This window comes from Neglectibacter timonensis, from assembly GCF_900048895.1.
GTDB classification, from domain to species: domain Bacteria; phylum Bacillota; class Clostridia; order Oscillospirales; family Acutalibacteraceae; genus Acutalibacter; species Acutalibacter timonensis.
The window spans coordinates 518,352-633,694 of record NZ_LT160640.1; the positions used below are offsets into that span (position 1 = coordinate 518,352).

Annotated in this window: 116 protein-coding genes, 5 tRNA genes and 1 pseudogene (1 of these 122 only partly in view); 104 read left to right on the forward strand and 18 right to left on the reverse strand. The window is 47.2% G+C overall.

The features are described from left to right. A protein-coding gene (gene murC / locus BN3911_RS11280; protein WP_066865599.1) for a UDP-N-acetylmuramate--L-alanine ligase crosses the window boundary here: on the reverse strand, positions 1-763 show its 5' portion. 620 nt of this gene lie to the left of the window's left edge; only the first 763 of its 1,383 coding nucleotides appear in the window; its start codon is at positions 761-763; its stop codon lies beyond the left edge, outside the window. A gap of 233 nt (positions 764-996) precedes the next feature. Here murC and BN3911_RS11285 point away from each other — a divergent pair, with 233 nt between their 5' ends. The 5 genes from BN3911_RS11285 to BN3911_RS11305 all read left to right on the forward strand — a co-directional run bounded on the left by BN3911_RS11285 (position 997) and on the right by BN3911_RS11305 (position 5,221). Continuing rightward, positions 997-1,854, forward strand: coding sequence for a dipicolinate synthase subunit DpsA (locus BN3911_RS11285; protein WP_066865602.1), 858 nt, complete (start codon positions 997-999; stop codon positions 1,852-1,854). 35 nt (positions 1,855-1,889) lie between these two features. Next, positions 1,890-2,456, forward strand: coding sequence for a dipicolinate synthase subunit B (locus BN3911_RS11290; protein ID WP_066865604.1), 567 nt, complete (start codon positions 1,890-1,892; stop codon positions 2,454-2,456). A 371-nt stretch (positions 2,457-2,827) separates the two neighbouring features. Further along, the gene (locus tag BN3911_RS11295) at positions 2,828-3,229 is read left to right on the forward strand and encodes a hypothetical protein (protein ID WP_147578585.1); all 402 of its coding nucleotides are present in this window, start codon (positions 2,828-2,830) and stop codon (positions 3,227-3,229) included. Positions 3,230-3,318: 89 nt separating this feature from the next. Then, positions 3,319-4,599 carry an O-acetylhomoserine aminocarboxypropyltransferase/cysteine synthase family protein gene (locus BN3911_RS11300; protein WP_066865610.1) on the forward strand — a complete coding sequence of 427 codons (1,281 nt, stop codon included), beginning with the start codon at positions 3,319-3,321 and terminating at the stop codon, positions 4,597-4,599. Between the two features lies 1 nt (position 4,600). Continuing rightward, entirely contained in the window at positions 4,601-5,221 is a 621-nt protein-coding gene (locus BN3911_RS11305) for a uracil-DNA glycosylase family protein (protein ID WP_147578586.1), read from the forward strand. A 63-nt stretch (positions 5,222-5,284) separates the two neighbouring features. On the opposite strand, the gene BN3911_RS11310 is transcribed toward BN3911_RS11305, so the two are convergent. The 4 genes from BN3911_RS11310 to BN3911_RS11325 form a co-directional block, all read right to left on the reverse strand. Beyond that, complete coding sequence (locus tag BN3911_RS11310) at positions 5,285-6,091, reverse strand: GNAT family N-acetyltransferase (protein WP_066865613.1); 807 nt, start codon at positions 6,089-6,091, stop codon at positions 5,285-5,287. Then, entirely contained in the window at positions 6,088-6,687 is a 600-nt protein-coding gene (locus BN3911_RS11315) for a uridine kinase family protein (RefSeq protein ID WP_066865616.1), read from the reverse strand. The genes BN3911_RS11310 and BN3911_RS11315 overlap by 4 nt, the downstream gene beginning before the upstream one ends. Positions 6,688-6,864: 177 nt before the next feature. Then, complete coding sequence (locus tag BN3911_RS11320) at positions 6,865-8,601, reverse strand: sensor histidine kinase (protein WP_147578587.1); 1,737 nt, start codon at positions 8,599-8,601, stop codon at positions 6,865-6,867. Beyond that, a complete protein-coding gene (locus tag BN3911_RS11325) occupies positions 8,576-9,283 on the reverse strand; it encodes a response regulator transcription factor (protein WP_066865622.1) in 708 nt (235 codons plus the stop codon). Before BN3911_RS11325 ends, BN3911_RS11320 begins: the two co-directional genes overlap by 26 nt. A 170-nt stretch (positions 9,284-9,453) precedes the next feature. Here BN3911_RS11325 and BN3911_RS11330 point away from each other — a divergent pair, with 170 nt between their 5' ends. From BN3911_RS11330 to BN3911_RS11350, 6 genes and pseudogenes are all read left to right on the forward strand, one after another. Continuing rightward, a complete protein-coding gene (locus BN3911_RS11330) occupies positions 9,454-10,278 on the forward strand; it encodes a polysaccharide deacetylase family protein (protein WP_066865625.1) in 825 nt (274 codons plus the stop codon). A 112-nt stretch (positions 10,279-10,390) separates the two neighbouring features. Continuing rightward, on the forward strand, positions 10,391-10,885 hold the full coding sequence (locus tag BN3911_RS11335) for a COG2426 family protein (RefSeq protein ID WP_066865627.1): 495 nt from the start codon (positions 10,391-10,393) through the stop codon (positions 10,883-10,885). After that, positions 10,882-12,186: an aminoacetone oxidase family FAD-binding enzyme gene (locus tag BN3911_RS11340; RefSeq protein ID WP_066865630.1), complete on the forward strand. Its 1,305-nt coding sequence runs from the start codon at positions 10,882-10,884 to the stop codon at positions 12,184-12,186. Before BN3911_RS11335 ends, BN3911_RS11340 begins: the two co-directional genes overlap by 4 nt. Next, the gene (locus BN3911_RS11345; RefSeq protein ID WP_066865633.1) at positions 12,180-13,778 is read left to right on the forward strand and encodes an NAD(P)/FAD-dependent oxidoreductase; all 1,599 of its coding nucleotides are present in this window, start codon (positions 12,180-12,182) and stop codon (positions 13,776-13,778) included. Before BN3911_RS11340 ends, BN3911_RS11345 begins: the two co-directional genes overlap by 7 nt. 144 nt (positions 13,779-13,922) lie before the next feature. Next, positions 13,923-14,126: pseudogene (locus tag BN3911_RS17700) on the forward strand (MerR family transcriptional regulator); the annotation flags it as partial. 105 nt (positions 14,127-14,231) lie between these two features. Continuing rightward, complete coding sequence (locus BN3911_RS11350; protein WP_306286880.1) at positions 14,232-14,924, forward strand: GyrI-like domain-containing protein; 693 nt, start codon at positions 14,232-14,234, stop codon at positions 14,922-14,924. A 103-nt stretch (positions 14,925-15,027) separates the two neighbouring features. Here the strand turns inward: BN3911_RS11350 and BN3911_RS11355 are convergent, their stop codons facing one another. After that, complete coding sequence (locus tag BN3911_RS11355) at positions 15,028-15,342, reverse strand: MGMT family protein (RefSeq protein ID WP_066865639.1); 315 nt, start codon at positions 15,340-15,342, stop codon at positions 15,028-15,030. 123 nt (positions 15,343-15,465) lie between these two features. Here BN3911_RS11355 and BN3911_RS11360 point away from each other — a divergent pair, with 123 nt between their 5' ends. Then, the gene (locus BN3911_RS11360; RefSeq protein ID WP_066865643.1) at positions 15,466-15,936 is read left to right on the forward strand and encodes a pyridoxamine 5'-phosphate oxidase family protein; all 471 of its coding nucleotides are present in this window, start codon (positions 15,466-15,468) and stop codon (positions 15,934-15,936) included. A 188-nt stretch (positions 15,937-16,124) separates the two neighbouring features. On the opposite strand, the gene BN3911_RS11365 is transcribed toward BN3911_RS11360, so the two are convergent. The 5 genes from BN3911_RS11365 to BN3911_RS11385 form a co-directional block, all read right to left on the reverse strand. After that, positions 16,125-16,979: an SDR family oxidoreductase gene (locus tag BN3911_RS11365; protein WP_066865646.1), complete on the reverse strand. Its 855-nt coding sequence runs from the start codon at positions 16,977-16,979 to the stop codon at positions 16,125-16,127. A 26-nt stretch (positions 16,980-17,005) separates the two neighbouring features. Continuing rightward, positions 17,006-17,362 (reverse strand): hypothetical protein, encoded by a 357-nt coding sequence (locus BN3911_RS11370; RefSeq protein WP_066865649.1) that lies wholly within the window; start codon positions 17,360-17,362, stop codon positions 17,006-17,008. Continuing rightward, complete coding sequence (locus BN3911_RS11375; protein WP_066865652.1) at positions 17,359-17,880, reverse strand: GNAT family N-acetyltransferase; 522 nt, start codon at positions 17,878-17,880, stop codon at positions 17,359-17,361. The genes BN3911_RS11370 and BN3911_RS11375 overlap by 4 nt, the downstream gene beginning before the upstream one ends. A gap of 8 nt (positions 17,881-17,888) precedes the next feature. After that, a complete protein-coding gene (gene uxaC / locus BN3911_RS11380) occupies positions 17,889-19,292 on the reverse strand; it encodes a glucuronate isomerase (RefSeq protein WP_066865655.1) in 1,404 nt (467 codons plus the stop codon). Between the two features lie 166 nt (positions 19,293-19,458). Continuing rightward, positions 19,459-21,741 (reverse strand): heavy metal translocating P-type ATPase, encoded by a 2,283-nt coding sequence (locus BN3911_RS11385; RefSeq protein ID WP_066865658.1) that lies wholly within the window; start codon positions 21,739-21,741, stop codon positions 19,459-19,461. Positions 21,742-22,134: 393 nt separating this feature from the next. Between BN3911_RS11385 and fba the strand changes: the two genes are divergently transcribed. From fba to BN3911_RS11465, 16 genes are all read left to right on the forward strand, one after another. Then, on the forward strand, positions 22,135-22,998 hold the full coding sequence (fba, locus tag BN3911_RS11390) for a class II fructose-1,6-bisphosphate aldolase (protein WP_066865661.1): 864 nt from the start codon (positions 22,135-22,137) through the stop codon (positions 22,996-22,998). Between the two features lie 151 nt (positions 22,999-23,149). Beyond that, positions 23,150-24,172, forward strand: a complete 1,023-nt coding sequence (locus tag BN3911_RS11395; protein ID WP_066867829.1) for a biotin--[acetyl-CoA-carboxylase] ligase — start codon at positions 23,150-23,152, stop codon at positions 24,170-24,172. 1 nt (position 24,173) lies between these two features. Beyond that, the gene (locus BN3911_RS11400) at positions 24,174-24,728 is read left to right on the forward strand and encodes a biotin transporter BioY (RefSeq protein ID WP_066865664.1); all 555 of its coding nucleotides are present in this window, start codon (positions 24,174-24,176) and stop codon (positions 24,726-24,728) included. Next, positions 24,725-25,141, forward strand: a complete 417-nt coding sequence (locus BN3911_RS11405) for a DUF1284 domain-containing protein (protein ID WP_066865667.1) — start codon at positions 24,725-24,727, stop codon at positions 25,139-25,141. Before BN3911_RS11400 ends, BN3911_RS11405 begins: the two co-directional genes overlap by 4 nt. Before the next feature lie 307 nt (positions 25,142-25,448). After that, positions 25,449-26,087: a redox-sensing transcriptional repressor Rex gene (locus BN3911_RS11410; protein WP_082942255.1), complete on the forward strand. Its 639-nt coding sequence runs from the start codon at positions 25,449-25,451 to the stop codon at positions 26,085-26,087. Positions 26,088-26,121: 34 nt separating this feature from the next. Then, positions 26,122-28,716, forward strand: coding sequence for a bifunctional acetaldehyde-CoA/alcohol dehydrogenase (gene adhE, locus BN3911_RS11415; protein WP_242871162.1), 2,595 nt, complete (start codon positions 26,122-26,124; stop codon positions 28,714-28,716). Between the two features lie 14 nt (positions 28,717-28,730). Beyond that, positions 28,731-29,483: a phosphotransferase family protein gene (locus tag BN3911_RS11420; RefSeq protein ID WP_066867832.1), complete on the forward strand. Its 753-nt coding sequence runs from the start codon at positions 28,731-28,733 to the stop codon at positions 29,481-29,483. Between the two features lie 254 nt (positions 29,484-29,737). Next, on the forward strand, positions 29,738-29,980 hold the full coding sequence (locus BN3911_RS11425; protein WP_066867835.1) for a (2Fe-2S) ferredoxin domain-containing protein: 243 nt from the start codon (positions 29,738-29,740) through the stop codon (positions 29,978-29,980). Between the two features lie 19 nt (positions 29,981-29,999). Then, positions 30,000-30,398: a thioesterase family protein gene (locus BN3911_RS11430; protein WP_066865676.1), complete on the forward strand. Its 399-nt coding sequence runs from the start codon at positions 30,000-30,002 to the stop codon at positions 30,396-30,398. Continuing rightward, on the forward strand, positions 30,391-32,064 hold the full coding sequence (locus BN3911_RS11435) for a [Fe-Fe] hydrogenase large subunit C-terminal domain-containing protein (protein ID WP_066865679.1): 1,674 nt from the start codon (positions 30,391-30,393) through the stop codon (positions 32,062-32,064). The genes BN3911_RS11430 and BN3911_RS11435 overlap by 8 nt, the downstream gene beginning before the upstream one ends. After that, positions 32,057-33,229 (forward strand): SpoIIE family protein phosphatase, encoded by a 1,173-nt coding sequence (locus BN3911_RS11440; RefSeq protein ID WP_066865682.1) that lies wholly within the window; start codon positions 32,057-32,059, stop codon positions 33,227-33,229. The genes BN3911_RS11435 and BN3911_RS11440 overlap by 8 nt, the downstream gene beginning before the upstream one ends. Positions 33,230-33,253: 24 nt before the next feature. Continuing rightward, positions 33,254-34,696, forward strand: a complete 1,443-nt coding sequence (locus BN3911_RS11445) for a 4Fe-4S dicluster domain-containing protein (RefSeq protein WP_066865684.1) — start codon at positions 33,254-33,256, stop codon at positions 34,694-34,696. Between the two features lie 283 nt (positions 34,697-34,979). After that, positions 34,980-36,020 (forward strand): zinc-dependent alcohol dehydrogenase family protein, encoded by a 1,041-nt coding sequence (locus BN3911_RS11450; protein ID WP_066865686.1) that lies wholly within the window; start codon positions 34,980-34,982, stop codon positions 36,018-36,020. Positions 36,021-36,192: 172 nt separating this feature from the next. After that, complete coding sequence (locus tag BN3911_RS11455) at positions 36,193-37,698, forward strand: extracellular solute-binding protein (RefSeq protein ID WP_066865688.1); 1,506 nt, start codon at positions 36,193-36,195, stop codon at positions 37,696-37,698. Positions 37,699-37,705: 7 nt separating this feature from the next. Then, the gene (locus tag BN3911_RS11460) at positions 37,706-39,916 is read left to right on the forward strand and encodes a GGDEF domain-containing protein (RefSeq protein WP_066865691.1); all 2,211 of its coding nucleotides are present in this window, start codon (positions 37,706-37,708) and stop codon (positions 39,914-39,916) included. An 18-nt stretch (positions 39,917-39,934) separates the two neighbouring features. Further along, on the forward strand, positions 39,935-40,726 hold the full coding sequence (locus BN3911_RS11465; protein WP_187127734.1) for an EAL domain-containing protein: 792 nt from the start codon (positions 39,935-39,937) through the stop codon (positions 40,724-40,726). Positions 40,727-40,787: 61 nt separating this feature from the next. On the opposite strand, the gene BN3911_RS11470 is transcribed toward BN3911_RS11465, so the two are convergent. Both BN3911_RS11470 and BN3911_RS11475 read right to left on the reverse strand, forming a co-directional pair. Then, positions 40,788-41,462: an HD domain-containing protein gene (locus BN3911_RS11470; RefSeq protein WP_066865696.1), complete on the reverse strand. Its 675-nt coding sequence runs from the start codon at positions 41,460-41,462 to the stop codon at positions 40,788-40,790. A 5-nt stretch (positions 41,463-41,467) separates the two neighbouring features. Beyond that, positions 41,468-42,847 (reverse strand): Sapep family Mn(2+)-dependent dipeptidase, encoded by a 1,380-nt coding sequence (locus tag BN3911_RS11475; protein WP_066865699.1) that lies wholly within the window; start codon positions 42,845-42,847, stop codon positions 41,468-41,470. A 97-nt stretch (positions 42,848-42,944) separates the two neighbouring features. Between BN3911_RS11475 and BN3911_RS11480 the strand changes: the two genes are divergently transcribed. From BN3911_RS11480 to BN3911_RS11490, 3 genes are all read left to right on the forward strand, one after another. Next, positions 42,945-43,529, forward strand: coding sequence for a nucleoside recognition domain-containing protein (locus BN3911_RS11480; RefSeq protein ID WP_066865702.1), 585 nt, complete (start codon positions 42,945-42,947; stop codon positions 43,527-43,529). Next, the gene (locus BN3911_RS11485; protein ID WP_066865705.1) at positions 43,517-44,035 is read left to right on the forward strand and encodes a spore maturation protein; all 519 of its coding nucleotides are present in this window, start codon (positions 43,517-43,519) and stop codon (positions 44,033-44,035) included. Before BN3911_RS11480 ends, BN3911_RS11485 begins: the two co-directional genes overlap by 13 nt. 195 nt (positions 44,036-44,230) lie before the next feature. Then, the gene (locus BN3911_RS11490) at positions 44,231-45,307 is read left to right on the forward strand and encodes a lysylphosphatidylglycerol synthase transmembrane domain-containing protein (protein ID WP_187127735.1); all 1,077 of its coding nucleotides are present in this window, start codon (positions 44,231-44,233) and stop codon (positions 45,305-45,307) included. A gap of 175 nt (positions 45,308-45,482) precedes the next feature. Here the strand turns inward: BN3911_RS11490 and BN3911_RS11495 are convergent, their stop codons facing one another. Beyond that, complete coding sequence (locus tag BN3911_RS11495; protein ID WP_066865711.1) at positions 45,483-46,061, reverse strand: uracil-DNA glycosylase; 579 nt, start codon at positions 46,059-46,061, stop codon at positions 45,483-45,485. A 131-nt stretch (positions 46,062-46,192) separates the two neighbouring features. Here BN3911_RS11495 and pduL point away from each other — a divergent pair, with 131 nt between their 5' ends. From pduL to BN3911_RS11590, 19 genes are all read left to right on the forward strand, one after another. After that, positions 46,193-46,759, forward strand: coding sequence for a phosphate propanoyltransferase (pduL, locus tag BN3911_RS11500; RefSeq protein ID WP_066865714.1), 567 nt, complete (start codon positions 46,193-46,195; stop codon positions 46,757-46,759). A gap of 198 nt (positions 46,760-46,957) precedes the next feature. Further along, positions 46,958-48,040: a hypothetical protein gene (locus BN3911_RS17395; RefSeq protein ID WP_066865717.1), complete on the forward strand. Its 1,083-nt coding sequence runs from the start codon at positions 46,958-46,960 to the stop codon at positions 48,038-48,040. Then, a complete protein-coding gene (locus BN3911_RS11510; RefSeq protein ID WP_242871163.1) occupies positions 47,964-48,422 on the forward strand; it encodes a stage III sporulation protein AB in 459 nt (152 codons plus the stop codon). Before BN3911_RS17395 ends, BN3911_RS11510 begins: the two co-directional genes overlap by 77 nt. Positions 48,423-48,466: 44 nt before the next feature. Next, positions 48,467-48,661 (forward strand): stage III sporulation protein AC, encoded by a 195-nt coding sequence (gene spoIIIAC / locus BN3911_RS11515; RefSeq protein WP_066865723.1) that lies wholly within the window; start codon positions 48,467-48,469, stop codon positions 48,659-48,661. A 5-nt stretch (positions 48,662-48,666) separates the two neighbouring features. Continuing rightward, on the forward strand, positions 48,667-49,056 hold the full coding sequence (locus BN3911_RS11520; RefSeq protein WP_066865726.1) for a SpoIIIAC/SpoIIIAD family protein: 390 nt from the start codon (positions 48,667-48,669) through the stop codon (positions 49,054-49,056). Positions 49,057-49,093: 37 nt separating this feature from the next. Then, complete coding sequence (locus tag BN3911_RS11525; RefSeq protein ID WP_187127736.1) at positions 49,094-50,176, forward strand: stage III sporulation protein AE; 1,083 nt, start codon at positions 49,094-49,096, stop codon at positions 50,174-50,176. Then, positions 50,173-50,643 (forward strand): hypothetical protein, encoded by a 471-nt coding sequence (locus tag BN3911_RS11530; protein ID WP_066865732.1) that lies wholly within the window; start codon positions 50,173-50,175, stop codon positions 50,641-50,643. The genes BN3911_RS11525 and BN3911_RS11530 overlap by 4 nt, the downstream gene beginning before the upstream one ends. After that, complete coding sequence (locus tag BN3911_RS11535) at positions 50,633-51,169, forward strand: hypothetical protein (protein ID WP_066865735.1); 537 nt, start codon at positions 50,633-50,635, stop codon at positions 51,167-51,169. Before BN3911_RS11530 ends, BN3911_RS11535 begins: the two co-directional genes overlap by 11 nt. Positions 51,170-51,324: 155 nt before the next feature. After that, positions 51,325-51,882 (forward strand): SpoIIIAH-like family protein, encoded by a 558-nt coding sequence (locus BN3911_RS11540; RefSeq protein WP_066865738.1) that lies wholly within the window; start codon positions 51,325-51,327, stop codon positions 51,880-51,882. Between the two features lie 168 nt (positions 51,883-52,050). Next, positions 52,051-52,464: a transcription antitermination factor NusB gene (gene nusB / locus BN3911_RS11545; protein WP_066865741.1), complete on the forward strand. Its 414-nt coding sequence runs from the start codon at positions 52,051-52,053 to the stop codon at positions 52,462-52,464. After that, positions 52,457-53,389 (forward strand): Kae1-like domain-containing protein, encoded by a 933-nt coding sequence (locus tag BN3911_RS11550; protein WP_066865744.1) that lies wholly within the window; start codon positions 52,457-52,459, stop codon positions 53,387-53,389. Before nusB ends, BN3911_RS11550 begins: the two co-directional genes overlap by 8 nt. Further along, positions 53,389-54,615 carry an exodeoxyribonuclease VII large subunit gene (gene xseA / locus BN3911_RS11555; protein WP_066865746.1) on the forward strand — a complete coding sequence of 409 codons (1,227 nt, stop codon included), beginning with the start codon at positions 53,389-53,391 and terminating at the stop codon, positions 54,613-54,615. Before BN3911_RS11550 ends, xseA begins: the two co-directional genes overlap by 1 nt. Before the next feature lie 80 nt (positions 54,616-54,695). Next, positions 54,696-54,914, forward strand: coding sequence for an exodeoxyribonuclease VII small subunit (locus BN3911_RS11560; protein ID WP_066865749.1), 219 nt, complete (start codon positions 54,696-54,698; stop codon positions 54,912-54,914). Continuing rightward, entirely contained in the window at positions 54,904-55,782 is an 879-nt protein-coding gene (locus tag BN3911_RS11565; RefSeq protein ID WP_066865752.1) for a polyprenyl synthetase family protein, read from the forward strand. The genes BN3911_RS11560 and BN3911_RS11565 overlap by 11 nt, the downstream gene beginning before the upstream one ends. Beyond that, positions 55,782-56,660, forward strand: coding sequence for an RluA family pseudouridine synthase (locus BN3911_RS11570; RefSeq protein ID WP_066865755.1), 879 nt, complete (start codon positions 55,782-55,784; stop codon positions 56,658-56,660). Before BN3911_RS11565 ends, BN3911_RS11570 begins: the two co-directional genes overlap by 1 nt. Positions 56,661-56,675: 15 nt before the next feature. Further along, positions 56,676-57,548 carry a zinc dependent phospholipase C family protein gene (locus tag BN3911_RS11575; RefSeq protein WP_082942259.1) on the forward strand — a complete coding sequence of 291 codons (873 nt, stop codon included), beginning with the start codon at positions 56,676-56,678 and terminating at the stop codon, positions 57,546-57,548. Between the two features lie 164 nt (positions 57,549-57,712). Beyond that, positions 57,713-59,278 carry a TerB N-terminal domain-containing protein gene (locus BN3911_RS11580; protein ID WP_066865761.1) on the forward strand — a complete coding sequence of 522 codons (1,566 nt, stop codon included), beginning with the start codon at positions 57,713-57,715 and terminating at the stop codon, positions 59,276-59,278. Continuing rightward, a complete protein-coding gene (locus BN3911_RS11585; protein ID WP_066865764.1) occupies positions 59,278-60,585 on the forward strand; it encodes an ATP-binding protein in 1,308 nt (435 codons plus the stop codon). Before BN3911_RS11580 ends, BN3911_RS11585 begins: the two co-directional genes overlap by 1 nt. A gap of 97 nt (positions 60,586-60,682) precedes the next feature. Next, a complete protein-coding gene (locus BN3911_RS11590) occupies positions 60,683-62,866 on the forward strand; it encodes a DEAD/DEAH box helicase (RefSeq protein ID WP_066865766.1) in 2,184 nt (727 codons plus the stop codon). 88 nt (positions 62,867-62,954) lie between these two features. Here the strand turns inward: BN3911_RS11590 and rpmB are convergent, their stop codons facing one another. Next, the gene (gene rpmB / locus BN3911_RS16845; RefSeq protein WP_074039137.1) at positions 62,955-63,143 is read right to left on the reverse strand and encodes a 50S ribosomal protein L28; all 189 of its coding nucleotides are present in this window, start codon (positions 63,141-63,143) and stop codon (positions 62,955-62,957) included. Between the two features lie 148 nt (positions 63,144-63,291). On the opposite strand from rpmB, the gene BN3911_RS11600 reads away from it, so the two are divergent. The 50 genes from BN3911_RS11600 (at position 63,292) to BN3911_RS11855 (ending at position 107,372) form a co-directional block, all read left to right on the forward strand. Continuing rightward, on the forward strand, positions 63,292-63,987 hold the full coding sequence (locus tag BN3911_RS11600; RefSeq protein ID WP_066865769.1) for a site-2 protease family protein: 696 nt from the start codon (positions 63,292-63,294) through the stop codon (positions 63,985-63,987). 3 nt (positions 63,988-63,990) lie between these two features. Beyond that, positions 63,991-64,704 (forward strand): segregation and condensation protein A, encoded by a 714-nt coding sequence (locus BN3911_RS11605; RefSeq protein WP_066865771.1) that lies wholly within the window; start codon positions 63,991-63,993, stop codon positions 64,702-64,704. 11 nt (positions 64,705-64,715) lie between these two features. After that, a complete protein-coding gene (gene scpB, locus BN3911_RS11610; protein ID WP_256191588.1) occupies positions 64,716-65,261 on the forward strand; it encodes an SMC-Scp complex subunit ScpB in 546 nt (181 codons plus the stop codon). 14 nt (positions 65,262-65,275) lie between these two features. Continuing rightward, a complete protein-coding gene (locus BN3911_RS11615; protein WP_066865777.1) occupies positions 65,276-65,878 on the forward strand; it encodes a DUF2953 domain-containing protein in 603 nt (200 codons plus the stop codon). A 69-nt stretch (positions 65,879-65,947) separates the two neighbouring features. Beyond that, a complete protein-coding gene (gene ytfJ / locus BN3911_RS11620; RefSeq protein WP_066865780.1) occupies positions 65,948-66,367 on the forward strand; it encodes a GerW family sporulation protein in 420 nt (139 codons plus the stop codon). 126 nt (positions 66,368-66,493) lie between these two features. After that, positions 66,494-67,573 carry a D-alanyl-D-alanine carboxypeptidase family protein gene (locus BN3911_RS11625; protein ID WP_207644521.1) on the forward strand — a complete coding sequence of 360 codons (1,080 nt, stop codon included), beginning with the start codon at positions 66,494-66,496 and terminating at the stop codon, positions 67,571-67,573. A 3-nt stretch (positions 67,574-67,576) separates the two neighbouring features. After that, entirely contained in the window at positions 67,577-68,395 is an 819-nt protein-coding gene (locus BN3911_RS11630) for a pseudouridine synthase (RefSeq protein ID WP_066865786.1), read from the forward strand. After that, positions 68,376-68,705, forward strand: coding sequence for a hypothetical protein (locus BN3911_RS11635; protein ID WP_147578588.1), 330 nt, complete (start codon positions 68,376-68,378; stop codon positions 68,703-68,705). Before BN3911_RS11630 ends, BN3911_RS11635 begins: the two co-directional genes overlap by 20 nt. Before the next feature lie 149 nt (positions 68,706-68,854). Continuing rightward, positions 68,855-69,742: a YicC/YloC family endoribonuclease gene (locus BN3911_RS11640; RefSeq protein WP_341441051.1), complete on the forward strand. Its 888-nt coding sequence runs from the start codon at positions 68,855-68,857 to the stop codon at positions 69,740-69,742. Between the two features lie 15 nt (positions 69,743-69,757). Next, positions 69,758-70,030 (forward strand): DUF370 domain-containing protein, encoded by a 273-nt coding sequence (locus BN3911_RS11645; RefSeq protein ID WP_066865797.1) that lies wholly within the window; start codon positions 69,758-69,760, stop codon positions 70,028-70,030. Continuing rightward, entirely contained in the window at positions 70,017-70,631 is a 615-nt protein-coding gene (gmk, locus tag BN3911_RS11650) for a guanylate kinase (RefSeq protein ID WP_462392231.1), read from the forward strand. The genes BN3911_RS11645 and gmk overlap by 14 nt, the downstream gene beginning before the upstream one ends. After that, entirely contained in the window at positions 70,624-70,830 is a 207-nt protein-coding gene (locus BN3911_RS11655; protein WP_066865803.1) for a DNA-directed RNA polymerase subunit omega, read from the forward strand. Before gmk ends, BN3911_RS11655 begins: the two co-directional genes overlap by 8 nt. Further along, complete coding sequence (gene priA, locus BN3911_RS11660) at positions 70,830-73,265, forward strand: replication restart helicase PriA (protein ID WP_066865806.1); 2,436 nt, start codon at positions 70,830-70,832, stop codon at positions 73,263-73,265. The genes BN3911_RS11655 and priA overlap by 1 nt, the downstream gene beginning before the upstream one ends. A 51-nt stretch (positions 73,266-73,316) precedes the next feature. Continuing rightward, positions 73,317-73,802 (forward strand): peptide deformylase, encoded by a 486-nt coding sequence (def, locus tag BN3911_RS11665; RefSeq protein WP_066865810.1) that lies wholly within the window; start codon positions 73,317-73,319, stop codon positions 73,800-73,802. 5 nt (positions 73,803-73,807) lie between these two features. After that, complete coding sequence (gene fmt / locus BN3911_RS11670) at positions 73,808-74,749, forward strand: methionyl-tRNA formyltransferase (RefSeq protein ID WP_066865813.1); 942 nt, start codon at positions 73,808-73,810, stop codon at positions 74,747-74,749. Next, a complete protein-coding gene (gene rsmB / locus BN3911_RS11675; protein WP_066865817.1) occupies positions 74,746-76,077 on the forward strand; it encodes a 16S rRNA (cytosine(967)-C(5))-methyltransferase RsmB in 1,332 nt (443 codons plus the stop codon). Before fmt ends, rsmB begins: the two co-directional genes overlap by 4 nt. Positions 76,078-76,103: 26 nt before the next feature. Continuing rightward, positions 76,104-77,147 (forward strand): dual-specificity RNA methyltransferase RlmN, encoded by a 1,044-nt coding sequence (gene rlmN, locus BN3911_RS11680; protein WP_066865819.1) that lies wholly within the window; start codon positions 76,104-76,106, stop codon positions 77,145-77,147. 113 nt (positions 77,148-77,260) lie between these two features. Continuing rightward, on the forward strand, positions 77,261-78,013 hold the full coding sequence (locus BN3911_RS11685; RefSeq protein ID WP_147578590.1) for a Stp1/IreP family PP2C-type Ser/Thr phosphatase: 753 nt from the start codon (positions 77,261-77,263) through the stop codon (positions 78,011-78,013). A 37-nt stretch (positions 78,014-78,050) separates the two neighbouring features. Then, the gene (pknB, locus tag BN3911_RS11690; protein WP_066865827.1) at positions 78,051-80,096 is read left to right on the forward strand and encodes a Stk1 family PASTA domain-containing Ser/Thr kinase; all 2,046 of its coding nucleotides are present in this window, start codon (positions 78,051-78,053) and stop codon (positions 80,094-80,096) included. Positions 80,097-80,110: 14 nt separating this feature from the next. Next, complete coding sequence (gene rsgA, locus BN3911_RS11695) at positions 80,111-81,004, forward strand: ribosome small subunit-dependent GTPase A (protein ID WP_187127738.1); 894 nt, start codon at positions 80,111-80,113, stop codon at positions 81,002-81,004. Continuing rightward, a complete protein-coding gene (locus BN3911_RS11700; RefSeq protein ID WP_066865830.1) occupies positions 80,980-81,621 on the forward strand; it encodes a thiamine diphosphokinase in 642 nt (213 codons plus the stop codon). Before rsgA ends, BN3911_RS11700 begins: the two co-directional genes overlap by 25 nt. 468 nt (positions 81,622-82,089) lie before the next feature. After that, entirely contained in the window at positions 82,090-83,625 is a 1,536-nt protein-coding gene (locus BN3911_RS11705) for a DUF3794 domain-containing protein (protein WP_066865833.1), read from the forward strand. 31 nt (positions 83,626-83,656) lie between these two features. Beyond that, complete coding sequence (spoIVA, locus tag BN3911_RS11710; protein WP_066865836.1) at positions 83,657-85,132, forward strand: stage IV sporulation protein A; 1,476 nt, start codon at positions 83,657-83,659, stop codon at positions 85,130-85,132. Between the two features lie 334 nt (positions 85,133-85,466). Then, the gene (locus BN3911_RS11720; RefSeq protein WP_147578591.1) at positions 85,467-86,063 is read left to right on the forward strand and encodes a zinc metalloprotease; all 597 of its coding nucleotides are present in this window, start codon (positions 85,467-85,469) and stop codon (positions 86,061-86,063) included. Between the two features lie 112 nt (positions 86,064-86,175). Continuing rightward, positions 86,176-88,020 (forward strand): TIGR03960 family B12-binding radical SAM protein, encoded by a 1,845-nt coding sequence (locus BN3911_RS11725; RefSeq protein WP_066865844.1) that lies wholly within the window; start codon positions 86,176-86,178, stop codon positions 88,018-88,020. Beyond that, positions 88,007-88,660: a TIGR03936 family radical SAM-associated protein gene (locus BN3911_RS11730; RefSeq protein WP_066865848.1), complete on the forward strand. Its 654-nt coding sequence runs from the start codon at positions 88,007-88,009 to the stop codon at positions 88,658-88,660. The genes BN3911_RS11725 and BN3911_RS11730 overlap by 14 nt, the downstream gene beginning before the upstream one ends. A 173-nt stretch (positions 88,661-88,833) precedes the next feature. Further along, complete coding sequence (gene rplS / locus BN3911_RS11735) at positions 88,834-89,178, forward strand: 50S ribosomal protein L19 (RefSeq protein WP_066865851.1); 345 nt, start codon at positions 88,834-88,836, stop codon at positions 89,176-89,178. A 143-nt stretch (positions 89,179-89,321) separates the two neighbouring features. Further along, positions 89,322-89,840: a signal peptidase I gene (gene lepB / locus BN3911_RS11740; protein WP_187127739.1), complete on the forward strand. Its 519-nt coding sequence runs from the start codon at positions 89,322-89,324 to the stop codon at positions 89,838-89,840. Between the two features lie 32 nt (positions 89,841-89,872). Beyond that, positions 89,873-90,457 (forward strand): signal peptidase I, encoded by a 585-nt coding sequence (lepB, locus tag BN3911_RS11745; RefSeq protein ID WP_066865857.1) that lies wholly within the window; start codon positions 89,873-89,875, stop codon positions 90,455-90,457. Positions 90,458-90,475: 18 nt separating this feature from the next. After that, positions 90,476-91,366, forward strand: coding sequence for a ribosome biogenesis GTPase YlqF (gene ylqF / locus BN3911_RS11750; RefSeq protein WP_066865860.1), 891 nt, complete (start codon positions 90,476-90,478; stop codon positions 91,364-91,366). 103 nt (positions 91,367-91,469) lie between these two features. Next, the gene (locus BN3911_RS11755; RefSeq protein WP_066865863.1) at positions 91,470-92,096 is read left to right on the forward strand and encodes a ribonuclease HII; all 627 of its coding nucleotides are present in this window, start codon (positions 91,470-91,472) and stop codon (positions 92,094-92,096) included. 41 nt (positions 92,097-92,137) lie between these two features. Continuing rightward, a complete protein-coding gene (locus BN3911_RS11760; protein ID WP_242871120.1) occupies positions 92,138-92,455 on the forward strand; it encodes a YraN family protein in 318 nt (105 codons plus the stop codon). Positions 92,456-92,480: 25 nt separating this feature from the next. Next, positions 92,481-93,419, forward strand: a complete 939-nt coding sequence (locus BN3911_RS11765; protein ID WP_066865868.1) for a dipeptidase — start codon at positions 92,481-92,483, stop codon at positions 93,417-93,419. 47 nt (positions 93,420-93,466) lie between these two features. Beyond that, positions 93,467-94,975 (forward strand): threonine synthase, encoded by a 1,509-nt coding sequence (thrC, locus tag BN3911_RS11770; protein WP_066865871.1) that lies wholly within the window; start codon positions 93,467-93,469, stop codon positions 94,973-94,975. 3 nt (positions 94,976-94,978) lie between these two features. Next, positions 94,979-95,668, forward strand: a complete 690-nt coding sequence (locus BN3911_RS11775) for a metallophosphoesterase (protein ID WP_066865874.1) — start codon at positions 94,979-94,981, stop codon at positions 95,666-95,668. Between the two features lie 135 nt (positions 95,669-95,803). Then, positions 95,804-97,186 carry a trigger factor gene (gene tig / locus BN3911_RS11780; protein ID WP_066865876.1) on the forward strand — a complete coding sequence of 461 codons (1,383 nt, stop codon included), beginning with the start codon at positions 95,804-95,806 and terminating at the stop codon, positions 97,184-97,186. A 72-nt stretch (positions 97,187-97,258) separates the two neighbouring features. Then, positions 97,259-97,840, forward strand: coding sequence for an ATP-dependent Clp endopeptidase proteolytic subunit ClpP (gene clpP / locus BN3911_RS11785; RefSeq protein WP_066865878.1), 582 nt, complete (start codon positions 97,259-97,261; stop codon positions 97,838-97,840). Between the two features lie 17 nt (positions 97,841-97,857). Then, positions 97,858-99,159, forward strand: a complete 1,302-nt coding sequence (gene clpX, locus BN3911_RS11790; protein WP_066865881.1) for an ATP-dependent Clp protease ATP-binding subunit ClpX — start codon at positions 97,858-97,860, stop codon at positions 99,157-99,159. A 97-nt stretch (positions 99,160-99,256) separates the two neighbouring features. After that, complete coding sequence (lon, locus tag BN3911_RS11795) at positions 99,257-101,659, forward strand: endopeptidase La (RefSeq protein ID WP_066865884.1); 2,403 nt, start codon at positions 99,257-99,259, stop codon at positions 101,657-101,659. 10 nt (positions 101,660-101,669) lie between these two features. Next, positions 101,670-102,257, forward strand: a complete 588-nt coding sequence (yihA, locus tag BN3911_RS11800) for a ribosome biogenesis GTP-binding protein YihA/YsxC (protein ID WP_066865887.1) — start codon at positions 101,670-101,672, stop codon at positions 102,255-102,257. A gap of 15 nt (positions 102,258-102,272) precedes the next feature. After that, positions 102,273-103,571: a diaminopimelate decarboxylase gene (gene lysA, locus BN3911_RS11805; protein ID WP_066865890.1), complete on the forward strand. Its 1,299-nt coding sequence runs from the start codon at positions 102,273-102,275 to the stop codon at positions 103,569-103,571. A 91-nt stretch (positions 103,572-103,662) separates the two neighbouring features. After that, positions 103,663-103,968, forward strand: coding sequence for a YerC/YecD family TrpR-related protein (locus BN3911_RS11810; protein WP_066865894.1), 306 nt, complete (start codon positions 103,663-103,665; stop codon positions 103,966-103,968). After that, a complete protein-coding gene (locus BN3911_RS11815) occupies positions 103,965-104,711 on the forward strand; it encodes a class I SAM-dependent DNA methyltransferase (protein WP_066865897.1) in 747 nt (248 codons plus the stop codon). The genes BN3911_RS11810 and BN3911_RS11815 overlap by 4 nt, the downstream gene beginning before the upstream one ends. 18 nt (positions 104,712-104,729) lie before the next feature. Continuing rightward, complete coding sequence (gene hslO / locus BN3911_RS11820; RefSeq protein ID WP_066865900.1) at positions 104,730-105,629, forward strand: Hsp33 family molecular chaperone HslO; 900 nt, start codon at positions 104,730-104,732, stop codon at positions 105,627-105,629. Between the two features lie 85 nt (positions 105,630-105,714). Beyond that, a tRNA-Val gene (locus BN3911_RS11825) sits at positions 105,715-105,791 on the forward strand. Positions 105,792-105,821: 30 nt separating this feature from the next. After that, positions 105,822-105,898 (forward strand) — tRNA-Asp (locus BN3911_RS11830). Positions 105,899-105,903: 5 nt separating this feature from the next. Next, positions 105,904-105,979 (forward strand) — tRNA-Phe (locus BN3911_RS11835). A 285-nt stretch (positions 105,980-106,264) separates the two neighbouring features. Continuing rightward, positions 106,265-106,340, forward strand: a tRNA-Gly gene (locus tag BN3911_RS11845). Positions 106,341-106,385: 45 nt separating this feature from the next. Further along, positions 106,386-106,460: transfer RNA gene (locus BN3911_RS11850), tRNA-Cys, on the forward strand. A gap of 60 nt (positions 106,461-106,520) precedes the next feature. Beyond that, the gene (locus BN3911_RS11855; RefSeq protein ID WP_147578592.1) at positions 106,521-107,372 is read left to right on the forward strand and encodes a GNAT family N-acetyltransferase; all 852 of its coding nucleotides are present in this window, start codon (positions 106,521-106,523) and stop codon (positions 107,370-107,372) included. A 137-nt stretch (positions 107,373-107,509) separates the two neighbouring features. Here BN3911_RS11855 and BN3911_RS11860 read toward each other — a convergent pair whose 3' ends face one another. From BN3911_RS11860 to metF, 3 genes are read right to left on the reverse strand one after another with little or no spacing between them, the layout of a single operon-like run. After that, positions 107,510-109,906: a homocysteine S-methyltransferase family protein gene (locus BN3911_RS11860; RefSeq protein WP_066865909.1), complete on the reverse strand. Its 2,397-nt coding sequence runs from the start codon at positions 109,904-109,906 to the stop codon at positions 107,510-107,512. A 41-nt stretch (positions 109,907-109,947) separates the two neighbouring features. Continuing rightward, complete coding sequence (locus BN3911_RS11865; protein ID WP_066865912.1) at positions 109,948-110,577, reverse strand: vitamin B12 dependent-methionine synthase activation domain-containing protein; 630 nt, start codon at positions 110,575-110,577, stop codon at positions 109,948-109,950. Between the two features lie 10 nt (positions 110,578-110,587). Beyond that, positions 110,588-111,448: a methylenetetrahydrofolate reductase [NAD(P)H] gene (gene metF, locus BN3911_RS11870; RefSeq protein ID WP_066865916.1), complete on the reverse strand. Its 861-nt coding sequence runs from the start codon at positions 111,446-111,448 to the stop codon at positions 110,588-110,590. A 134-nt stretch (positions 111,449-111,582) separates the two neighbouring features. Between metF and BN3911_RS11875 the strand changes: the two genes are divergently transcribed. From BN3911_RS11875 to BN3911_RS11890, 4 genes are all read left to right on the forward strand, one after another. Continuing rightward, positions 111,583-112,332: an N-acetylmuramoyl-L-alanine amidase gene (locus BN3911_RS11875; protein ID WP_066865919.1), complete on the forward strand. Its 750-nt coding sequence runs from the start codon at positions 111,583-111,585 to the stop codon at positions 112,330-112,332. Positions 112,333-112,434: 102 nt separating this feature from the next. Then, the gene (locus BN3911_RS11880; RefSeq protein ID WP_066865922.1) at positions 112,435-113,115 is read left to right on the forward strand and encodes an HAD family hydrolase; all 681 of its coding nucleotides are present in this window, start codon (positions 112,435-112,437) and stop codon (positions 113,113-113,115) included. 22 nt (positions 113,116-113,137) lie between these two features. After that, a complete protein-coding gene (radA, locus tag BN3911_RS11885) occupies positions 113,138-114,502 on the forward strand; it encodes a DNA repair protein RadA (protein ID WP_066865925.1) in 1,365 nt (454 codons plus the stop codon). After that, positions 114,502-115,254, forward strand: coding sequence for a DUF6873 family GME fold protein (locus tag BN3911_RS11890; protein WP_066865928.1), 753 nt, complete (start codon positions 114,502-114,504; stop codon positions 115,252-115,254). Before radA ends, BN3911_RS11890 begins: the two co-directional genes overlap by 1 nt. The last annotated feature ends 89 nt before the right edge of the window (positions 115,255-115,343 follow it).

Genomic DNA, 115,343 nt, shown 5'->3' on the forward strand with positions numbered 1-115,343 from the left:
TCATCTCCGCTGGATAATAGTCATTTTTGTCACTGAAGCCGAAAGTGACGATTTTAGCGTTTGTAATACCTTCCACACTTTTCATCGCCCTCTCATCATCCCCATTGACAATGATAAGAGCGGAGGTCTGTGTTGCAAATTGATGGAAGGAGTGTATGATATTATCCACTGTTTTAAAATAATCGAGATGATCCGCATCAATATTCAGAATCACAGAGACCGCGGGATGAAGCTGCAGAAAGGTATCCACATATTCACAGGCCTCGCAAACAATGGTATCACTTTTCCCGACCCGGCCGTTACCGCCAATGAGAGGAAGCTTTCCGCCAATAATCGCACTGGGGTCCATTCCTGCGTCAATCAAAATCTGCGTGATCATACCGGTCGTCGTCGTCTTGCCGTGAGTCCCTGAGACCGCGACAGGGCAGCGGAATTTTTTCGTCAGCAGGCCAAGCATAACAGAGCGCTCTAGTGTGGGGATTCCCTTTTCCCGGGCAGCAACCAGTTCGGGGTTATCCTGTTTGCAGGCTGCAGTATAGACCACAGCTTCCGCATTGCCAATATTTTCAGCCCTGTGCCCCATAAAGACGGGGATTCCATAATTGCGGATACGGTCAAGCGTATCGGATTCATTCACATCGGAGCCTGTAAGCAGATATCCGTTATGATACAGGATTTCTGCCATAGGGCACATGCCGGATCCCCCAATTCCTACAAAGTGTAATTTTTTGACATGATCCAATATATTATCAATTTCATTCATATCGAAAAAGCGCTCCTCAACTTTATTCTACAATTCATCAATCCATAGCTGTTATCTATTATATTGCGAAATGGAGATAAAATAAATAGGAAATTTGAAAATATTCTGAAATTGTCTATTTTCGCACAAAGGAGACTGCGCACCAAACCCAGACTGTTGCCATAATATGAAATATCCCTGCGTCCATGGGAAACAGGCTCCCACGAAACAACGCCCGAAAGGTTTGAGGATACATGTCGCGCAATAGCACGTTTGGCATTATTGGTGGGGACGCAAGACAGGTCTATCTGGCAAAATCAATCTCGCAGGATGGATATCCAGTATTTGTCAGTTGTCTTGAAAAAGCAGAGGGAATTGAGGAACTGCCTTCGCTTTCTCTGAAAGAAATTTCGGAGAAATGCGGCATAGTCATTTTGCCGCTGCCGGCAACAAAAGAGGGAAAATATTTGAATACGCCTTTTACCGATGAGAAAATCGAACTGGACGACAGCTTTGCCCAGCTCTTTGAGAACCAGTCGGTCTATGGAGGGATGATGGAAAAGCTTTATGCCGCCTCTGAACTTTGGGAAAGCATACGCACGTATGATTATTATACGCGGGAAGAGTTGATGGTGGGGAATGCTTTTCTCACCGCAGAAGCCGCGGTAGGGCTTGCCATTGAAGAAATGGAAGGCGCGTTAAATGGCGCGTCCTGTCTTGTGGCTGGTTTTGGAAGGATAGGGAAGGCGTTATGTCTTGATTTACGCGGTTTAGGGGCAAAGGTGGATTGTTGTGCCAGAAAGACGGAAGACCTCGCTGCAATCCGGGCGCTCGGCTGTGAGCCGCTGCAGTACCGGCAAATTTCAAAATGCTATGACGTCATATTCAACACGGTGCCGGCTAAGGTACTGACAGCCCTTCCTCTTTCCAGACAGAGTCGTGAGACTTTGGTGATCGAACTTGCTTCTTTTCCAGGCGGAGTGGATATTGAAGCTGCAAAGCGCCTCGGTATCCGCGTGGTCAACGGCCAATCCCTGCCAGGCAGAATTTCGCCAAAAACATCTGGCGAGTTTATCAAAGAAGCGATTTACAATATGATGGAGGAAGTTTGATTTGGATTGATTTCCCAGGAGAAAGGTTGGTTGACATGATAAAAACGGTTGGTTTTGCCATGTGCGGCTCCTTCTGTACGATGCAGAAGGCCGTGGATGAAATGCGTACTCTAAGTGAACAATATGCTATTTTGCCGGTAATGTCTCAGAATGTCTATGAAACGGACACGCGTTTCGGCAAGGCGAAGGACTTTATAGATGAGGTGGAAAAAATCAGCGGGCGGCAGGTGCTCCATTCTATTGTGAGTACGGAGCCTATTGGGCCCAAAGGGCTGGTAGATGTGATGGTAGTTATGCCATGTACCGGAAACACACTTTCTAAAATTGCAAACGGCATTACAGATACATCTGTTACCATGGCGGTGAAATCCTCCCTGCGTATCGGTATCCCGGTGGTGCTTGGTCTTGCTACAAACGATGCCATGGGCGCTTCCGGAACCAATATCGCGAAGCTGTTCAATACAAAAAATGTGTATCTGGTGCCCTTGCATCAGGATGATCCCATAAAAAAACCGTTTTCTCTGGTTTCGGATTTCAGCCTGCTGCCTCAGACGATCGAAGCAGCTTTAAAAGGCAGGCAGCTTCAACCTTTTTACCGCTGAAACAAAACAGACCGGCCGAGCAGATGAGCTCGGATTTGTTCGAAAAAGAGGCATGCTGATTTTGCATGCCTCTTTTTCGGGCTTATAGAAAACTTCAGTTTACAAAACAGTGATTTTGCTGTATGATAATCAGGAAAAACAGAAAACTGTGCATACGGAAATACTGGCCTAGAAAGTCCTCGGAAATTGCTACCGCATTGTCAAAAGCAGAAAATGCAGCAGATACATGATACTGAATTTGGCCCGGTAGAGCTTTCTCAGCTATGTCGATCCGTAGAAAGATGGTCGTATTCATGCTTTATTGTACCAAATGCAGAGCAGTCTGCGAAGACAGTACTCAGAAATGCCCTAATTGTAAAAATGTCAGGTCGTTGAGAATTGTAAATAACGATGATTTTGTTCTGGTGCACCGTGTGGACGAATACACAGCACAAAGACTGACGTCGGCGTTTGATGATTTTTCTATTGGCTATCAGTTTGAAAATTTTGGCGAGGGTAGGGTATCCTATCTCTATGACAGTGAAATCATGCCGACGGATAAAACGCTCTATGTGAGATATGGGGATTTTTCTACCGCTATGGGAATCGCCTCGCAAATAGAGCAGGAGATAGAACGGGAGAGGCAGGGCGAACCGGAAGAATTTGAGGAAATGCCCAGGAGGAAGCGCATCCTTGTGCAGAGCCTTTCCGTGGTTGCCTTCCTGCTTTTGGTGATGCTGGCGGTTTTCGGCGCAGATGCCATAGCGAACTGGATACGCGGATTGATGCAGTGACAGGACAGGCTTTTTTTAGCGGCAGCGGCGTCTACAAAACGTATATACGTTGCATGTTTTTGACGGCAGAATAAGAAAGGAAGAGAAAAATGCAGAATTACAAACCGGATACCTTGTGTATTCATGCCGGCTATAAGCCGGGAAACGGCGAGCCTCGTGTAGTGCCTATTGTTCAGAGCACCACTTATACGTATGACAGCTCCAAGGAGATGGGTGATCTGTTTGATCTGCAGGCAGATGGATTCTTCTACACCCGTATCGGAAATCCCACCAATGATGTGGTGGAGAAAAAGATAGCCGCGCTGGAATGCGGGGTAGGGGCACTTTTGACCTCCTCAGGGCAGGCCGCTTCGCTGATGGCGGTACTCAACATCTGCACTGCCGGCGACCATGTAGTGAGCTCCAGTGCGATTTATGGAGGAACATTCAATCTTTTTTACAAAACGATCAAGGAAATGGGAATTGAAACCACCTTTGTTTCTCCAACCAGTACCAGAGAAGAATTAAAAGCGGCAATGAGGGAGAATACGAAATGTGTATTTGCCGAAACCTTGGCAAATCCTTCGCTCATAGTGGCAGATTTGGAAACCTTTGCGGAGGCGGCCCACGAACATGGTGTGCCCCTGATTGTGGATAATACTTTTCCAACGCCCATCAATTGCCAGCCCTTTGCGTTTGGCGCGGATATCGTCGTGCACTCAACGACCAAATATATGGATGGTCATGCCGTCCAGGTTGGCGGCGTGATTGTGGATTCTGGCAAATTTGATTGGCAGAACGGAAAATTCCCGGCGTTGACTGAACCAGATGAGTCCTATCATGGCGTGATCTATACAAAGCAGTTTGGCCCTGCTGCGTACATTGCTAAAGTTCGCTGCCATCTGATGAGAGATTTAGGCGCCCAGGCAGCCCCGATGAATGCATTCCTGCTGAACCTTGGCCTTGAGACGCTGGCCTTGCGTATGGAACGTCACTGTTCCAACGCGCTGGCTGTAGCAAAGTATCTGGAAGCCGACCCCAATATTGCCTGGGTCAATTATCCCGGCCTGGAAAGCAGTCCGTACTATGAGCTTGCGAAGAAATATATGCCTCATGGTTCCTGCGGTGTGGTGTCTTTTGGTATTAAGGGCGGCAGAGAAGCTGCTACCAGATTTATGGATAGTCTGGAGATGGCATCTGTAGTCACCCATGTGGCAGACTTGCGTACCTGTGTACTGCATCCTGCCAGCACTACCCATCGCCAGCTGACTGACGAACAGCTGAAGGAAGCAGGGGTGCCTGCCGATTTGATTCGGTTGTCCGTAGGTATTGAAAATTTGGAAGATATTCTGAGCGACCTGAAACAGGCCCTTGCAAAATCGGTGCAGTAATATGGCGATTTCTGTACGGGAAAGCCTGATGGACACTGTGGGGAGTCCTAGATTTCTAGCTTATCTTTCAGATGTGTCTCTGGAACCGGAACAGATAAAAACTGTCATGATCAACGAGGCTGTTCCCCTGGATCCGGTAGAGGATTTTTACGGGAGCGCACTAGCGCCCGCTTATTTGGAAACTGTATTTCCGCTGTTTCGGGAGGCTGGGTGCGAGATTTCCAGGATAGAGGAACTGCTTCACATGGGCATTTACCTGACGAATGCGGTAAAATTTCCGAAACGGGATACCACTGTGCCGAAGGAGCTTTTGGAAGAAAGTCTTCCTGTGTTGGAAATGGAGCTTGGCTTATTTCCAAACCTGCGGACTGTAATGCTGATGGGTGATGTGGCAAAAAAAGCATTCAACGCTATCGCCAAACGGAAGACCGGAAAGGCAGCAGTGCCCTCTGGTCCCACCTATAAGCTGCGCAGCCAGGAGTTTTGGTGTTGCGGTATGCGGGTATTCCCTTCCTATATCATGACTGGAAAAAATATCCTCATTGAAAAATCAAAATTCCAGATGGCGGCGGATGATATACGCCGAATGCTGCAAATGAACGAAGGAAAGGGTATTGCATAAATTTGCAATACCCTTTCCTTTTCAGTCAGACTATTTTGCGGATCATTACAAGATGAACTCTGCTTAAATATCACTGACGGTTTCTTCCCGTTCTATCGCAAAATAGGGATATTCATGGCTGAAATGATAGCCAAGCTTTTCTGCAAGAGAAACAGAAGCTAAATTCGCTGCGTCCCAACTGGGGTAAAGCCCATGGTCAAGACAGTGCAGAATCAAGGCGGAGGCACAGGCCAGGGCAAGTCCTTTCCTGCGATGGGACAGTTTGGTATCGATTTCTATTTCTATTCCGCCGTGATATACAGTATAGGAAGAAGCACCGGCGGCCAGTTCATCGCCACACATTACGGCAAAGCCGGCTCCACGATTCTGATAATCTTCGAAAGATTCAAATTGAGAGCAAAAATCAAAGGCCCAGTCTTCCTGTTTTGTAATATCGTAGATTTCTCTGTCGATGTGAGTCAAGCGATAATGTTCCGGCAGGGTGTATCGGAAGGATTCCAGCATTTCTCGGTCAAAAACATCCGGTTCCTTTTTTGTTGCATAGCGGACACCGCGCTGTGCTCTTTTACCATATACTGAGACAATCAATTCTGCCCAAGCCTCATCCTGAGGAAGGAATAAGACAGTAGAGGTACGAGTTTCATGTTGTACAGGCAGGTTCTGGACAAGCGCCTCTGCTTCAACGGATGCGGCATCTCCTGCAAAAAAACAAAAATCGCCAATTATAATCTGCGCCGCCCGGGGCGGATTTTTCCCATCGGACCAGGCAGTTCCCATTTCTCCCTGCAGGCAGGACCAAATCAAGGTTTCCTCCCATCCTTCAAATAGGGGAGCGAGAAGATTCCTGTATTCCTTTGCTACTTTTATCACCTGTTGATTCCCTCACTTCCGTATCCCGTGGGAGCTATTGCCTGATGGTTGAGAAAGTCCACCAGAATGTTATTGGCCAGGAAAGAAGGGGAAGAGCCGTTGAGAATGAAATCAGCTCGCCACTTGGTGGGCTCAATAAACTGCTCGTGGCGGTAACGAACCATATCGAGGTAGACCTCGGAGATTTCATCGAAGGAAAGTCCCCGTTCTGCCATATTCCTGCGTAGGCGCCGCACAATGCGTTCGTCAGCCTGGCAGTCGATAAAAAGCTTGAGGTCAAGCATTTCATAGAGCCAATCATACCAAAGAGCAAAGAGCCCTTCCACCAAGATAAAATCATATTGTCCGTCGCGAGCGGCTTCCAAATCCCGGCGGAGTTGTTCATGATGAATGGTTTCGGGGCAGTTGTCATCCAAGTAGATTTTCCCCGAAACAGGTGCTTTGGCTTTCGGGCGGATTTCCTTTGATTTAAAATAACTGTCCATGTGGAATACCATGATGCGGTATGTCTGCAGCTGTTTTTCAAGGTAGGCAGAGAAGGTGGATTTCCCGCTGGCGGTTCCGCCGCCGATTCCTATGAGATAAGGCCTTTTCATAAACGTTTTCTTCCTCCTGGCAGGTGAAAATCTGCTTCTGCTTTGGATTTGTTCTTCCGGATATCACTGCGAAATCAATTTTATCCAACGCTCGCAATTCGCATGTCAGCGCTTTATGCTGGTAATCATCTCTCTTAGACTGGCTTTCTATGACAGATGAGAGCAGCGCTCATGAGATCAAAGAAAGGGATCCCGAACCGCAGGCAAAGCATTCTCCTTTGTGGAGGCGGTTTGTTCTTCGGTACTCTGTGGTGCGGCGGGAACATTCTCTTTTTCCGGATTCGAAACGCTTGGAGAGCCGGAAATACCACCGTTGTACAGCGGATCGGCAGTGGGGATAGGCGCAGCTTTTTTTACCACCTGGGGGAACTGGACGGTGACGATAAACAGATCGCCGTCCGTGCGGACAAAGAACTTGCCGCCGCAGGCTTCGGTAAAGCTCTTGGCAATGGATAGACCAAGACCGCTGCCTTCCGTGGTTCGATTCTGATCTCCGCGGACAAACCTGGCGGTGAGGTCATCACTGTTCATGGTGATTTCGTTGCGGGAGATATTCCGGATACTCACCTGCGCCATGCCGTTCTGCGCCGTGAGAGAAACATAGGCGCGGGATCCCTCCAGCGAATACTGCGCGCAGTTGCGAATCAAATTTTGAAAAACCCGGTAGAGGCGCTGTCCATCAGCATGCACCAGAATTGGAGCTTCCGGAATTTCTACCCGCCATGTCAGCTGAGAGGCGCGCAGCGTTTCGTCCATTTCTCCAAAGGTCTGCTGAAGCAGTTTTCCAATATCCAAGTCCTCCAGATTCAGGGTGATATTACCCGTAGCTGCTTTGGAAACCTCGAAGACGTCTTGTACAATGTGGCTAAGCCGGTCAGCCTTGTGTGAGATGGTGCTGATATAATCCATCACATGGGGCGGCAGGTCCGGTTCCTTTTTTAACAGGTCGATATAGCTGATGATGGAGGTCAACGGGGTTTTGATGTCATGTGATACGTTGGTGATCAGCTCGACTTTGGTCCGGTCGGCTTTAGTCCCTTCTTCTACCGCCTTTTGAATCCCAGTACGGATCATGTTCAGCTGCATCGCGCAATCATAGAGGTTGGAGGTGGGGGGAACATGGTTTACTGCATTCAGATTGCCCCCGTACATTTCTGCGATTTGAGCCATTAAGACATTCCAATCTTTCAGATCGCGTTTAAGCGCCAGCGTATACCATAAAATGGTGCCAACGATCCCTACGACGGCAAATAGAACCACTGCGGAGGCCAGAAAACCCTTTATCGGCCCCCAATAAGCCCGGGAAAGGGTAAATAACGCGATTGCCGACACTCCACCGACCCCAAGAATTACGGCCAGGGAAGAAAGCAGCCGTCTCATACTGCGCTGTTCAAAGCTTGTCATTTCCCTATAGCTGTTCAATGCGACCAGCAGAGAGTGAATGATGTTATGACGAAAAAAACGCTTGTTGTGCCCGATATCCAGGCAAAGGAAATAAAGCAGCAGCACTATGGCTACGACAAAGGCGGGACCGGATAATCCCCCGCCCAACATCAGGCAGAACATCAAAGTCAAACAGATGAACAGGAATTTCAGTTCAACCCATACTCTGGATAGTCCCTGGGCAATAAACGCTTCAAACTGCCGTCTGTCCTTCCGGAATACAAAGACAAACACCACCGCTGCTGCGAACAGTGAACAGGCGCATACAATGGGAACCAGAAGCGGATAGGGCAGTTCCTTGTAACGTTCTAAATAGACCAAGATGTCGCTGATATTTTCCGCCATACCAGGATCCAGGATGACAAACAAAAGATAGACAATTCCCAGGGTGACGCTGCAGAGCACCAAAATCATGCAGAACCAGGAAACCAACCCTTTGAACATATCAGTGTTTTTCGATTTTGTAGCCAATGCCCCACACCACCTTCAGATATTCCGGTTCTCCTGGGTTGATTTCGATTTTTTCCCGGATACGCCGGATGTGCACCATTACGGTATTTTCGGTAGAATACGCAGACTCGTTCCAAATTTTACTGTAGATTTCTTCCGCCGGGAAAATTCTGCCGGGGTTCCGCATTAAAAGCTCCACAATCTTAGTCTCTGTAGCAGTCAGCTTCACGGGTTCGCCATCTGCATAAAGGACATGTTCATCCAGATTGAAGCACAGCCGTCCGTTGACAATGGTGTTTTCACCGTTTGAGTTGATGTCGCCGAGGCTGGTGTAGCGCCGCAGTTGAGATTTTACCCGGGCCGTAAGCTCCATCGGATTGAAGGGCTTTGTGACGTAGTCGTCCGCTCCCATGGAAAGGCCGATGACTTTATCACTGTTTTCGCTTTTAGCTGAGAGCACGATGATGGGAAGATTTTTTTTCTCCCTGATTTTCATAATGGCGGAAAGCCCATCCAGCTTCGGCATCATGACGTCGATGATGATCAGATGAATCTCTTTTGTCATTGCGATATCGAGAGCTTCCATGCCATCGTACGCCTTAAAGACGTTATATCCTTCACTCTCTAAATTTAAGGCGATTGCCCGGACAATTTCCCTGTCATCGTCCACTACCAGAATAGTCTTTTTGTCTGTCGTATCCATAAAATTCCCTCCTATACAGCAAAAGGATACGCCTGTATCCTTAAAAACTGTGAAATGAATTCTTAAGAAAATCATACATTATTTTATAGGCTAAAGCAATCGATATTTTGTGCTAACCATGGGAAAGAAATCATATCAGTGAATGAATCCATGGAAAGGACAGGTGCGGTATGATGGAACGTTGGAGAAGCCTTTTGAAAAGGCATCGGGCGGTTTTATTCTCTTTAGCTGTAGTATTGGCGGTTGCAGGCCTGCTGACACTGTCTACGGTTAAAAATGGAGGGGCAGTGTTGACTGCAGCAGAAGTCACAAACTGGGGACTGAGCTTTCAAGAAGAAGGAAAACCTCCAGTGGGGAATGCTACTGCTGAGTATCTTCAACAGTATGATTCCCTGTATTGCGTACCCACGGAAGAAAAGGTGCTGTATCTGACCTTTGATGCGGGTTTTGAAAATGGCAATACAGGGAAAATTCTAGATGCACTAAAAAAGCATCAGGTGAAAGCCACGTTTTTTCTGGTTGGCAATTATTTTGAAACACAACCCGATCTGGTGAAAAGAATGGTAGAGGAAGGGCATACGGTAGGAAATCATACCTACAGCCATCCTGATATGTCGAAAATTGCAGATAAAGCCAGCTTTCAGGCAGAACTGCAGAAAAATGAAGAGTTGTACCAAAATATCACAGGGCAGGAAATGAAAAAAATTTACCGGCCCCCACAGGGAAAATTTTGTCAAAGTAATTTGGAAATGGCAAAATCATTGGGATACGAAACGGTTTTTTGGAGCCTCGCTTATGTTGACTGGTATGAAAACCAACAGCCCACCAAAGAAGAGGCGTTTGGAAAGCTTCTGCCCAGAGTGCATCCCGGCGCAGTAGTGCTGCTTCATAGCACCTCTCAGACCAACGGAGAAATTCTTGACGAACTGTTGACGAAATGGGAAGAAATGGGTTATACCTTCGGTGATTTGGAAGCCTGCCTTGGGATAGAATAGTAAGGAATATTTCAAATAATAATTCTTTTGAGGAAATAACATAGGCTTAATTCCCTGTAAAATGAGTAAAAATGAAAATGTTGGAATAAATTAAAAAAAGGAATTAAAAAGTATGGAAGGTATCGTTCAATCTCTCGTTGACTTTTTCAGTAATACGATCCCGGCAGAGCTTACGGTGTTCACGCTTTCCCTGATGCCGATCATTGAACTCCGGGGCGGTATACTGGCGGCAAAGCTGCTGGATTTAAACATGTGGAGGGCATTTTTCATCTGTCTTGTGGGAACAATTTTGCCTACGCCGTTTATTCTTCTGTTTATCAATAAGATCTTCGATTGGATGCGCAATACCCGCTTTGTCAAACTGGTTAACCGTTTGGAAGCTAAGGGAAGAAGCAAATTTGATAAAATTAATCGATACAAAACTTTGGGCCTGCTAATTTTTGTCGCAATTCCGCTGCCGGGGACCGGCGCCTGGACCGGTTCCCTTGCGGCGGCTTTGATGAAGATGGATTTCAAATCCGCCATGATTTCAGTGGCAGGAGGAACCTTGGTAGCAGATATTATCATGTGTTTGCTTTCTTACGGTGTGTTGGGGATGGTGCTGTGAAAGCGGATTATGATATTGCGGTGGTGGGAGGCGGAGCTGCCGGACTGATGGCTGCGCGGAGCGCTGCGATCACTCAGCAGAGGGGAGGACGGCGGACCTCTGTTGTTCTGTTGGAAGGCAATCCAAAGTTTGGGAAGAAACTGCTGGCCACCGGAAACGGACGTTGCAATCTCTCGAACTTGGAGCTTTCGATTGGGCATTATCATGGCGACAGGGAATTGGCTGCGGCGGTCATCGAAAAATTCCCTACGCAACGGATTATAGATGAATTTGAGAAAATGGGGCTTCTTTGCCGGGCCGATCAGGAAGGGCGGTTGTACCCAAATAATTTGCAGGCCGCTGCCGTGCTGCAGGCCCTGCGCTTCTCCTGTGAAGAGGCTCAGGTGCAGTGTGTCTGCGGCTTTTTGGTGTCTTCCATCACCAAAGAGGAAAAAGAATTTGTTCTGGTCTCTGATAGCGGAGAGAGAGTAAGGGCAGGAAGGTGTATTCTGGCCAGCGGAGGGATGGCGTCCCCACGGCATTCCTGCAGTCAAAACGGATATACGCTAGCTCGAGAGTTGGGGCACAGTATTGTGAAATGCCTGCCGGTTTTGGTTCCTGTGAAAAGCAGCAGCAAGCTTTTAAAGCCGTTGAAGGGAATGCGGAGCAAAGTATATGCGGCTTTGCTGGCTGATGGGAAAAAAGTAGCAGGAGAAAGCGGCGAAGTGATCTTCAATGAAGGCGCGCTTTCTGGCATCTGCATTTTTAACCTGTCTTCTCTGGTTGGAGAATGGCAGCGCACCGGCAAATTACAGGATAAGGCCGTAAAAAAGCTGGAAATTTCTTTGGATTTTGCAGAAAATTATTCCTGGGAAGAATTGCTGCATTATCTCCGGCAGATAAAGACCAGGCATTCTAGCCTGCCTGGGGGAGAACTCTTTTCTGGCCTTCTGAATTTAAAAGTCGGACAGGAGTTGGCGAAGAGCTTTGGCATAGACAGACAGCGTCCTGTTGCTGGGATAACAGACGCGGAGTTGAAAAAAATGACAGCCGGTATTAAATCTCAAAAATTTGAAGTCTCAGGCCTCTCGTCTTTTGAAAATGCTCAGGTCACTTCCGGGGGGATCCCATTGTCAGAAGTGACCGTACAGACCATGGAATCTAAAATCTGTTCCGGGCTGTACATGGCAGGAGAACTGCTGCACGTCAATGGAGATTGCGGCGGATATAATCTTCACTGGGCGTGGGCTACGGGCCTTTGCGCAGGGAGCAGCGCCGCTAAGTCTGGTTGTGAAGGATTGGGGGAGAGAAAACAATGCTGAGAATTTCTGGCCTGCACCTTCCTCTGGATTTCAAAGAGATAGAGTTGAGGCGAGCGGCGGCGAAACGGCTTCGTCTTTCAGAGACAGAAGTGAGGGAAGTCGGGCTTTTCAAAAAATCAGTGGATGCCCGGAAAAAGGACAATATTGTATTTGTCTGTACGGCAGATATCACCTTGGACGGGAATGAGGAAAAATTGCTGCGCCGTATCAATGACAACGGGATCCAAAAGGTGCAGCAATATCGTTATGAACTGCCGAAGCCTGTATCTCTTTCCCAAAGACCGGTGGTGATCGGCTTTGGACCTGCCGGAATGTTTGCCGCGCTGATTCTGGCTCAATGCGGTGCGCGGCCCATCGTTCTGGAGCGCGGCGAATCTGTAGAAATGCGAAAGAAAACGGTAGAAGATTTTTGGACTTCGCGCAGGTTGAATCCCAAATCCAATGTGCAGTTTGGAGAGGGCGGCGCTGGAACTTTTTCAGACGGCAAACTGACCACTGGCACTGGAGACGTGCGCATTCGGAAAGTGTTGGAAGAGCTGGTCAAAGCGGGGGCGCCGGAAGAAATCCTTTATGAGGCAAAACCGCATGTGGGAACAGACAAGCTGCCTGGCACTGTGAAGAACATCAGAGAGCAGATCCGCTCCTTGGGCGGAGAGGTATACTTTGAAACCCTTGTCAGCAATTTCTTTTTTCGTGATGGAAAATTGGAAGCTCTGGAAGTTGTAGGAAAGGATGGAAAAAGAAAGCGTCTGGAGTGCAGCCAGGCCATCCTGGCGATCGGACACAGCTCTCGAGATACCTTTGAAAGGTTATCCTCTTTAGCAGTGCCGATGCAGCCGAAAGCATTTTCAGTCGGAGCGCGTATTGAACACCCTGCGGAGCTGATAAACCGGTCTCAATACGGCAGATTTGCAGGGCATCCTGCTCTTGGAGCTGCTGATTATAAGTTAAACAGGCATTTGGAAAACGGCCGAGGTGTCTACACCTTCTGTATGTGTCCGGGCGGAACTGTGACCGGGGCAGCCTCCGAACCGGGAGGCGTGGTAACCAATGGCATGAGCTCCTGGGCCAGAGATGGAAGGAACAGCAACGCCGCGGTGCTTGTGGGAGTGACTCCAGACGACTTTCAGGAAGAAGGACCTTTGGCAGGGGTGGCGTTTCAGCGAAAACTGGAACAAGCTGCTTTCCGCCTGGCAGGGGGGAATTACAACGCTCCGGCACAGCGTGTTGCCGACTTTTTGGAGCGAAGGCCGTCAAAGGCTTTCGGCGGTGTGCTTCCCAGTTATTGTCCAGGGGTCGTTCCGGCCTCTCTGGATGGCTGTCTGCCGGAGTTTGTGACGGATTCTTTGAGACTGGCTATACCCCAGATGGGAAAATCGCTGCGGGGATTTGACGAAGGGGACGCGGTTCTTACGGCCCCTGAGACGCGCAGTTCTTCTCCTGTGCGGATTTTAAGGGGTGAAGATATGCAATCACTTTCTTTGAAGGGGCTGTATCCCTGCGGGGAAGGCGCCGGGTATGCAGGGGGAATTGTCTCCGCAGCGGTGGACGGCATCAGATGTGCTGAGCAGTTGCTTGCGAAAAATCGGTAAGCCTTGTGGTTTCAACATTCCTGAATAATGGCAAATGAGAGTGAGCCGTGAGAGAATTTTTGTACAGTCCTCCTGTTTTTTCTGTTTTCAGTTGACTGCGACACGATGTCGTCCTTTATACTACTGTCAGAAAGGAGACAGCGTATGGAACAGTTTTTAACTGTGAGCCAGATCTCAAGGGAGCTGGGCCTCTCGACCAGAATGCTTCGCTATTATGAAAAAATCGGATTGGTCCAGAGTCAAAGAAAAGAGGGATATGCTTACCGTATCTATGACGAGGAAGCAGTTGCGCGTCTCAGGCAGATTGTGGTCTTGAGAAAGCTGAGGATTCCTCTAAAGCAGATCGATAGAATTTTTCAGGATCCGCAGGCCTCCACGGCTCTTGAGATTCTGCAGGAAAATCTTCGAAACCTGGAAGAGGAGACCGCTTCGCTTTCAGCGGTCCGGGAGGTGTTGCAGAAATTTGTAGAAGCTTTGAAAGAAAGAGCATATCTGCCGGCGCCAACAGTGCTTCTAAAAGACGACAATTTGCAAAAACTGATTCATTCGCTGTCTCCTGTTAAAAATCAATTTCAAGAGGAGCGTGTCAGCGACATGGAAAAATTAAATCAGGCAGAAGAAAACTTATCGAAACTGAAAGACGTGCGCATCATTCACATCCCGCCTGCGACGGTGGCAGCGGCCCATTTTATCGGAGAAGAGCCGGAGAATCAGGTGGGAAAATGGATTTCGGATTTTGCACGGCAAAGCCGGATTTGGGAGATTTATCCGCAAGTGAGGTTATTTGGCTTCAACGCACCAAACCCGGTGGATGAAACCGGGTGTCACGGCTATGAGATGTGGCTGACGATTCCGGAAGATATGGAAGTGCCGGAACCACTGGAAAAGAAAAGATTTGAAGGTGGAGTTTATGCAGCGCATATGATTCGAATGGGCAACTTCTACGAGTGGGCCTGGCTGGACAGATGGGTTCAGGAAAATGGGGAATACGTCTATCGCGGTTCCGGAAATCCGGAAAATATGTTCGGGTCTTTGGAAGAGCATTTGAATTATTTCACGCTTGTTCAGGAAATGCAGGAAGGAGAACCAGAAGTTTTACAGCTGGATCTGCTGATACCTGTAATAAAAAGGAAAACTGAAAAATGATAGAAGGATGCTGCAAAAATTGTCTTTTTGCAGCATCCTTCTATCCAATTGAAACCGTATTTTGGACAGGCCTAGGTTGTTAAATTCATTCTGGTAAGAGCCCTTATTCCTCGTTTCCTCCGTGCCAGAGATGTTCTTTTAAATCAACCCGTCCATCCGGCAGAAAAGTTATTCCTTCCGCTTCCAGCATCTGGCGCTGTATTTCTTTTCCACCGAAGGCCTGATCACAACACAGAGTGCCGTCCCGATAGAGCACCCGATGGCAAGGCAGCCCGGCCGGAGCTCTGAACATGGCGGCTCCCACAATGCGGGAAGCTCTGGGACTTCCTGCCAACATGGCGATTTGCCCATAGGTAGCTACTTTTCCTTTTGGAATTTGACGGACAATTTGATAGACTGCTTCCGGAAAGGTAGACATACTGGCCCTCTTTTCCTGTTTGTTTTAGTAGATAAAAATAGCTGCTTTCATCTTATCGTTCTCCCGCTGTTTCGTCAAGTAAGAACATAGCAAATAAGTAAACTAAAAGAAAGGTGATTTTTGATGAGGAGAGTTGACCGGGAGGTTACAGAACGATCCGAATTGCTTGGAATTTTGAAAGGCTGCAGAGTCTGCCATATCGGAATGACAGAGGGAAACCGTCCCTATGTCATTCCGATGAATTTTGGAGCAGAATGGGAAGAAAACGGTGTGGTTATTTATCTCCATTGTGCAAGAGAGGGGAAAAAGCTGGAAATTCTAAGGGGGAATCCCAATGTCTGCTTCGAGGCGGACTGCAGCCATAACCTAATAGAAGCGAATAAAGCTTGTGGCTATGGTTACGAGTTTTCCAGTGTAATCGGAAGCGGACGTGTGGAAATTTTGGAAGACCCAACTGAAAAAGCTCATGGCCTTTCCTGTTTGATGTTTCACCAAACAGGAAAGCATTTTTCCTTTACAGACACAGAGACAGATTCCGTCTCTGTGTTAAAAATTAAATTGGAGGATATTTCCGGAAAGAGACATACCGGCTGAATCCACAGCGCTTAAGGCAGGCTTCAGGTTGGTAAGTATCATAATTCCAGAAAAAACGGACTATTTCATGAAATAGTCCGTTTTTTATTTGATAGGAGATAGGCATTGTTTTTCATTTCGCGGTCTCAGAGTAAAGAAGTGGGCGACTCGCCGTTCCTATCGAGAAGTGAGAACGAAAATTCCTGTTATTATACGCCGGAGTAAGCAGAAAAACCGCCGTCGATGGGGAGCACTACACCGGTCACGAAGCTTGCAGCTGGCTTACTCAACAGGAAGAGAACCCCGCCAATCAACTCTTCCGCATCCCCAAATCGTTTCATAGGGGTGCCTGCCAAGATTTTATCCGTACGGGGAGTCGGACTGCCGTCCTCATGGAAGAGAAGCGCACGGTTTTGGTTGGAAACCAGGAAGCCGGGAGCTATTGCGTTGACCCGGATGCCTGAGTCGGCGAAATGTACGGCAAGCCACTGTGTGAAATTGCTGATTGCAGCCTTGGCGCCTGAATAGGCGGGAATTTTGGTCAGCGGCGTATAGGCGTTCATTGATGAAATATTCAGGATGGACACGTCCTCTTTTCCGAGCATATCAGGTGCAAATACCTGCGTGGGAATCAGGGTGCCCAGAAAGTTCAGATTGAAGACGAACTCCACGCCTGCCGGATCTAGATTGAAGAAAGTTTTAATGTCCTCCCGGGAAATATCGCCCGGCTCGTAATATTCCTTGTCAGTGGTTGCCCTGGGATTATTGCCCCCCGCGCCATTGAGGAGGATATCACAGGTACCGAAATCCAGACGAATATGTTCTCTGGCAGCCTCACAGCTGGCCTTTTCCAAAACGTTGCATGCATAGCCTTTGGCTGTAAAGCCCTCGCTGTTGATTTCCTCGGCATTCTTTTTTGCCGCCTCTTCGTTGATATCCAGCAGTGCCACCTGAGCGCCGCACTGGGCGAGGGCACGTGCAAACATGCTGCACAGTACGCCGCCCGCTCCTGTGACAACTGCCACCTTTCCATGGAGATCTACTGTAAAGGGTAACTGTAGCATAAATAATCAAGACCTTTCCTTTAAGGTTACGACGCTTTTTCCTGCGTCATTTTATCAAGAAGTTTTCCGGTTACCTCCGGCCCTTTCTGAAGAAGGCGGTAGCCTTCCTGTGCATTTCCGGCATACTCCAGCCCATATTCTCCGTCCCCCTCCTCTGAGCGATAGGTAAATACAACAATAATATGGGAGGGATCGGCGTTTTTGATATAGATCGATTTTTGTTCCCATTGAAAGCCTGCAATATCTGCAAATTCCTCATCTAGCTGCTGTTGTGCCAGTACAGATACTTGAGTGGTATCCAAAACTGAGGACTCCGGCTCCACGGCAGAACAGCCAGAAAACAACAATAAAACAGAAAGAATGAAAGGCAGTAAACACTTCATAGACATTTTCCTCCCTTTCCAATATCAGGTTCCCGGCGGTCCTCGATCAGCAGAGGAAGTTTCATCTCTGTATAATGTGACGACTTTTTGAGAAAGCCCAGCTTTTCATAGAGAGAAAGACCGGCAGGAGTAGCTGAGAGTTCAAGAAAGGACAGAAAATATGTAGGGGCATCTGCTATTACCTGTCTGATCAAGGCACTAGCGAAACCTTTCCGGCGGAATTCCGGCCGTGTGTAAACGTTGAGAAGAGTTCCCGTTCTGCCGGTGGGAAAACTGAAATTTGGCGGCCGCTCTACCACCTGCAGCAGCACGATAGAGACAATCTGTCCAAGAGTGGGTTCCTTTATCGAATAGGCAAACAGGCCTTTATTTAAGTGCTCTTGAAAATAGGTGAAAAGCCGCTCAGAAAAAACGCTGCGCTGTGACAGATCCAAAGGACCGCGATCTTCTTCCAGATACACCAGGCGAAGTTCAACAAGCTGTGGAATGTCAGCGAAACCTGCCAATAGAAATTCCATGGCCTCCCTCATTTTAACCCGAAATACGCAGCGGAATTTCCGAAACAAATATTCGCAATCATTTCCCCGATAAGAGACTCATCACTGGGAATATCTCCCTGTTCCATCCAGCTTCCCAACAGGTCGCAAAGAACCCGGCGGAAATATTCATGTCTAGCATAAGACAGGAAACTGCGGGAGTCAGTGAGCATGCCAATAAAACCGGAAAGCAGGCCGGTATTTGCCAGGGCCTTCATCTGTTTGCGCATACCGTCACGATGATCTGAGAACCACCACGGCGCACCCAACTGCATTTTCTGTGGGAAGCTACCCTCCTGGAAACAACCTAGGACGCTGGCCAGCTTGTCATCATCGCCTGCGTTCAGAGAATAGACCACAGTAGGGGGGAGCTCGTCCGTACGGTTCAGTTTATCAAAAAATGCTGCAACCGAAGCAGCGCTGATACCATCCCCGGTGCTGTCAAATCCGGCGTCGGGTCCGGTACGGTAGAAAAGACGGGAGTTGCAGTTTCTCAACACTCCAAAATGCAGCTGCATCACAAATCCCATCCTATGATAGAGTCTGCCCAGGAAGAGCATCAGTTGGGTCTGATATGCATTCAATTCAGCAGCGGTCAGCTGGGAACCGGATAGGGCTTTGCAGTAGGCGGATTCGGCCTCTTCTCTGGTTCCGCATGTAAAATTAGGGGAGAGCAGGCTTTGATCGGCGATCAGGCAGCCATTTTCCCGAAAGTAAAGCGCACGCTTTTCCAATGCGTTTTCCAATTCAGAAAGAGTGGCCGCCTTTTGACCGCACACCTCTTCAAGCTTGGCAATCCAAGCCTGGAAATTGGGCTGTTCAGGATGAAGGGCCGTCTCGGGACGGTAGGCGGGGAGAACTTTTACAGGAAAGCTTTCGTCTGCGGCCAAAGCACGGTGGCAGGCCAGGTCGTCAGCCGGGTCGTCAGTGGTGCAAAGCGCTTTGACACCACTTTTTACGATTAAGTTTCTAGCGGAAAATTCCGGCTTCTGCAGTTTTTCATTGCAGCTATTCCAGATAGCAGGGGCAGATTCAGAATTCAGAAGCTCCGTCACTCCAAAGTAATTTTTCAATTCCAGGTGGGTCCAGATATAGAGAGGATTCCCTATGGATTTTTCTACGGTCTGCGCCCATCGTAAGAATTTTTCATAAGGATCAGCGTTTCCTGTGATGTATTCCTCAGGGATACCGCAGGCTCTCATAAGACGCCATTTGTAATGATCCCCCGAAAGCCATACGTCGGAAATATTGGAAAATTTGACGTCCTCTAATATTTCTTTGGGACTTAGATGGCAATGAAAGTCAAAGATAGGTTCTTTTTCGGCATACCGGTGATAAAGCCTGGCAGCAGTCCTGGTGTGGAGCATAAAGTCTTCATCAATGTAGCTTTTCAATACAGTGCCTCCTTTTTGAACAAAGAACTTGGGATTCAGGCTAATTTTGTGTTCATCCCTATTATAATCTCTTCTTTGGGGAGACTGCAAGAAAATCCTCAACATTCTAAATAAAAATAGAGGAGCGGTCCGAACTTCCCAGTTCAGACCGCTCCTGCGAAGATTATCATCTTCGAAAAAATTTCAGTCGAAGGGCGTTGATCACAACACAGACACTGGATAGACTCATTGCAGCTGCGGCGAACATGGGGTTCAGTTTCAGACCGAGCCATACGAAAAAAACGCCCGCAGCCAAAGGAATACCAATAGAATTGTAGAAAAAAGCCCAGAACAAATTCTGACGGATATTTCGCATGACAGCTCTGCTCAGCTTGATAGCGGTCACCGCGTCCAGAAGATCGCTTCTGACGAGAACGATGTCCGCGCTTTCAATGGCCACATCAGAACCGGCGCCTATGGCGATTCCCACATCGGCCCGTGTCAGGGCAGGAGCGTCATTGACACCGTCACCGATCATGGCAACCCGGTGCCCCTGCGCCTGGAATTCGGCAATTTTCCGTTCCTTGTCCTGAGGTAGGACTTCGGCAATTACTTGGGGGATTTTGAGCTTTCGGCGAATTGCCTCAGCTGTGCGTGCGTTGTCTCCGGTAAGCATTACCGTTTCCACACCCAGATTTCGAAACTGATTGATGGCTTCCTGGCTGGTCGGCTTGAGGGTGTCGGCGACGGCGATGATACCCAGCAGGCGCCCTCCGCCGGCAAACAACAGCGGCGTTTTCCCTTCATCAGAAATCTGTTCCATGACTTGGAATGCAGACTCCTCCCAAAGCCCCAGTTCCCTCATATATGCCTCGTTGCCTGCATGACAGAGAACATCGTCCAGCTTGCCCGATACACCTCGGCCGAATTTTGCTTGAAATGCTTCCACTTCCCGGAAAGGAACCCCGTTTTCCTCTGCATAGACAACCACTGCTTCAGCCAGAGGATGCTCACTTTGGCGTTCCAAACTGTAAGCGACGGTGAGCAGCTGCTCCTTATTTGCGCTCAGTGGCAGGATATCTGTGACTTTGGGACACCCTTGGGTGATGGTTCCTGTTTTATCCAGTACCACAGTATCTACACTGTGAGCGGTTTCCAAGGCTTCGCCTGATTTGATGAGGATCCCGTTTTCCGCGCCCTTTCCGGTTCCAACCATAATAGCGACTGGGGTTGCCAAACCCAGAGCACAGGGACAGGAGATGACGAGAACAGAAATGCCAATGGAGAGAGCAAATTCTACAGTGGCGCCCATGAACAGCCAGACGCCCGCTGCTAACACAGCAATCAAAATGACTGCTGGAACAAAGATACCAGAAATTTTGTCAGCCAATTTGGCGATAGGCGCTTTGCTGGCGCTGGCCTCCTCCACCAATCTGACTATTTGGGAAAACGTGGTATCTTCTCCCACCTTGGTGGCCCGAAAACGAATATAGCCTGTTCTGTTTATCGTGGCAGAGAGGACGGAATCCCCAACTTTCTTCTCTACAGGAATGCTCTCTCCAGTAAGGGCGGATTCATCGACATTGGTGGATCCAGATTCGATTACGCCGTCAACAGGAATGGACGTGCCAGGCTTAACGGCGATCAGATCTCCCAAAGAGATCGTTTCAACGGGAACTTCCTGCTCTTCGCCGTCCCGGACCACCAGTGCGGTTTTTGGAGCCAGACCGATCAGTCTTGTAATAGCTTCGCTGGTACGGCCCTTGGACTTTGTTTCCAAATATTTTCCAAGGGTGATCAGCGTCAGGATGGTACCCGCGGATTCAAAATAGAGTTCCATACTGTAATGCTCTGCAACAGCAAATTCCCCATGTCCTAATCCATATCCGATCCGGAAGAGGGCAAAGATCCCATAAACAATAGCCGCAGCGGAACCGATGGCAATCAAGCTGTCCATATTCGGAACACCCCGGAACAAAGAGCGGAAGCCCCTGGTAAAGTAGCCGAAATTGATAAAAACTATGGGCAGCAGCAACAGAAGCTGTGTAAGCGCAAAAACAGCGGCATTTTCTGTTCCGTGAAAATACTGAAGAATAGCCGAGGGTACCGGCAGGCGAAACCATTCCCAGAACATATGGTACATAGAGAGATACATCAAAGGAATCAGAAAGCAGAGGGAGACAATGAACCTGATCTTCATTTCTTGCCCTTCATCTGCCCGCGCCGAAGAGTGATGACTAGGCTTTGTTTTGCCCGCGTTCTCCACTGAAGCACCATAGCCAGATTTTTTTACGGCCGCAATAATTTCTTCAGCCGAAACAACAGCCTCGTCGTACTGCACTGTCATGCTGTTGGTAAGCAAGCTGACCGCGGCGGCTTTCACCCCTTTTAGAGAAGCTACCGCCTTCTCCACATGTGCCGAACAAGCAGAACAGCTCATGCCTGTGACAACAAATTTTTCTTTGACCATAGAACAGACCGTGTGTACCGCTCCTGTATCTCCCGCGAAAAGTCGTTAGAAAAGTTGCGGTTCCCTTTCTTTTGATACTTATGAGCCGCCGTCCATATCGCCGGATAGTGCGTACAAGGGTTTCCTGAGTCATGCGTATCTGGAAGTTCAGATTATTCCGGGAAGAGCGTGATTTGGCGGCAGCGTCTTTCTCTATTGTGTCCGCATTTCTATTGATTTTCAGGGGTTATTCAGAAAATGAAGCTTTGGCGTGCCATTAGGAGGAGAATCCGATCCTAAATCAGCCCTGTGTGCTGAAAGTAAGGCTTTCCCACGATTTTCGGCGTTGATTTTTTCCATTGCATAGACTATAATAAAACCAGTTGGTAAAAATTTATCATTGGAGGCAATGCTATGTTGGTTTCTGCTCAGGAAATGCTCACAAAGGCCAAAGCAGGCAAATATGCAGTCGGTCAGTTCAACATCAACAACATGGAATGGACTAAGGCCATTCTTCTTACCGCTCAGGAAAATAACTCTCCCGTTATCCTGGGTGTATCAGAAGGTGCGGGCAAATACATGTGCGGATATAATACCGTTACCGCTATGGTAAAAGGCATGATCGATACTCTGGGAATCACGGTCCCCGTTGCCCTGCATTTGGACCACGGCTCCTATGAGGGCGCTCTGAAGGCCATGGACGACGGTTTCTCCTCCGTTATGTTTGATGGATCTCACTACGGCATCGAAGAGAATATTGAGAAGACGAAGGAAATTATCCGCCTTGCTGCAGAAAAGGGGATTTCTGTGGAAGCGGAGGTCGGTGCTATCGGCGGTGAAGAAGACGGCGTAGTCGGCGGCGGCGAAGTGGCTGATCCCGATGAATGCAAAATGATCGCCGATTTGGGTGTGACCATGCTGGCGGCCGGTATCGGCAACATCCATGGCGTGTATCCTGAAAATTGGCAGGGTTTGAACTTTGACGTCCTTGCCCAAATCCAGGAAAAGACAGGCACAATGCCTCTGGTGCTTCACGGCGGCACCGGCATTCCCGATGAAATGGTTAAGAAGGCCATTACATTGGGTGTTTCCAAAGTCAATGTTAACACGGAGTGCCAGCTCGCTTTTGCTGCGGCTACCCGTAAGTATATTGAAGATGGGAAGGACAAGCAGGGTAAGGGCTTTGATCCCCGTAAGCTGCTGGCACCTGGTTTTGAGGCGATTAAGGCTACCGTCAAAGAAAAAATGGAGCTTTTTGGTTCTATCAATCAGGCGTAAAAAAAGGGAAGTCCAAGAACGGCGCAAAACGCGCCGTTCTTTTTATTTTGGATTGTCACCTCCGCTCTGAAGTTTTCGTTGACAATATCTTGGGGCTATGTTATTTTTTATTGGAACTGAATTTGGAAATATTTCAGGGGGCGTTTTGTTTATGAATGTGACAGAACAGGTGTTGGAATTGCTGCAGCAGGGTTCAGGGCCTATCTCTGGAGAGGAGATGGCAGAACGCCTGAAGGTGAGCCGCAACGCTGTTTGGAAAGCGGTAAAGAAGCTGAAGGAAGATGGTTATAAAATCGGGGCGCGTACCAATTGCGGATATGAACTGCTTTCGGAAAGCAATGTGCTCAATCCTGCCAATATCCGCCGCATGCTTACCAAAGCGGCCTCCTGTGTGGCGATCGACGTAAGAAGCAGCGTCAGCTCTACCAATACGGTGCTCAAGGAAATAGCCGAGCAAGGCGGGGCGGAAGGCATGGTGCTTATCGCAGAACAGCAAACCATGGGAAAAGGGCGTTTGGGCCGTTCTTTTTACTCTCCCAAAGGAGATGGTCTTTATCTGAGTATTCTGCTGCGCCCCCAATTTTCAGCAGAGGAATCTCTTTCCATCACTACCGCCGCCGCAGTTTCTGTTGCGGGTGCAGTGGAAGCTGTAACTGGAGAACGGGCTTTGATCAAATGGGTGAATGACGTGTATCTTCGGGGAAGGAAAATATGTGGCATTTTAACCGAAGCTTCGGTCGATTTTGAAACCAAGGGACTCCACTATGCTGTTTTGGGAATCGGTGTCAATATCCTGGAGCCTGAAGGGGGATATTCAGAACAATTGAGGGACGTCGCGGGGGCGCTTTATCATCGTGATGATGCGCCGGCTGGCGTGCGAATCAGGCTGGCGGCTGAAATCCTGAATCGATTTTTCTCCTTTTATAACGCTCTGCCTGAACGCTCATTTATGGAGGAATATAAACAGCGTTCGCTGCTGACAGGAATGGAGATTACATATTTGCGGGGCGAGTCTGTACAGGAAGGCCGAGTGTTGGGCGTGGATGACGAGGCACGGCTGATTGTGCAGCGTGGGGACGGAGAGACGCAATTATTTTCTGCAGGGGAGGTCAATATCAAAAAGGATTTTCTCGATCGACTTCGCAGCCAGCCTAAGGAAAGGGGAGCAAAGTAAGATGAAACTGACATTTCAAAATAAAATTCAAAAGCTCGTGGTAACAGGGGTGTTTACGGCGGTGCTTGCCGTGCTCTCTCAGTTGTCTATTCCGATGCCCACTGGAGTTCCGGTCACCTTGCAGACTTTTGGGGTAGCGCTGTGCGCGTTTGCCCTAGGACCTAAGCTGGGCACTATTTCGGTTTTTTTGTACTTGGTAATGGGCGCTGTGGGAATACCGATATTTTCCGGTTTCAGCGGCGGCTTTGGGATTTTGCTTGGAATGACCGGTGGTTTCCTTTGGGGGTTTTTGCTCATGGCTGTTCTCTGCGGTATAGGTGTGCAGCTGAATCGCCGTCTCTGGGCTATTGTTCTGGGGCTTTCCGGCTTGGCGCTTTGTCATATCTGCGGCACATTTCAGTTTATGCTGGTGACGGGCTCACCTGTCCTGCAGTCGTTTTTGACTGCTTCTGCGCCATATCTAATCAAGGATGTCATATCAGTTGTTTTAGCTTTTCTGGCTGCGGAGGCGATTTTGTTCAGTTTGAAAAAGGCAAAGGTGGTTTCCACAAAATGAAGAAGATTCGTGGTCACCATCTGTTTTGCATGACGCTATTCTCAGGCCATGGGTATGACGCGGCATTTACTAATGCTATGAAGAATACTATCTTTTCCCTGCAGGGCGGCGAAAGTATTCTGCTGTGTTCAGGTGAGGACGAAATTTGCCAAAGTTGCCCTAACCAGCGTCAGGCAGGAGGCTGCGCTCTCGGTACGGAAGACGCCCTGCAGAGAGATGAAGCCGCTTTTGCGGAGCTTCAATTGCAGGAAGGAGAACTCTCCGGGTGGATGGAAATTTCGGAAAGGCGTCTTTTGATTACCAAAGATGCCTTGGAGCATGTCTGCGGGGGATGCTGTTGGAAGGAGCAGGGAATCTGCAGTTGGGAGCTTTGGCAGAAACGGGCAGAAAACAGGAATTTGGAGTTTCAATAGAGACACACGATAAAACGCAGCGGGCTGTTTTTCCGGTTGGAAGAATAACCCGCGCTTTCTTTTATTTTTAACTTGCTTTCACGCCAGGGATGTACTAAAATAGAAACCGAATGAAATATAGTTAAAAAATTCATATTTTACATGGAATTTCTAGAGGTTGTTAACGAGGCTTTCTTGTTGAGTTTCGACAGACAGCAATTTATACAAATTATATCGCTAGCGTAATATCGATATATCATTACTACCAATTTACTTTTCGAGAAACGAATGTTAAAATATTATCAAAGTCAGGAAAGGGGTGAATGGAATGCCAAGCCAGTGCGTGTCGAAGCAGACACTGCAGCGGCTTCCCACATATCTGGATTACCTGAAACGGCAGGGCACAGACCCGCCGAAGAATATTTCGGCGACGGCTATTGCGGATGCCCTGAATATGAACCATGTTGTGGTAAGAAAGGATTTGGCCTCCATCAGTACGTCCGGCAGACCGAAGGTTGGATATGACCGCGTCAATCTGATTCGGGAGTTGGAAGAATTCCTGGGATATGACAACGCTGACGATGCCATACTTGTAGGAGCCGGGAAGCTGGGCAGAGCATTGCTCTCTTATGATGGATTTCTGCAGTACGGCCTCAACATCCTGGCAGGATTTGATACCGATCCTAAAGCGGTGAACCTTGAGGTTGGCGGGAAACCTATTCTTCCGATGGAAAAGCTGGAAGACCTTTGTGAGAGGACGCGTGTCCGGATTGGGATCATTACAGTTCCTGGCGATTATGCTCAGGCTGTGTGTAATCTTCTGATTAAAAGCGGGATTCTTGCAGTCTGGAATTTTGCTAATGTCCATTTGGACGTTCCGGAAGGCATCTTGGTACAAAATGAAAATATGGCAGTTTCCCTGGCTCTGCTCTCCAATCATCTAAAAGAAAGATTCAGCACAAAATAAATAAAAAAGGATGGATCATTTCATGAACACGAAAATGAACTTCGAAATCGTGGAAAACGCGGAAACATTCGAAAGAATGCTTGCCCGGGTCAAGGAAGCACAGAAGATCTATGCTTCCTACACGCAGGAGCAGGTCGATAAGATTTTCCGTGCAGCAGCAATGGCTGCCAACCAGCAGAGAATCCCGCTGGCTAAAATGGCGGTAGAAGAAACCGGTATGGGCGTAGTGGAAGATAAGGTTATCAAAAACCACTATGCAGCCGAGTATATCTACAATGCTTATAAGGATACAAAGACGTGCGGTGTCGTCGAAGAGGATCCGGCTTACGGCATCAAGAAAATTGCTGAACCGATCGGTGTTATCGCGGCGGTTATTCCGACCACGAACCCTACGTCTACCGCTATTTTTAAGACGCTGCTCGCATTGAAGACACGCAACGGCATTATCATCAGTCCTCATCCCCGTGCCAAAAAGTGCACGATTGAGGCGGCTAAAGTGGTGCTTGAGGCGGCAGTGAAAGCAGGTGCTCCTGAAGGGTTGTTCGGCTGGATTGACGTGCCCTCCCTGGAACTGACAAATACTCTGATGGCTGAAGCCGATATCATCTTGGCGACTGGCGGCCCCGGCATGGTAAAAGCCGCTTATTCTTCCGGTACTCCGGCATTGGGCGTGGGCGCCGGCAATACGCCTGCCATTATCGATGACACTGCGGACGTAATCCTGGCAGTGAACTCCATCATCCATTCCAAAACTTTTGACAACGGCATGATCTGTGCGTCCGAGCAGTCTGTTATAGTATTGGAAAAAGTATATAAGCAGGTGAAGGACGAGTTCCAGAAGCGCGGCTGCTATTTCCTCAATAAAGCTGAAACCGAGAAAGTTCGCAAAACCATCATCATCAATGGCGCTCTGAATGCAAAAATCGTGGGTCAGAAAGCGCATACCATTGCTGCCTTGGCCGGAGTTAATGTACCGGAGGAGACCAAAATTATCATCGGTGAAGTGGAGAGTGTGGATATCTCCGAGGAGTTTGCCCATGAGAAGCTTTCTCCCGTGCTGGCTATGTATAAAGCAAAGAATTTTGATGACGCTGTGGAAAAAGCCGAACATCTTATCGCAGACGGCGGTTACGGCCATACCGCTTCCCTTTATATTCATGTTTCCGAAAAAGAAAAGATGGCCAAGCATCAAGCTGCTATGAAGACCTGCCGTATTCTTGTCAACACCCCGTCCTCCCAGGGCGGCATCGGCGACCTGTACAACTTTAAGCTGTCTCCCTCTCTTACGCTGGGCTGCGGTTCCTGGGGCGGCAACTCCGTTTCCGAGAACGTGGGCGTTAAGCACCTCATCAATATCAAGACGGTTGCCGAGAGGAGAGAGAATATGCTGTGGTTCAGAGTACCTGAGAAGGTTTATTTCAAGAAGGGCTGCATGCCTGTTGCCCTTGACGAATTGAAAACCGAATACAACAAGAAAAAGGCGTTTATCGTCACCGACAGCTTCCTGTATAAGAACGGATACACGAAGCCGATCACCGATAAGCTGGACGAAATGGGGATTCAGTATTCCTGCTTCTGGGACGTTCAGCCTGATCCCACATTGGCCAATGCCCTGGCGGGTACGGAACGGATCCGCAGCTTTGAGCCCGACGTGATTATCGCCCTGGGCGGCGGTTCCGCCATGGACGCTGCTAAGATCATGTGGGTGCTGTACGAGCATCCTGATGCCGATTTCGAATCCATGGCCATGGACTTTATGGATATCCGCAAGAGAATCTATAAGTTCCCCAAGATGGGTGAGAAGGCCATGATGGTCGCCATTCCTACCTCCTCCGGTACGGGCTCTGAAGTAACTCCCTTTGCTATCATCACCGACGAAAAAACCGGTACCAAGTGGCCGTTGGCCGATTACGAGCTGCTGCCCAATATGGCTATTGTGGATGTGGACAACATGATGAGCCAGCCCAAGGGTCTGACCAGTGCTTCCGGTATTGATGTTATGACCCATGCCGTCGAGGCCTATGTCTCCATTATGGCGACCCAGTTTACCGATGGATTGGCTTTGAAAGCGATCAAAGCCGTGTTTGATTACCTGCCGTCCGCCTATGAGAACGGCGCGAATGATCCGATTGCCCGTGAAAAAATGGCAGAGGCTTCCTGTATGGCTGGTATGGCGTTCGCCAATGCTTTCCTGGGCTTGAACCACTCTATGGCTCATAAGCTGGGCGCGTATCACCACCTGCCCCACGGCGTAGCCAACGCCTTGCTCCTCACAGAGGTCATCCGCTACAACGCCGCTGATGTTCCCACTAAGATGGGAACCTTCTCTCAGTATCAGTATCCTCATGCCAAAGAGCGTTATATTGAGGCAGCCCGCTTTGCCGGCATTCAGGGCAAGAACGACGACGAGGTCTTTGAAAACTTCATCAAGGCTCTGGAAGAGTTGAAGGACAAAATCGGCATCAAAAAGACCATCAAGGAGTATGGCGTAGACGAGAAGTATTTCCTGGAGACGCTGGACGAGATGGTGGAAAATGCTTTCAACGACCAGTGCACCGGCGCCAATCCGAGATATCCGCTGATGAGCGAGATCAAAGAAATCTATCTGAAATGCTACTACGGTAAATAATGGAGGAGTTTACAATGAAACTGGAAAAGGTCATCGCAGTCAGAACATCCAAAACCATTTACAGGGATGGCAAATATGCGATCAAAGTGTTTGACGAGGGCTACTCCAAGGCTGATATCCTCAACGAAGCCCTGAATATTGCCCGAGTAGAGGAGACGGGTCTCTCTATTCCGGGCGTGGAGGAAGTCACCAAGATCGATGGCAAGTGGGCAATCGTCACGGATTACGCTGAGGGCAAAACCATTGCCCAGCTGATGGCGGAGGATCCCGACAAGAAGGATGAGTATTTGGAGCGTTTTGTGGATATCCAGATGGAGATCCATTCCAAGACCGCTCCCATGCTCAACAAGCTCAAGGATAAGATGAAGCGCAAGATCTCCCAGACCGGCCTGGACGCCACCACCCGTTATGAGTTGGATTCCCGTCTGGAGAGCATGCCTAAGCACAATAAGCTTTGCCACGGCGATTTCAACCCTACCAACGTGGTGATCAGCAAGGACGGCGAGAGCTATTCCATCCTGGACTGGGCCCATGCCACCCAGGGCAATGCCAGCGCCGACGCCGCCCGCACGTACCTGCTGTTCTGGCTCAGCGGAGATATCGATTCCGCGGAGAAGTATCTGAATCTCTTCTGCAGGAAGAGCGATACTGCCAAGCAGTATGTACAGAAGTGGCTGCCGATTGTAGCCGCCTCTCAGTCTGTCAAGGGGAAACCCGAGGAAAAAGAGTTCCTGATGCACTGGGTTAACGTAGTAGAGTACGAATAAAAATTTCGGGAAACCGAAATTCCTGCATTGCTTCAGAAACAAGTCTGCGCAGGCGGTTTTTTCCCCGCAACTTGTTCAGCTTGGCAAAATGCGTGTTTTGCCAAGCTGGGAGCGCTCCGGATCCGGAGCGCTCTTTCCTGAAGCTTCAAGCGATTGAAAAGTTTTCCGGATGCACTGCAGCAGAGGGCGCTGCAGTGCTGAAGGACTATTTACCGGCTGCAAAAATCCGGAAACACAATATTAGGAGGATCATTATGAAGATTACCATTTGTATTGGCAGTTCCTGTCATTTGAAAGGTTCCCGTCAGATCGTGGAGCAGCTTCAGTACCTTGTCGCAGAAAATAATCTGAAGGATAAGGTGGAACTCAGCGGCACTTTTTGTATGGGAAATTGTGTCAATGGCGTCAATGTAACGGTAGATGATAAACTCTATTCGCTTTCACCCGAGACGACGAAGGACTTTTTTGAAAAAGAAATCCTTCCCAAAGTGAAATAAGACCGAAAGGATTGATTTCATGCTTGCCGTAGGCACAACAGGAAGGGCTGCCTGCCGTGTGGAAAGCGCCAACACGGCCCCAAATATGGGAAGCGGAGATCTGGCGGTGTTCGCGACTCCATCAATGATTGCATTGATGGAGTCTGCTGCCAGTAAAAGCGTTTTACCTTTGCTCAATCCCGGCGAGACCACTGTGGGAACGCATATGGATGTCACGCACACCTCTGCCACTCCGGTAGGAATGGAAATCAGGGCGGAAAGCCGCCTTGAGGAGATTGACGGACGCAGGCTTGTCTTTTCGGTAAAGGCATACGATGAGACTGGTACCATAGGAGAGGGAATCCACGAGCGGTTTATCGTACAAAAAGAAAAATTTATGTTGAAAGCGGAAGCGAAGAAAGGTCACGCTCATGACTGAATATCTAAAGCTTAAAAAATCAAACTGCGTCAACTGTTATAAGTGTATCCGGCACTGCCCGGTGAAGTCTATCAAATTTTCATCGGATCAGGCGCAGATCGTCAGCGACGAGTGCATTTTGTGCGGACAATGTTTTGTGGTATGCCCACAGAATGCCAAGGAAATTCGGAATGACATTGACAAGGCATCCGCGTTGATTCGCGGCAGTAGGGTGATTGCCAGCGTAGCGCCTTCTTTTGTGGCGAACTATCCCGGCGCAACCATTAAAACTTTAGAAAAGGCTCTGAGAAAATTGGGATTTGAATCCGTTGAGGAAACGGCGATCGGCGCTTCTTTGGTAAAAACCCAGTATGAAGAGCTTGTCCGGCAGAACAGGCAGGAAATTATCATCTCCTCCTGCTGCCATTCGGTCAATCTCCTGATAGAAAAATACCATCCCGAGGCGCTGCCCTATCTGGCGGCAGTCGTTTCACCGATGCAGGCTCACTGTCGAAAGATAAAGAAAGAGAATCCTGATGTCAAGACTGTTTTTATCGGGCCTTGTATCTCCAAGAAGGCAGAAGCAGAAGAATACCCTGGAGATGTGGATTGTGTGCTCACCTTTGAAGAGCTTTCTCTCTGGCTGCAGCGTGAAGATATCACTGTCGAGGCAGGAGAGGATCACCTGAACGAGAGCAAAGCCCGTCTTTTCCCGACTTCAGGAGGAATTCTCCGTTCGATGCTCTGCGATTCTAAGGATTACACTTACCTCACTGTAGACGGAATCGATAACTGCATTGCTGCTTTGAATGATATTAAGGAAGGCAGACTGAAAAAATGCTTTATTGAAATGTCTATCTGCGCAGGAAGCTGTATCGGCGGTCCGGCTATGGAACGGAATCACAGACTGCCTGTCCGGGATTACATAGCAGTCGACCGGTATGCCGGTAAAGAGGACTTCCAAGTTTCTATGCCGGAGGAACGGGAACTGATCAAGGACCATAAGTTTATCGGCCTTCACCGTCAGATGCCCGGGCAAAGTGATATTGAAGAAATTCTGCATAAAATGGGAAAGCACACGCCGGATCAGGAGCTTAACTGCGGCGCCTGTGGGTATAACACCTGCCGTGACAAGGCGGTTGCCGTATATCTGGGGAAAGCCAACATCAGCATGTGCCTGCCTTTCCTGAAGGACAAAGCGGAATCGTTCTCGGATACCATCATCAACAATACGCCCAACGGTATCATTGTGTTGAACGAGGCTCTGGAAGTACAGCAGATCAACTCTGCCGCCAGAAAAATCATGAATATCCGCAATGCGTCAGATGTTCTGGGAGATCAGGTGATTCGCATTCTGGATCCCAAGGTGTTTCTGGACGTCATGCAGACGGGGAGAAGCATTCATGATGAGAAGGTTTATCTCGCTGAGTATCAGAAATATGTGGAACAGTCGGTAATCTATGACAAGAGCTATCGTATTGTAATGTGTATCATGCGCGACGTGACTGAAGAAGAGCATGAACGCATACAGAAAGAAAAGATCAGTCAGCATACGATTGAAGTCACAGACCGGGTCATCGAAAAACAGATGCGCGTGGTGCAGGAAATCGCTTCCCTTTTGGGAGAGACGACGGCAGAAACCAAAATTGCGCTGACAAACCTAAAGGATTCGCTGAACGATGAATAATCTTTGTACAGATATTGGATTTATGAGCCTCAACAAATGGGGCGAACAGCTCTGCGGCGACCGTGTTGAAATCGTGGAGCAGGGAGAAAATTCTACCGTTATCGTTTTGGCAGATGGTATGGGCAGCGGCGTTAAGGCCAACATCCTCTCTTCTCTGACTTCCAAGATCATTTCTACGATGATGGCGGCTAATATGAAAATTGAGGACTGTGTATCTACCATCGCTGCAACGCTGCCTATTTGCGCAGTGCGTGGAGTGGCTTATTCCACTTTTACGATCATCCGTATCATTGAGAACGAAGAGGCTGAAATCATTCAGTATGATAATCCTTTTCTCATCCTGCTGCGCAATGGTAAATTTGTGGAGATTCCCAAGGTTGGAAATGAAATCGAAGGCAAAATGATCTACAAGTCGAAAATCAAACTCCAGGAAAATGATTTCCTGGTGGTCACCAGCGATGGCGCCATCCATGCGGGAATCGGCTCTTCACTTAATTTTGGCTGGGAACGGAAAGACATCGTCCAGTTTTTGGAGCAGATGTATGATGAGAGTTATACCGCTAAGACCTTTGGCACGATCCTGCTGGAAGAGTGCAATCATCTGTATGGAGAAAAGCCAGGGGATGATACAACCGTCTGCGTTGTGAAAATCAGGAACCGTTCTCCTGTCAATTTGATGATTGGTCCGCCTTCCGACAGAAATGACGTGAATAAAATGCTGTCCCTCTTTTTTTCCAAGGAGGGAAAACATATTGTCTGCGGCGGAACCACCTCTACCATTACGGCGGAGTTCCTCCAGAAGCCCATGGTGGCAAATCTTGATTATCTTGATCCCGAAATACCGCCTACGGCTGCCATTGAAGGCGTAGATCTGGTGACGGAGGGTGTTATTACCATCAGTAAGGTGCTGGACTACGCTAAGGACTATCTCCAGGATAATGAGACCTACACGGAGTGGGGTTACAAGCGGGACGGCGCCTCCCTGATCTCCCGCATGCTGTTTGAAGAGGCTACCGACATTAACTTCTTTGTGGGAAGAGCCATCAATCCTGCTCATCAGAATCCGAATCTGCCCATCAATTTCAATATCAAGATGCGTTTGGTGGACGAGCTCAGCGAATGCTTGCAGAAGATGGGGAAGAAGATTAAAGTAAGCTATTTTTAAGTGGATAATGGAAGGAAAAAGCAAATGGCAATGAAACCCCTACAGCTCAGAAAGTTTGATACAAAGGTACAGTACTTAAAATACAAGGTACTCCGCGAAGTGGCGCGGTATGCCTTTGAAGATAAGCTGCTCGAAAGTTACACGGAGATTCCAAAAATCATCGTGAAAAACGGCAAGCCGACCATGCGGTGCTGTATCTATAAGGAACGTGCCATTGTGGAAGAACGCATTAAAATGGCTATGGGCGGGGATAAGAATAATCCCAATGTGATTGAGGTTATCGATATCGCCTGCGACGAATGCCCAGTGAGCGGCTACAATGTTACCAGCGCCTGCAGGGGATGTCTGGCACATCGCTGTGAAGATGTGTGCCGAAGGGGAGCTATCACATTTGACGAGCATCAAAAGGCTCATATCGATAAGTCAAAATGTGTAGAATGCGGCCAATGTGCGAAGGTCTGTCCTTACAGTGCGATAGCCAATGAAAAAAGGCCCTGTGAAAAGGCCTGTAAAATCAAGGCTATCAGCATGGGGGAAGACGGGGCCGCCTCCATTGACAATGAAACCTGTACTTCATGCGGCGCCTGTGTGTATCAGTGCCCCTTTGGCGCTATTATGGACAAGTCTTTTATCCTTGATGTGGTGGACCTGATCAAAAAGAGCGGAGACAACCAGAATTACAAGCTCTATGCGGTAGTAGCGCCTTCTATTTCCAGCCAGTTCAGCTACGCTAAGCTTGGTCAGGTGATCTCTGGGATTAAAAAGCTTGGTTTTTTCACAGTTGTAGAGGCAGCCTTGGGAGCAGATATGGTGGCATATTTGGAATCCCAGGAACTGGCAGAAAAGGGATTTCTTACAAGCTCTTGCTGCCCTGCTTTTGTCAGTTATATTGAGACGCAGTTTCCGCAGCTGAAAGAGAATATTTCTCACAATCTTTCACCGGCAGCAACGATTGCAAAATATATCAAAGAAAAAACGCCCGGCGCAAAAGTAGTTTTCATTGGACCGTGTACTGCCAAAAAGATGGAATTTCAAAAGGAGGACGTCCGTCCCTATATCGATTCTGTCATCACCTTTGAAGAATTGCAGGCGCTGTTTGACAGTCGTGATATTGACATAAATACGCTGGAGGAGGATGTTTTGGATAACGCTTCCTATTACGGTCGTATTTTTGCCCGCAGCGGCGGTCTCAGCGATGCGGTGAAAGAGGCTATGAAAGAACAGAACATTGAATTCGATCTAAAGGCATTGCCCTGCGATGGAATAGAAGCTTGCAGGATGGCTCTGCTGAAAGCGAGTAAAGGCGTGTTGCCGGCAAACTTTATCGAAGGAATGGCCTGTATAGGCGGCTGCATTGGCGGAGCAGGCTGTTTGACGCACGGAGAGAAGAATAAGGCCGATGTGGATAAATACGGTATGGAAGCCTATGAGAAAACCATTACCGATGCCATCGGTGTCATGAAGTAAGATTTGAACGAAAGGGAGGTCGGAAGGAGACTGTCCCTGCGGGACGATGTGGCCTGTCCGCAACAATCCTGCAGGAGTCTCTTGCGGCCTTCTTCTTTTTTCCGTACATCGAACGGTTTATCTGAAAGTCACTCAATTCCATCTTATTAAGACTCTTGTTTACTGTCTTTACAAATTTGTGCGAAAGATCAAACAGAACATATCTATTATTCAGTAGACCTTGATAGCTGGATTTCTAAATTTATGGTATTTGCTGTCCAGAAAAAAGGAGGAAAGTGTAAAAATGAAAGCGTGCTATTTCCTTGGTGACAAGAACTTTGAAGTGCAGGATATTGATATTCCAGAAGCGCTGCCCGGAACTGTTGTCATAAAAAACATGGTATGCGGCATCTGTGGTACGGATGTACATATCTATCATGGAGAGCCCGGTTCAGCGGATGTGACTCCGCCCATTGTGCTCGGGCACGAGTATTCCGGAGAGGTGGTTGCCGTAGGAGAGGGGGTTACAGGTATCTCTTGCGGTGATCATGTGACGATTGACCCCAACATTTATTGCGGTAGCTGCGTTGCTTGTCGGAGCGGTAAAAAACAGATGTGCGACTCAATGGAGGCTATTGGTGTTACCCGGGACGGAGGATTCGCCCAATACAGCAGAGTGCCTGCTTCACAGGTGTATGTTCTCTCTCCGGAAATTTCTTTTGAAGCGGGGGCTATGGCGGAACCGGTTGCCTGTTGCCTGCATGGAATTGATCTGGCTGGAATTCGTGCTGGAGACCGTGTTTGTGTGGTAGGCGGCGGCGCAATCGGCCTCATCATGGTACAGCTTGCTAGGCTTTCCGGTGCATCGAAAATTATTTTAAGCGAGCCGAACGAAAAGCGTCGTAGCGCGGCACTCTCGCTGGGGGCAGACGCTGCGTTCAACCCCCTGGAGGAAGGTAGTCTGGAGCGGTTTCTTGCCCAAACCGATGATATGGGCGCAGATGTTGTTATTGAATGTGTCGGAAACCTTTCCGCAGTGCGAAGCGCATTTCAGTTTGCGCGCAGAGGAGCTACAATCCTGCTATTCAGTGTGCCGAAAGTGGACGCCACATTTGAGCTGCCGCTCTTTGAGGTATTTAAAAAAGAGTTGACTATTAAGGGTTCTTTTGTGAACCCGGACACCCATGGCAGAGCGGTACAGTTGATCAATTCAGGAAAACTGCGTTTTGATACATTGATTACGCATCGTTATACAGTGGAGGAACTACCGGAAGCAATTGCAATGCAAATGAGCGATGCATCGATAAAAGTGGTGGTTTGTCCTAATCATTTGGATGCAGAATAAAGGTTCAAAACGGTTAAATTATTGAAAAAGAGTCTCGTTTTCTTTTAAGGGGAGGAGGCTTTTTTTTCGCCGGAAAACGGATGCTCAAAACTTTAGGAACGGTTTTTATTTTTATTGTAAATAGATCCAATTTATGGTAACATAGAAGAAATCATTGGGGGAGTAGAAGAAAATGAAGAAAGCAATCGCTCATATTACAGCACTTGTGTTAGCTGTTTCTCTTATTTTAACGATGTTTACTGCCTGCGGGGAAGACAAAACGCATGGCCTGAAGAAAAGCGATCCGGTAAGTATTACGCTTTGGCATTATTATAACGGCCCCCAACAGCAGGCATTTGATTCTTTAGTATCCAAATTTAACGATACCCTGGGCAAAGAAATGGGGATCCTTGTTCAAGCCTCTGCGCAAGGAACCGTCAATGAGCTGATTGACAAAGCCATGGATTCTTTGGATCAGGAGGTGGGTGCAGAATCATTTCCCGATATTATTGCCGCTTATGCAGATACCGCCTATACCATTAACAGCCGTGGAATGGCTGCGGATATCAGTCAATATCTGACGGAGGAAGAACAGAATTCCTATGTTGAGGAATACCTGGAAGAAGGGAAGTTTTCTGAAGAGAGCGGAATCCAGTTGTTTCCCATAGCAAAAGCAACAGAGGTGTTGATGCTCAATGAAACGGATTGGGCGGCTTTTTCTGCCGCAAGCGGTGCAACGGAAGAAGCGCTTTCCACCTGGGAAGGGATCGTCACAACAGCAGAAAAATACTACAATTATACGGATGCTCTAACCCCGGATGTCCCCGATGATGGAAAAGCTTTTTTTGGCAGGGATGCTGTAGCCAACTATCTTCTTGTGGGTTCTATGCAACTGGGAGAAGAAGTTTTCCAAGTCAAAGACGGTAAAGTTACTTTTCATATGGATCCGGAAATTTTTAAGCGCTTGTGGGATAATTACTATGTTCCCTATATCAACGGCTGGTTTACTGCGTCCGGGCGATTTCGCAGCGATGATGCCAAGACTGGGGAACTGATTGCTTTCGTGGGTTCGACCAGCGGAGCGATGTATTTTCCAACACAGGTCACACGCGAAGATGCTACAGTTTATGATATTACCTGTAAGGTGCTTCCTCTGCCCAATTTTGAAGGAACACAACCCTATGCTGTACAGCAGGGGGCAGGAATGCTTGTCACGAAAAGTGAAGAAAAAAAGGAATACGCTGCTACTGTTTTTCTGAAATGGTTCACAGAGGAGGAAAACAATCTCGCCTTTTGTCTTGGCAGCGGCTACCTTCCGGTCAAGAAAGAGGCCAACAGTGTAGAGCAAATTAAAAAAGCCCTGTCAGACGAAGAAGATGGAAATTCTATTTTGCGCCAAACTGTGGAAAACTCCGATCTGTTTACAGAAAATTCTGCCTTGTATCAGACTCTTACAATAGGGGTTGAGATGGTAAATGATTATACCCTGTATACCAACAAAGCTTTTGAAAACGGTACAAAGGCCAGAAATCTTCTGAGTGATTCGTTGACGGAAAAGCTGGAAGAGGATTTGAATCAGATTCAGAAATTGGTGGACGGTGGAATGAGCCGTTCTGAGGCGGCTGCACAGTATGCTACAGACGAAAATTTCGAATCCTGGTATCATACCCTGCAGCAAGGGTTGGAGGAGCTGAAATAAGCCGGATATGGTAGGGCTTCAAGAGAAAAAAGTGAAAAGCCAAGAACGTTCTATCCGAAGCAGAATCGCCGTGCCGATTCTTTTCGTTCTGGCTATCCAAACACTTCTGTATGTGGTATTTCTCTCTCAAGGAGGAATCGTGTCGCATATGGACGGCAATGCCTTTGACATTTTTTCTCGACAAACAGATAATTTGGGCTTATATTTCGACAATGAAATGATCCATCGATGGTCTAATATCAACCAATCTGAAGAAGAGATTTTGAACAGTGTCGCTGAAGTTTTGGAAGAGAATGGATCGGATTACAGTGATATTCCCACCGATGCGGCTTTAAATGAAAAAATTTTGTCTTCTGCTGCACCTCATATTATTGAACTGTTGCGCAGAAATTCTGTAACAGGAGCCTTTTTTGTGTTGGATGGGATCGGTGTCGCAGGAGAAAACACCGAAGGGAATCGGGCTGCTTTCTATGTACGTGATAATGATCCCTCTACTTTTACTTCAAAGAACAGCGACTTACTTCTGGAACGCGGCCTGCCTGCCATTGCAAAGGAACAAGAACTTCCTTTAGACTCTTTTTGGTCAGCTTTGATCTATGAGGGAGACGAAAATTCCTTTTTTATGCGTCCTATTGAAGAAGCTAGAAAATCCTCTCATCCCAAAAGCAAGAATTATGGTTATTGGTCCGGCCCTTTTCGTCTTTCTGCCATGGATCACGCAGCAGTGGCTTACACAATTCCTTTGATTTCCGCCGATGGTACTGTGTTTGGAGCATTAGGGGTAGATTTGAGTTTGGATTATTTGACTTCCAGGATCAAAATGAACCGGTATTCCCAAGGCGGCGAGGTGACTTTTGCTCTTGTTAAAGATGAAGGTGACCAGACCCCTTTGACCGTAATCGCACAGGATGGTGAGCTGCTCCGGCAATACTATGCTACCGAAGAGGAAATCAGGATTTCAGCTGAAAAGAAAGCACAAAACAGCGAGGTTTCCATATTAGACGCTGTTGAGCAGGGAAAGGGCGGGCTTTACTGTACGATCCATGACATTAAGCTTTACAATACCAATACCCCCTTTGAACAGGAACGCTGGCGGGTGATAGGCGTACAGGAAGAACATACCTTGTTGAGGCTAACCAGGCAGTTGAAGCTTCTGGTTTATGTCATTTCATTGATCACCCTTCTTGTGGGCACAGTAGCTGTTTCTATGGTGGTGATTTCCATAACAAGGCCTATGAAAACATTGATGTCAGAGTTGGAAAGAAGCAACCCACTTCAGCAAGTGCTGCTTCCCAAATTAGGTATTCAGGAAATAGACCGGCTCTCTGAATCGATTGAAGAACTCAGCCGTTCAGTGGCTGAATCTGCCTCCCGTTTTTCAAAGATAATTCAAAAAACAAATATACAGCTTGGCGTCTTTGAATACCAAATGGACGGAAGTCTGGCTTACTGCAGCGAAAAACTGTTCGATGTTCTCTGCTGGCAAAACGAAATGGGGGGAGACCGATATCTGGAGCTCTCGGTTTTCCTGGATCGTATGAAAGAACTGCGGCAGTATGATACGATGGGGGATGTGAGCACTTATCAAATTACTGAAAAAGATGGAAAAGAACGTTGGGTAAGCATCACTTCTCAGGCTGATGGGAATACCTGCTCGGGAGTTGCAGTCAATATCACATCACAAGTTGCTGCGCGGAAGAAAGTGGAATACGAACGGGACTTTGACCCGCTGACCGATCTACATAACCGCCGTGCTTTTATGAGGGAGCTTGACCGATTGTTTCAAAATCCAGATCAGCTGAAAAACGCTGCAATGGTTATGTGGGATTTAGATAATTTAAAGTATGTCAACGATACCTACGGCCATGATTTTGGGGATCGGTATATCATCAATTTTGCACAGGCGCTTCAGGCTCAGCTGGACGATAACTGTCTGTTGGCACGCCGTTCCGGTGATGAATTTTATATGTTCTTCTATGGAGCCGACAACAGAGAGGAGATACACCGGCGAATAGCAGCAGTATGGAAACAGATTGAACAGGGCTGCTTCCGGCTTCCCAATGGTAATGATTATAAAATCAGGGCTTCCGGCGGAATCTCTTGGTATCCACAAGATGCAGATAATGCTTCTGACCTGATTCGCTTTGCTGACTTTGCCATGTATAGTGTGAAGCATTCCACGAAGGGCTCTGTCGAAGAATTCAGCAAGGAGGATTAGAAGAGAAATGCCCTTCTGGTGAATGGCCAGGAAGCATTCGACCGCTTGATTGATGAAGCCTTAATAGAGTTTGCTTTCCAGCCCATTGTGGAAGTGGAGAGTGGAAAGGTCTATGGTTATGAGGCACTAATGCGTTCACAACTGCCTCAGTTTTCCAGTCCTGAAGATATCCTGAGGGTGGCGCGTTCTCAGTCCAGGCTTTTAGCAATTGAAAAGTTAACAATTTATGGCGCTATTAAAGCTTATGCCAGAATGAGAGCGGAAGGTAAAATCAGCCCTGACAGCAAAGTCTTTATCAATTCTCTCCCCAACCAAAGTCTGTCCGAACAGGAATTGGATCAATTGGCCGATCAATATGGAGGCATCCTTTCCAATATCGTTCTTGAAATTACAGAAAGCGAGGCAATGGACAGCAGTGTTCAAAGCCGAAAGCATATTGTTATCCGGGAAAAATGGGGCGGGCAGATCGCTGTTGACGATTATGGGTCGGGTTATAATGGGGCGTCTGTTTTACTGCATGTTGTGCCTGATATTCTGAAAGTGGATATCAGTATTATCCATCATGTCAACCAAAAGGCGGATAACTTAAAAATTCTGGAAAGTATTATCTCCTATGCCAGACACCAGGGAATCAAAGTGCTGGCCGAAGGTGTAGAATCAAGGGAAGAAGTGGAAGCTTGTATTGCCGCCGGCGTAGATATGCTGCAGGGATATTATGTTGGAAAACCCGCTTACGAAATAACCCCAGTCTCAAAACAGGCATTGCAGAATATTGCCGCTATAAAAAGATCGTCTCAGAAAATGTTCTGACAAAAAAGGTTCTGCACAAGTGTTACTTGTGCAGAACCTTTTTTGTCCTATTTGGAGTAAATTAAAGAAGACGGGTATTGTTGATCAGCAATTCGAATTGCAGCCCTAAAGTCTGCGCCGCCTTTCGACAAAGTACCATACGGTCTAGAAAAATTTCAAAATATTCCATGACTGGGCATATTTCTGTCGCAATGGTAATAAGAAAGATACAGACCTTGTTTTCTGGATCGATCTCCAATTTGGTGTTTTCGACGGCATAATTTACCCGATCATGAATGTCAGCGTCCAAAATGGCGTTCTTGCGAACCCTCGTACGCCGGACGTCACTTTTATCGGATAGAATCAGCGCGGCAGCCAAAGGATTGACAGGGTAGGCTGTTTTTTCATCATGATGCCCTATAGCAGAACAAATCAACGCAATCTCTTCCGGCGGCATTTTCAGTTTATTCAGGATGGTAAAAGCCATCAAAGCGCCGCTATGCGCGTGATCCGCACGGTTTACTGTGTTTCCGATATCATGCATGTATCCGGCGATTGCAGCAAGCTGACACATGCGCTCCGGATAGTTGAGATCCGCTAAAATATCCCGTGCATAGTTGCTGCTGCGTTTTGCGTGGGCAAAACCATGTTCTGTGAAGCCGATTGCCCCAAGGCAATTGTTGCCGCATTCGATATAGCTGTGAATCTCCCTGTTGGAGAAAATTTCTTCCGGCAGAATCGTCCTATATTCCGACATATGCTTTACTCCGCTGTGAACATGCGATACATAGCTTCCAGACAAATCTGTGCATGAAGCTTAAAACGCCTTAAATCCAGGTATTCATTGCTGTTGTGAGCACGGCTGTCATCCTGATCCGAGAAGGTGCCACCGAAAGCCACCCCTTTGCCGTGCATCTGCCGTGCATAAGTTCCGCCGCCCATGGAGAATATTTCACATTCTTCTCCGGTAACGTCCTGATAAGCGCCGGAAAGGATGCCGATCAATTTGCTTTCCTTGGGCAGATAAAGCGGTTCTGCGTCGGAAAGCAGCACAAATTCCAGACCTTCATATGATTCTACTTTTTCCCTCAGGATACTGGCGATGTCCGTCCCCTTTTTTGTGGCAGGGTACCGGATATCCACAGTCAGGCTGCAGTTTTCTTCTACATTGACTAACCCCAAATTAAAGGTAAGCGCTCCGCTGGGCTCATCGCTCATTTTGATGCCGATCAGAGAACCGTCGGTACTAATGCCGATCTGCTCATGAATAAATCGGAAAAAGACACCCAGCCGTTCCGGTTCAAACGCTTCTGCCAGGAGTTTGACAAGGTAAGAAGCTGCGTTGAAACCGCTCTCCGGCATAGCGCCATGGCTGGCTCTGCCGTTTGACACAATATGTGCACCCAATTCAGTCCGGGTAAGTTCAAAATTTCCCTCTGCCGATTTTATAGATTTAGAGAGCCGGTCGAACTCCTTCGACGTACAGACAATTTCACAGGTGGCTTTATAAGGGACGGCATTTGCAACTGTGCCGGATTGAAAAGAACGGATGAGAGGAGAATCATTTTTGCACTTGACAGAAAAATTCATAATACCCTTTTCGCAATTACAGATTCCGTAACTGGCATCCGGCGTGAAGCCCATATCAGGAAGCTGCTCGCTGGCGAAATAGTGTTTCATGTCGTCCATTCCAATTTCTTCCCCAGAGCCAAAAATGACACGGAGTTTCCGTTTGCCGGTGATGCCGGCATCTTTGAGCGCACGAAGGCAGTGCAACGCCACGATAGCCGGCCCCTTATTGTCACTGACTCCCCGGCCATAAGCATGATTATCATCGATCACCATAGAAAAAGGATCCGTATTCCAACCTTCCCCAGCAGGAACTACGTCTACATGCGCCATAACTACGGCATTTTCTTCCCCTTCTCCATATTCAGCATGAGCTGCATAATATCCGACATTTTTTGTCTTCAGCCCATAGCTTTCCGCCAGTTCCATCATGGTATCAATTGCGCGGGCGGGCTCTTTACCATACGGATAATCTCCGTCACGCTCCCCGCATACAGAGGGAACGGCAACTATTTTGCCGAGATCGTTCAGAATATCGTCCCAATAATCAAGAATGTGTTCACCAAACAACATATAGATAAATCCTTTCTAAACCAATAATTTCTATTCTTACGATACCTTGTTTCCAGGATAAAGTCAAGAACAACCATGTAGAAAAGGGGGAGGAAACATGTTAAATTATATCTGGTTCGGAATGATCGCTGCCAGTGTGATCTGTGCGGCAGCAACAGGCAGGCTGGAGGCGCTTTCCACAGCAATAATGAACGGAGCTCAGCAAGCAGTGGAGTTGTCCTTTTTTTTACTGGGCAGTATGTGCGCATGGATGGGGTTTTTGAGGATTGCGGAAAAAAGTGGGCTGACAGAACTGCTGGCATCCGCTTTTTCTCCCGTGATCGATCGGCTGTTTCCGGAGTACAGAAAGGAACAGGAAATTAAGGGGAAAATCTGTATGAATCTTTCCGCAAATTTTTTAGGGTTGGGAAACGCCGCCACCCCTTTGGGACTTTCTGCAATGAAAGCAATGGCAGAAAAGAACTCCGGAGATAGTCCGACAAAGGGAATGATTCTCTTTGTCGTCATCAATACGGCGTCCATACAGCTTCTGCCAATCAATATGGCGGCGATCAGAAGCAGCTGTGGAAGTATGGAGCCATTTGGGATTTTACCGGAAATCTGGCTGACTTCTGCCGTTTCTCTTTTGGTGTGCGTACTGTTCTGCAAGCTTGCAGAAAGGGGTCCGCTATGGAACAGGTAGGAGCGGCTGCATTGCCGGCAATCATTGGAGCAATTCTGGTTTTTGGCTTTTTGAAAGGAATTGAGGTTTTTGATACTTTTCTAACCGGTGCAAGGGAGGGGATAGAAACTTCCTTCCACATTTTACCTACATTGATCGGTTTGATTCTGGCAGTAAACATGGTACGGGAGTCAGGACTTCTCGATATGCTGTGTAGTTTAGTTGCGCCGGCGGCGCAGATGATTGGTATATCCCCGGAAATTGCCCCGCTGGCGCTTTTACGGCCCGTGTCAGGCAGCGGTTCCTCTGCCTATACGCTATCCCTGCTGAAAGCGTTTGGACCTGACAGCGAAACAGGGAAAATTGCTTCTGTATTATCGTCTTCTACAGAAACCACCTTTTATGCTGTAGCTGTCTATTTTGGAGCCTGTCATTATAAAAAACTGTATTATACAATTCCTGCGGCCCTTTTGGGAGATGTCGCTGCTGTAGTGTTGTCAATCCTTACAGTAAAATGGCTGGGTTGATTTTTCAGCATGTAACCGTGTTTCATCCTGCGCTGTTTTCGAATTGGTTAATGGCCTGAACCGTAAGAAATCTGTCATTTGCATTATGGTATATAAAATGGTAGAATAACGTTTATGATCTGAAGCATAATGGAACGGTGAAAAATGGAAACAGAAGAGAAAAAAGATTCTTTCCAACAGGAAGAAGTTCAAGGTTTGAAAAAGAAACGGAAAATTCCTTGGGGAATGCTGTATATTGTTGTCACCATTGTTGCTGTGCTGCTGTTTGGTATTTTCAATCAGGAATTTGGCAATGTATTTAAAACTATCTCCAATTTAACTCCCGGATATCTGACGATTGCAATTCTTGTCAGCGTCGTGTTTTTTGTTTTTGAGGGCGAAATTATCAGATTGCTCATGCATAGCCAAAATATCCATATGAAGTTTCAGTCAGGGTTGAAAATAGGGTTAATCGGCATCTATTATTCCTATATTACCCCTAGTTCTACCGGCGGGCAGCCCATGCAGTCCGCTTATCTCCGAAGGGATAAGATACCAGTGGGAATTTCAACGGCAGTGCTGGTAATGAAATTTTTTTGCTATCAATGTGCATTTGTCCTTTGTTCTTTTGTTTCGTTCCTGTTTATGTATCCCAAACTATCAGAACAGAATCCGGGAATTCTTCCTTTTATTGTTTTGGGGTTAATTGTCAATGGATTATCAATCGTGTTTTTCCCGTCATTGTTCTTTAAACCGGTTTTGCATGGCATCTGTAGGGCGGCCAAATGGTTGGTCAATAAAATCGGTTTTTTGAAGAAGAGGTTCCATCTGCTGGATTCCATTGACCGGTTCGAGGCGGACTTTGGCAGTTATACGGATGATTTTAAACAAAAGAAAAAAAGCCTTTTGGCTGGTATTCTACTGTCGATTCCACAATTCATCCTGCAAATGAGCGTGATTTATTTTATTTTTCGAGCGTTCGGATACAGAGAAGTGAATTACTTTGAGATTTTTGCAATTCAAAGTTTGCTGCAGGTTTCTGTCTCCTTTATGCCTATGCCCGGTGCTTCCGGCGCTCAAGAAATAGGATTTTCCTCCTACTTCAAGAATTATTTTGTCAATAACGATCTCTATGCTGCCGTCATGGTATGGCGGTTTTTCACCTATTATTTGGTGGTGATAGCCGGAGCCCTTTTGGTGGTGGCAGACCAGTTCCTCTACCGTCGGAAGCAGCTGCACGATTCGGTTAACGTCCCGGCGGAAGCGGAGGAAGACTGTTCTGGAACAGACTGATATGATCCCTCCCGATATCTGGAGGCGCTGCTTCAAAATAAAGCTTCAATAGAAATTGTACCAAATAGTAGTTCATTCAAAAAGAAGATGCTCCTGAATCTGGCTTTTTGCCGCCAGACTCAGGAGCATCTTTGATAAAAGAAAGGGCGCAGCCTTTGCATCGTTTTTTCCGATATTAATGCTTTGCAATATCACAGTCAAGCTCATCAATTTTATCCCGTAGCTTCAGAAAGTCTTCAAAGACCGCAGGCTTTTGTGCCGGATTCCGCAGAAGTGCGGCGGGGTGCAGAGTGGGCATCATCAGTACATCCCTTTTTTCAAAGAAAATACCATGTTCTTTTGTAATTTTAATATCGGGCTTAATCATTTTTGCCGATGCGACCCGGCCTAGGCAAACGACTATTTTGGGGCGCATCAACGCAAACTGGTTACGCAGCCACCCGATACAAGCTTCCTGCTCCTCCGGCAGAGGATCTCGATTCGCCGGAGGACGGCATTTCACAATATTTGTAATGTACACATTGGTCTTTCTGTCCAAATCTACAGCAGCCAGCAGCTTGTCCAGATATTGCCCGCCTCTGCCCACAAAGGCTTCTCCCTGAAGATCCTCGTTTTCTCCAGGCCCTTCGCCTACAAACAGAAGCTTTGCCTGTGGATTTCCCGCCCCGAAAACGACGTGGTTCCGTGTATCACAAAGACTGCAGTTCCTGCAGTGCAGACAGGCGTCCTTCAATTCCTCCCAACGATGAATCATGAATTTTTCCCCTTTGATGAATTTTTCTTATTTTATCACAGCTTCAAAATAAAGTAAATTCAGGTTGAAATTTTTACCCCCTGGTAGTAGAATAAAACTGAAAGAACGGCGAAATGAAGGAGGAAATGTAAATGAAAGTAATGGTCGAAACTTCAGCCCACCACGTACATGTATCTGAGCAGGACCTGGAGGCTCTGTTCGGGAAAGGTGCGGCTCTTACCAATAAGAAGGATCTTTCTCAGCCCGGTCAGTTTGCATGCGCTGAAAAAGTGGAGGTTATAGGTCCCAAGGGTTCCATGTCAATGTCTATTCTGGGACCTACCCGCCCTGAAACTCAGGTGGAGATTTCTTTGACAGATGCCAGAAAATTGGGAGTGACGCCGCCGATCCGCGAATCCGGTGATCTGGAAGGTACCCCTGGATGTGTTCTGAAGGGACCGGCAGGTGAGATAGAACTTGCAAAAGGAGTAATCGCTGCCAAACGTCATATTCACTTTAATCCTGAGGAAGCAAAGGAAGCCGGTGTAACAGATAAGCAGATCGTTTCTGTAAAGGTGGAGTATAATGGGCGTAGCCTGACTTTTGGCGACGTGGTCTGCCGGGTAAGTCCCAAATATGCGCTGGCTATGCATGTAGATACCGATGAATCCAATGCGGCGGCTCTTCCCGGCACCGTGGACGGAGAAATTATTCTGTAAGGCTGGTTTCGATTATATAGAAGAATATATTATAGTGGAAATACCTTTTGAAGCTAATTCAAAGGGTATTTCTAGTTTGGAGACAGAAGGTACGCCCGCAGGCGTTTTTTCTGTCTCCTTTTTCTATTTCAGGGCTTGTTCTATTTTGCTTTGCACGGAAATAGATATGAATATCCAAAAAAAGAGGGGGGAAAGAGAATGGACACTGCGTTTGATCAGGTGGTTTCTCATCTTTTCCGGTTTCGGGACGAGCTTCTAAAGATTCCCCAGCAAATAAAAGAGCAGGCCTTTGACATCCGTATCAAAGCAGGGCAGCCTGTCTGTATCAGTGGGAAAGAAGGGATCCGCTATGTCAGGCAGGATGGGACAGTCTCCCGGCAAAAAAGCGGCAAGTTCCTCAGCTGTTCGACAGATGAACTACAGGAACTGTTTTATCAGCTTTGCGGACAGTCTGTATTCAGCCATGAAAATGAAATCCGGCAGGGTTATCTGACTCTTTCCGGCAATTACCGCGTTGGTCTTTGCGGAACTGCGGTTTTAGAATCTGGAAAAATCAAGAATATCCGGGATATTACCTCCCTGGTCTTTCGAATTCCAAGAGAAAAGCCGGGATGTGCGGACATGCTTTTTCGCCCCGGATTGGATCTGAAAGAGGGAGTTTTGATTGCCGGAGAGCCCTCCAGCGGAAAAACGACTTTTCTTCGAGATTTGATAACATCCATTTCCTTTGGCAGGTTTGGCCCCTGCAGTCGGCTTGCAGTACTGGATGAAAGGGGAGAACTTGGAGGAGGCTATGACCTTGGGCCGGGAGCAGACATTCTTCGGGGATATCCAAAATCGGCAGGTTTCGATGTTGCGATTCGAATGCTTTCTCCGGAATTCCTGGTTTGTGATGAGCTGAGTACAGCTGATTTGGATGCGGTTAAACAGGCAGTATTTTCTGGAGTTGCCTTGATCGCTACAGTACATGCTTCCCGGGATGATTTTCTGAAACGCCCCCTATGCAGAAGTCTTTTGGACAGTGAAGCTTTCGGAAACCTGGTCTTTCTGCAGGGCAGGAGAAATCCTGGCCAGGTCTCGGCTATTGAATCAGTTGAAATAAGCCTGGCTGCCGAAAGAATAAAAAAACGGAAACCAATGTCTGGATATGAACTGTCCGTACCGGAAGGGGATGAAGAACGCTGTGAATCTGCTGGGGGCGGTTATGATTGTGGTGAGCGGCTTTCTGCTGGGATTGTCAGGCGTGAGACGGTTAACAAAAAGGGAGAGGGAGCTGCTTGAACTGCAAAAACTGATGCAGCGCTTAAAAACTGGAATCCAATTTTCTGCACGGCCTCTTCCAGAATTGATCTTAGAAAACAGAGATCTTTCTGTCTGTAAAAACGCCGCACAGGAGGAAGGAATGGAGAATGACCCTCATGGGGCGTTGGAAAAAGTAAGCGCCTCCCTCTTCCCGGAGCAGAAGGATTTTCAACTCTGCCGTGGTTTTCTCACAGGATTGGGTACCAGCGATATCGAGGGTCAGATAGAACACATCACGTTGTATTCTGCTCTTTTGGAAGAGAATCTTCGGGAGGCCAGAACGGAACGTGAGCAAAAAGGGCGGCTCTATCTGGCATTGGGATTGTTTGGCGGAATTACAATTTGCCTGATCCTGTTATAGTGCCGTTTACGCACCGAACCGGAAAAGAAAGGAATGGTCACAACTTGGATGTGGATTTGATTTTTAAAATTGCTGCGATTGGGATTATTGTCGCTGTACTGAATCAATTGTTGATTCGCTCCGGGCGTGAAGAACAGGCCATGATGACCACACTTGCAGGGCTGATCGTGGTACTGATGATGATCATCAATGAGATCGATGCGCTCTTCCAAGCGATTAAGTCGATCTTTGGGCTTTAAACACTATGGAAATTTTCGGTATATCCGCCTGTGTTATTTGCGCTGTACTGTTTGCGGCGGTGGTGAAAAAAAGCAATCGGGAGTACGCTCTGTTAATGACAATCCTGACAGCTATTCTGATACTGCTGGCAGTCTTCCAACAGGTAGCTCCTTTTCTGGAAGAAATTGAGGCCATAGCACAGTCTGAAAGTTTTGACAGCGGTTATCTATTGGTACTGCTTAAAGCTGTAGGGATTACTCTTGTGGGACAGACAACCTCCAGCCTCTGTAAAGATGCCGGAGAATCCACGCTGGCATTTGCCGTAGAGTTAGCATCCAAGGCGGCAATTTTACTGGTATCGCTTCCGGTTATTTTGAAAATTTTCGAATATCTCAGTGAAATTCTAAGGATTTAAAATGAAAAAGATTAGCAAAACATTGAGGGTATTGTGTTTGGGCATCTTGTTTCTTCTTTCTGTTGCTTCCGGCGCTTCGGCGGAAGAGATGGAGGCAGAACTCTATGAAAAAAGCGGCGCCTCCGGAATGTACGAGAGCCTGGACCAGGACACTCAGAATCTGCTTTCCGACGCCGGTATTGATTCTGCCCAAATAGAGGGTGGGATTACTGCCGAACGGCTGATGACGGCTGTTTCACAGATGCTGAAGGATAAATTAGCCGGTCCGCTGAAAGCCCTTGCAGCTCTCGTCGCCATTATTGTGATCTGCAAGTTGACAGGCTGCTTTGAGCAGTCAGAAATTGGGGAAACCTCTGGTATGGTGGGTACCCTAGCCTGCGCCTCTGTTGTGGTTTTGCCTCTGATGAAACTGATTAGCACAGCACAGCTTGTAATTGAAAGCGCATCTGTGTTTTTATTGGCCTCTATTCCCGTTTATTCGGCTTTAATGGTGGCTTCCGGGGATGTTGTAACAGGAGGTTCTTATAGCATTCTGACATTGGGAACCGCCAATGCAATTCCTATATTATCCTCTGCCATAATTATCCCTATGCTTAATATCTTTTTAGCCCTTGCCATAACCTCTGCTTTTTCACAGACAAAGTTTGATAAATTGACTGAAAAGCTTTACAGCTTTACAAAATGGATATTATTGCTGTTGGTAACTCTGTTTTCCGGTGTGCTATCGATCCAAACTCTTCTGAATATGCAGGCGGATTCCGCAACCAGCAAGGCAGCCAAATTGATTGCCTCCTCTGCCATTCCCATTGTAGGCGGCGCCTTCGGGGACGCGCTTGCAGCGATCAAAAGCAGTATGCAGGTGGTGAAATCCGGGGTAGGAGCTTTCGGAATCCTGGCTTCTCTCTGTATTTTCCTTCCTGTTATTACAGAAACGGTGTTCTGGGTGGCTGTTTGCGGTGTAGGCGAGATTGCCGCCGAACTGTTTGACGCATCCAGAATCGGAAAATTTATGTCAACCTGCACTTCGGTTGGAAAAATGATTCTGGCTGTCGTAATCAGCACGGCGGCGGTTTCTGTGGTGTGTGCCGCCGTGGTGCTTTTTTTGAAAGGAAGCCTATGAATACGTTAAAGGCAACAGTACTGACAGTATGCATTTTTCTGGTCGCCGCAGAGATTATTGCCAGGTTTTGTCCCAAAAATGAAATGATCAATTTTATACGGGGCCTGATCTCAGTCCTTCTTCTGATTTCTGCCGTCAGTTCCCTTTTTCACCTTGACATCAACTGGAATGTCGCCATAGACCAGGCGCAGGAACAGCAAAATGAGCTTTCTGGCTATGTAGAAGAGCAGATGGAAGATTCAGCACAAAGAGAACTGGAAAAGTCTATCCGCGGTTTACTGGCCACGATTGATCTCAAACCGGAAAAAATAGAAATTTTCACAGATATAACCGATGAATCCAGCATAGTATTAACCAAGGTAAGCGCCACCTTTTTCTATGAGTCTGACGCACAGCGTGCAGATGCGCTTCTTCAAAATGTGCTGGGCGAAGAGACAGAGGTGGAGGTAAAAACAGATGGACATTAAGAACGGGGCCAACTCCCTTTTGAAGCTGTTAAAAAAGGATAAATTTCGAAATGTGATTTTATTCCTGGGAATTGGCGGCATTGCGTTAATTTATATTTCCACTTGGATCGATTTTTCACCCAAAGAACCTGAAGCAGAACAGGAAACCGTCTCATATTCTGCCGCCGAATACGAAAGACAGCTGGAGACAGGATTAAGACAGGTGGTCGCCGCCATCACTGGGGAAGTAAACCCCACGGTACTGGTAACATTGGAGAGTACGGGCAAAACAGTTTATGCCCAAGATGAAAAAAAGTCGAGCCGAGAGGGTGAAGAGCAAAATGAAACGATACATATTCTTCTGAAAGATTCTGAAGGAGCGCAGCATGCATTGACCGTGACGGAGATACAACCGAAAGTAAAAGGAGTGGTGGTGGTAAGTGAATTTGCAGGGGATTCCGTGATTCGTGAAAAACTGATTTATGCAATGAAGACTGCCTTGGATATATCTTCAACAAAGGTATGTGTGATTGATTCAGGAAAATAGCTGTCCCAATTTTTAATAAATTGCCTCGAACTTATCATACGATCTATATAGGTTCAGGTCCTGCTGAAAAGATGTTTGTCAATTTAAATTTGTCTGACTGTAAATTTTTGGAAATTCGGAAAGAAAAAATTATTTAGATTCTGGAGGTTTTTGCAATGAAATTTGGAAAAAAACAGCTTGTCTTGGCATCGCTAGTGCTGGCATTAGGCGCGGCGGTTTATCTTAACTGGCAATTCGCAGGGACCAACAAGCTTCCCATCAGTGACAGTTCCAGTGAGACCAGCGAACTGGGCGCTGCTCAACTGGTAAATAACGCCTATGTGGAAACAGTCACCGATGACCTGAAGCAAACGCCCGGTTCCTCCTCTGCAGATCCTTTTTCCGAGGCGCGTCTTGCCAGGCAGAATTCCAGGGACGAAGCGATGGATCTTTTGGACGATGTGTTGGAGGACGTAGATGCCGACAGCGACGCTAAAAAAGAAGCTGTTGAACAGGCTGCCGTCATCGCTCAGAATATCCTCAAGGAAACCAATGTGGAAAATCTTCTAAAAGCGAAAAGCTATGAACAGAGTGTCGCCTATGTCAGTGAAGAGGGATGCAGCGTTGTGGTTTCCGGAGAAATAAAGGATTCTGATACTCTCATCATCCAGGAGATTGTGATGGAACAAACGGGCCTTTCTGCTGATAAAATTAAGATTATCGGTACAAAATAGTTGTTTCAGAAAAATATTGTGGTATAATAGCTTCATAGACGGGATTGTGGGTGAAAAAGCCTGTATATCCGCGGTGAAGCTTGAAAACTGCAGCTGATTTTTTGTTGTACTGCTCACCGTTTATGCGGTGAGCTTTTCTTTTTATTTTGAAGCAGAGGATGATTTGGATTGACAAGACGAGAGGCGAGGGAACAGGCGTTTCAGATTCTGTTCGAACAGGCCGTCACCGGCGCAAAAATAGACGATATTCTTCACGATGCTTCTGAAGCGCGGGATTTTATTCCCAATTCCTTTGCCGAAGAGGTAGCTTTTGGCGTGGAGGAGAATTCCCAGCAGATCGATTCTGTAATATCCCAGCATATTCGCGGGTGGAGCCTGCACAGGCTTTCTAAAGTGGCGCTGGCGCTGTTGCGGCTGGCCGTTTATGAAATGCTTTTTGACGATTCCATACCAACCAGTGTCTCCATCAATGAAGCGGTGGAACTTGCGAAGATGTACGGAGGAAAAGAAGACGCCCCTTATATCAACGGAGTGCTTGCCACGGTCGACAAGGTACTGAACGGAGAAAAAAATCATGCCTGACAGTGTCCTGGGAATTGATACCAGCAATTACACCACGTCAGCTGCTCTTCTTTGTAACGGCGAGATAGTAAACCGTAAAAAGTTGCTTCCGGTAAGGCAGGGGGAGCGTGGTCTGCGGCAGAGCGAAGCTGTCTTTCATCATGTCCGGCAACTGCCGGAGGTTCTGACCCCTCTTCTCGAGCGGGCAGACAAGATAGCAGCTATCGGTGTTTCAGATGCGCCGCGCCGTGCGGAAAATTCCTACATGCCCTGTTTTTCCGCTGGTGTCAGCTGTGCGGAGATTTTGTCTGCTGCAGTTGGTGTACCAACAGAACGCTTTTCCCATCAGCAAGGACATATTGCCGCTGCACTGTACTCAGCCGGAAAACTGGAACTGCTGGAACACCGGTTTCTGGCATTTCATGTGTCAGGCGGAACAACGGAGGCGTTGTTGGTCTCACCTGACCAGAACGGTATGCCGGAAGCTGAAATTGTGGCGGCTTCCCTGGATCTGAAAGCAGGACAAGCGGTAGACCGGGTGGGCGTACTTTTGGGAATGCGGTTTCCCTGCGGGCCGGAGATGGAACAAGAAGCGCTGAAATGGGAAGGGAAAATCCATTACCGTCCTGCCATGAAAGGTAATTTTTGCTCACTTTCCGGTATTGAAAATAAATGTATCTTGCTGCAGCAGCAGGGACATCCCAAAGAGGAAATCGCCAGATTCTGCCTGGAAGCCATAGCTGTCACTTTGGATGCCATGTGCAGAGGACTTTTAGAGGAATACAAGGGCCTTCCTGTGCTGTTTTCCGGCGGTGTTTGCTCCAACAGCATTTTGCGGCAGCGCCTGCAGGCAGGTTATTCAGCCTATTTTGCACAGCCGGAGTTTTCTTCCGACAACGCGGCAGGGGTTGCGCTTTTGGCAGAAAGGAAGAGGTGCTTGTCGTGATGCCTTCCATGCTGACAGTTTCACAGGTCAACCGGTTTCTGAAGTCTCTGATCGAAGGGGACGGACGGCTCAATGATGTCCTTATCACCGGTGAAATTTCCAATTATACGGATCATTATCGTTCCGGGCACCTGTATTTTTCCTTGAAAGATGAAGCTGCCGTACTGAAAGCTGTCATGTTTGCCAGCTCTGCAAAACGGCTGAAGTTTGCACCTCGAAATGGAATGAAAGTGATTGTGCGGGGAAGAGTCTCTGTTTATGAGCCGTCCGGACAGTATCAGCTGTATGCAGAGGAGATGCAGCCGGACGGTATCGGCGCTCTCAGTCTTGCTTTTGAACAGCTCAAGCAGAAACTGGAGACGGAAGGACTCTTTGACCGGGAATATAAAAAGCCGATTCCCCGTTATCCCAGGCGTATCGGCGTAATTACGTCGCCTACAGGGGCAGCGGTCAGAGATATTCTACAGATTACTGCCCGTAGGTGGCCGGTGGCCGAAATTATATTCTGCCCGGTTCTGGTTCAGGGAGAGACTGCTGCGGCTCAGATGGTAGCAGCACTTCGGGGGCTCAATCGGGAAGGCTGCTGCGATGTGATCCTATTGGGCCGCGGCGGTGGTTCTATCGAGGACCTTTGGGCCTTTAACGATGAAGAACTGGCCAGAGAGGTGTTTGCATCAGAGATCCCGGTGATTTCAGCGGTGGGACACGAAACGGATTTTACAATCTGCGATTTTGCTGCAGATTTGCGGGCGCCAACTCCCAGCGCTGCTGCGGAGCTCTGTACGCCAGACCGAAGAGAAGAAGCGGAGCGCCTTGTCTCCTATCATGCGTATTTCCTGCAAAGTTCCCGGGAATTGATCGAGTACCTGCGTCAGAGTGTGGATATCTTGGTAGAGGATTCTCCCCTGGGAAATCCGGAGCGTTATCTCTCACCGCTGAAGGAAAAGTTGGAGAAACTCCAGCAAGCACTGGCGGACTCCTTACGCCTGCGGGCCGAATCTGAAAAAAGCAGACTCTCTCTTCTGACAGGGGCGTTGGATGCCCTCAGTCCGCTGAAGGTGTTGTCCCGAGGATATGCCGTGCTCTTTGATGAAAGAGGGACAGTTTTTCGCCGGGCTGCTGATGCGGTGCCCGGGAAAGAAATTGTGGTTCGTCTGTCGGATGGCAGTTTTTGCGCGCAGGTGCAGGGCCGGACAAACACGCCTCTAGGATATAAAGAAAAATAAGGGCTTTGTCTGTTCAGATTGGGGATACTTAAAACATGCCTGTTGGATCGCAGTCCAGGAAAGGGGAAACGGTTGAAAGAATGAGGAAGCCGATTAACTTTGAAGAAGCCATGACGAGGCTGCAGATTATTGTGGAAAAGCTGGAAAAGGGAGAAGAATCTCTGGAAGAATCCATGAAGCTTTTTGAAGAGGGCGCAAAGCTGTCTGCAGACTGTTACGGGATACTGACAAAAGCAGAGCAGAAAATTACGGAATTTTCTAAAATAGAAATACAGACGGAGGAACAGGATGAAGAATAAGGCAGACGCCTATCAAAAAGCGATCGAGCGGGCGCTCGAAAAATACCTCCCTCTGCCTGATCAAAAGGTTTTGCATGCCTCTGTTATTGACGCTATGCGTTACAGTCTGCTGTGCGGAGGAAAACGAATCCGCCCCATGCTGACACTTGCTTTCTGCGAACTCTGCGGAGGCGATCCAGAACAAGCTCTCCCGTTTGCCTGTGCGGTGGAAATGGTGCATACCTATTCTTTGATCCATGACGACATGCCTTGTATGGACAATGATGACATGCGCAGAGGAAAACCTGCAAACCATAAGGTTTATGGCGAGGATATGGCGCTGCTGGCCGGTGACGGACTGCTGACCAAGGCTTTTGAGACTGTGCTTTCTGCAGAGATAGATCCCCTTCGCGTTATCCAAGGCGCACAGATCCTTGCGGAATGTGCGGGTGCTGAAGGGATGGTTGGTGGGCAGTGCATCGACTTGCGGACCGGCGATGGAGACCATTCTCTTCAGACGCTTCAGATGATGGATATGGGGAAGACCGTGGCCTTGATCTCAGCAGCCTGCCGGATGGGCTGTACAGCGGCAGGAGCGGTGCAGGAACAGCTTCAGGCTGCTGAAAAATATGCGTCCGGTATCGGTATGGCTTTCCAAATCAGAGACGATGTACTGGATGTTTTGGGAGATGCCGGAAAATTGGGGAAAAATACAGGCGCCGACTGTAAGCAGGAAAAAGTGAACTACGTTACGCTGCTTGGGCCTCAGCGGGCGCAGATCTTGGTGGAATCCTATACGGCTGAGGCATTGGAAGCACTGCAGAATTTCTCTGGGGACACAGCTTTTTTAAAGGAGCTTGCAAGAACCCTTGCCGGACGGGAAACCTGATGCGCAGGCTCAGTTACGTGGTATCTGCTGAACACGCGGGAATGACAGTAAAAGAATTTGCCAGGAATTATCTGCGTCTGTCTGCCCGCGCTTTTACCAGACAGAAGTATCTGCAGGACGGCATGCTTTTGAACGGGCGCCCCTGTAAGAGTATCGATGCTTTGCAGAAAGGCGACCTGCTGGTGTTACAGCTGCCGGAGGAGCAGATTTTCTACGTTCCCACGGCAAAAAAACTTTCTGTTTTATGGGAAAGCGAAGATTATCTGGTTGTTGATAAAGAACCTGGAATGCCCATCCATCCTTCTCCGGGACATGACTATGACAGCCTTTTAAACGCTGCAGCATATCATTACCAGAAAACTGGACAGAGCTGTGCGTTTCGCCCTCTGTACCGGTTGGACAAGGATACCAGTGGGGTAGTGCTGTTGGGTAAAAATCGTATTTCTGTATCTTCTGCAGTCATAAAAAAGACCTATTTTGCCATCTGTGAGGGAACCCTTTCCGGATCCGGAACCGTCGACGCGCCGATCGGCCTGAAGGCTGGCAGCAAGATCGTACGGGAAGCTGGACACGGAGAGCGGGCGGTGACGCATTGGAACGCACTGTACAGCCGGGAAGGATATACTTTTCTAAGTATTGTTCTGGAGACTGGACGGACTCATCAAATACGGGCGCATTTTGCCTATTTGGGGTATCCTCTTGCAGGGGATGAGCTGTATGGAGGCTGCCGGGATCGATTGAACCGGCAAGCGCTTCATTGCGGAAGGGCAGAGCTTGTCTGTTCACCGCTTTTTGTAGACAAATTGCTTTTGGCAGAACTTCCACAGGATCTTACGGCGGCGTTTTCCTGGCTGCCCAGGCTCAATGAATTAGGATAGGAGGCAGAGTCGATCATGCCAGCATGTTTAACACATTATCAATTTGCCAGGAAGGTATTGACGGAACTTCCAGCGCAAGATAAGGAAAACCTGAACTCCTGTGCCTTTTATTGGGGTGCGCAGGGGCCGGATTTTTTCTTTTGCCACCGCTATTTCCCCTGGATGAAGGGAAAATCTCTCAAGGAATATGGCAATAAGCTGCACGGGACAAAACCTTCTCTTACATTCAGCGCTCTGCGGGATTTTTTGGTCCGCCACAGTGATCCTGTCTACCGCTCCTATGTGATGGGATTTCTCTGTCACTATGCGCTGGACTCCACCGCGCATCCCTATATCAACGCCTTTGCAGAGACACTTTTGAGAGAACGGCCCTATGAGACCCATACTACGTTGCACGGTGAGATCGAAGCCGCTCTGGATGCCATCGTCCTGCGCCGTGAAACCGGGCTTCTCCCAAACGAAGTCAATCTCAAGCATATGTTTCCGAAAAACGAGGCCGTACAGAGAAGGATTGCAAAGCTTTTCCGGCATGTGCTTTTCGAAGTATACCATGTGGATGTGAAGGAAGAAGAGCTGCTGCGGGCAACCCGGGATGCCCATTTTGTCTTTGCGTGTCTGACGGATCGTACCACCTTGAAGAAAAAATTGTTTGACGCCCTGGAGAAAGGGAAGCCCCACTATGTCTCCTCCCATATCGTGCCGATGACAGAGACCGCCGACATTGATTATGCCAATCTGCAGGGGGAAGAATGGAATTCGGGAGAGGGAACTTCCCAACAGAGCTTTTTTGATCTGTTTGAAGAGGCTATGGGAAAAGCCGTAATTTTGATTACAAACTTTGAGCATGGTGACTTTGCTGAGCTTACTCAGGAAAAGCCATTCGGATAAGCAATTTTCACAAAGGCAGGCCACAGCGGCTGGACAAGGAGCGCTGTGGTCTGTTTTTTTGCCATATAACTTGAAATAATAGTTGCGTTTTTTGAAAAGATAAGCTACTATAAACATATGTTCTATCTGACACAGAAGAAAAACTCTGGGAGAGGAGGAGCGGTATGCTCTGGAACTGGCAGAATGAAGATCGGGAAGATCCTTTTGCCGAAATTTATATGGAAAGCCGTTCTGAGGAAGCAGAACATCCGCCGGTCCCCCAAAAATTGGAGTATCCCGAACCGGAAGCCGAGGAAATTCGCGGCCTTTTTCTTAAAATGAGGCATTTGGGAGACCGGTACAGACGCTTTGATCAGTATTACAATACCAGCCAAGCTCTGGTTTTCTGTAAACAAGCGGAGTTTATGGTCAAGTTTGAAGATGATTATCCGGAAAATGCGGAATTCTCCATGTATTTTCCTGACTATCAACGGATGGGCTACCGACAGCTGAGGACCTATTTTACCTGGCGCAGTAAGGTCCGCCAGGGTCAGATAATGCGAACGTCCTTTTCCTATGTCTTTCTTTACCTTTATGAGCTAATCAATAATATCGGCGTAGAAAGTGGAGAAGACGGCCTGGAAAAGCTTTTGTATCTGTGGGAGGCATACCGTGTCTATGAGCCAAAGCTCGATAAATATGCAGCCGGGTGGGTAAAGGATTATTATATTGTCAACAGCCCGCCGTTTTCTTTTGACGATTTGATTCAGAAGTATCCAGTGCTGCAGGAATTCTATGCGCCTTCCCGGATGTCAGATTTTTATGACCAGTTTGCTTCTCTTTCTGCATACAAGCCCGAAAAGTCGAGCTTTTGCCAGACTTATAAAATGGAGCCCAAACTTCGTGACTGCTTCAATCATGTGATGGAAAGCCTTTCCCGGTGGCTGGAAGAAAACGGGATTCAACTGGAGGACATGTTTTATTACCGGCACAAGGGCAGTCCCTGGAAACCCTTTTCCAAAGCTCTTTACCTTCCTCTTGCCAGTGATCGGGAAAAGGTTAAAACTGTTCGGATTTCCGATACTGAGCTGTATTGGTGCAGAGATGGAAAATGGACCACTTCCGGAAAAAGAATTTGCAGGGCGAACAGCCGTCAGATCATCGAGTACATGATCAGGCGGATTGAGCAGTTTTACCGCAGAGTATCCCAGTATAAACGGAAACTTGCTGCGGATCGAAACAAAATCGAACTTTCGGCATGGATGAAACTTCCCGGCGGCGATAACAGCTTTTTTTCCCGAATTGATACGGCGATTCTGGATTATTATCGGGATTCTCAAAGAATATCCGTCACAGTGGATCCCCGCCGGTTAAACGAAATTCGGGCAAATGCATTGCTCATCCAGGAAAAACTGTTGTCCGGCATGGAAAATGAACCTGAAACGCCGCCCGCAAGGATGCAGGTCACCCCGGTACCTGTGCCGGAACTTGATTTGGACGGCAGCTGCTGGCAGCGCCTGATTCGCAGTTTGAATAAGACAGAACAAGAGGCCCTGAAATTGATTCTGAACGGCAGTGCAGGAAATGAACTGCTTTCTTTTGCCCAGAACGATGGAATTATGCCGGAAGTTCTTGTGGACAGTCTCAATGAAAAAGCGCTGGAGGCTGTGGGAGATAACATTATCGAGCTGTCTGACACCGTAAAGGTTTTTGAGGAGTATCAGGAAGAATTGGAAAGGGTGTTTTTTTAGTGAAACAGAACAATCCGCCCAAACGGATTACCAGTACCATTCTCAACGCCCTGAAAGGCGGTGTGGTACCCAGAGTTGGCTTGGAATATGTTGCCGTAGGGCGCGATAAGGAAATAGACGCGCTTCTGCATGATATCGGTATTATCGCTGACGGCGGCGCTTCTTTTCGATTTATCGTGGGAAAATATGGAAGCGGAAAGAGCTTTCTGCTGCAAACGATACGCAACTACGCCACTGACCGGAACTTTGTGGTGGTGGACGCAGACCTCTCTCCGGAGCGGCGTTTCGTCGGAACCAAAGGGCAGGGCCTTGCCACATACCGGGAATTGATCAAGAATATGTCCACCAAAACAAAACCGGACGGCGGCGCCTTGCCGCTGATTCTTGAACGTTGGATTTCCTCAATTAAAACGGCTGTTGCCAATGAAGAAGGGCCTGCGGCTGATGAACTGCTGTTCGATCGTCTGGTCGAACAGCGAATCCGCAGGGTGATCGGAGAGTTGGAGGGAATGGTGAATGGATTTGAGTTTTCCAAAGCCATTCTGCTCTATTATAAAGCCTACCGGCAGCTGGATGACCCATTGAAGTCCAAAGTCATTCAGTGGTTTCGGGGAGAATATCCTACGAAAACGGAGGCTAAGCGGGATTTGGACCTGAACTTTATTGTGAACGATGACAACTGGTATGATTTTTTAAAACTGTTCGCTTCCTTTTTAGTTGGCGCCGGCTACCATGGAATGCTGGTTATCATTGATGAACTTGTGAATCTCTACAAAATTCCGCAATCAATTACAAGGCAGAGTAATTATGAAAAAATTCTTACGATGTACAACGATGTCTTGCAAGGAAAAGCCAGCCATATCGGTTTTCTGCTGGGCGGAACGCCGCAGTGCATTGAGGATAAATACCGGGGCGTCTTCAGTTATGAAGCGCTCCGTTCCAGATTGTCGGAAGGGCGGTTTGCTACAGAATCGGTCAAAGACCTTTTGTCCCCCATCATCCGGCTGAGCATGTTGACCCATGATGAGATGTATGTACTGATCGAAAAGCTGATGCAGATGCACGGTCAGTTATTTGAGTACGAGCCTGAATTTTCTCAGGAGGAACTGCTTCGCTTTTTGGATGTGGAATATAATCGGGTAGGAGCCCAAAGCCACATCACGCCCCGGGAGATCATTCGTGATTTCATAGAGCTTCTGAACATTCTTCTTCAAAATCCCGGAGAGGATATGGAGCAAATTCTTTCCAACTTTGCTACGCCTGAACTGCCCGGGGAAGCCGACGGTTTTTTGGAATTTGAGATATAACGATTGAGTTATAGAGACGAGGGAGATATTTTGCTTTCCACAGGATGAATGACATCGGAGCTTTTGGGATTTTGAGTTCGGTAAGGGAGGAGAAAGCATGACAGACGTTTTCAGCCGTTTGGCGCCTTATATTCAGGACTATATCTATGCAAACCGCTGGACAGAACTGCGCGATATCCAGACAGCAGCTTGCCAGGTCATCTTTGAAACAGACGATAATCTCTTGCTTTCCTCAGGCACTGCTTCAGGAAAAACAGAGGCTGCGTTTCTACCTGTGTTGACAGAGCTTTACCGGAAGCCGTCCCGTTCTGTGGGCGTTTTGTACATCAGTCCGCTGAAGGCTTTGATCAACGATCAGTTTAAACGGCTGGATCAGCTGCTGCTGGAATCCGGTCTGCCGGTGTGTAAATGGCACGGAGATGCTTCTGCTGCAGAGAAAGAAAGGCTCTTAAAGCATCCGGATGGAATTTTACAAATCACGCCGGAATCACTTGAATCTCTGCTGATTCGCAAAAAGGGTTCCTGTTATGAGCTCTTTCGGGATCTGCGTTATATTATCATCGATGAAGTTCATTATTTTATGAGGGATGTGCGCGGTATCCAAGTGCTCTGTCTGCTGGAAAGACTCCAGCGGCTGACTGGAACGATTCCGCGGCGTATCGGCCTGTCTGCGACCCTAGGGGATTTGGAAGCAGCTAAGACCTGGCTGAATTGCGGAACGATCCGTACATGTTCTGCGCCGTCCGGAGAAGCAGGCAGGCAAAAGATTCGTCTGCTGGTACAGCGGTTCGAACGAAAAGGAACCGCTGACAACGGTGCTCTGGATCCCGGAGACCAGGAACATTTTGAATATCTGTATCGTATGACGTTGGATAAAAAGACCATCCTTTTCACCAACTCCCGAGAGGAGACCGAGTTCGTACTGGCCAATTTGAGACAGATTGCTCTGAAACACCGGACTCCTGACATATACCGGGTCCATCATGGAAATATCTCCGCAGTTTTGAGAGAACAAACGGAAGATGAAATGAAAACAGGGGAGGAGAAAATCGTCACCGGCGCTACGGTGACTCTGGAACTGGGAATTGATATCGGCTCTCTGGATCAGGTGGTACAGGTGGGAACTCCAGCTACGGTATCAAGCTTTGCACAGCGTCTGGGCCGCTGCGGCAGGAGGGGACAGGTTCCGCAGATCCTGTTCACCCTAATGGACGATGTGCACGCCGCAGCTACAGATACCCTGGGGCCCATCAACTGGGCCTTCCTGAGAATCATTGCCATCATCGAACTCTATACAAAACAGCGTTGGGTGGAACCCCTTGTTCCCAGCAAGTATCCTTATTCTCTGCTGTATCATCAGACTATGAGCACGCTGTTGTCCTCGGGAGAACTACCAGCTAAAAGGCTGGCGGAAAGCGTGCTGAATCTTCAGTGCTTTCGCTGGATATCTCAGGAGGACTACCTTTTGCTGCTTCGGCATCTGCTGGAAATCGGCCATCTACAGCGCATGGAGGACGGCGGTTTGATCATTGGCAGAGAAGGAGAAAAGGTAGTGAACGACTATCGGTTTCTCTCTGTTTTTCTGGTGCCGGAGTATTATTTGGTCAAGGATGAAAACCGGGCAATCGGCACGGTAGATAAAATTTATCCGCCGGAAACCAGGTTTTCCCTCGCAGGCAGAACCTGGGAAACTGTGGAAGTAAACGAAAAGTCAAAAGTGATTTTTGTAAAACCGGTTTCGGGAATCTCTACAGTGGACTGGAATGTAAATTTCACGGCTGATTTGCACACCGTGCTGGTACAAAAGCTGAGGAGTATTCTACTCAGCGACGACAGCTACCCTTATCTGAGCGATTCCTGCAGGGAGAGGCTGACGGAAATCCGCAATTTGGCCCGTAACTCCGGAATCCTTACAAAGCTTGTCACACAGCTATCAGAAAACAAGTATGCCGTTTTCCCCTGGATTGGGACACGGGAGTTGTTTACCCTGCATTTTCTGCTGCTGCAGCGGGGAATCAAAAGCAAAATACTTTGGCGGACTTGTGTGTATTTGGAAGTTACTTTCAGCGGGCACGTTAGGGATGCCGCCGAGCTGATTCAGGAGGCCATCCAAGATGTTCTTGCCGCTACAGAGAGCCTTTCGGAGCTGCCTTTGCCTGATAAGGTGCAGATAGAACACAAGTATAATGAATTTATTCCTCCGGTACTGCTCCGGAAAGAATTTGTAGAGGATTTTCTGGATCTGGACGGATTAAAAAAAGGCCTGATTCTGGAAAACTGAATACGGGGAACAGGATATACACAAAAAACAAAACCGTCAAGACTGAAAGTTCAGTCCTAACGGTTTTGTTCATTCGCCAAATGAATTCTTATATTGCTCTTGTCACCTTGCCGGAACGCAAGCAACGGGTGCAGGCGTACACGCGCTTCGGAGTACCATTGACGATTGCTTTCACACGCTTAATGTTCGGCTTCCAAGTTCTGTTGGAACGCCTGTGCGAGTGGGAAACTTTAATACCGAAGGAAACATCCTTACCGCAAATATCACATTTTGCCATATCTGCACCTCCTTAAATCGAGTAACTCTCAAATTTGCAACAATCAGAATTATAGCAGATGAAATCTTAAAAAGCAAGTTTTTTTTGAAAGGAATTGTCTTTTTCTTTCAGATGGTTTATAATCCTAATACAAAAGGAGTGTGAATGCATGCTGTTCAACGTGCTCAACACCCTCTTCCGAGGGGGACATGTCGATTTTCTCTCTGTTCTGGCACAGATAATTTCCATTGTATTTGTTATACTCTGTATCCTGCCGCTTCATGAATTCGCCCATGGCTGGGTGGCGTATAAGTTGGGGGACCCAACAGCTAAAATGGCGGGCCGTCTTACGTTTAATCCATTGGCCAGCGTGGAACCCATGGGAGCGTTAGCGCTTCTGCTCTTTGGTTTTGGCTGGGCGAAACCGGTTCCGGTAAACAGCAGTTATTTTAAGAAACCGAAGCGAGACATGGCCATTACCGCTTTGGCTGGCCCCGTTTCAAACTTATTAGCCGCTTTGGTAGGCGCTGTCATTTTGGTAACGGTCTCTGTGTTTCTCCCTTACAATTGGATCGTTTCGTTTCTTGTGAGTTTTCTCTCCTACTATGTAATCATCAATATTTCTCTTGCCGTTTTTAATCTTATCCCAATGCCGCCTCTGGATGGTTCCCGGATTTTAGGGGCATTCCTCAGTGACAGGGCGCTGCGCACTTTCTACAGGTATCAGAATGTATTTGTCATGCTTATGTTTGTCTTGTTGCTGACAGGAGCGCTATCCGGGCCGCTTGGAATTGTCCAAAATTTCTTTTATAGAATTATTATTACTATTGCCAAGTTGCCCTTTCAACTATTTGGTGCAATTTAAACGATGGAGAAACTGCAGTATCGATTGGAAGCCTTTGAGGGGCCGTTGGATCTTTTGCTATCTTTGATTTCTAAAAACAAAATTGATATCTATGACATCCCTATCGCTGAGCTGCTCCAGCAATATTTGGAGCAAATCGCCTTCATGCAGGAGGAGGATTTAGATATCGCCAGTGAGTTTCTGGAGATGGCGGCCCGCTTGGTACAGATCAAAAGCGTCTCTCTGCTTCCAAGATATGAGGAGGAAGAGGACCCAAGGCTGGAATTGACTGGGTTGTTGCTGGAATATCAGCAGTGCAAACAGGCTGCGGAAAAGCTGAAGGAAAAGGTATCCTTCGATGCGCAGCCCCATCCTCCAGCAGATATTCCGATAGATTATACCTACAGGCGTATTCATGAAACGAGGGAATTGCTTTCAGCGCTGCTTTCGGCCTGGGGTAGAGGAAAAAGCCTGCTGCCGCCCAGACCGGAGAGCTTTTCTGCCCTGGTAACCCGGAAAATAGTATCGGTTACCTCTCAGGTAGTCTACATTTTAAGAAGGCTTTGGAAACAGCAGAAGGTTTCCTATCATTCTCTATTTGAGGAAAAAAGGGAACGGTCCGAACGTGTAGCGGCTTTCCTGGCGGTTCTTGAGCTGGTCAAAAGCAAAAGAATCCGTGTAGAGGGTGAAGGAGACAGAAGTCAGGTGATTTTACGCAAGGGGGGAGAACGGCACTGAAATCCGAAGAATTGATCGGGAAAACAGAGGCAATTCTCTTTGCAAGCGGAGATCCTGTTGCGTTGGAGCGAATTGCTCAGGTGCTGGAAGTAAAGACTGCGGATATTGAGAATGCTGTAGAATGTCTGAAGGAGAAATATGGTGCCCCGAACAGTGGAATAAGAGTTTTACGTTTGGAAGGCAGCGCCCAAATGTGTACAAATCCGGCTTTTATTGAACCTGTGCGCGGCGTGTTAGACTTAAAACGAAATACACCGCTTTCTCAGGCAGCTCTGGAAGTTTTGGCCGTCATTGCCTACAACCAGCCAGTCACCAAAGCCTTTGTGGAGCAGGTACGCGGTGTGGATTGCTCCGGGGTGATCGGCAGCCTGGTTCAAAAAGGACTTTTAGAGGAGAGAGGCAGGCTGGAGCTTCCCGGACGGCCTCTGCTTTACGGAACCACAGAGAACTTCCTGCGTTGCTTTCAACTATCCTCGCTTTCCGAACTGCCTCCGCCTCCAGATGGGGCGTCTGAAAAGGAAGATGAGGAGTCAGTTGAAGAACAGCTGACTTTTTAGAAAGGCGGATTGCTGTGGTCGTTCTGTACGTCGTTTTGGGAGCGCTGCTTTTGCTTGTTCTGCTTCTGTTGATTCCAGTCCGGGTCCGTGTAGACTTCCAGGAAGAATTCCGGATTCAGTTGCGGTATCTCTTTCTGCGGTATACGCTCCTGCCCGCAGAGGAAAAACCGGAGGAAGCGACAGAGCAGCAGGAAGAAGAAGCGTCAAAAAATTCTTTTCCAACAAAATTGAAACAGATTTTGAAAAGGGAAGGCACCGCTGGTTTTCTCAAATCGCTTTTTGAATTTGTAAATCTGGTAAAGGATTCTTCTCAAAAATTTATTTCCCATGTTCATTTGAGTCAATTTGACCTATACTTATGTTTGGATGGTGCGGGAGATGCATCGGAAGCCGCCATCCAATACGGAGAGATTTCCGCTGCTGTTTATTCTGCCTGCGGTTTTTTGTTTGGCTGGAAGAAATGCAGGCGAAAAGCTGTATTAGTCGATCTTAACTACAAAGCGGAAAAGAGTAATGTACGGTTTACCTGCCGCCTGTCTGCCAGCCCGCTGTTTGCGCTCTGGGAGATACTCCATGTGCTGAAAGGCGGGCTGCCGTTTTTACGGAAATTTCGGTGAACAGTGCCGATGTTTGATATAGTTAACGAGGAAAGGGTTTTCGCTGCGGCGAAAATAAGGTGATTGTTTATGAGCGATAATCAGGTCAACAACCTTTTAGGGGTAACCATGGAAAAGATCAAGCAAATGGTGGATGTCAACACAGTGATTGGAGATCCTGTCACTACGCCAGATGGAACCACGGTGATCCCAATTTCCCGTGTCAGTTACGGATTTGCTTCGGGAGGCTCCGATCTTCCTTCCAAAGCGCAGCCGTCTTCCGGACTATTTGCGGGTGGCAGCGGAGCAGGTATCACCATCAATCCAATTGCCTTTCTGGCCATCCAAAACGGAAATGTACGGATTTTGCAGATTGAGCCTTATTTGAGTTCGGTCGACAGAGCTCTCGAAAAAGTTCCGGATGTGGTGGATAAACTCACGTCTCTTTTTGGAAAAGAGGAAAAAAAGCAAGATGACAATCGTTTGGAAAAACCCGCTGATCCGGTATGATTCTTGCTATCATAAGCGGCACGTCCGGGACATAATATTGTCCCGAGGCGGTGATGGAAGTTGTATGGTTGGTTACGTAAAGGCAGTTGTATCGGTCTCGTTCTTGTTTTAGTCTGTTCTCTTTCTTTGCCAGCTTTAGCTGGATCTTCACAGCCGGAAGGGATTTCTGCTGCGAGTGCGGTTCTTATCAGTGCCGACACCGGTTCCGTCCTCTATGAGAAGGAAGCGGAAAAGAAGCTTTCTATGGCCAGCACAACAAAGATTATGACGGCATTGCTGGCGTTGGAAGAGGCCGAAAAAGAGGGAGATCCCACGGTAACCGTCACAGAAGAGATGGTGGCGGTAGAGGGTTCTTCTATGGGGCTCAGGGCAGGTGACGAACTGCCGTTGACAGGGCTTGCGGCAGGGATGCTGCTGGCTTCCGGAAACGATGCTGCCAATGCGGTTGCGCTTTACCTGGATGGATCTCAGGAAGCCTTTGCTGAGCGAATGAATCGTCGTGCGTTGGAAATCGGCATGAGTAATACTCATTTTGTAACCCCCTCCGGTCTCGATGATGAAGCGCACTACTCCACAGCTTTTGATATGGCTCTGCTTGCCCGGGAAGCATTGAAAAACAGCAAGTTTCGTGAGCTTGCTTCCAGCGGTACTTATCAAATTGCGTTTGACAACCCGGAAAAAAAAGTACAGTATACAAACCACAACAAGCTCTTATGGCTGTATGAGGGCTGTATCGGCGTCAAGACCGGATTCACAAAAAAATCCGGCCGCTGTCTGGTGTCTGCGGCTGAACGGGACGGCGTGACCCTGATCGCTGTAACGCTCAACGCGCCTGACGATTGGAACGACCATGCTAAAATGCTGGATTATGGGTTCGCCTCTGTGGAAAGTGTTTCTTTCGACGAAAGTAATTTTTCTGTGCAGCTACCTCTGGTTGGAGGAGAAGGGGAAGAACTGCTGGTAAAGGGAACAACAGGAGGAAGCGTTTCCGTGCCTTCTGAAGATGCCGGCAGAATAACCCGCAAGGTGTTTTTGCCCGCGTTCCTCTATGCTCCGATCCAAAAGGGAGAAACCGTGGGTTCAGTGCAGTACTATCTAGAGAGTACGAAGCTGTTCAGCATCCCGTTAATTGCCGGGGAAAATGGAAAAATTCAAGAGAAAGAAGTAGGCGGAATACTGGAAAAATTATTCGGCCGGGGAAAATAAAACATGGCAGAAAAAAGTAGATTGCAAAAAATACTGGCGGCTAACGGCGTGTCTTCCCGCCGGAAAGCGGAAGAGATGATCGCTGCCGGCAGAGTAACTGTAAACGGCAGAAAAGCCGGGTTGGGCGACAGCGCCGATCCCGACCGCGATGTGATTGCCGTTGATGGTCAAAGGATTGTACGTTCCACCCAGAAGTATTATCTGGCCCTGCATAAGCCTCGTGGGTTCGTTACTACAATGAATGATGAGCGTGACAGAAAATGCGTTGCCCAGCTTGTCGAGGGGATAGGCGACCGTGTCTACCCGGTCGGCCGGCTGGATAAGGATTCTGAAGGCCTGCTTTTGATGACGAACGACGGCGATTTTGCAAATATGATATCTCATCCCAGACAGCATATTGCAAAAACCTATCGGGTTACGGTGAGGCCTGGCATTTCAGAAGAACAGCTGAACCGGATCAGCACAGGGATCCTGATTGAAGGAAAGATGACAGCTCCAGCGAAGGTTCGGGTTTTAGAGCAGCAGGGAGAACGTGTGGTGCTGGAAATTGTGCTCTATGAGGGCCGGAACAGGGAAATTCGCAAAATGTGCGAAGCACTCGGCCTGGAAGTGGCCAGGCTGAAGCGCACCGCCATCGGACCTGTACGGCTTGGAATGCTCAAGCAGGGCGCTTATCGGGAACTTAGCAAAGAGGAGATCCGCAGCCTGCTGGCGGAATCCCAAAAGAAGGGGAATGAAACAAAAAATGATCGAACTTCTTCCTATGGCAGACCGGGAAAAAGAACAGGAGCTTCTTTTCGAGGTGGAAAGCGCCGGAACTGAAGCCCGGGTGATCGCAATGTGTGATAAAGGAGAACTGCTGGGATATGCAGCAGTTGAAGTGCAAGGCGATGAATTGAAGCTGCTGAAACTTGCGGCGGAAAGCTACGATTTTTCCCAAAAACCCAATATGGAACAGACTTTTATCTTGGATTCTTTAATGCGCGCAGCCGCATCCTACGGAGAAAATTTTGGAGCGAACCAAATCGTTACAGATTTTCCGGATTTTTTCCAGTTCTTTAAACTTCGTGGGTTTCAGACGGATGACAGCCATGCATTTACCCCAATGAGCACGATAGTGAAGTATGAATAGGACCCGGGAACGGCCAAGCCGTCCCGGGTCATTTCTTAATGATGTATTAAAATCCTGGGGTTTTTTCCGTTTTAGGTTGCATTCAATTGTCCTCAATGGTAAAATAATTTACTGGCAAGCTTTTGCTAGTTTGTATATATGAGATGGGGATGAGTGCATTGCTCAGAAGTATGACAGGATATGGCCGCAATGAGAGCACCGTAGGCGGACACCACATAACCTTTGAAATAAAAGCAGTCAATCATAAATATTTTGAGTTTTCTTCCCGGGTTACCCGCGGGTATCTGTTTCTGGAAGAAAAACTCAAAAGTTATATTCAAAGCCAAATATCCCGTGGCAAAGTGGATGTATTTCTGCAAATTGAGACATTGGAAGAAAGTGACGTGCAGGTTCTGGTCAATCATTCTCTGGCTTCCGGCTATGTGACGGCGCTTAAGGGATTGAAGGAACACTATGTATTGCCTGACGAGGTTTCGCTTTCGCTCCTTTCGCGGTACTCTGATATTTTTTCGGTGCACAAAGCTCCGGAAAATGAAGAAGCCATCTGGGAAGCAGTCCGTCAGGTGGCTGAACCCGCCATTAGGTCGTTTATCCATATGAGGGAAATAGAAGGAGCCAGGCTTCGTGAGGACATTTTGACGAAAGCCTCAAAAATTATTTCCATCGTGGATCAGATAGAAACGATTACGCCGGAAACTGTGAACGACTACCGGGAACGGCTGCGGGCAAAAATTGAAGAATTCTTGGGAGACAACCGTTTTGATGAGCAGAGAGTGCTCACGGAAGTGGCCATATTTGCTGATAAGGTTGCTGTGGATGAGGAGACCGTGCGGCTCCGCAGCCATTTTAAACAGCTGGAGATACTTGTAGATTCCAATGAACCTGTAGGAAGGAAGATCGATTTTCTTGTCCAGGAAATGAACCGTGAGGCAAATACCATCGGTTCGAAATCGGTCAATTCCAAAATTGCTTATATGGTTGTGGATATCAAATCGGAAATTGAAAAAATTCGTGAACAGGTACAGAACATCGAATAAAAGGATGAATTAAGGATGAGACTGATCAATATTGGATTTGGCAATATGGTTTCCACAGACAAAGTAGTGGCAGTAGTCAGTCCGGAATCCGCTCCCATAAAGCGTATCGTGCAGGAGGCCAAGGAAAAAGGGACGTTGATTGACGCTACGTTTGGAAGACGGACTAAGGCTGTCATCATTACGGACTGCGACAGCGTGGTGCTTTCTGCAATTCTGCCCGAGACGGTTGCCGGCAGGTTTAATGAGAAGGAAGATAATGCTTCCGGAGAGGAGAATGGGGATGCCTGAAGGCTTATTAATTGTGATTTCCGCGCCGTCTGGCGGTGGAAAAGGGACGATACTCAAGGAGCTGTTCGCTCAAGATGCAAATCTCAGGCTATCCGTATCCGCTACAACGCGTCAGCCGAGGCCGGGAGAAGAAAATGGAAAACAGTATTATTTTATCAGTCACGAAGAGTTTCAGGATCTGATAAAGACAGGAAAAATGCTGGAATATACTGAATACTGCGGTAATTTTTACGGTACGCCAAAAGCTCCTGTGGAAGAGTGGACGCAAAAGGGTTTTGACGTCGTTTTAGAGATTGAAGTAGACGGCGGAGCCCAAATCAAAAAATTGATGCCTGACTGCGTCTCGGTTTTCATTTTACCACCGTCCATGAAGGTGTTGGAAAAAAGGCTGAGAAACCGCGGCACAGAGGATGAACCCACCATACTGCGCAGGCTGGAAACGGCGAGAATGGAAATTCCCTGCGCCAAGGATTACGATTATATTGTGTTTAACGATAAGCTTGAGGATGCTGTGGCAGACTTGCAGGCTATTCTCAAAGCGGAAAAAATGAAATACAGCAGAAATACAGACGTAACAGAAAGGGTGCTTTCAGATGCTTAAACCTTCAGCAAACATCATTAAAACTCCGCACAAAAGCTATTATTCCTTAGTTATTGCCGTGGCAAAACGTGCCAGAGAAATCGCGGAGGAGGCAGAAAACGAAGGCCGAATCTTGATGGACAAACCGGTTGATTTGGCTGTACAGGATTTTGTAAGCGACAAATTTATCATCACGGAACCGGACTCCTTTGAGGAATAATGGGACCTTTATTTGTTCAGGTCGCTGTGGAGAACACTGTCTATCATTTTGACAGACTTTTCACTTATGCGCTGCCCGCCGAGTTGGAACAGGTGGTGGTTCCCGGAATGCGTGTTATGGCGCCCTTTGGTACTGCAAACAAGGAACGCGTAGCTATGGTTTTTTCCATTGGCAGTACAGGGGCGCCGGGCGTTAAGCCTGTTTTGGCGGCGCTTGACAGGGAGGCAGTCGTATCGCCGGAAATGCTGGAATTGGCGCTTTGGATGCATGAACGGTACTACTGTACCATATTTGAGGCCGTACGTCTTATGATCCCTGCAGGGCTTCAATTCCGGTTGAAAGACAGTTATGTTCTGGAAGCTGGCTTTAAAAATTTCGACCGGGAGTGTTTTACAGAGATTCAGTGGCGTATCCTCCTGCAATTGCATACAGCTGGCCGTTCGGTTCCTTTTGAAAAGCTTTCAAAGGAGAATGGAATAACGGAAAGCTGTCCGGATTTTGCAGCTCTGCTGGAAAAAGGAATTGTATGTAAGGTCAACACAGCCTCCGGTAGGATTAAGGACGCCGTTTCAAAGATGGTGCGTCCTGTTTCTGGTTTTATGGGCAAGCTTACTCCGCGTCAAAAGGATGTTTACAATGTGCTCCTGGATGCAGGAGAAGCGTCTGAAAAGGAACTCTGCTATTTTACCGGCGCTTCATCGTCAGTGCTTAAGGCTTTGGTGGACAAGGGCGCTGCGGAGACCTTTGAATACGAAATCTACCGACGTCCCCATATTCAGGAGAGGAAGGAAAGCATACCTGAGTTTTCTCTTTCCGAAGAGCAGGAACGTGTTTTGAAAAGTCTTATTGCAGACTGCCGGACGGGCGGTTGTTCTTTGTTGTACGGCGTGACCGGCAGCGGGAAAACCTCCGTATTTCTCAAACTGATTCAATTCGTGCGCAGTCAGGGAAAAGCAGTGATTGCAATGGTCCCGGAAATCTCTCTGACGACGCAGACGATCCGGCAATTTCAGCAACTTTTTGGCGATGAGATCGCTGTTTTCCACAGCGGCCTCTCTTTGGGAGAAAGATTGGATGAATGGAAGCGGGTTCATCGCGGAGAGGCGCAAATTGTTGTAGGAACCCGGTCCGCCGTGTTTGCGCCCGTTCAAAATCTGGGGCTGATTGTAATTGATGAAGAACAAGAACATACTTATCAGTCAGAGTCCAGTCCCCGGTATGATGCGAGGGAAGTGGCGAGGTATCGCTGCTATAAGGCGAAAGCCCTCTGTTTGCTTTCTTCTGCGACGCCGTCTGTAGAATCCTGCCGGATGGCACAGGAGAAAAAGTACCGCTTTCATCAGCTGACAGCCCGTTTTGGAGAGGCACAAATCCCCAATGTTGAACTTATCGATATGAACGAAGAGACGCCCGACGGTACAGAGGGGGGAATCAGTTCTCCTCTTGCGCAGGCCCTACGCGGCAATTATGAAGCGGGGCATCAATCCATCATCCTGCTCAACCGCAGGGGATACCACACTTTCGCCTCTTGCAGAAGCTGTCATGAAGTAGTCACCTGCCCCAACTGCAGCATTTCCCTGACTTATCATTCTGCCAACAGGAGGTTGATGTGCCACTATTGCGGCTATTCTATTCCTTATACTTCCCGGTGCCCTTCCTGTGGCGGAGAGACACTTCGTTTTCGCGGATCTGGTACCCAGCAGGCGGAAGAGCAACTTCAGGAAATTCTTCCCCAGGCTAAGATACTCCGTGTAGATACGGATTCCGTTTCAGCCCGTCACTCCCTGGATCAAAAGCTGGAAAGTTTTGCTCAGGGAGAATATGACGTCATGGTTGGCACCCAGATGGTGGCTAAAGGGCTGGACTTTGAAAACGTCACGCTGGTTGGCGTTCTTTCTGCAGATCAAGCCTTGTACAGCGACGATTTCCGCAGCAATGAGAGAACTTTTGATCTTCTCACCCAGGTGGTTGGCAGGGCCGGCAGAGGCCGATATCCCGGCGCGGCTTTGATTCAAACCTACGCTCCTGAAAATCCGGTACTGGCGTTGGCGGCAGAACAGGACTATTTCAGTTTTTATCGGCGGGAGATAACCTACCGTCAAGCCCTGCTGTATCCGCCTTTTGTGGATCTCCTGGTAATTGGTTTCGTGGGAGGAAAGGAAGGCTTGGTAAAACAGGCTTCAGAGCAATTCTTGAGGATGCTTAGCGAACTTGCCCGAACTTCCTATTCACAGCTGCCGCTGCGGGTATTGCGTCCCTCTCCGGCTGCTGTAGCCAAAATGGGCGGAAAATACCGTTACAAACTGATTATTAAGTGCCGAAACTCTCCCACGTTTCGGGAGATGATGGCACAACTGCTTTGCAGCTTTGCAAAGCTGCGTGATTTCCGAGAGGTTACCGCTTATGCAGATTCGAATCCATACACAATCTTATAAGCTGTCGTTTGAAGAGTTCTGCTGATCTTTATTGTAGAAAGGACAATAATTATGGCGATTAGAAATATCGTACAGTTCGGTGATAATGTTTTGAATAAGGAATGCCGGCCCGTAGAAAAATTTGACGCTAAACTGGCCGAACTTCTGGAAGATATGAAAGAGACGCTGGCCGATGCCAACGGAGCGGGACTGGCTGCACCTCAAGTGGGGATTCTTCGTCAGGTTTGCGTTGTGGATGCCGGAGACGGCCCCATCGAATTGGTCAACCCTGAGATTATCGCTACAGAGGGTGAACAGAATGGGGCGGAAGGATGCCTTTCCTATCCTGGTGAATACGGTTTGGTGAAACGGCCTATGAAGGTTACGGTGCGCGCTCAGGACCGTCAGGGAAACTGGTTTGAAAGGACGGGCGAGGGGCTTTGCGCCAGAGCTTTCTGCCATGAGATCGACCATTTGCATGGCGTTCTTTTCACCGCTAAAGTGAGCAGAATGCTCACCCCGGAGGAATTGGAAACAGGAGAATACGAAGAGGACTGATGTCAATGCGTGTATTGTTTATGGGGACTCCGGATTTTGCCGTGCCTTCCCTGCAGGTTCTGCTGGATAACGGTTATGAGGTTTGCGCCGTATATACCCAGCCAGATAAACCCAAAGGGAGAGGACACCGTTTGCAGGCTCCGCCGGTGAAGGAATTGGCTCAGAAATATGGAATTCCCGTATTTCAGCCAAAAACGCTTCGAACAGGGGATGCGGTTTCCAATCTGGCGGCGCTGAGACCGGACGTCATTATTGTAGTTGCCTATGGAAAGATTCTGCCCCTCGAGGTTCTGGAGCTCCCGCGTTTGGGCTGTATCAACGTACATGGCTCTTTGCTCCCCAAATATCGTGGAGCTGCACCCATTCAATGGGCTGTGCTCAATGGAGAAAAGTGTTCCGGCGTCACTACCATGTTCATGGGAGAAGGCGTTGATACCGGGGATATTCTACTTCAGGAGCAGGTTCTGCTCGACGAAGAAGAAACAGCCGGCGAACTCTTTGACCGCCTGAAGGAGATAGGGGCGCAGCTTTTGCAGAAGACAATGAGGCGATTGGAAGAGGGAACTCTCATACGAATTCCACAGAAGGAAGAAGATGCCACCTTGGCGCCCATGCTCTCCAAGGATTTGGCCTGTCTTGACTGGAAACAGCCGGCGGAAAAATTGCACAATTTCATCCGTGGACTGAATCCATGGCCCAGCGCTTACGCAGTATTAGACGGTAAAAAGATGAAGTTGCATGCATCCAGAAGGATTCCCGGATGGGGTGGTGCTCCGGGAGAGCTTCGTAATATTCTAGGAGAACTGGCCGTCGCCTGCGGTGGGGAGGAAGCTCTTCTCTTGACCCAGCTTCAGCCGGAAAACAGCAAAAAAATGGACAGCAGGAGCTATCTGCTGGGGCATCCCCTTCACCAGGGGGCAAAATTTGAGGAATTAGGGAATTTATGAGGCATACGGCCAGAAATGCAGCGGTTCAAGCGCTGTTGCAGGTAGAAGAAAACGAGGGTTACTCAAACCTGGTTCTCGATAAAGTTCTGAAAGCTTTTCAATTGGAGCGCCGGGACAGCGCCTTGACGTCCATCCTTTTTTACGGGGTGCTGGAAAAGAAGATCACGCTGGACTTCTATCTGCAGCACTGTTTGAAAGCTCCGGAGAAAAAAATGAACGCAGCGGTGGAAATGACCCTGCGCTGCGCAGCCTATCAGATTTTGTTTTTGGACAAGCTTCCTGATTCGGCAGTGGTAAATGAAGCAGTGGAAACGGTGAAAGAGCTGGGAAAAACGTCCAGTGCCGGCTTTGTCAATGCTGTGCTCCGAACATTGCTTCGCAGGAAAAAGGAAATTATATTGCCCACGGGAAATGATCCCGTCAGCCTCAGCGTCCGCTATTCTGTTCCAGCCAGTCTGATCTCTTTCTGGCAGGAGGCTTATGGGGCCGAGGATACAGAAAGAATACTCAAGGCCTTTTTGGAAAGGGCGCCTCTCTACATCCGCAGCAATCCACTGAAAGCCTCCTTTCAGAAATTGCAGTCCAGTTTCTCCGATAGCGGTATTGACCTGAAACCCTGCGGTTTTCCAGAATGTGCAGGGATTCTTTCTGATTGCGGCGCTCCTCAGAGTCTGCCCCAATTTGAGCAGGGCCTCTTTCATGTGCAGGATATCTCAGCTCAGCTCATCTGTGAAATTCTGAACCCACAGCCGGGTGAAACAGTGTGTGATTGCTGTGCTGCTCCTGGCGGAAAAACTTTTACTGCCGCAGAGATGATGCAAAATAAAGGCAAGTTGATTGCGTTTGATCTCTACCGAGGGAGAGTAGGCTTGATTCGGGATGGAGCGCAGAGATTGGGTTTGGATATCGTAACGGCGCGGCGAAACGACGCGCTGCTGGGTTTTCCCGATCTGGAGCCTGTAGACAGAATGCTCTGTGACGTTCCCTGCTCCGGATACGGCGTAATCCGCAGAAAACCGGAAATTCGCTACAAAGATGTATCTTCCGTCTCGGAACTGCCAACGATACAATATGGTATTCTGCAAAATGCATCCAAGGTAGTGAAGTCAGGTGGAGTTCTGGTTTATTCTACTTGTACCTTGAATCCAGCGGAAAACAATCTGGTTGCAGAGCGTTTTTTAAAAGAAAACGACGGATTTATTCCGATGAAAATAGAACTGCCGGCTTCCATACAGCGCCGGAGCAAAGAGGCTGACCATATGTTTACCATGATGCCTTTTTCCGGCGCTTCCGATGGCTTCTTTGCCGCGGCTTTCCGAAAAAAGTAGCAGAAGTTTTACCAGGAGATATTATTTTGATTAAGGCAGACATCAAATCTCATACTCTAAGTGAATTGAATACCGAGTTTTCTGAGGCAGGGCTGCCGAAATACCGGGCAAAACAGGTTTTTCAATGGCTGCATCGGGGCGTCGGCAGCTTTTCGGAGATGACGGATCTTTCCAAAGAACTGCGTTATTCTCTTGAACAGAAATATGCCATTTATACTGCTGAAACCGAACTCAAACGGATTTCCAAAGACGGTACGATAAAGTATCTCTTCCGGCTTCATGACGGAGAACATGTGGAATCCGTTTTGATGAATTATCACCATGGAACTTCTGTTTGCATTTCTACCCAGGTTGGGTGTAAAATGAACTGTACTTTTTGTGCTACAGGGAAAAGTGGGTTTTCCCGCAATCTGGAAGCGTCGGAAATTTTGGCACAGGTGCAGGCTGCTTCCCGCGATATCGGAGAAAGGGTTTCCAATATTGTGCTGATGGGAATGGGAGAGCCTCTTGACAATTATGACAACGTGCTTCGTTTTTTAGAGCTGGTTTCTTCCCCAGATGGAATGAATATTGGCATGCGCCATATTTCTTTGTCCACCTGCGGCATTGTGGATAAAATTTATGATTTGGCAGACCGCAGGCTGCAGCTGACGCTTTCCGTATCCCTTCATGCTCCCAATGATGAAATCAGAAGCCGGACTATGCCGGTAAATAAAAAATGGGGAATCGATGAGCTTCTAAAGGCCTGCAAATACTACAGTGGCCGTACCGGCAGGCGGATTTCTTTTGAATACGCAATGATTCACGGCATCAATGACAGTGATAACTGCGCCCGGGAGTTGGCTGTACGGCTCAAGGGAATTTTAGCGCATGTCAATTTGATCCCGGTAAATGATGTCACAGGTACCGGTTATCGGAGAAGCGGGCTGGAGCGGCAGAAAAGATTCATCTCTATTTTAGGGGCTCAGGGAATCACTGCAACGGTTCGCCGTACATTAGGAGCCGATATTGAGGCTTCCTGCGGGCAATTAAAGCGAAAACACGATGAGGAGGGAATGTTTGGAGACTGAGTTCTTCAAACAGCAGTTTATTTTCAGACGGCAGAGGAAATCAGTTTTTGTGTATACTGGAAACGAAAGGGATTCTCTGCGTCAGGAAAGATAAGCCGCAGCCCGGAGAAAGGATGATGGTCATAATCATGAAAGCTGACTGCAGTACAGATATCGGTCCCGTACGCGCCTCTAATCAGGACACCTGCGAATGCGGCCTGTTTTCACCGAACAGCGCCTGGGGCATCGTATGTGACGGTATGGGGGGCGCGAACGGGGGAAATGTGGCCAGTGCGGTTGCAGTGGAAAAGATCCGGGAAATCATCATTTCCGAATTCAATGAAAATATGTCCAAAGAGAATATCCGGGCGATGATGCTCAACGCGGTCAACCGGGCGAACGATGCCGTCCATCAGCTTTCTCTTGAGAAGGAAGAGCTCTTCGGAATGGGTACTACCGTTGTGCTGATGATTGCCACAAAGGGATTGCTGCATGTGGTGCATGTGGGGGACAGCAGGGCTTATTTGCGCAATGAAGAAGGCTTTTGCCAATTGACCATGGATCATTCCTATGTGCAGGATTTGGTTAATTTAGGCCAAATTACGCAGATGGAGGCAAGAGTCCACCCGAAACGAAACATCATCACAAAAGTTCTTGGAGTTCATGAAGAAGTTCAGGGCGATTATTGTCAGGTGAATTTTTCACCGGGAGATATTGCCATAGCATGTTCCGACGGCTTGAGCAATTATATGGAAGATGATCTGATTGCGGAATATATCGACCGTTACCGCAGCAACGGCAGCCTGTTAGCCAGGCAGCTGATCCAATATGCTGCAGGCAACGGCGGGGCTGACAATATCACCGTTGCGGTCATTCGGAATGATTGATTCCACAAAAACTTCGGAAAGGTTTGGGTAACTGATTATGGATAGATTCATTGGGAAACGCCTGGACGGCAGATACGAAATCCATGAGCTCATAGGGGTCGGGGGAATGGCGTATGTGTACCGTGCCTATGACCGTGTAGAGGACAGGTGGGTGGCCATCAAAATTTTGAAGGAGGAATTTTCCAATAATAGTGATTTTCTCCGCCGCTTTCGAAATGAATCCAAGGCTATCGCAGTCCTTTCACATCCCAATATCGTTCGGGTTTTCGATGTGAGTTTTGGAGATCAGATTCAGTATATCGTCATGGAATATATCGACGGAATCACTCTCAAGCAGTATATCGAGCAGGAGGGGGTAATCCGCTGGAATGAAGCGCTGCATTTTACAGTCCAGATTTTGATGGCGTTGGAGCATGCCCATGAAAAGGGGATTATACACCGGGACGTAAAGCCGCAGAATATCATGCTGCTGCAGGATGGCACCATCAAGGTAGCTGATTTTGGGATCGCCAGATTCCTGCAGAGCGAAACACAGACCATGACTGATAAGGCCATAGGTTCTGTTCATTATATTGCACCGGAGCAGGCAAGAGGCGACTATATTACCGATAAAGCCGATATCTATTCTGTCGGCGTGATGCTATATGAAATGATTACCGGAAAGCTGCCCTTCGAAGCTGACAACGCTGTTTCTGTGGCATTGATGCAGCTGCAGGCCAAACCGGTAATGCCCAGAGAAGTCAACCCCTCCATTCCCCGTGGTTTGGAACAGATTACAATGAAGGCGATGGAGAAAAATCCGGTGGATCGTTTTCAATCTGCCGGGGAGATGCTGGATGACATTGAAGAATTTCGGCGAAACCCTTCCATGGTGTTTCAGTATGATTTGCAGACCGGAGCTGCTCATTATGATGCCTCTCGCAGTATGGATGCCTATGATAACTCCCGTTTCACCCCAAACTATAATGACAATTATGAGTATGAGGAGGAGTTGGTTCGCTCGAGAAAGCGTGCCAAGGGTTCTATGGTAGTGAAAGGAGTATTGGCCGCAGCTGTCATAGTCCTTTTGGCGGTCGGCGCGGTTTATTTGCTCAATACCTGGAAAGATTCTTCTAAAGAAAACGATCAGATCGTCATGCCGGATTTTGTGGGGAAGATTTATGCGGAAGAGGTAGCTGGAAACGAAGAATATACGAAAAATTTTACTTTTAAATTAAAAGAAGGCAATAATCCGGACAAACAGCCGGGTGAAATACTCAAACAGAGCCCGAACAGTGGAATGACGGTAAAAAAGGGCCGCGAGGTAGAATTGACTATCAACGGAAAGATCGAAAAAGTAGACGTACCTGTACTGGAAAATTACCGGCAGGAAGATGCGATCAAACTGTTGAGCGACGTAGGTTTGAAATATAAAATTGAGAGCGTCCCTTCAGACGATGTAGAAGTGGGCAAGGTGGTAAAAAGCGACCCTCAGGCAGGCCAATCGGTAGATGCCGGCTCAGAAGTCAAACTTTTCGTAAGCACCGGGCCCGCTAAGAAAAAAATTACGATTCCGGATAATCTTAAGGGAGAGCTGCTCTTTAATGTGACGGCGAAGCTGGAGGATGCAGGTCTCAAGATAGGAACTGTCACACAGGATGATTCCAGCACGGAGGCTGCCAATATTGTGCTGAGCACGAACCCCGCGCCGGGAAGTTCTGTTTCAGAAGGTTCTGTGGTGGACATTGTGGTAAGCTCCGGGAAAAATTCCCCAAAGACTTTGAGATACGACGTAGGTTTGCCCAGCGGCGTTGACCAGGACATCCTGCTGAAAGTATACAGAAGCGGAACGCTGGTGGACACGCAGACAATTAACCCGGCTTATGACAGTACGTATACACTGGAATTCACCGGCACAAGCGGTGTCGAAACTGTTGTGGTGGAATTGGACGGGCAAAATTATCTATACCTGGATTTTGATTTTGACTCTTCCAACGTACGTGAGACAAAAAGTTTTGACTATGTGCCCAGCGGAGGCAGTGATGAACCGGACTCCTCCTCCTCAGAGTCCTCTGAGAACAGCAGCAGTGATATTGCAGAATAGCCGGACGGTATAAAATGAAAATGATTGGATTGATTCTCAAGGGGATTGGTGGGTTTTATTCCGTTGAAACGGAAGAAGGCAGAATCACCTGTAAGGCCAGAGGCCGCTTTCGTAAAGAGCGAATTACCCCATTAGCTGGCGATCAGGTTGAAATAACTGCTGCAGAAGACGGGACGGGGACGATTGACGAGATTTTGCCCAGAAAGAATCACTTGGTTCGGCCTCCGGTGGCAAACCTGGATAGGTTGTTTGTAGTTTCTTCGATGTGTGATCCTTCCCCTGATAAATTTTTGATTGATAAGACGATAGCGGCAGCCGAGACCAAGCAAATTGAACCCGTTTTAGTTTTTACGAAAACTGATTTGCAGGTTTCAGATGGTTTGGAAAACATTTATAGAAATGCAGGTTTCCTCTGCTGCGTGGTGTCTTCTGCAACCGGTGAAGGTGTGGAAAAAGTAAGCCAATTGCTCGAAGGCAAAATTTCTGCTTTTACTGGGAATTCCGGTGTGGGAAAGTCCACTCTTCTAAATGCACTGTTCCCTGAACTGACGCTTAAAACGGGGGAAATAAGTCATAAACTGGGCCGCGGAAGGCATACGACCCGCGAGGTGGAACTGTATCCCATCGGAAATGCAGGTTATGTCGCCGACACACCTGGTTTTTCCACCTTCGATATGGAACGCTATGACTTGTTCGACAAAGAGCAGCTTGTCTATGGGTTTCGTGAATTTCTCCCCTTTTTAGGAAAATGTCAGTTTACCTCCTGTTCACACACTTGTGAAAAGGGATGCGCAGTGTTGCAGGCTGTGACAGAAGGGAAAATCAGTCCATCCAGGATTGAAAGTTATCGTGAGATGTATCAAGAGGTAAAGGATATAAAACAATGGCAGAGAAACAAAAATGTATGATTATCGGGGCTTCTCCTATACCTGGCAAAAAAATTTTTCTGGAATATCCACCTGCTGACTATTTCATCATCTGCGCAGACGGAGGATACGAAACTGCTGTTACATTCGACATCCAGCCAGATTTAGTTGTAGGGGATTTTGATTCGGCTTCTCAAATGCCGCCCAAGACTATGAAATGTCTTTCACTACCTGTTGAAAAAGATGTAACAGATACCATGTTTGCCGTGATGAAGGGCCTGACAAAGGGGTTTCGCGATTTTGTTCTTCTGGGCTGTCTGGGGGGCCAGCGTTTTGACCATTCCATCGCCAACTTGGAAGTTTTGCAGTTTCTGACTGATCATGGGGCAAAGGGCGTCCTTGCCGACGAGCATACAAAGGTTTTTGTTATTCGTGACAGTCGCTTGCGTTTGTCTCAAATGAAGGGAACGACGGTTTCGGTGTTTCCGTATAACGGCGCCACATGCAATGTTTCCTATGACGGGCTGGAATATCCGCTCAACCATGAAACACTAACCTGCGGCGGTACCCTGATGGGTGTAAGCAATCGTGTAAACGCCGATTTGGCGGAAATACGGGTACATACCGGTACTGCTTTGGTAACCCTTTACGAACCGTAACAATTTTTACATCTCCTGTATATACTGGAATAAACGAGCGAAGCCGTCAGACAGGAAACGGAGATGTTCCACATGATTAAACCAAACTGCAATTTTTCTTGCTTTAAAAATTATCAAAGCAGGTGTATGTGTGCCGTTTGCTTTGGGCTTGGTATGTCTCTTTCCTGTTTCTGTCCGGTTGGGCTGACGCTGTTTCTTTCTGCGGTGATTATGGTGGCCCTTGGCGTTTCGTTATTACGTCATTAAATCGGAGGTTCATGTGATGAAAGTGGTTGTCCTGCAAAGCAAAGGCTTTATGGGGTTTGTGCTTCGTAAAGTATTCGGTATTAAGAAGCAGCAGGCCGAACAGTAAATTTACTTAAAGTACAGGGTGCCTGCCGGAGTTTTCCGGCAGGCACCCTGCTTTTTTGAATATTTCTGTTGTCCCTGCATACATATGGGGTAGAAAAGAAAAGGAGAGGATACCGTATGCAGGCAAAAATAAAGACCGAGCCATATGAATATTTTGACCCCGTATTTGACGGCAGCTATGAAGTGCCGATAGATACCGAATACAACTTGCCCGATTATTGTGCAGACATCCAGAAAATATTGAAGTGCCGGGTACTACCGGAGATCTCTTCCTATTTGATCTCAGAGGATACGCTGACCTGCGACGGCGTCTGCGATATTCGGGTAATGTATCTGGACGCCAAAGGCGGCTGCATTCGCTGCTGCGATTTTACCAAAGAGTTTTCTGCTTCCATTAAAATTAAGTCCTCAGAAGAAAAAGCGGTGGCATGTATTAAGGCTGCTGCGGAACATTTGACCTGCCGGGCGGTAAGCGCCAGAAGAATAGATTTACATATCGCCGTTTCTCTTCAGGTTCTTGCCGTTGTGCAGAAAAAGGAGCTTATCACTTCTGAAATCGAAGATAGTACCATAGAAAAAAGGAGCCAAACCATTAAAGCGGCGCAGGCCGTCAATGCGGTCAGCCATCAATTTACAATAGAGGATTATCTGCCCCTTAAGAACGGAAAGCCTCCTATTGAAAGCATCCTTCGCAAAGAAATCTCCTGCAGGGTAAGTGAATTTAAGACGGCAGAGGAACGCCTGACAGTAAACGGGACCGCCAACGTTACATTTCTTTATCTCTCTTCTGTTGACGGAAGTACCACTGAAAAGATGACGGCCAGTATCGATTTTAATCAGGTGATTGATTGTCTGGGCGCCTCAGAAGGATGTGTATGCGATGTAAAAGTCATACCGGGAGAAAGCAGCATTCAGCCGAAAGAAGATAATGTAGGGGAATATACTGGAGTAAATGTTCTGATCAAGGTCTTCCTGGTTGCATTTCTTTATCAGGAATGTGAAGTGGAAATTATCGACGATGCTTATTCCATTGCGGCACCCCTAGATTTGCATTACTCCCAGTCCTCCTTTACAGAAATACATGGCATACATTCTGAAATTCTAAAGAAAAAATGTGCGATTACAGTAAATGAAGATGAAATTCAAAAAGTGATCGACCTTTGGAGTGAGCAGGACGATGTTCAATCTTACTGTGAGAAGGGAAAAATCAATTATCGGGTTCGTTACTCAATTTGTATCCTGTATATGAATGCTCAAGGGAAAATTTTATATACAGAAAAAACTTTTGATTACAATTTTTCATGTGAGTTGGAGAGCGAACAGGCAAAGAAGAGCGATACCAGCTTTTTAACCGATATTTGGGAGTACCGGATTACAGATAAAAACACAGTAGAAGTTTCTACAGAAACCTTTGTAACCTCTCTTCTTTACAGCAAGGCTTCTGTAAAATATCTTACATCAGCCATAACAGATGAAAATGGCAAAGCGTTCGAAAAGGGTTCAAAGCTGCTCGTCTATTATGCGGAGCAAGGGGAAAACCTTTGGGATATTGCCAAGAGCCACCGTGCGCTGCTTTCAGATATTCGTTCTCAAAATGAATTGTATGATGAGACGGTTCCCCAATCAGGACCAATTCTCATCTGCAGCCGATGACAGGAATCTATATACTTAGAGGAGTACGATTATGGAAGAATTTAATGTATATCGGGATATTCAAAACCGCACAAACGGAGAAATCTATATTGGTGTGGTAGGACCGGTACGGACAGGAAAATCCACCTTTATCAAAAAATTTATGGACACTGTGGTCATTCCCAATATTCCGGATGGCATGCAGAAGGAACGGGCCATCGACGAACTTCCCCAATCCTCTGCCGGAAGAACAATAATGACAACGGAGCCTAAATTTATTCCGGAACAGGCGGTGGCCGTACAGATAGATGAAGACGCCTCCTTCCATGTGAGAATGATCGATTGTGTAGGGTATATTGTGCCCAGCGCCATTGGTTATATCGAGCAGGATCAGCCCCGAATGGTACGCACCCCATGGTATGATGAGCCGATCCCTTTTAATATGGCAGCCGAAATCGGAACCAAAAAAGTAATTACGGAGCATTCGACCATCGGACTGGTGATTACGACCGACGGCAGCATCAGCGATATTCCCAGAGAAGAATACGAAGAGGCAGAAGAAAGAGTGATCAATGAACTGAACGAGACATCTCGTCCTTATGTGATCCTCCTCAACTGCATTGAACCGAAAGCTCCGGAATCCACCGCACTTGCAGGAAGGCTCTCTCAAAAATATGAAGTTCCAGTAATCCCGGTCAACTGCATTGACATTACAGAGCAGGGAATCAAAGAAATTATTGCCAGTCTATTATATCAATTTCCCGTTCGTGAAGTAGAGTTGGATCTTCCGGGATGGGTGACATCCCTGGAAAACAGCCACTGGCTACTGTCAAACGTTTTGGATTCCGTACGCGCATCCTTTGACATCTCAAAAATGTGCGAAGTAAAAAGCATGTTGGAGGGAATCAAAAACTGTGAATTTATCAAGAGCATCAATGTGGAAAACATTAATTTGGGAAGCGGAAAAAGCCGTGCGGAGCTGCTGTTTGATCAATCGCTCTTCTATAAAATTTTGAGTGAAAAAACAGAGCTTCAAATTGACAGTGAATCTGAACTTCTGACACAGCTTATTGAGATGACAGAAATAAAAAAGAAATTCCAAAAGCTTCAGCAGGCTTACGAAGATGTGCAGGAAACCGGTTATGGGATTGTGATGCCTGAGGTGGAAGAACTGACTCTGGAAGAACCTCAAATTCTGAAACAGAACGGGAAATACGGAATCCGGCTGAAGGCCACCGCGCCTTCCATACATATGATGAAAACTCAAATTTTTACAGAAATTACACCTATTGTGGGATCCGAACAGCAATCTGAGGAATTGGTCCTCTATCTGCTGAAGGAATTTGAAGAAAATCCAGTAAAAATTTGGGAATCAAACATTTTTGGCAAATCCCTGCATTCTCTGGTCAATGAGGGAATGCATAATAAGCTCTACCGTATGCCCAACGACGCCAGGGAAAAAGTACGGGAAACCATAGAGCGCATTATCAATGACGGCTGCAACGGATTGCTCTGCATTATTCTCTAGCAATGCAGGACCGGGAACGCCTTCAGGAAATTGAAGAGATAGGGGAGCAGGAAGAGAATGAGGAAGAACTGCAGAACGAATCGGTTCGGTCAGGCCACAGCATTGTTCCACTGGTACAAACGGCGGTCTGTGTCCTTATCTTACTAGCACTCTTGTTTCTAAAATATACGGATCAGGAAAGATATCAGTCTGTGACCGGATTCTATCAGAAAGCAGCAGAAGAGGAAATAGAACTTCCTAAACTCCCAGAAAGACGGGAGGCCTCCGAAAGTTTTCTCCCTTCAGCGGAAAGCTCAAATACTGTTCAGCCAAACGCCGATCTGGACAAAATCTGATGAGGAGTATTTCAATCCGCCGCTGCCAATTTCATTTTTCCTTCTTTGCGCTGCTTGCGTTTTGCTGTGTGGTGACCGGCATCGAAGGCGGCGCTTTCCTTTTTATGTCTGTCTGTCTGCATGAATCCGCGCATCTGGCTGCCATGGCTATTTTTCATGCCCTTCCGGTAAAGGTTGTTTTTTCTGGATTTGGTTGTCGTATGATTCTTTCCGAGAAACATAGACTAAGCTATAGGCAGAATGCAGTCATATCCCTGGCAGGTCCGCTTGGTAATCTGGCTCTTGCCTCTGTTTTTTTTGTTTTGAACCCCGAGAATCAAATTGCAATCCAAAGCAATCTGGCATTGGGCATCCTGCATCTGCTGCCAATTGAGCCCTTGGATGGGGGATTAGCTGTCCACGCGTTCCTACGCGGTAAAATTGCGGCAGGAAAAGCGGACAAAATATGTCTGGTCTTATCAATTACTTTACTGCTTCCCTTGTCTATCCTTGGGTTTTTGATTTTGCTTCAAACAAGGTATAATTTTTCTCTTTTAGCTCTCAGCATATATTTGATGCTTTATCTGGTATTAGGCCGTAATTTTTTGCCTCTTTGAAGAAAAGTTGCAAATATCCTAGAAAAAAGGTATAATTACAAAACAAGAAAGTGGGAATCCCGGCGTTGACCGGGATTCCGTTATACTGGGACAAAATAACGGAGAGTCAATTATGTATTCTAAAGAAGTAGAAAAATTACTGCTGAAAGTCCAAAAGCCCGGGCGCTATGTGGGCGGTGAAATGAATTCCATCATAAAGAAAAAAGAAGAAGTGGATGTACGCTTTGCTTTTTGTTTTCCCGATACCTACGAAATTGGTATGTCGCATTTAGGGCTTAAGATACTCTATGGAGCAATTAATGAGGTGCCGTACTTCTGGTGCGAACGTGTCTTTGCCCCTTGGATTGATATGGAAGCCCTGATGATAGAGCAGGGTCTTCCGCTGTATGCGTTGGAAAGCGGCGATCCAGTGCGGGATTTTGATTTTATCGGATTCACGCTTCAATATGAGCTGAGCTACACCAATGTGCTCAATATGCTGAAACTGGCTGGAATCCCCTTGAAAAGTAGCGAGCGGACTGGTTTGTTTCATATAGTAGTGGGCGGAGGCCCCTGCGTCTGTAATCCAGAGCCTCTGGCCGATTTTTTTGACCTCTTCTTTCTGGGTGACGGGGAAGAGGTGGATGTTGCCGTGATGGAACTCTACCGGCGCTGTAAGGCGGAACAAAAGAGCAGGCAGGAATTTTTGGAATTAGCCGCACAGATTGAAGGCGTTTATGTTCCTTCCCTTTATGAGGTAAGCTATCAGGATGACGGGACAATTAAGGCCTGCGTTCCTAAAAACGGAGCGCCGGAAAGAGTAAAAAAATGTGTGATCAGGGAGATGGACAAGGCTTATTATCCCAGTACTTTTGTGGTGCCGCTGATCGATGTGGTGCACAACCGGGTTTCTGAAGAAGTTCTGCGCGGCTGTATCCGTGGATGCCGGTTCTGCCAGGCCGGCTTCCTATATCGTCCGTTCCGGGAAAAAAGTATTGATGTCATAGACGCCCAATGTCAAGCGCTCTGCGCGTCGACCGGATACGATGAAATTTCTCTCTCCTCCTTGAGCACCAGTGACTACAGCCAGCTAAATGAACTATTGGACCGGCTCCACACCTGGACTGAAAAAGAGAAAGTAAGTGTTTCCCTCCCCTCGCTGAGAGTGGACGGGTTTTCTCCGGAACTGATGGAACGAATTAACTCCGTTCGAAAAAGCGGTCTGACTTTTGCGCCTGAAGCTGGTTCCCAACGTATGCGGGACGTCATCAATAAAAACGTGGAGGAGGAGCAGTTGCTTCATACTGTCAATGTGGCTTTTACCGAAGGCTGGAATAGGATTAAACTTTATTTCATGATCGGTCTGCCGACAGAGACGCCTGAGGATGTTCAAGCCATTTTGACATTGGGCAAAAAAGTGGTAGACGTCTTTTACAACAATCCAAACAGGTCAAAGGGAAAGGGTGTTGAAGTTACCCTAAGCGCGGCCGCCTTTGTTCCCAAGCCATTCACGCCGTTTCAGTGGTTTGGACAGGACACTATGGAAACATTGCACGATAAGCAACGGGTTCTAAAAGGAAATATTCCCTCGAAAAGATTGACTGTCAATTATCACGGGGCGCAGACTAGTTTTCTAGAAGCTGTTTTTGCCCGCGGCGACCGAAGGCTTGCCCCGGTATTGGAGCTTGCCGTAGAACGGGGAATCCATTTTGACGGCTGGGATATCTGTTTTAATTTTGAACAGTGGATGTCTGTTTTTCAAGATTTAGAGGTTGATCCCGCATTTTACGCAAACAGGCATCGCGAGTTTGACGAAATATTCCCCTGGGACCATCTGGACTATGGCATCCGGAAAGAATTCTTGATAGAGGAATGTCGCAGAGCATACCGCGGGGAGACTACCCCAAACTGCAGAGAAAAATGCGCGGGCTGCGGAGCGGCCTGCTACGGCGGAGGACTTTGTGTTGAAAAACGTTAGGATCTGGTTTAAAAAAGACGGGCCGGCAAAATATATATCGCATCTGGATTTAGCCAGGTGTATGGGGTATGTGCTGAAAATGGCGCGTCTTCCTGTCTGGTATACAGAGGGATTTAACCCGCGAATCCATATGACTTTCGCCATGCCTCTCTCTTTGGGAGTCAGCGGGGAACAGGAATGTATGGATATTCGTCTAACAGAGGAAGTCTCCTACAGTAACGTCACGGAAAGGATGAACCGTCATCTTCCTATGGGGCTTCAAGTATATCGTGCGTCCGATCCGGTCATGACTTTTAACGAGATTCAATTTGCCGATTATACTGTGGAACTGGAAGCAGAGGACAGCAGGGAAATAGCTGACGATCTGGCCGAGCTGTTGGCGCAGGAACAGATAACCGTTATGAAGCATGCGAAAAAGGGAGCGAAAGAGTTTGAAATAAAACCTTTCTTAAACGCAGTGACTATGGATATCACCGGTTCGCAGACGGTAAAGCTCACACTTTGCCTGCCCTGCAGTACTGAAGGCAGTATCAATCCCAATTTGCTGCTGGAAGCTTTAAAAAAATATAAAGGCATCACACCTTATGCTTCGGTAACTAGAAATGGTTTGCTGACAAAAGATCATACGGAATTTCTGTAAAAAAAGCTTGCATTGAGACAGGTGTTATGCTAAAATATTAAAGCATTTGAAATCCGCAGGTCTTTCTCAGATTGCTTGCCTGTGGGAGTCAACGCGCATCGCGCAATGAAGCGGGCAGTCCGCTGTCTCGAAGAGACAAGAATGTCTGAATAAAAATTTTGGAGGAATATCAAATGGATGCATTGAAAATGATTTCACAGGACTCTTTGAAAACAGAAATCCCTCAGTTTTCTGTAGGCGATACGGTCAGGGTGAGTGTTAACATCCGTGAAGGTGAAAGAGAAAGAATTCAGCAGTTTGAAGGCACTGTCATAGCCAAGAAAGGCAGCGGAATCAGTGAAACCTTTACTGTTCGCCGCGTTTCTTATGGTGTTGGAGTCGAGCGAGTATTCCCGCTCCATTCGCCTAATGTAAAAGCAGTTGAAGTGGTACGTATGGGCCGGGTTCGCAGAGCGAAATTGTATTATCTGCGTGACAGGGTCGGTAAAGCGGCAAAGGTTAAAGAACAGCTTCGGTAAGGGCTGGATACAAAAGTTTTTCAAAAGGGACAAGTTTTGTCCCTTTTTTGCTATTATTTTTCAGTTTGGAGAAACGTCTTATGAATGTGGAAACAGTGGAGAGCTGTGCCCAAAGCGGTCCGGGAAAGGGCTCCAGAATTATTTTGGAATGGATCGAAGAACTTGTGATTGCTGTCGTATTGATTGCTGTGGTTTTCACCTTTCTCTTCCGCATTATTACTGTCACCGGCACCTCTATGATACCCAATTATAATGACGGCGACCGTGTTCTCGTGGTGAGCAATCCCTTTCAAATCGGCCAGGGCGATGTTGTAGTCATTATCAACGTACTTGAGGAACCCATTATCAAGCGCGTTATTGCCACGGAAGGGCAAACGGTAGACTTTGATCCGGAAAGTAAAGCTGTTTTGGTGAACGGACAACCGGTTGATGAGACAGAATTCGGACTTTCCAATGGGATGACCGATCTTCCTTATACTTCCTTTGAAATTTTAGAATTCCCGCAGACAGTTCCGGAAGGCTGCGTTTTTGTTTTGGGAGATAACCGTGCGGTATCAGAGGACAGCCGCTATAAAATAGTCGGGATGATTGATGAACGCAATATTCTTGGAAAGGCTGTTTTTAATATTTTCCCCTTTTCCAAAATTGGTCCGGCAAATTAAGTTCCAAGGAAAGATCGAGGCGGTATCGTTAAATGGATATAGAAAAGGAAAGTATCAGCGAACAAAAGTCATATCCTGATAAGACGGTAAAATCCGTGTTGGAATGGGTAGAAGAAATTGTGTTCGCTGTGGTTTTGATCGCCGTTATTTTCACTTTTATTGTTCGGATAATCACGGTGGACGGACGTTCTATGATGCCTACCTATCATAATGGGGATCGGGTTTTGGTCAGCGGGCAGGCTGGAAAGCTGGCTCAGGGAGATATTGTAATCATAGTACACGCTTTAGAAGAACCCATTATCAAACGCGTCATTGCCACGGAAGGGCAAACGGTGGACTTCGATCGCGAACTTCGCGAAGTCACGATTGATGGAGTCCCTGTGGATGAAACAAAATATGGAGTCGAACCTGGTATTACGGAAGTGCCGGATTATCCAGGACAGATGCTGGAGTTTCCTCAGACAGTTCCGGAAGGCTGCGTTTTTGTGATGGGGGATAACCGTACCAATTCAACCGACAGCCGTTTTAAGGAAGTGGGTATGGTAGACTGCCGCAATGTGTTGGGAAAAGTATTCTTTAATTTATACCCATTCTCCAATATGGGACCTGTATCCTAAGAAAGGCGGCATTGAGAATTGAGCGATATACAAGCGGTGCAGTGGTTTCCGGGACATATGGCGAAAACCCGCCGAAAAATTACAGAAGATCTGAAACTGGTTGAGTTGATAGCTGAATTGGTGGATGCTCGAATTCCCCAGAGCAGTTCTAATCCAGTGCTTCGAAATATTATCAAATCAAAACCGAAAATTGTGCTGTTAAACAAGAGTGACATGGCTGATCCTGTACAGACAAACCGTTGGATTTCCCGCTATCGGGAAGAGGGAACTGTGGCCATTGCCCTGGATAGTAAAACAGGGAAGGGAATGTCTGCTTTCTTTCAGGCAGCCCGGGAAGTTTTGAAGGAGCAGATAGCTGCCTGGGAAAGAAAAGGGATGCGGGGGCGTCCAATCCGTATCATGGTACTGGGTATTCCCAACGTGGGGAAGTCCTCCTTCATCAACCGGATGCTTGCAGGGAGCGGCGCAGGAAAGGCGGAAGTGCGTGATAAGCCCGGGGTAACCAGAGAGAACAGATGGTTTACTGTTGGGAAGGGATTCGAACTGCTGGATACACCTGGTGTGCTCTGGCCCAAATTCGAAGACCCAATTGTTGGAGAGCATTTGGCCTTTACCGGTGCGGTCCGTGATGAGATCTTGGATATGGAAGGGCTTGCCTGCCGGTTGCTGGAATTACTCTCTACGTTGTACCCTCAGGCGATCCCTTACAGATATAAAGTTGATCTGATGCAGGAAAGCAACCTGCCGGGTTATGAAATTTTGGAACGTATTGGCAGAAAACGCGGTATGCTGATTTCTGGAGGAGAAGTCGATACTGAACGGGCCGCCATAACAGTGCTGGATGAATACCGCAGCGGCAAGCTCGGCAGAATGACATTGGAACAAGCCATAAGCTGTGACAAGTCCTGAAGCTTTACGGCGGTGAACAAACGATTGTGCCATCTTTTCCGAGCTTCATTCTGTTCAGAAGCCTTAAGTCCGCTGATTTTGATAGAAAGGACCAGCTTTTTTTATGGCGCCGAAAAGCAATTTGAATACTGATTGGTTTTTTTATGAACGTCTTGCAATGGATCGGGGCTTCCAACGAATCTGCGGGGTCGACGAAGCGGGCCGCGGCCCGTTGGCAGGGCCTGTGTATGCGGCAGCAGTAGTTTTGCCGCCTGAATGTCATATTGACGGATTAAACGACTCGAAAAAAATATCAGAGAAGAAACGGGAAATGCTTTTTGATGTGATTCTCGAAAAGGCAACAGCCTACGGAATCGGTTATGCCGATGCCGCTGAAATTGATGAATTCAATATTCTCAACGCTACCTTTCTGGCGATGAAGCGTGCTTTACAAAAAATTGAGCCTTCTCCAGACTGGGTGATGGTAGACGGAAACAGAATGCCTCCACTATCATTGCCGGGAGAGACCATTGTTCAGGGCGATGGTAAAAGCGCAAGTATTGCTGCCGCATCTATCCTTGCCAAAGTGAGCAGAGACAGAATTCTGAGGGAATTGGGGCGTCGTTATCCCGAATACGGATTTGAAAAACATAAGGGATATGGCACAAAAGTACATTATGCAGCCATAAAACGATATGGAGTCCTGCCGGAACACCGGAAATCGTTTTTAAAAAATTTGTCGGAGAAGTGATAAACATGGACAATAGTTCCGGAAAGCTTGGAGAAGAAGAAGTGGCAAAATTTCTGGAACAGAAGGGCTATTCCATTCTACAGAAAAATTATCATTCTCGATTCGGTGAAATCGACATCATCGCTCAGAACAGTCAATATATTGTATTTGTGGAGGTAAAAACCAGGCAGAAGGGAAGTTTAGTTCATCCATTTGAAGCTATTACCTCTGCGAAACGGCGGAAAATTGTTTTAACTGCAAAAGAGTATTTGGCGCGGAATCACACTTCCCTGCAGCCAAGATTTGATGCAGCTGCTTTGATAACAGAGGATGGATCGGTTGTTGAGACAGAATATTTGGAAAACGCTTTCTTCAGCTGAGTTCTCTGAAAGGTCGTGATGAATTTTGTATTATTTCGATCTCCACTGTGATACAGTGACTGAATGTATGATGAAAGGAAAATCTCTGCTGCACAATGATCTTCATATAGACCTGAAACGCGGCGCTGCATTGGGACATTACATACAGTGCTTTGCTGCCTGGATTCCTGACACGCTTCGAGGAGAGGCAGCTTTTCAACATTTTATAAAAATTGCAGATTGCCTGGAACAGGAACGCCGTGCTTATTCCAATAAAATGCAATGCCATAGGATGCCGGAAACTGGGGAAGGAATCCATCAAGATAGTACGGTTACTGCAATTCTTACCGTTGAAAATGGCGCTGCATTGGGAGGCACGTTGGAAACAATTCCAGAACTTCGACGGCGCGGCGTCAAGTTGTTGACCTTAACGTGGAATGGAGAAAACGAACTGGGTCGGGGCGTGATGGCGCCGGGAAAGGGCGGTCTGACAGAGTTTGGAAGAAACGCTGTCAGGATGTTAGAAGATGCTGGCATCATCGTAGATGTTTCCCATGCCAGTCCAGAACTGTTCGAGGATGTCGCATCCATAGCCAAAAAGCCGTTTATCGCCACCCACTCTAACTCTATTCAATTGTGCAGACATCCAAGGAATCTCAGTGATCAGCAATTTCTGGCAATCAAAGCGTCCGGCGGTATCGTAGGACTAAACTTTTATCGGGGTTTCCTTAACGATACTCCTGACAAAGCGTCTATGATGGATATCCTGCGGCATGCGGAGCATTTTCTCTCGCTGGGAGGCGAAGATGTGCTTGCCATGGGAAGTGACTTTGACGGTGCTTCTCTGCCCTTTGATATGGAAGGCATTCAGTCTGTACCGAGACTCTGGGAGCTTTTTCTGCGGCATAATTATAAGGAATCTTTGCTTTATAAAATATTTTATCAAAATGCTGCGGAGTTTTTTATCCAGAATAAGTTGTTTTAGGTTTACTTGGAAATCTTACAGGAATTTGTAAATGCAGGTGATGTAAAATGTTGTATCAAAGTACAAGGAATTCGTCCGTCAAGAAAAAGGCATCCGAGGTCATTGCCAAAGGTATATCGGAGGAAGGGGGGCTTTTCGTTCCTGAAAACCTGCCTGACCTTCAGGAGCATTTCTCCCAGATGGCAGAAATGAATTATCGCGAGCTGGCAAAATATATTTTCTCCAAGTTTCTGACGGATTTTACGCCGGAAGAGATTTCTGCCTGCGTGGAAAACGCCTATGCTTCAGATCGTTTTAATGGAGAAGAACCAGTTCGGCTGGTTCCTCTGACGAAAACAGGGGAGAATAAATATCTGCTGGAACTATGGCATGGCCCGACCTGTGCTTTTAAAGATATGGCTCTCCAGATTCTGCCCCATTTTCTCACTGTATCGTTGCAGAAGACTGCTCCGGAAAAACAGGTAGTAATTCTTGTTGCCACCTCCGGTGATACAGGTAAGGCAGCTTTAGAGGGATTTCGTGATGTTCCGGACACAAAAATTCTGGTTTTTTACCCTCAGGATGGGGTCAGTCCCATGCAGCAGCGCCAAATGTGTACCCAAGAAGGAGATAATGTTTGTGTTTGTGCGGTAAAAGGAAATTTCGACGACACCCAAACAGGCGTAAAACAGATTTTTACCGATAAACGAATCGGCGCTCTTTTGGATGAGCAGAATATGTTATTTTCCAGCGCCAATTCTATCAATTGGGGAAGGCTTCTGCCCCAGGTGGTCTATTATTTTTATTCCTATTTTGATTTGTTCCGCAACGGAACGATTAAATCCCTGGAAGAAAAAATCAATATAGCGGTTCCAACAGGAAATTTTGGCAATATTCTGGCTGCTTACTATGCCAGTAAAATGGGGCTTCCGGTCAAACGTTTTCTCTGCGCCTCCAATTCCAACAATGTACTCACTGATTTTATCCGAACGGGCGTTTATGACCGGCGCCGGGAGTTCTATACAACCAGCTCTCCTTCCATGGACATTCTGGTATCCAGTAATCTGGAGCGCCTGCTATACGTGCTTGCAGAAGAGGACTGTTCCAGCGTTTCCGGCTGGATGGAAGAATTGGCCTCTACAGGAAAATATGAAGTGAATCAAAAAGTTTTCTGTAAAGTAAAAGAGCTTTTCTTTGGCGGGTTTTGCGATGACAACGAAACTGCCGCTGTTATACGTGAGCTTTTAGAAGAAGAAAACTATCTTTGCGATCCCCACACGGCGGTGGCAGTAAATGTTTACCGACAGTATCTGCAGGAGACAGGGGACACTGCTCCGACGATTATTGCCTCTACTGCAAGCCCCTATAAGTTTGTACAAAATGTTTTGGGCGCGGTTGCCGATGCCTCCGATCCGGATGAATTTTCAAATCTCAATCGTTTGGAACTGCTCTCCCACACAGATGCCCCTTCCCAGCTGAGGGGATTAAAGGATAAGACCGTACGTTTTACTGACTGCATCACAAAAGAACAGATGGCAGAATTTGTTTTGCAGGCAGTCTGTTCAGACAGGAGTTGATCCATGGCGTTATTTGTCATTGCTGATCTTCATTTGTCGCTTAGCGCAGATAAACCCATGGATGTATTTCCTGGATGGTCCAATTATGTAGAACGTCTGGAAATGAACTGGCGGCGCACTGTGGCCGAGGAAGACACTGTGGTTTTAGCCGGTGATTTGTCTTGGGCTATGAAGTTGGAAGATTCTTATGCGGATTTTTCATTTCTGCACTCGTTGCCTGGAAAAAAGCTTTTGATGAAGGGAAATCATGATTATTGGTGGTCAACTAAGACCAAAATCGATCATTTTTTCGCCAGCCACGACTACTCGGATTTTCAGGTGTTACATAACTGTGCCTACCGTATCGGAGAGATTTCTGTCTGCGGTTCCCGCGGATGGCTATATAACTCAGCCAGCGAAGAGGACAAAAAAATTGTCAGCAGAGAGGCGGGTCGTCTGCTCGCCTCTATTCAGGATGCCAGAAGGCTGGGAGGAAGGCCCGTTGTTTTTCTGCATTACCCGCCGGCCTATGACAGTATGGAATGCTCGGAAATTCTTGAGATCCTTCTGAAAGAAGGAATTACAGATTGTTATTTTGGTCATATCCATGGACAGCAGGCGGCCAGAAAAGCGCCTATTGGAGTCTATAAGGGAATCAAAATGCATTTGGTTTCCTGCGATTTTGTGGGTTTCTGTCCCGTTCTTGTAAAATAGGCGTTCAGTGCTGTAAAAGCTTAGATTTTTCTCATTTTCGGGAAATTATTTGCAGAAAAGATATAGATTATTAAAATCATGTATGCTATAATGATTCAGTTACTTTTTTAAGTTTATTTGAGAGGAAAAAGAGACATGAATTTGAAAGCCACCAACAATGTAGAAACCAACAAATATGAACTTGAGATCGAGGTTACCTCTGAGGAATTCAATCAGGCCATCAATGAGGTCTACAAAAAAGAGAGCAAAAAAATGAACATTCCCGGCTTCCGCAAAGGAAAGGCTCCGAGAGCGTTTATCGAAAAATATTATGGGGAAGAGGTCTTTTTTGAGGCCGCTGTTGATCATCTCTATCGCCCCATGGTGATGGAGGCAGTTGAAAAATCCGAGCTGAAAGTGATCAGCATCGGAGAGTTTAAGATTGACGAAATTGGCAAGGAAAAGGGAATTCTTTGCAAGTTGAATGTTGTGGTCAAACCTGAAGTGAAAATTGACGGTTACAAGGGAATCGAAGTGACAAAAGAGCCAGTGGCTGTCACAGAAGGCGATATTGACGCTGAAATTGAGCGCGTTCGTGAGCGCAATTCCCGTATGGTTAATGTGGACGACAGAGCTGCTGAAAATGGCGACATTACCGTTATTGATTTTGATGGATATGTGGACGGAAAGCAGTTTGACGGCGGCAAAGCGGAAAATTATGAACTTACGTTGGGAGCCGGCCAGTTTATTCCTGGATTTGAAGAGCAGATCATCGGACACGCCATCGAGGAAGAATTCGACGTAAGTGTGAAGTTCCCCGAAGATTATCATGCAGAGGAGCTTAAGGGGAAGGATGCGACCTTCAAAATTAAGCTTCATGAAATCAAAATGAAGGAACTTCCTGAAGTTGATGACGAATTTGTAAAAGATGTAAGTGAATTCGATACGGTATCCGAGTACAGAAATGACCTGGAAAAGCACCTTCTGGAACAGCGTCAGAAAGCTGCAGACTCAGATGCCGAAAATCAGATGGTGGATGCCATCATTGAAAAGGTTGATGCGGTAATCCCTGAAGAAATGATCGAAAACGAAATAGATGAAATGATCAACTCTTTCGCCTACCGTCTTCAGTCCCAGGGGCTCAACCTGGAAACTTATCTGAAATATACCGGTATGAGCACCGATAACCTGCGGGATCAATACAAGCTTCAGGCTGAGCGTCAGGTAAAAGTACGCCTGGGTCTTGAAAAAATAGCCGAGCTCGAAGATATCAAGCCCACTGAGGAAGAAACCGAAGCCGAGTTTGAAAAGCTTGCGAAAGCCTATGAAATGCCTGTTGAAAACGTCAAGAATTTTGTAAGCGTAGAGGCAATTAACGCAGACATAGCCAATCAGAAGGTGATTGATTTCATTCGTGAGAATGCCGTGATCACTGAAGCAAAACCGGAAAAAAAGCCTGCTGCAAAAAAGAAGGCAGCTCCCAAAAAGAAGAGTGCGAAAAAAGAGGAAATTTCCGAAGAGGAAAAAACTGAGGATTAAAAATCTCTTTTGAAGAATAAAACTTATTGTTTGATTTCATACTAACCAATGCTTGGAAAGGAGCCTATTGTCATGAGCTTAGTGCCTTATGTTGTTGAACAAACGAATCGCGGCGAACGTTCTTACGATATTTTTTCCCGTCTGCTAAACGATCGGATCGTCATGTTGAACGAGGATGTCAACAGCGCCTCGGCGGGAGTAATTGTTGCTCAGCTTCTGTATCTGGAGGGTCAGGATCCCGAAAAGGATATTGCTCTTTATATCAACAGCCCCGGCGGGGTCATTACAGACGGTATGGCCATTTACGATACCATGCAGTATATCAAATGCGATGTTTCTACTATTTGCATCGGTATGGCGGCCAGTATGGGCTCCTTCCTGTTGGCTGCTGGTACCAAAGGAAAACGCTTTGCGCTTCCCAATAGTGAAATCATGATTCATCAACCCAGCGGCGGAGCACAGGGCCAGGCAACAGATATCAGCATCCACGCAAATCATATTCTTCATGTGAAGAAAAAATTGAATACTATCCTATCTGAAAGAACCGGGCAGCCGTTGGAGGTTATTGAAAGAGATACCGAGCGTGATAATTTCATGACTGCACAGCAGGCTTTAGAATATGGTTTGATTGATAAAGTGATCGACAAGAGATAAGGAAAGGAAGTGGACGGATGGCAGGCAATAACGAAAACGAGATCTGCTGTTCCTTCTGCGGCAAGCCTCAGGCAGTGGCCGACCGCCTGATCGCAGGTTCTGGCGTCTATATCTGCGATGCCTGTGTCAGGCTTTGCATGTCAATTATTGAGGACGAAGACCGGCTGAAAAAGGGACGCAGCGACGAAAAGGAAGTGGGAATTCTCCTTCCTAAGCCGCATGAAATCAAAAAGAAACTCGACGAGTATGTTGTTGGCCAGGACAATGCCAAGATTGCCCTTTCTGTCGCCGTTTACAATCACTATAAGAGGATTTATTTTTCCGATGACGAAATAGAGCTGGCAAAGAGCAACGTACTCCTGCTTGGCCCTACTGGTGTGGGAAAAACATATCTTGCCCAAACTTTAGCTAAACTACTCGACGTGCCTTTTGCAATAGCAGACGCTACTACGCTGACGGAGGCCGGCTATGTTGGTGAGGATGTGGAGAACATTCTGCTCCGTCTCATTCAGGCTGCGGATTTTGATATTTTCCGTGCAGAGCGCGGTATTATCTATATCGATGAAATTGACAAAATCTCCCGGAAATCGGAAAACCAGTCTATTACCCGTGATGTCAGCGGGGAGGGAGTACAGCAGGCACTTTTGAAGATTCTGGAAGGCACAACTGCAAGTGTTCCTCCAAAGGGCGGAAGAAAACATCCCCAACAGGAAGCGATTATGATCAACACCTCGAATATCCTGTTTATCTGCGGCGGTGCATTTGATGGGTTGGAAAAAATAGTACAAAAGCGGATGGCCTCTAATTCTCTGGGTTTCGGAGGAGAGGTTCACGGGAAGCAGGAGCTCAATGAAATCGACTGGATGAAAGATGTCACCCCTCATGATCTTGTAAAATATGGGCTGATTCCTGAACTGGTTGGGCGCATCCCGGTTATTACTTCGCTTAATGCACTTGACGAGAATTCTCTGGTACGTATTCTTACCGAACCTAAAAATTCTTTGGTGAATCAGTATAAGAGGCTGTTTGATCTCGACAAAGTGGATCTGGAGTTTACTTCTGAAGCATTGGTCAGCGTTGCCAAACGAACGCTGGAGCGCAAAACAGGCGCCAGGGGATTGCGGTCTGTTATGGAAGACGCTTTGTTGCCCTTTATGTACGAGATACCCAGCGACTATACGGTAGAAAAAGTTACTGTAACAAAGGAAACGATTGAAAAAGGCGAAAAACCAGATATCGTTTATAACAAAGACAGAAAACCTGTAAAAATAAAAATCACGCAGCCGAAGCGGCGTGACCGTAAAGACTCAGTGTCATAAGCAGAGAAACGGAGAAGGCTGTTGCCGGCGTTTGCCGGCGCAGTCTTTCACTGATTTTAGGAGTACATACTGACAAATGTTTACAGAAGATAATAATATGATAGAGACAAATCTTGTTCTGCCTGTTTTGGCAGTGCGTGGCCTGGTTTTTTTTCCAGGGATGATGCTTCAGTTTGACGTGGGCCGTAAAAAGTCAATTCTTGCTGTAAGCGAATCTATTGGAAAAGATAGGCTGATATTTCTTGTATCCCAGGTTGACCTATCAGAAAATGAGCCAACGGGGGAAGATTTATATAAAATCGGGGTTATTGCCCGTATCAAACAAGTTATCCAACACTCCGACGATGGCGTAAAACTGCATGTAGAGGGGATCTGCCGCGGTGAGATTTCTTCTTTGGCGCAGGAAGACCCTTTCCTGCTGGGAAACATTGTAAAATGCCCTGTTCTAACCTATAAAAAATCCTATCGTTCAGAGGCGCTGGTCCGTATTGTCCATGAGAAGTTTGACGAATATCTGCGTCTCTTTAAACATGTTCCCCCTGATATTTTACTGGGGGTTTTACAGGAAAAGGATTGCGGCAGACTGGCTGATTACATTGCTTCGAACATTTCAATTGATTTTGAGCGGAAGCAGTATATTCTGGACGAGCTGAGACCGCTGAAACGGATGCAGAAGCTGATTGATGTATTGACCGAAGAAATTCAGATTTTGGCTGTTGAAAATGAAATAAACCAGAAAGCACAAGCCCAGATCGACGAAAATCAGCGGGAATATTTCCTCAAGGAGCAGCTGCGTGCTATTACCAGCGAATTGGGGGAAGAAGATAACCCTCAGCAGGAAGCCGATGAACTAAGGCAAAAAATAACGGCACTCGGTTTGCCCAAACTTTGTGAAGAAAAGCTTCTAAAGGAATGCGACAAGCTGTACAGAATGCCCTATGGTTCTCATGAGGCCAGCGTAATCCGGCTTTATATCGATATCTGTTTAGAACTTCCCTGGAATAAAATGACCAAAGAAAAGTTGGATTTATCCCGGGCACAGCGTGTTTTGGACCGGGATCATTATGGTTTGGAAAAAGTCAAAGAGCGTTTTGTGGAAATTTTGGCCGTTAAAAGCCTGGCGCCAAAACAGACAGGGCAAATCATTTGCTTAGTCGGTCCTCCTGGTGTTGGAAAAACATCCATAGCACGTTCTATCGCAGAAGCCACGGGTCGAAAATATGTGCGTGTTTCTCTGGGTGGCGTCAGCGATGAGGCGGAAATTATGGGACATCGCAAAACCTATGTGGGATCAATGCCTGGCAGAATCATCAGCGCAGTAAAACAGGCAGGTGTGAAAAACCCACTCATTTTGTTGGATGAAATTGATAAACTGGGACAGAATTTTAAGGGCGATCCTGCGTCCGCGTTGCTTGAAGTACTGGATCCGGAACAAAATTCTGAGTTTTCAGATCATTATATCGATATGCCCTTTGATTTAAGCCATGTGTTGTTTATTACAACCGCCAATGATGCATCCCGGATCCCCGGGCCGCTATATGACCGGATGGATATTCTTGAACTGGGAAGCTATACGCTCGAGGAAAAACTGAACATAGCCACAAAACACTTAGTTAAGAAACAACTCCAAAAACATGGCATCAAAGCATCTCAGTTGAAATTTACGAAATCCAGCCTGCAGGAGCTCATCGAAGGCTATACCCGTGAAGCAGGTGTGAGAACTTTAGAACGCAATATTGCCGCTATCTGCAGGAAAGCTGCAAAAATGATCGTATCCGATCCAGAGTTCAAATCTTTCACGGTGAAGCCGGAAAATTTGGACGAACTGCTTGGACCCAGGAAGTTTTTGCATGACGAGCTCTCTATTGAAGATACCATCGGCTTGGTAAATGGTCTGGCTTGGACCAGTGTTGGCGGTGAACTGCTTCCCATTGAAGTGGCTGTGATGGAAGGAAATGGAAAAATACAGTTAACCGGTTCTCTGGGTGACGTGATGAAAGAATCCGCTAATGCGGCAATCACCTGTATCAGAACACGGGCAGGTGCTCTTGGGCTTTCTCCTAAATTCTATGAAAAATGTGATATCCACATTCATGCACCAGAAGGAGCGGTTCCAAAAGATGGTCCCTCTGCGGGCACTGCAATGGCAACCGCGATAACTTCTGCTCTCTGTGGAATACCGGTACGGCACGATGTAGCTATGACAGGGGAAATTACTTTACAGGGAAGAGTGCTGCCGATCGGCGGGCTAAAAGAAAAAGCTATGGCTGCCTATAAAAACGGTATGAAAACCGTGATTATTCCTGCCGACAATGTCCCTGATCTGTCTGAAGTGGACGAAGTTGTAAAAAACAAAATCCGCTTTGTTCCGGTAAAGCGAATTGATACCGTTTTGGAAACCGCTTTGAATTATATGCCTAGGCCCACTGGTAAAGATGGAGTTGTTCATTCGGCTGACAATGCAGTGCAACACGCCAAGGCTCCGGAATTATACCAATAAGGAGTAAATTGTGAATTTTCAAAAAATAGAATTTGAACTTGCCGCCGGCAAAGAGGATCAGCTTCCCGAAAGCAGCTTTCCGGAAATTGTTTTTTGTGGAAAATCTAATGTAGGCAAGTCATCTCTTATCAACAAATTAGCTAATCGGAAAGCTTTAGCCCGTGTCAGCGCGACTCCTGGAAAAACAGCGACAATTAATTTTTATCGTCTTCCTGATTGCCGCTTTGTGGACTTGCCCGGCTATGGATATGCAAAAGTTTCCAGAGCCGAAAAGGAACGGTGGGCGAATTTGGTAGAAGGCTATTTTGCCCAACAGCGTAGAATTGCCCTGGTCATACAGCTTTTGGATATGCGGCACGAGCCTACTCAGGATGATATTTCTATGATCAATTTTCTATTGGAGACGGGTCATCCGTTTGTGGTGGTTTGCACCAAAAGTGATAAACTCAACCAAACACAGTCTACTGCTCAAAAAGCTTTGTTTACAGAGGTATTTCAGGAAGCTGAAATTAATTTTTATCCTTTTTCAGCGGTTTCTGGCGTTGGACTTGAACAGGTAAAAGAGCTGATTGAGCAGGCTGTAGTACAGAACGGGTAGAGGAAAGGATGGGTTATTTTGATCTCTGACTGCTTGAGCTGTAATGACGCCGGTCATCTGGTAATCAGCGGCTGCGATACAGTGGATCTCGCAAGGCAATACGGAACTCCTCTCTATGTAATGAGTGAGGACAAGATTCGTGAAACCTGTAGAAGATACGTTTCCTCATTCCAAACAAATTACGGGGGAAATGGACGTCCTATTTATGCAAGTAAGGCCTTCTCATGTAAAGAAATTTATCGGATTGTTTTGAGCGAGGGGTTGGATGTAGAAGTTGTGTCTGGCGGAGAGCTTTACACCGCATTACAGGCCGGCGTTCCTGCAAGTAGAATTCATTTCCAGGGAAATAATAAGTCCATCGGGGAAATTGTTTATGCCGTAGAAAGCGGTGTAGGGGATATCGTTGTGGATCATCCCAGCGAACTTATGCAGATACAACGGGCCGCTGCAGAGAACAGCACTGTAGCCTCTATTTCTTTCCGAATTAAACCTGGAATTGACGCCCATACTCATGATTTTATCCGTACAGGTCAGATTGATTCTAAATTTGGCATCGACCTAATCAGCGGCGAGGCCATGGAGGCGGTTAGAACTGCCCTTACCATGGATCACATCGTTCTGAAAGGGCTGCATTGCCATATTGGTTCCCAGATACTGGAGAAGGAGCCGTTTGTCCATGCTGCAGAAATGATGCTGGATTTTTATGCTCAGATTAGAGATGAGCTGGGTGTAGTTTTTGAGCATTTGAATTTAGGCGGAGGTTTTGGAATTAAATACCGCGATGAGGATTTAACAATCCCCTATGAAGAGTATATGGCAGCTGTTTCAGTGGCTGTCCATTCAAAGTGTAAAGTTAAAGAGCTTCCCACTCCTAAGATATTTATTGAACCAGGCCGTTCTATTGTGGGTGAGGCAGGAATCACGCTTTATACGGTAGGCTCCATAAAGGAGATTCCTGGTGTTAGAAATTATGTGACTATAGACGGCGGTATGTTTGACAATCCGAGATATGCGTTATATCAAGCGGACTATACCTGCCTTATTGCCAATAAAGCAGATCAACCGGCAGATTACATCGCAACGATAGCTGGTAAATGCTGCGAAAGCGGTGATCTCATTCAAGAACATACTGCTCTTCAAACACCGATGGAGGGTGATCTTCTTGCAGTTCTTTCTACAGGTGCTTACAATTATTCTATGGCTTCCAATTACAATAGAAACTTGAAGCCGGCCTGTGTTATGGTATCGAACGGGGAGTCTCGCATCGTTATCAAGGCTGAAACCTATGAAGACCTTGTACGCAACGATGTTTGAGACAAAGTTTTTGTTTTGTAGTTTACTTTTACACTTTTCTATGCTAAAATTCTAAAGTGTAAGTTCTTGAATGAGAGAAGGAGTAGTTCAAATGAACGGAAAGCTTCAGGACAAAAATTTTGATTTTCTTTTTCAGGCGGTTTTGACCCTTAAGACCCCTGAAGAATGCAGCAAGTTTTTTGATGATCTTTGTACTGTTCCGGAATTGAAGGCCATGTCGCAGCGTTTGGCTGTTGCCCGGATGCTGAGCCAAAAACAGGTTTACAGTGATATTGTAGCGGAAACAGGCGCTTCTACTGCCACAATCAGCCGTGTTAACCGTTCTTTGAACTATGGCAGCGACGGATATGAACTGGTATTTCAGAGAATTGATGAGGCGGATAAAGACGGCGAATGAGTGGTTATTCAGTTTTTGCGCAGTATTATGACGAGTTGACTCGCAATGTCCGGTATGCAGAACGGGCTGAATACTTTTTGGCTCTTCTGAAAAGGCTAGAGCATGCGCCGGGCTTGACTTTGGATCTTGCCTGCGGTACGGGCAGTCTGACTTTAGAGCTTTTTTGCAGAGGTGTTGATATCTATGGTGTCGACGCCTCTGTCGCTATGCTCTCTCAAGCCAGGGAAAAATGTATGAACGTGGGCGCTGACATCCTTTTTCTGTGTCAGAAGATGCAATCTATTGATTTATATGGCACAGTAGACACTGTTATTTGCTCATTGGATAGTATCAATCATCTGAAGGACGAACAAGAAGTCCAACAGGTATTTTCCAAGGTTTCCTTTTTCATGAATCCAGGCGGTGTTTTTCTTTTCGACCTGAATACTCTTTATAAACATGAAATGGTGTTGGGAAACAATGTGTTTGTTTACGATATGGAAAATGTCTATTGTGTTTGGCAAAACCATTATGTACCTGCCTCTGCCCGTGTAGACATACATTTGGATTTTTTTGAACGGAACGGCAAGCTATATTCCCGTAGTTCAGAACACTTTTCTGAACGCACTTATCCTCTTGAAAAGATCAGCGCATGTTTGGAGAAAGCTGGGTTTTCTTCTATTTCTATTTTTGATGAAATGAGCTTTGAATCTCCCAAAATTGATAGTCAGCGCGTCGTTTTCGCCGCAAAAAAGAAAAGATAAAGGATTTGTTTATAAACCATGGATAGAATACTTCGATGCATTACCTCTGACGGCAGTTTGATGGCTGCTGCCATTGATTCAAGTGATTTGGTTTATACAGCTCAAAAATTGCATAAACTGACCAAGACTTCCTGTGCAGCTTTGGGGCGTTTGTTGACTGGGGCCTCAGTGATGGGCTCTATGCTCAAAAGCAGCGATGCAACGCTTACCTTAAAGGTAAATGGAGGTGGGCCTCTTGGAAATTTGGTGGCTATTTCAGATAGTTATGGGAACGTTCGGGGATATGTGGACCGGCCCCAGGTGGATCTGCCGCTGAAGCCCAATGGCAAAATTGATGTGGGTACCGCCGTTGGCGCAGTTGGACGAATTGCTGTTATGCGGGACATGGGGAGCGGTGACCCCTATATTGGCCAGGTAGAGTTGGCCAGCGGTGAAATTGCGGAAGATATAACAAACTATTATGCAATAAGTGAGCAGATTCCTACGGTGTGTGCTCTGGGCGTTCTTGTCAATAAAGACGGAGGAGAAACACTTCTGGCTGGCGGGCTATTGATACAGGCTTTGCCGGGTGCTGATGATAACGCTCTGCAACGCTTAGAAGAGAATATTTCACATATGGATTCCGTCACTACAATGCTGGCAAAGGGAACGCAGCCGGAAGAAATTTGCAAGACTGCTTTGGAAGGATTCCAAATTGAAAAGCTGGATGAATTTCGGGTGCATTATGCCTGTAACTGCAGCAAAGAAAAATTTGCCCGAGCCATGCTCACGATAGGGGCCGACGAACTACGTGATCTTCCTTTGGATGAGTCGGGAAGGGTAGAGACCATCTGCCAGTACTGCAACAGGAAATACTATTTTACTGAGGAAGAATGTAGAGAACTGATCCGGCAGGCTGAGATAGCAAAAAAAAATTGAAAAAAGATGAAAATAATATTGACAAATGAGCAAGAATCGTGTAAGATATTAAACGTCGCTGAAAAGTGATTGCACTGATTCACTCGGGGGCATAGCTCAGCTGGTTAGAGCACCTGCCTTACAAGCAGGGGGTCATAGGTTCGAGTCCTATTGTCCCCACCATGTGCAATCAAATAGATAGCGACGGTATTTGGCCCGGTAGTTCAGTTGGTTAGAACGCTAGCCTGTCACGCTAGAGGTCGACGGTTCGAGCCCGTTCCGGGTCGCCATTCTTGCCTCTGTAGCTCAGTCGGTAGAGCAGGGGACTGAAAATCCCCGTGTCATTGGTTCGATTCCGATCGGAGGCACCAGGAAGACTCCTCAAAACGATTAAGGTTTTGAGGAGTCTTTTCTTACCTTTAAGCAGTTGAACTCAAAAGGTGAATTAATGAGTATATTTTCTCTACTGTTTGATGAGAGGGAGGATAGTCCCAAAAAACAGAAGAAAAACAGAATACCGTTAATCTTGGGCCATAGCGAAGGATGTATAAAAAATGAGGCACGAGATGCTTTTGAAATTTTTCTTATTTTCAGCTTGACAAAACGTGGGAAAATGCATATAATATAAAAGCCGTAGAGAACAGACAGTATGATCTGCGGACGTAGCTCATCTGGTAGAGCGCCACCTTGCCAAGGTGGAGGTAGCGAGTTCGAGCCTCGTCGTCCGCTCCAAAAGTAGAAAAGACGCTTTCTCCATAAGCGTCTTTTCTTAACCATGGTGACATAGCCAAGTGGTAAGGCAAAGGTCTGCAAAACCTTCATTCCCCGGTTCAAATCCGGGTGTCACCTCCAAAAAACGCCGGAGCGAGCTCCGGCGTTTTTTATTTTTCTAATGAAGAGGAGGGGGACTTGGTGTCACCAGACATTAATGATATTTTTGCATTATATCTGAAATGCTTCCCTGACTATCCTGTTTCGAAAGAGGCTTTTTGTAATTTGCTTCAGCTTGAAACTGCAGAAATCTTATCAGATTTCAATGCCAACAAGCTGATTGGATTTTCCATAGTACGAGAAAATACCATTTCTCTGCTCTGTGTAGATCCCTTCTACCGAGCAAAAGGAGTCGGAAGCAGATTGCTGCAAAAATCAGAAACTGCAATTGCAGGGCAGAATTTCAAACATATTATTTTGGGTAGAGGCAAACATTATCTGCTGCAGGGAGTCCCCGCCGAACCGACAGAAATTTCCCGCTTTTTTCAAAAGAGAGGTTATTCCGCTGAGTGGACCAGCGCAGATATGAACCTTTGTCTGAATCATTTTTCAGCTTTGGCTCTGGACATTCCTCCTGCACCGGAAACGGTGGTTTTTCGTTTTGCCACCGAAAAAGATTCTGTTCTTTTGTTAAATGCTGTACAGAAGGCCGAGCCTGCATGGAAGGATTTCTTTATATCTCCGTCAGAACCTATCCTGATTGCCTTTCATGCAGGAGAAATAGCTGGTTTTGAATTTCTTTCCCCGAAGGGAGGCAGGTTCGTCAAACCTGAAAGCCGGACAGGCAGTATCGGTTGTGTGGGCGTGGTACCAGAGGAAAGAAAAAAGGGAATCGGGCGACAGCTGGTCTCAAAAGGGGCTGAATGGCTGAAATTGCAGGGCTGTATGAATATCGAACTGCGTTATGTAGCACTTGTGGATTGGTACCAGAAAATAGGCTTTGAAGTAATCCGGCGTCAATGGATGGGGGAGAAAGACTTATCTGCAGTATAGTTGGGAGCAGTCCAAGACAGAACGGGAATTATCCTGCAGATCTCGCGGAGTAAGCCAAAACGACTACCGGATTATGAAACATGAAGTCATAAATAAGCAAGGCCGCAGTCACAAAATTTTGACTGCGGCCTTGCTCTTTATGACTTTCCGGAGAGTTCCTTCTCTATTTCAGAAGCATAACGGACTGAAGCCATGGCATCTTTCCCGTAAAAATCCGCACCGATCAGATCGGCATACTCCTGATTGAGCACAGCCCCGCCTACCATAATCTTACAGTGAGGTGCCTCTCGCTTCAGCAAGTCTATAGTCTCCTTCATAGAAGCCACCGTAGTTGTCATTAAAGCACTGAGACCTACCAATTCAGCATTTTCCCTTTTCACCGTCTCCAATATGGTCTCAGAAGCCACATCCTTTCCCAGGTCAATGACTGCGAATCCATAGTTTTCCAGAAGTACTTTAACGATATTCTTTCCAATATCATGAACGTCTCCCTTGACAGTGGCAATCACAATGGTCAGGCACTTTTGACTTACCTCCTGCTTTGATGGATCCAGCTTCGCTCTTATCACATCAAAAGCGGCTTTGGCAGCTTCCGCGCTCATCAAAAGCTGCGGCAGAAACAAAACACCCTTTTCGAATTTTTCACCCACAGAATCCAAGGCAGGAATAATTTCCTGGTCGATGATCTCCAGCGAAGAGGTTGTCTGCGCCAGCGCGGCTGCAGCCTCTGCAGCCGCTTCCTTCAGCCCTTTTTCAATAGTGCTGAACAAGGAATAACCCGGCATCGTTTTGGATACAACATTCTCTTTAGATTGCGAATAGGCGGCTATGAAGTTCATACAGTTGTTATCGAAGCCGCAAAGGGCGCAATACGACCGGTAAGCTCGCATCATGATATCGGAGTTTGGGTTCATGATCGCTGCATTTAAGCCGCTTTGAAGGGCCATCAGGAAGAATGCCGAGGTGACAGTCTCTCTCTGGGGAAGCCCAAATGAGATATTAGAGACACCCAAAGAGGTACACACTCCGAGTTCAGCATGGATCTGCCGCAGTGCCTCCAGCGTCACCAAAGCGGAATCCTGTCCTGCGCTGACCGCCATCGTCAATGGGTCAATAATAATGTCTTCCTTGCCAATTCCATATTCCGCCGCCGTGTCTATAATTTTGCGTGCAGCTTCCAGCCGGCCTTGAGCGGTCTCCGGGATGCCGCCTTCTGTGATCGTTAGGCCGATTACCACGCCGCCATATTTTTGGATCAGGGGAAAGACTGAATGCATGGACGCCTCTTTGGCAGTAACAGAGTTCACCAATGGCTTTCCATTGTAAATCCGCATAGCGTCCGCCATAGTTTTCGGATCGGAGGTATCTATTTGCAAAGGCAGCTCTGTAACGGCCTGCAATTCTCTCAGAACCCGACACATCATCTTGGGTTCGTCGATTTCCGGAAGACCTACATTGACATCCAGAATGTCTGCCCCGTTATCCTGTTGTACAATTCCTTCCTGCAGAATATAAGAGAGATTTTCCTCGCGTAAGGCTTGTTTGAATTTGGGTTTTCCCGTGGGATTAATGCGTTCACCAATGATAACCGGTCTGCCGCCAAATCGGGCTGATCGATTTCCTGATGCGACTACCGTACGTTTCTGCTGCTTTATTACAGGAGAAGGAAGCGCCTGGCACCGGGCAACCGTTTCAAAAAGATGTTTGGGGGTCGTTCCGCAGCATCCTCCCACCGCATTAGCTCCCGCATATATGATTTCGACCATGGTCTTGGAAAATTCATCGGGTTCCACATCATATACCGTTCTGCCGTCTTCTTCCCTTGGGAGGCCGGCGTTGGGATTGACCAGAATCGGCAGGCTGGTGGCTCTACGAAGCTGCTGCACCAAAGAGACCATTGGCTGCGGCCCCAGACCGCAGTTAAGACCTATTGCATCCACACGCAGCCCCTCAAGAACAGCCGCTGCTGTTTCTAGATCAGCGCCTGTCAACAGCTTTCCCTGTTCATTGACTGTCATCGTGACAAAAACAGGAAGGGAAGGGGCGCCTTCTTTCGCTGCTATCACTGCAGACTTAATTTCGTAGAGATCGCTCATCGTCTCAATCAGGATACAGTCGGCCCCCGCCTGCACACCGGCGCTCATTATTTCCCTGTAAGCAGCGATTGCATCTTCAAACTCCAAATCCCCGATCGGAGCTAAAAGCTTTCCGGTAGGGCCGACGTCTAATGCTACGGCGGCAGAATAGGGGGCAGCTGCCTCCTTTGCTAGCTTGACTCCTTCCTGTACGATCTCCTGAACAGAGTGGCCGCTTTCCATCAGTTTAAAACGATTCGCTCCAAAGGTGTTGGTTTTTAGCACCGTACAGCCCACCTGAAGATAAGAGCGATGAATTTCCCGGATTACCTCAGGCTTTAAAATATCCCACAGCTCCGGCAGTTCTCCTGTCGGAAGTCCTTTTTTTTGCAGAGTGGTTCCCATTGCCCCATCAAAGAATAAAATTTCATTTCCAAGCCTTGAAAGTATTGTATGCATGTAAAATCTTCCTTTTTATTTTAATCCTGTTAAAAATCATTTTATTTTCTAAAAGGACATTTATTTAACTTGCAGCTCATACATTTTCCCACGTGACACTGCGTCCCTTTTTCGGAAAGCCCTAGCACGGCAGTGATGGATTTGCATGGTATCATCAAGAAACTGTCTGTCAGGAAAACGCCTATTCTTTTTGTGATTTCCAGAGAATCAAAAAAGAAGCGCTGGTTTTCCAGTGAAAAATCACCATACCCCGGACTGTACCTGGGACGGAGGTAGAGTCCGCATCTGCCAGCCTGAGCTTCCAGCGATTTCTGAATCTCATCAGCACAGAATTCTGTATAGACAGCTGCACAGGCCTGTAATACTGGAACCATAGGAGGATCGGCTACCTCACTGCGCCGAATCAGCCTGTCAATTCCTGGGCCTAATGTCAAGGCTAACAGGTAGACTTCTCGGCAGCCGTTCAGGTGTGCCGCCAAATCCCTGCTTACCAGCGCTGTCGTTCCCACATGCGTGGTATCATCTTCCACACGTATAGCCGTTCGTCTGAATACATGTACGGGAGCGGCAGCCTGTAACACCAGTTTCTCAGCCTGAACTGCCATCCGTTCCAACAAAGCATTTTCCGTCCGGCAGCCAAGATAACGCAACACTTCTTTTCGATCCAGCATAGCACTCCTCTTATCTCAAAATACAACTCAGATTTTCCATAATTTTCGCAGCAGTTTCCGGACGGTTCATCGTGTAAATATGAAAATACTTAACGCCATTTGCCACTAGATCGATAATTTGTTCTGTAGCATAGGCGATCCCCGCCTGCTGCATTGCCTCGGGAACATCTGAAAATTTATCGGCTATCGCTTTGAAGCGGGGAGGAAGGGCTGTCCCCGAAAGCTCGCAGCTTCGTTTGATCTGTTTGCTGTTGATGACCGGCATGATCCCCGGAATTACCGGTACGTGAATTCCCGCAGCCAGCACTCGATACAAGAAATTATAATAAATATTGTTGTCAAAAAACATTTGTGTGGTCAAAAAATCACAACCTGCATCCACTTTCGCTTTCAGGAAACCAATGTCGTCTTCTTTATGCTCACATTCCACGTGGCCTTCTGGATAGCAGGCTGCACCAATGCAAAAATCCCCTTGAACTTTGATATCACGAATAAGATCAATAGCATAGGTATAAGAACCTCCCCCGGAATAGTTCTCAGGACGGTCTCCGCGTAAAGCCAAAATATTTTCAATGCCATTGGCTTTTAATTCCTCCAACCGATGCTGAATTTCTTCTTTACTGGAATCACAACAGGTCAAATGAGCCAGGGCCGGTTTACAATGTTTATTCTGAATATAAGAAGCCACTTCCACCGTCTTTTTTGAAGTGCTTCCTCCCGCGCCATAAGTCACACTGATAAAGTCCACATTCAGTTGGTTAATTTGATCCACAACCTCAAAAATCCTGCCAAATGCCCCGTCTTTCTTTGGGGGGAAAATTTCACAGGAGACGGTAATCTTGTCCCTTGCTAAAAGCTCACTGATTCTCATGAAATCCCAACCTTTCTCCCACGTTTGGATTAAATAGTTATTATAGCATAAAACATGTGGATTTAAAAGTTCCATAGCATGGATAAACGACAGTTTTCATAGGAATAGACGATACTTAATAGGAGGGATTTTAGTTGAAAAGGAATTACCAGAAAATTGTTTTCCCCGCGATCGTATTTGCGGCATTCCTCTTCTTTGCCTTTCAAACTGTTCAAGCCTTTGGCATCGTGGCGTTTCATGCTGATTTTTTTAAAAAAAAGGGGACTGTTGTCATCGATGCGGGACATGGTGGCGAAGATGGCGGCGCCGTTGGCGTAAACGGCGTTATGGAAAAGGATATCAATCTAGCCATTGCCTTGAATCTGCAGAAATATTTACAAGAAAACAATTTTGAGGTCATCATGATCCGTGACGGTGATTATGCAGTGGGAGATCAGAGCCTGGGCAGTATTTCCGAAAGAAAGCGGTCAGACACCAAAAACCGGTTGAGAACAGTGGAAGAAATGGGGAAGTGTATTTTAATCAGCATCCACCAAAATTATTTTACAGAGGGGAAATATGATGGGGCTCAAGTTTTTTATTCCCCAAATGACACCGAAAGCTCCTCTTTGGCAGAGGCGATCCGTCAGAATATCACCTCTTCTCTGCAGCCGGAGAATAAACGTGAAAACAAGGCTGCGGAAAAAAACATTTATTTGCTCTATCATACCACTGTTCCCGCCGTTCTGGTGGAATGCGGATTTCTCTCTAATCCTGCTGAAGCAGAAAGATTGTGTGACGAAAAGTATCAAAAGGACATGGCGGCGGCTATCTATAACGGTTTGATCGATTATCTGTCCGCCAAAACCGATAAAACTCCCTCTGAAACCTCCAGCGTCGCATAAATCCAATACTAATGTGCTGCGCGTTTGGCAAAATCTCAGAAACATGATATAATACTGAAAAAGTTAATTGTTGCAATAGCTGGAGGCAGGAGGGGAAGAGGCATGGCTTTTCTAGTATTCGACTTAGGCGGAACGCTCATGAAATACCAAGGCATGCCTGCCAACTGGTCTGATTTTTATCTGGACGGCTTCCAGAGGGTAAATGATGCCCTGCAGCTGAATTTAACGAATCAGGAGCTGATGGACGCCTGTGAAATTCTCCGTTCTTACAATCCCAGAATCTGCGGCCGTGAGAAAGAGTACTCCCCAGAATATTTGTTCGAAAAAGCAATTGTTTCTTGGAACCGGCCATCACTGTGTCCTTCAACGCTGGTAGAATATTTTTTTGACGGACTGAAGCTGGTTCCAATTATTTATGATGATACGATTCCCTTCTTAAACCTGTATCGGGCAGGAAGGGGGCACGCCGCCATATTGACGGATTTGCCCTCTGCGATGCCCGATCAATTGATACGGCAGCATATTTCAAAGCTGCTGCCGTATTTTGGTTTTTATGTATCTTCAGCAACCTGCGGATACCGAAAACCCAACCCGGCTGGCCTGCAGTATCTGGCTGGGAAATGGAAGACAAAGCTTTCAGAGCTATGCCTGATCGGGGATGAAGAGAAGGATGAGAAAACCGCAAAAGCGGCAGGCTGTCGTTTCATCAAGATAGACAGGTCCGGAAAAAACCCGCAGTTGCCTCACAATCTATCAGAGCTCTCATCTGTGTTGGGTTTGTAACAAAAGAAAGGAACACTTGAAAATGCCTGCTAAAAGCAAATTGATCTATCAATGCACGCAGTGCGGATATGAATCTCCCAAATGGACGGGAAAATGCCCGGAATGCGGAGAGTGGAATACCATGCTGGAAATGCTCAAAGAACCTATGACACAAAAATCAACAGCGGCCTCTTCTGCCGGGAACGTTTCCCGTCCCATTGGTATCCATGAGATCAGTACAGCGGACGAGCCCAGATATCACACTGGCCTGGGGGAATTAGACCGTGTTCTCGGCGGCGGTATCGTCAAAGGCTCTTTGATCCTGATCAGCGGAGATCCCGGAATCGGAAAGTCTACGATGCTCCTCCAGATCTGTGAATATCTAGGACAAAATCTCAAGATTCTCTATGTGTCCGGAGAGGAATCTGCAAGACAGATCAAACTTCGCGCAAGCAGATTAGGAGTCCAGAGCCCCAACCTGAAAATTTTAACAGAAACAGATGTGCAATTTATCGTCGAGCAGATCCGGGCTGAAAAGCCGGATCTCGTCATGATCGATTCTATCCAGACAATGAATCACACTGAGCTGAATTCTTCTCCGGGAAGTGTTACCCAGGTCAGGGAATGCACCAACACCATGATGCGCTGCGCAAAAATGTTGGATATCCCTGTAATGATCGTAGGCCACGTCAATAAGGATGGGGCAATCGCAGGTCCAAAGGTTTTGGAACATATCGTGGATGCGGTACTTTATTTTGAAGGCGACCGTCAGATGACCTATCGAATTTTGCGGGCAGTGAAAAACCGATATGGCTCTACCAACGAAATCGGTGTATTCGATATGGGGGAGGACGGCCTGACTCAAGTGGAAAACCCTTCTCAAGCCATGCTCTCAGGAAGGCCGCAGAATGTTTCCGGCTCTTGCGTAACCGCTGTCATGGAGGGAACCCGTCCCATTCTGGCAGAAATTCAGGGACTGGCCACCACCTCAGGCTATGGAACACCGCGCCGGATGTCCACTGGGTTTGATTACAACAGGATGTCTCTGATTCTGGCAGTACTGGAAAAACGCGCTGGTTATTATTTTTCCAATTTGGACGCCTTTATCAATGTGGTAGGCGGTCTCCGGCTGGATGAACCCTCCGTTGATTTGGCAGTGGCCATTGCGTTGATTTCCAGTCTGAAAGATGTTTCTGTCCGTGAAGATACGGTAGTGTTCGGGGAAATCGGGCTGGCCGGAGAGCTGCGCAGCGTCAGCCATGCGGACCTGCGTATTTCTGAAGCGCTGCGTCTGGGCTTCAGCCGCTGTGTCCTGCCGTACCACGGCTTGAAGACTTTGAAAAAATTCAGCGGAATCGAGATCATCGGAACCAAAAACATCCGGGAAGCTTTTGAGGCTGCAACCTGATGGATTTATTTCTGCCACACCCGAGACTCCCGGATTCCCCAGTTACAACAGCATTGGTAAGCGGAGAATATCCATTTCTTCCACATGCGCTGAATGCAATAGGGATAAAAACAATTCTGACCAATAGGGAATCCAGACTGCCCGTTCCGGTATCCTGGCATCCTGACATGCAGGTATGTATGGTTGCGCCGGATTTGCTTTTCACATTATCTGGAAGCACTCTGGGAAAGTCCATTCAAAAGGAAACCGGACTTCGAACAAAAGAAACAGAGAAGACTCCTTTCGTCAGTTATCCGCAGGATGTGCTGTGCAACGCTCTCATATTGGGAAACTGTTTGATTGCAAATCCGAATACAGTGGATCCCCGGATTCTGACCTGGGCAAAAAAGCAAGAGATTTCAATTATTCCTGTCAGACAAGGGTACACTGCCTGTGCGGTGTGTATCGTCAATAAAAACGCAGTGATCACAGCAGACAGAGGGATCTCGATAGTTTTAGAGAAACTGGGGGTAGATGTTCTGTGCATCCGTTCCGGATTTATTAGGCTGCCAGGTTATGACACCGGTTTATTGGGCGGATGCTGCGGACATCTGAGCCGTGATTGTATCGCCTTTACCGGACAGCTGTCGAGTCATCCCGACTGTGAAAGTATCAGGGGATTTTTAAGGAACTATAGTATCTCCATCCTGGAACTTTTTCCGGGTGAACTGATGGATGTAGGCGGCATACTTCCTTTACTGCAAATGGAATAGAGACGTTGTCTTTAGGAGAGAAAGAAGCATTGAAATAATTATACAAAATAAATATTTTGTATAATATAGGGGAGTCTTAAAGGTCGTTA

Bases quoted from the DNA above. Each gene is read 5' to 3' on its own strand.
- BN3911_RS11285 (WP_066865602.1), top strand. From the start codon at position 997: ATGTCGCGCAATAGCACGTTTGGCATTATTGGTGGGGACGCAAGACAG.
- BN3911_RS11290 (WP_066865604.1), top strand. From the start codon at position 1,890: ATGATAAAAACGGTTGGTTTTGCCATGTGCGGCTCCTTCTGTACGATG.
- BN3911_RS11300 (WP_066865610.1), top strand. From the start codon at position 3,319: ATGCAGAATTACAAACCGGATACCTTGTGTATTCATGCCGGCTATAAG.
- BN3911_RS11305 (WP_147578586.1), top strand. From the start codon at position 4,601: ATGGCGATTTCTGTACGGGAAAGCCTGATGGACACTGTGGGGAGTCCT.
- BN3911_RS11315 (WP_066865616.1), bottom strand. From the start codon at position 6,687: ATGAAAAGGCCTTATCTCATAGGAATCGGCGGCGGAACCGCCAGCGGG.
- BN3911_RS11325 (WP_066865622.1), bottom strand. From the start codon at position 9,283: ATGGATACGACAGACAAAAAGACTATTCTGGTAGTGGACGATGACAGG.
- BN3911_RS11330 (WP_066865625.1), top strand. From the start codon at position 9,454: ATGATGGAACGTTGGAGAAGCCTTTTGAAAAGGCATCGGGCGGTTTTA.
- BN3911_RS11335 (WP_066865627.1), top strand. From the start codon at position 10,391: ATGGAAGGTATCGTTCAATCTCTCGTTGACTTTTTCAGTAATACGATC.
- BN3911_RS11345 (WP_066865633.1), top strand. From the start codon at position 12,180: ATGCTGAGAATTTCTGGCCTGCACCTTCCTCTGGATTTCAAAGAGATA.
- BN3911_RS11355 (WP_066865639.1), bottom strand. From the start codon at position 15,342: ATGTCTACCTTTCCGGAAGCAGTCTATCAAATTGTCCGTCAAATTCCA.
- BN3911_RS11360 (WP_066865643.1), top strand. From the start codon at position 15,466: ATGAGGAGAGTTGACCGGGAGGTTACAGAACGATCCGAATTGCTTGGA.
- BN3911_RS11365 (WP_066865646.1), bottom strand. From the start codon at position 16,979: ATGCTACAGTTACCCTTTACAGTAGATCTCCATGGAAAGGTGGCAGTT.
- BN3911_RS11370 (WP_066865649.1), bottom strand. From the start codon at position 17,362: ATGAAGTGTTTACTGCCTTTCATTCTTTCTGTTTTATTGTTGTTTTCT.
- BN3911_RS11375 (WP_066865652.1), bottom strand. From the start codon at position 17,880: ATGGAATTTCTATTGGCAGGTTTCGCTGACATTCCACAGCTTGTTGAA.
- BN3911_RS11385 (WP_066865658.1), bottom strand. From the start codon at position 21,741: ATGGTCAAAGAAAAATTTGTTGTCACAGGCATGAGCTGTTCTGCTTGT.
- fba (WP_066865661.1), top strand. From the start codon at position 22,135: ATGTTGGTTTCTGCTCAGGAAATGCTCACAAAGGCCAAAGCAGGCAAA.
- BN3911_RS11395 (WP_066867829.1), top strand. From the start codon at position 23,150: ATGAATGTGACAGAACAGGTGTTGGAATTGCTGCAGCAGGGTTCAGGG.
- BN3911_RS11400 (WP_066865664.1), top strand. From the start codon at position 24,174: ATGAAACTGACATTTCAAAATAAAATTCAAAAGCTCGTGGTAACAGGG.
- BN3911_RS11405 (WP_066865667.1), top strand. From the start codon at position 24,725: ATGAAGAAGATTCGTGGTCACCATCTGTTTTGCATGACGCTATTCTCA.
- BN3911_RS11410 (WP_082942255.1), top strand. From the start codon at position 25,449: ATGCCAAGCCAGTGCGTGTCGAAGCAGACACTGCAGCGGCTTCCCACA.
- adhE (WP_242871162.1), top strand. From the start codon at position 26,122: ATGAACTTCGAAATCGTGGAAAACGCGGAAACATTCGAAAGAATGCTT.
- BN3911_RS11420 (WP_066867832.1), top strand. From the start codon at position 28,731: ATGAAACTGGAAAAGGTCATCGCAGTCAGAACATCCAAAACCATTTAC.
- BN3911_RS11425 (WP_066867835.1), top strand. From the start codon at position 29,738: ATGAAGATTACCATTTGTATTGGCAGTTCCTGTCATTTGAAAGGTTCC.
- BN3911_RS11430 (WP_066865676.1), top strand. From the start codon at position 30,000: ATGCTTGCCGTAGGCACAACAGGAAGGGCTGCCTGCCGTGTGGAAAGC.
- BN3911_RS11435 (WP_066865679.1), top strand. From the start codon at position 30,391: ATGACTGAATATCTAAAGCTTAAAAAATCAAACTGCGTCAACTGTTAT.
- BN3911_RS11440 (WP_066865682.1), top strand. From the start codon at position 32,057: ATGAATAATCTTTGTACAGATATTGGATTTATGAGCCTCAACAAATGG.
- BN3911_RS11445 (WP_066865684.1), top strand. From the start codon at position 33,254: ATGGCAATGAAACCCCTACAGCTCAGAAAGTTTGATACAAAGGTACAG.
- BN3911_RS11450 (WP_066865686.1), top strand. From the start codon at position 34,980: ATGAAAGCGTGCTATTTCCTTGGTGACAAGAACTTTGAAGTGCAGGAT.
- BN3911_RS11455 (WP_066865688.1), top strand. From the start codon at position 36,193: ATGAAGAAAGCAATCGCTCATATTACAGCACTTGTGTTAGCTGTTTCT.
- BN3911_RS11460 (WP_066865691.1), top strand. From the start codon at position 37,706: ATGGTAGGGCTTCAAGAGAAAAAAGTGAAAAGCCAAGAACGTTCTATC.
- BN3911_RS11470 (WP_066865696.1), bottom strand. From the start codon at position 41,462: ATGTCGGAATATAGGACGATTCTGCCGGAAGAAATTTTCTCCAACAGG.
- BN3911_RS11475 (WP_066865699.1), bottom strand. From the start codon at position 42,847: ATGTTGTTTGGTGAACACATTCTTGATTATTGGGACGATATTCTGAAC.
- BN3911_RS11480 (WP_066865702.1), top strand. From the start codon at position 42,945: ATGTTAAATTATATCTGGTTCGGAATGATCGCTGCCAGTGTGATCTGT.
- BN3911_RS11485 (WP_066865705.1), top strand. From the start codon at position 43,517: ATGGAACAGGTAGGAGCGGCTGCATTGCCGGCAATCATTGGAGCAATT.
- BN3911_RS11495 (WP_066865711.1), bottom strand. From the start codon at position 46,061: ATGATTCATCGTTGGGAGGAATTGAAGGACGCCTGTCTGCACTGCAGG.
- pduL (WP_066865714.1), top strand. From the start codon at position 46,193: ATGAAAGTAATGGTCGAAACTTCAGCCCACCACGTACATGTATCTGAG.
- BN3911_RS17395 (WP_066865717.1), top strand. From the start codon at position 46,958: ATGGACACTGCGTTTGATCAGGTGGTTTCTCATCTTTTCCGGTTTCGG.
- BN3911_RS11510 (WP_242871163.1), top strand. From the start codon at position 47,964: ATGATTGTGGTGAGCGGCTTTCTGCTGGGATTGTCAGGCGTGAGACGG.
- BN3911_RS11520 (WP_066865726.1), top strand. From the start codon at position 48,667: ATGGAAATTTTCGGTATATCCGCCTGTGTTATTTGCGCTGTACTGTTT.
- BN3911_RS11530 (WP_066865732.1), top strand. From the start codon at position 50,173: ATGAATACGTTAAAGGCAACAGTACTGACAGTATGCATTTTTCTGGTC.
- BN3911_RS11535 (WP_066865735.1), top strand. From the start codon at position 50,633: ATGGACATTAAGAACGGGGCCAACTCCCTTTTGAAGCTGTTAAAAAAG.
- BN3911_RS11540 (WP_066865738.1), top strand. From the start codon at position 51,325: ATGAAATTTGGAAAAAAACAGCTTGTCTTGGCATCGCTAGTGCTGGCA.
- BN3911_RS11550 (WP_066865744.1), top strand. From the start codon at position 52,457: ATGCCTGACAGTGTCCTGGGAATTGATACCAGCAATTACACCACGTCA.
- xseA (WP_066865746.1), top strand. From the start codon at position 53,389: ATGCCTTCCATGCTGACAGTTTCACAGGTCAACCGGTTTCTGAAGTCT.
- BN3911_RS11560 (WP_066865749.1), top strand. From the start codon at position 54,696: ATGAGGAAGCCGATTAACTTTGAAGAAGCCATGACGAGGCTGCAGATT.
- BN3911_RS11565 (WP_066865752.1), top strand. From the start codon at position 54,904: ATGAAGAATAAGGCAGACGCCTATCAAAAAGCGATCGAGCGGGCGCTC.
- BN3911_RS11570 (WP_066865755.1), top strand. From the start codon at position 55,782: ATGCGCAGGCTCAGTTACGTGGTATCTGCTGAACACGCGGGAATGACA.
- BN3911_RS11575 (WP_082942259.1), top strand. From the start codon at position 56,676: ATGCCAGCATGTTTAACACATTATCAATTTGCCAGGAAGGTATTGACG.
- BN3911_RS11580 (WP_066865761.1), top strand. From the start codon at position 57,713: ATGCTCTGGAACTGGCAGAATGAAGATCGGGAAGATCCTTTTGCCGAA.
- BN3911_RS11590 (WP_066865766.1), top strand. From the start codon at position 60,683: ATGACAGACGTTTTCAGCCGTTTGGCGCCTTATATTCAGGACTATATC.
- rpmB (WP_074039137.1), bottom strand. From the start codon at position 63,143: ATGGCAAAATGTGATATTTGCGGTAAGGATGTTTCCTTCGGTATTAAA.
- BN3911_RS11600 (WP_066865769.1), top strand. From the start codon at position 63,292: ATGCTGTTCAACGTGCTCAACACCCTCTTCCGAGGGGGACATGTCGAT.
- BN3911_RS11605 (WP_066865771.1), top strand. From the start codon at position 63,991: ATGGAGAAACTGCAGTATCGATTGGAAGCCTTTGAGGGGCCGTTGGAT.
- ytfJ (WP_066865780.1), top strand. From the start codon at position 65,948: ATGAGCGATAATCAGGTCAACAACCTTTTAGGGGTAACCATGGAAAAG.
- BN3911_RS11630 (WP_066865786.1), top strand. From the start codon at position 67,577: ATGGCAGAAAAAAGTAGATTGCAAAAAATACTGGCGGCTAACGGCGTG.
- BN3911_RS11640 (WP_341441051.1), top strand. From the start codon at position 68,855: ATGAGTGCATTGCTCAGAAGTATGACAGGATATGGCCGCAATGAGAGC.
- BN3911_RS11645 (WP_066865797.1), top strand. From the start codon at position 69,758: ATGAGACTGATCAATATTGGATTTGGCAATATGGTTTCCACAGACAAA.
- gmk (WP_462392231.1), top strand. From the start codon at position 70,017: ATGGGGATGCCTGAAGGCTTATTAATTGTGATTTCCGCGCCGTCTGGC.
- BN3911_RS11655 (WP_066865803.1), top strand. From the start codon at position 70,624: ATGCTTAAACCTTCAGCAAACATCATTAAAACTCCGCACAAAAGCTAT.
- priA (WP_066865806.1), top strand. From the start codon at position 70,830: ATGGGACCTTTATTTGTTCAGGTCGCTGTGGAGAACACTGTCTATCAT.
- def (WP_066865810.1), top strand. From the start codon at position 73,317: ATGGCGATTAGAAATATCGTACAGTTCGGTGATAATGTTTTGAATAAG.
- fmt (WP_066865813.1), top strand. From the start codon at position 73,808: ATGCGTGTATTGTTTATGGGGACTCCGGATTTTGCCGTGCCTTCCCTG.
- rsmB (WP_066865817.1), top strand. From the start codon at position 74,746: ATGAGGCATACGGCCAGAAATGCAGCGGTTCAAGCGCTGTTGCAGGTA.
- BN3911_RS11685 (WP_147578590.1), top strand. From the start codon at position 77,261: ATGATGGTCATAATCATGAAAGCTGACTGCAGTACAGATATCGGTCCC.
- pknB (WP_066865827.1), top strand. From the start codon at position 78,051: ATGGATAGATTCATTGGGAAACGCCTGGACGGCAGATACGAAATCCAT.
- rsgA (WP_187127738.1), top strand. From the start codon at position 80,111: ATGAAAATGATTGGATTGATTCTCAAGGGGATTGGTGGGTTTTATTCC.
- BN3911_RS11700 (WP_066865830.1), top strand. From the start codon at position 80,980: ATGGCAGAGAAACAAAAATGTATGATTATCGGGGCTTCTCCTATACCT.
- BN3911_RS11705 (WP_066865833.1), top strand. From the start codon at position 82,090: ATGCAGGCAAAAATAAAGACCGAGCCATATGAATATTTTGACCCCGTA.
- spoIVA (WP_066865836.1), top strand. From the start codon at position 83,657: ATGGAAGAATTTAATGTATATCGGGATATTCAAAACCGCACAAACGGA.
- BN3911_RS11720 (WP_147578591.1), top strand. From the start codon at position 85,467: ATGAGGAGTATTTCAATCCGCCGCTGCCAATTTCATTTTTCCTTCTTT.
- BN3911_RS11725 (WP_066865844.1), top strand. From the start codon at position 86,176: ATGTATTCTAAAGAAGTAGAAAAATTACTGCTGAAAGTCCAAAAGCCC.
- rplS (WP_066865851.1), top strand. From the start codon at position 88,834: ATGGATGCATTGAAAATGATTTCACAGGACTCTTTGAAAACAGAAATC.
- lepB (WP_066865857.1), top strand. From the start codon at position 89,873: ATGGATATAGAAAAGGAAAGTATCAGCGAACAAAAGTCATATCCTGAT.
- BN3911_RS11755 (WP_066865863.1), top strand. From the start codon at position 91,470: ATGGCGCCGAAAAGCAATTTGAATACTGATTGGTTTTTTTATGAACGT.
- thrC (WP_066865871.1), top strand. From the start codon at position 93,467: ATGTTGTATCAAAGTACAAGGAATTCGTCCGTCAAGAAAAAGGCATCC.
- BN3911_RS11775 (WP_066865874.1), top strand. From the start codon at position 94,979: ATGGCGTTATTTGTCATTGCTGATCTTCATTTGTCGCTTAGCGCAGAT.
- tig (WP_066865876.1), top strand. From the start codon at position 95,804: ATGAATTTGAAAGCCACCAACAATGTAGAAACCAACAAATATGAACTT.
- clpP (WP_066865878.1), top strand. From the start codon at position 97,259: ATGAGCTTAGTGCCTTATGTTGTTGAACAAACGAATCGCGGCGAACGT.
- clpX (WP_066865881.1), top strand. From the start codon at position 97,858: ATGGCAGGCAATAACGAAAACGAGATCTGCTGTTCCTTCTGCGGCAAG.
- lon (WP_066865884.1), top strand. From the start codon at position 99,257: ATGATAGAGACAAATCTTGTTCTGCCTGTTTTGGCAGTGCGTGGCCTG.
- BN3911_RS11810 (WP_066865894.1), top strand. From the start codon at position 103,663: ATGAACGGAAAGCTTCAGGACAAAAATTTTGATTTTCTTTTTCAGGCG.
- BN3911_RS11815 (WP_066865897.1), top strand. From the start codon at position 103,965: ATGAGTGGTTATTCAGTTTTTGCGCAGTATTATGACGAGTTGACTCGC.
- hslO (WP_066865900.1), top strand. From the start codon at position 104,730: ATGGATAGAATACTTCGATGCATTACCTCTGACGGCAGTTTGATGGCT.
- BN3911_RS11860 (WP_066865909.1), bottom strand. From the start codon at position 109,906: ATGCATACAATACTTTCAAGGCTTGGAAATGAAATTTTATTCTTTGAT.
- BN3911_RS11865 (WP_066865912.1), bottom strand. From the start codon at position 110,577: ATGCTGGATCGAAAAGAAGTGTTGCGTTATCTTGGCTGCCGGACGGAA.
- metF (WP_066865916.1), bottom strand. From the start codon at position 111,448: ATGAGAATCAGTGAGCTTTTAGCAAGGGACAAGATTACCGTCTCCTGT.
- BN3911_RS11880 (WP_066865922.1), top strand. From the start codon at position 112,435: ATGGCTTTTCTAGTATTCGACTTAGGCGGAACGCTCATGAAATACCAA.
- radA (WP_066865925.1), top strand. From the start codon at position 113,138: ATGCCTGCTAAAAGCAAATTGATCTATCAATGCACGCAGTGCGGATAT.
- BN3911_RS11890 (WP_066865928.1), top strand. From the start codon at position 114,502: ATGGATTTATTTCTGCCACACCCGAGACTCCCGGATTCCCCAGTTACA.